Genomic DNA, 83,346 nt, shown 5'->3' on the forward strand with positions numbered 1-83,346 from the left:
TGCGTGACGGCGACGATGAGCAGGCCACGCAGATCCTTTGTCGGGCGATCGCCGCCTTGCATGCGCCGCGTGCCGCACCGCTGCCCGAGCTGATCCCGTTGCAGGAGTGGTTCAGCTCGCTATGGCCGGCGGCGCAGGCGCACGGCGGCATGCTGCGTCTCAGCGCCACGACGGCGGCGGAGCTGCTGAGCAGCCCGCGAGAAGAAAGCGTGCTGCACGGCGATATCCACCATGACAACGTGCTGGACTTCGGCGAACGCGGCTGGCTGGCGATCGATCCCAAGCGCTTGTACGGCGAACGGGGCTTCGATTACGCCAATATCTTCTGTAATCCCAACTACGGCATCGCCACCGATCCGGCCATTTTCCAGCGGCGCGTGGAACAGGTCTGTCGCTTGGCCGGGCTGGAGCGCCGGCGCTTGCTGCAATGGATCCTGGCCTGGTCGGGGCTCTCCGCCGCCTGGTTTATGGAAGACGGGCAGGCGGCGGATATCGACTTCCGCGTGGCCGAGCTGGCGGCGCGCGCATTGGATCTCCCGCTGCCGGACGGCGATTCAGGGTTCATCCTGCCAGTAATCGAGCGAGGTTGAAGGGCGCTGCAGGTAGCGTACCTGCTCGCCGTCTGCGCTGCGCGCCATCGCCTGGTATTTGCCGGAATCCGGGTACATCACCAGCTCCGGCTGCTCGCGCGTGCTGACGGACAGGTACTTCAGCGGCGCATCCGAGGTGTTGATGATCTGGTGCGGGTATTCCGGGCCCGGCGGAATGAAGATGACATCCCCGCTGACGATCGGCAGCATTTCTCCGGCCACCCGCAGCGTACCGCTGCCTTCCAGAATGATGAACATTTCCTCCTGAGCGTAGTGAAAATGGTAGGGGCAGGAACGCATGCCCGGCGCCACGCAATCGAAGGAGGCGCCCAGCTTGTCGGCGGCGGTGCCGGTGCCGAGGCGAGCGCCGACGCTGTCATACAGCGGCGGCCGCCGATCGTGTTGCTTATCTACCCGTTCGACATTGCGTATCAAGCGCTGAGCTAACAGCGCGGCTTTCTCAGTCATAGGCTTCCTTGGTGACATTGTCACTTAAAAATTGACGATAGCCAGAGAAAATCCGTCCCAGCCCTTGCTGCCCACGGTTTGCAAGGCGCTGGCGGTCAAACGGGGTTCCTGCGCCATCATCGTGAAGAACTCGCGTACGCCTTGTACACGGGCGTCCGTACTGGCGGCGTCGGTGACTGCGCCATCGCGCACCACGTTGTCACCGATAATCACCGTGCCCGGGCGCGCGAGTTTAAGCGCCCAACGCAGGTAATCGGGGTTGCTGGGTTTGTCGGCGTCGATGAAGATGAGATCAAAGGGGGCCAGGGTGTGCAGCGTCGGCAGGTGAGTCATGGCGGGGCCGACGCGCAGCTCAACCAGGCCGTCGAGACCGGCGCGCGTGATATTCCGGCGGGCGACGGCGGCGTGGCTTTCATCCGCTTCCAGCGTGATCAATTTGCCATCCGCCGGTAGCGCGCGCGCCAGCCAGATGGTGCTGTAGCCGCCCAACGTGCCGATTTCCAAAATGCGTTTGGCGTTAACCATGCGGGCGAACAGCTGCAGCAGTTTGCCCTGATTCGGTGCCACATCATGCGCCGGCAGCCCGGCGGCGGCGTTGGTCGCCAGCGCCTGCAACAGGGCATCGTCTTGTTCTACCAGGCTGTCTACGATATAGCGATCGACCTGGGACCATTGTTCCTTTTCTTTCATGTGGGCCTCGTGCGGAAATCGCAGTGTGCCCATCCAGTGAAGGCGTCACCGCCGTGCTTGTCAATGCACGGCGTGCGGTTGGCATTTTATGCTGCCGTTCCTCGCCGCGGCAGCGACAGCAGCAGGTGGGCGATGGCGCCGCCGACAATGCCCCAGAAGGCCGAACCGATGCCGAGCAGCGTGACGCCGGAGGCGGTGATGAGGAAGGCGATCAGCGCCGCATCGCGCTGCTTTTCATCATGCAGGGCGCGTTGCAGGCTGCCGCCGATGGTGCCGAGCAGCGCCAGCCCGGCGATGGTGTGGATCAGGGCGACCGGCAACGCGCTGAACAGCAGGCCGATGGCGCCGCCGAACAGCCCGGCCAGCAGGTAGAAACCGCCGGCGGCCACCGCGCCCATATAGCGTCGCTGCGGATCGGGATGCACGTCCGGCCCCATGCAGATGGCGGCGGTGATCGCGGCGATGCACACCGAGAAGCCGCCGAACGGCGCCAGCAGCAACGCGGTCAGCGCCGTCCAGGCGATCAGCGGTGACGTAGGCACGCGGTAGCCCGCCGCCTGCAGCGTGGCGATGCCGGGAGCGTTCTGCGAAGCCATGGTCACCACGAAGAAGGGTACGCCGATGCCCAGCAGCGTCGGCCAGCTGAAGTGCGGCGCGATAAATTCCGGCATGGCGAACGCCGGCGCATGCTGCGTCAGCTGGATATTGCCCTGCAGCGCGGCGATCGCCAGCCCGGTCGCCAGCGTCAGCACGATGGCGTAGCGCGGTTGATAACGGCGGCTGAGTAGATAGGCCAGCCCCATGCCGGCGCTCAGAGGGAAATTGAGCTGCAGCGAAGCGAAGGCGTCCAGGCCGAAACGCAGCAGGATCCCCGCCAGCATCGCGGCGGAAATTGCCTGCGGAATGTAGTCCATCAGGCGGGCGAACAGCCCGGTGACGCCGCACAGCAAGATCAGACCGGAAGCGAAGATAAACACGCCGATCGCCTCGTTGATCGGCGTGCCGGGCAGGCTGGTGACCAGCAGCGCCGCACCGGGCGTCGACCAGGCGGTGAGGATCGGGGTACGGTAGTAAAGCGAGAGTCCGAGCGAGGTGACGCCCATCGCGAGCCCCAGCGCGCTCAGCCAACCGCCGATCTGCGCCGGCGTGGCGCCCGCGGCGGCGGCGGCCTGGAAAATGATCGCGGCGGAGCTGGTGTAACCCACCAGAACGGCGACAAAGCCGGCCATGATGGCGGGCAGGGTCAGATGGCGCAGGGAGAGGGCTGGGCGCATGAGTGGCTCCAATCGGTGATTGTGCGTTATAACGCACGTTTAGAAATCAGCATAGCACCGTGCGCTATAGCGCACAAGCGGGTATAATCGGGCTCGACACGCAGAGGAGAACTGGATGCAGGAACTTGCCGGCCATTTGGCACACACCCTTCGCACGCTGCGCGCGCAGCGCGGCTGGAGCCTGACGCAGGCGGCGGAATACACCGGCGTCAGCAAGGCGATGCTCGGGCAGATCGAACGCGGCGAATCCAGCCCGACGGTGGCGACGCTGTGGAAGATCGCCACCGGTTTCAACGTGGCGTTCTCCGCCTTTCTTGAGGCGTCGCCCGCGCAGCAGCAGGCGACGCTGCACCGTTACGGCGATCTGCCGGTGTACGATCAGGACAACGCCGATATGCGCGTGGTGCCGCTGTTTCCGTACGATCGCCAGCTGGGTTTCGATATGTTCGTCATCGATCTTGCACCGGGCGCGCTCAGCGAGTCGTCGCCCCATGAGCCGGGCGTGATCGAGCATGTCATCGTGATCAGCGGCCGGTTGGAGTTGGCGATAGACGGCGAATGGCACAGCCTGGCCGCCGGCGAGGCGATGCGCTTTCAGGCCGATCGGCCGCACGCTTACCGCAACGCCAGTTCACAAACGGTGCGTATTCACGATCTGATCCACTATCCTCAATCCTGACTCAACGCGGCGGCCGTGGGCTTTGACTCCGCGCCGCCAAACGCCTACCTTGTTGAAAATGACTCTTATTTCACAGGCTGTCGCCCACGACGGGGCGGCGTTGCAGCCGACTCAAAAGGAGCTTGATTTTGCCGGTCACCAATCGACGTCAGTTCATTAAACTCAGTGCGCAAACCGCAGGAGCCGTATTCGCGATGACTTCATTACCCAACAGTATCCGCCTGGCGATGGCGGCGGAAGGCGGCGCGGCCGCCGGCGATGAATTCCTGTGGCTGGAAGAGCTGCAGGGTAAAAAAGCGCTGCAATGGGTGCAGCAGGAAAATCAGCGCACCGTGGCGCGTTTCGGCCAGGGCGAAGACTTTCAGCGCATTGAACGCGAGGTGTTGGATATCCTCAATAAAGACACCCAAATCCCGTGGGTGAGCAAGCGCGGCGAGTACTATTACAACTTCTGGCAGGATCAGGCCAACCCGCGCGGCCTGCTGCGGCGCACCACGCTGGACGAGTACCGCAAGGCCAAACCGGCCTGGGAGACGGTGCTGGATATCGATGCGTTGGGCAAGGCGGAAGGCAAGGATTGGGTCTATCAGGGCTCGCAACCGCTGGCGCCGGAATACCGCTATTGCCTGATGCAGCTGTCGCCGGACGGCGGTGATGCCACCGAAATCCGCGAATTCGATCTGGTGGCCAAACGCTTCGTCAAGGACGGCTTCAACGTGCCGGTGGCGAAAAGCCGGGTCTCCTGGGTCGATCGGGACACGCTGTTCATCGCCACCGATTTCGGCCCCGGATCGATGACCCAGTCCGGTTACGCGCGCATCGCCAAACGCTGGCGGCGCGGCACGCCGCTGAGCGCTGCCGAAACGCTGTACGAAGCGCAGCCCGAGGACATGGCGGTCTTCGCCTATCACGATCGCACGCCGGGCTTTGAGCGCGATTTCGTCGGCCGCAGCCTGGATTTCTATCGCCGCGACTATTTCCTGCTGATGCAGGACGGCCGGCAGAAAAAAATCGATATCCCGGCCGACGCCGAGCTGGACACGCATCGGGAATGGCTGCTGATCAAACCGAGCAGCGACTGGGAGGTGGGCGGTAAGCGTTATCCGTCCGGCGCGCTGCTGGCGGCCAACTTCGATGACTATCTGGCGGGTAAGCGCGAGCTGCAGCTGTTGTTTACCCCGACGGCGGAGCAGGCGCTGAGCGGCTACAGCGGCACCCGCGATCATCTGATCCTCAGCATCATGGATAACGTGGTCAACCGGCTGGAAGTGCTGACGCCGCAGGGCGGCAGCTGGCAACGTCGCCCGCTGGGCAACCCCGGCGCCATCAGCACCCTTTCCGCCGGCGGCATCGACGAAGAGAGCAACGCCTATTTCTTGACCGTCAGCGGGTTCCTGCAGCCGACCTCGCTGTACATGGGCAATCTCGACGGCGGTGAGGCGACGTTGCTGAAACAGGCGCCGCAGGATTTTGACGCGTCAGGCTACCAGGTGAGCCAGCATTTTGCGCGTTCCAAGGACGGTACCCGCGTGCCGTATTTCCAGATTGCCGCCAAAGATCTCAAACCGGATGGCAGCACGCCGACGCTGCTGTATGGCTACGGCGGGTTTGAAGTGCCGCTGCTGCCGGGCTATCTCGGCGGCAAGGCGCCGGCCTGGCTGGAACGCGGTGGGGTGTACGTGGTGGCCAACATCCGCGGCGGCGGCGAATACGGCCCGGCCTGGCACCAGGCGGCGCTCAAGCAGAACCGCCATCGCGCCTACGAGGATTTCGCCGCCGTGGCCGAAGATCTCATCGCCCGCAAGGTGACCTCGGCGCCGCATCTGGGAGCACGCGGCGGCAGCAACGGCGGCCTGTTGGTGGGCAATATGCTGACGCTGTATCCGCAGCTGTTCGGCTGCATCGTCTGCGAAGTGCCGCTGCTGGACATGCAGCGTTATACCCAGCTTTCCGCCGGCGCGTCGTGGATCGCCGAATACGGTGACCCGAGCAAGCCGGAGGAGTGGGCCTACATCAAGACCTTCTCGCCGTACCACAATATTCAGGCGCAGACGGCCTATCCGCCGGTGCTGTTCTATACCGCGACCAGCGACGATCGGGTCAACCCGGCTCACGCCCGCAAAATGGCCGCGCGCATGCAGGCGATGGGGTATCAGCAGGCCTATTTCTATGAAAATACCGAAGGCGGGCACAGCGCCGCCGCCGACAAGCAACAGGCGGCGTTCCACAGCGCGCTGGTAAGCGAATTCATGTGGGCCAACCTGAGCGGCAAACCCAAGTCAGCGTAAGCCTTTTTCTTGCAGGCATAAAAAAACACCGGGGCGTTAACCCCGGTGTTTTTATTTACGCTCAATCTGCCGGCGATCAGCGAGCCGCGGTGGCTTCCTGCGCTTTCTGATTGGCGTCTTCGGTGGTGTCCAGCGTCATGCGGTACAGCTTCGGCGCGGTCAGCATCATCAGGATAGCGATGACGGCGGTGACGATGCCGATCTGCATAAACACATGGCTGTAGATGGCCAGCGAAGCGTGCGCGTCGTTGATGTCGCTCGGGACGGCGGTCAGACCGGCAACCTTACCGGCGATCAGCGCGGCGGCGGCGGTGGTCAGGAACCAGGAGCCCATGATGAAGCCCATCAGACGCTGCGGCACCAGCTGTGCCACCATCGCCAGACCCAGGCCGGAAATCATCAGCTCGCCGATGCTCTGCAGCGCGTAGCTCAGGATCAGCCAGTTGACCGACACGATGCCCTGTTCGTTGGCGAAGCTGGCGCCCCATGGCAGCACCAGGAAGGCGCAGGAACACAGGATCATGCCGAAAGCGAACTTGTGCGGCATCGGCAGGCGATCGCCCATTTTGTTATACAGCGCGGCCAGAATCGGGCTGGCGAGCATGATCCAGAACGGGTTCAGCGCCTGATACTGCTCCGGCTCGAAGGCAACGCCGAAGATGCTGTGTTCCACGTTATGGATGGCGAAGAAGTTCAGCGAGGTTGGCATCTGGCTGTACAGCACGAAGAACACCACCGCTTCCAGCATCAGCAGGAAGGCGACGATCATCTTGCGGCGTGCGGCGCCGTGCAGGGCGAAGGTTTCCTTGGCGAACACCAATACGATGCCGGCGGAAACCAGGGCCAGCGCCCAGCGCGCGATCACCTGGTTGTGCAGCAGCCAGCTGGACACGGCGATCAGCGCCACGATGCCGACCAGCACCATCAGCAGTTTCGGCAGATGCAGCGGCTTGAAGTCAGGCTTGGAACCGTTTTCCTTCACCCACTTGTGGCACATCATAAAGTTGACCAGGGTGATCAGCATGCCGACCACGCTCAGGGAGAACGCCACGCTCCAGCCGTATTTTGCCGCCAGCCACGGAGTCGCCAGCATGGAGAAGAAGGAACCGATGTTCACCGACATGTAGTACATGGTGAAGGCGCCGTCGATACGCGGATCGTCTTTCTCATAGCAGGTGGACAGCAGGGAGGATGGGTTGGCCTTGAACAGGCCGCTGCCCACGGCGATGGTCGCCATACCCATGTAGACCCAGAAGATGTCGTGGCCGGAGTAGGCCACCATGGCGTAACCGGCGGCCAGCACCAGCGCGCCGAGCACGATCACGCGTTTGGCGCCCAGCACCTTGTCGCCCAGCCAGCCGCCGATGGCGACGAAGCCGTATACCAAGGCGCTGAAGGAAGAGAACAGGGTGATGGAGTCGGCTTCGCTCATGCCGAGCATCTTGACCAGATAAACCGCCATGATGCCCTGCAGGCCGTAATAGCCGAAACGCTCCCACAGTTCGATCGAGAAGATCAGATAGAACGCTTTCGGTTGTTTGAACGCGTTAAGGCTAACGCTCTCCGGGTGTTGGTTGTTTGCTGTTGACACTGGTACCTCTGTTTTTTCACAGCCCGTCTTTGGAGGACGGGAAAGTACAAAAGTTGATGCGGAACGGCATCCTTTTGCGTTGTTATAGGATGGGGACGGCGGTTAATGTTCACTATCTTTGTCAACGTGGCAAGCAGTTTGTCATATTCGGTTACATTTAACGCCCACAGGATTATGCTGCGATGTTGCAAATGTTATGCAGTATTAACTTTCGGGTTTTAATGGTTTGCCGATTTTTTGTTTTGATTAAAAGCTATACGGATTTTAAACAGGGATATATTCTGCTGAATTGCTATTTCTTGGCGCATCAGTGTATGTACGGTTATTAATCCGTTGGAATGTTGTGTATATGGCGCGTTTTGTAAAATTATAGAAATTTAGGAAAACGGGACTGGCATTTGTGAACGCCTTGTGATCCCGAAAGCGTGACGTTCACCGCAATTTTCGACTAATTTTTCGCTTGAAAATAACACGGCACTGAGTTTTTCACTGAAAACCGCGATAACGCCGGGGTTACTGCTGCGCGATATCACATTTCCGATAAAAAAGAGGCGTTGGCGGGGGAAAGAACGCGGTGGGGTACGGTTTGCCGCACCCCACAAACTCAGGATTCCGGATAAACCTTTTCTTTATACTCGCACAGGTCTTCGATAATGCAGGAGCCGCAGCGCGGTTTGCGCGCGATGCAGGTATAGCGGCCGTGCAGGATCAGCCAGTGGTGGCAATCGACCTTGAATTCGGCGGGCACCACCTTCAACAGCTTCTCTTCCACCTGATCGACGTTCTTGCCCGGCGCGAAGTGGGTGCGATTGCACACCCGGAAGATATGGGTGTCGACGGCGATGGTGGCCCAGCCGAAGGCGGTGTTGAGCACCACGTTGGCGGTCTTGCGGCCGACGCCGGGCAACGCTTCCAGCGCGGCACGGTCTTCCGGCACTTCGCCACCGTGCAGCTCCAGCAGCATGCGGCAGGTTTTGATCACGTTTTCGGCCTTGCTGTTGAACAGGCCGATGGTCTTGATGTACTCCTTGACGCCATCAACCCCCAGCGCCAGCATGGCGGCGGGAGTGTTGGCGACCGGATAAAGCTTGGCGGTCGCCTTGTTGACGCTCACGTCGGTGGCTTGCGCAGACAGCAGCACCGCAATCAGCAGTTCAAACGGCGTGGTATACACCAGCTCGGTGGTCGGGTGCGGATTGTTGTCGCGCAGCCGGGTCAGAATTTCGAGTCGCTTCTGCTTGTTCATCAGGCCTTCTCAGCACGTCCTTGTTCCAGCAGCGGTTCCACCGCCACGGCGCGGGCTTTGCGCGCCTTCATTTTTTCGTCGATCAGATATTTGACCGCAAGCAGCAGCCCCAGGCCGATAAAGGCGCCCGGCGGCAGCATCGCCAGCAGGAAGGGGCTGTCGAAATGCACCACTTCGATGCGCAGCGACTTGGCCCAGCCGCCCAGCAACTGATCGGCGCCGTCGAACAGCGTGCCGTTGCCCAACAGTTCGCGCATTGAGCCCAGCGTCACCATCACGCCGGTAGCGCCGAGGCCGATGGCCATGCCGTCCAGCGCCGAGAGGCCGACCGGCTTCTTGGCGGCCACCGCTTCGGCGCGGCCCACCACGATGCAGTTGGTCACGATCAACGGAATAAAGATGCCGAGCGACTGATACAGGCCGAAGGCATAGGCGTTGATCAGCATCTGCACGATGCTCACCACGGCGGCGATGATCATCACGTAGATAGGAATGCGCACCTCGCTCGGCACCCAGCGGCGCACCGCGGAGATGGAGGCGTTGGTCAGCGTCAGCACCAGCGTGGTAGCCAGCCCCAGGCCGAGCGCATTGGTGACGGTGGAGGTCACCGCCAGCAGCGGACACATGCCCAGCAGCTGCACCAGGGCGGAGTTGTTTTTCCACAGCCCCTGGACGATCAATTCTTTGGCTTCACTCATTCGCTGGCTCCACACGCAGGTAAGCTTTCAAGTTTAGGCGGCAGCGTTTCCATATACAACGCCGTGCGGCGTACCGCATTGACCACCGCTCGCGGGGTGATGGTGGCGCCGGTGAACTGGTCGAACATGCCGCCGTCTTTCTTCACCGCCCAGCGCTTATCGTCCGGGCCTTCGATTTTCTTGCCGCTGAAGAAGGAAATCCAGTCGGAAATGCGCAGTTCGATTTTGTCCCCCAGCCCCGGGGTTTCGTGGTGCTCAATGACTCGGGTGCCGAGCACCGTGCCGTTGAAATCGGCGCCGACCAGCAGCTTGATGGCGCCGGAGTAGCCGTCCGGCGCGGTGGTTTCCAGCGCGGCGGCGGTCGGCTGCCCGTTTTTGCGCGCCAGGTACAAGCGGTGCGGCGCGCCGTCGCCCAGCGCCGGGTCGCTGACCAGGAAGCATTCGTTCTGCATGACGTTGTCGTAGTTTTCCGGCGGCACCACCTGATCGAGCAGCGCTTTTTGTTGCAGCGCCGCCTGATGGGCGATGGTGGTTTTCGTCAGGGCGTAGACCACGGCGGTCAGGCCGGTGGTGACCGCCGCGAACACCGCCAGCGTGGTGCCGTGCTTTCTCATGGAATTCAGCATGGCGGCTCCTTAGCGATGGCCGTACACGCGCGGCTGCGTGTAGTGGTCGATTAACGGGACGGTGATGTTGGCGAGCAGCACGGCGAAGGCTACGCCGTCAGGGTAGCCGCCATAGACGCGGATCAGCCACACCAGCACGCCGATCAGCGCGCCGTAGATCAAACGGCCCTTCGGCGTAGTAGAGGCGCTGACCGGATCGGTGGCGATAAAGAACGCGCCCAGCATGCTGGCGCCGGAGAACAGGTGGATCAGCGGCGAAGCCTGATGCGCCGGATCGATCCACCAGGCCAGGCCGGAACAGAAGGCGATGGCGGCCAACATGCTGAAAGGGATCTGCCAATGGATCAGGCGGCGCGCCAGCATAAACAGGCCGCCGGCCAGGAAGCCGAGGTTGACCCACTGCCAGCCGATGCCGGCCAGGGCGCCGCCAAACAGCGGCTGCTGCAGCACCTGTTCCACGCTGTGGCCGCTGCGCAGGCCGGTTTTGAAGCCGTCGAGCGGCGTGGCCTGGCTGATGCCGTCCACGCCCATCTGCAGTTCGTGCAGCGTCGCGCCTTGCGAGGTATGGCCGCTGAAAATGGCCAGCAGCGTGTCGTGGAGCGACAGCGCGGTGGCGCGCAGCTCATCCGGCGGCAGCCAGCTGGTCATCTGTACCGGGAAGGAGATCAGCAGCACCACGTAACCGACCATTGCCGGGTTGAACGGGTTCTGCCCGAGGCCGCCGTACAGCTGCTTGGCGATGACGATGGCGAAGAAAGTACCGATGACGATCATCCACCAGGGGGCCAGCGGCGGCAGGCTGATGCCGAGCAGCAGCGCGGTGAGCAGGGCGGAGTTATCCGCCAGCCGGCTGCGCACCGGCAGCTTGCGCAGCTTGAGGATCGCGCCTTCCGCCGCCAGCGCGACGATCGCCGCCAGCGCCACTTGAATCAATACGCCGTAGCCGAAGAACCAAATCTGTGCCGCGATGCCGGGAATGCACGCCAACATGACCCACAGCATGATGCGGCTGGTGCTTTGCTGGTTGTGGGTGAAAGGCGAGCTGGCGATGTGTAAGCCTTTGGCGGCTGTGGGTGATACCGGCCTGAACTTCATAGAGTAACGATACCTTCTGCGCCGCGCCTGCGGCAGTTTCGATGCGCCGTTCTGAAGGCGCGGCAAAAATGATAGCCGAGCATTCTACCTGATTCGATGCGAGGGTAATACGCCTTAATAATAGGGGTATTCAGCTTTTCGCATTCGCGGCGATCGGGGCAATGCAATTTGATTTTTTTTTGGCCGGAAAATGGGCTAACGTGAGGAATTGTCAGTGGAACTTGTGCCGCTAGCGACCGCAAAAAACCGGGTAACCGTATGAATGAGATATGATTTTTCTCCAAGTTTTCGCACAAAATAACAACTTTCACATAATCTGTGTAGGTTACTATCGCGACATTATTGAGTTAGTGAATCCATAATAATGACAAATGAAGACATTTTTTTTATTGAAGAGCTAATTGAGTGGGTGGAGATACATCTGGAGAAACGGCCAAACCTGGATGAAGTCGCGCGTATTTCGGGCTATTCCAAGTGGCATCTGCAGCGTAAATTCAAGCGTATTACCGGCATTCAACTCGCCACCTATATCCGTTCGCGCATCCTGACGCGCGCCGCGGTGGCGCTGCGCATCACCCGTCGCTCGATCATCGACATTTCCGATGAGCTGGGCTTCGACTCGCAGCAGACCTTTACCCGCATGTTCAAGCAGCGCTTCAACATCACCCCCAATCGCTACCGCGCGATGGAGCACTGGGATGTGAAAAACCTGATGCCACGCTTTAACTTCGAAGCCAGCTACGGCGCCGGTTATTATCCGGAGGTGAAGCGGCTGACGCTGCCCGAGATGCAGCTGGTCGGCTTCACGCGCCGGCTGGATTTCGCCTCCGAGCAGGAGCTGGAGTACTCTTCCTGCATGGCGATGAAGGACGAGATTTTCAACGACTTCTTCAAGGGGCTGCACGTCGACTGCCGGCGGATTTACAGCATCTATTCCCCCCAGGCCGGGGAAGGCGACGAGCTGTCATCCACGCTGGTGATGGCGGTCGATCCTGAACACAAAAAGGATATTCTTTCCAACCATCAGATAGACACCTTCCATTTGCCGAGCCGCGAGTTTATCTCCATCAACCATAAGGGCACGGCGAAAGAGTGTCTGCAGTTTTTCGGTTACCTGATGTCGCATGTGATGCCAGGGCTGAAGGATGAGGTGCGCGGCAGTATGGAAATGGAGATCATTCAGACCAAAGAGTGGAATCCGGAATCTAAACTGCGTCAGATTGAGGTGGATTACACCTACCTGATCTCTATCGATTAAACGGCGCCCGGCGTAGGCCCGGCGCCGCTATCGATCATTTTTCTTCCGTTGCGGCCGCCAGCGATTCTCTGGCGGCTTTCTTCGCTTTGGCGCGGGCGATGGCCGCTGCCACCGCCGCCTTTCGCGGATCTTCCTCGGCGGTCGCCGGCGTCGTTTCCGCCGGTGCAGGGGCGTCCGCCTGCTGCGCCGCTTTCTTCGCTTTGGCGCGGGCGATAGCCGCTGCCACCGCCGCCTTTCGCGGATCTTCCTCGGCGGTCGCCGGTGCCGTTTCCGCCGGTGCAGGGGCGTCCGCCTGCTGCGCCGCTTTCTTGGCTTTGGCGCGGGCGATAGCCGCCGCCGCCGCCGCTTTACGCGGGTCTTCCTCAGTGGTTGTCGGCGTCGTTTCCGCCGGTGCAGGGGCGTCCGCCTGCTGCGCCGCTTTCTTGGCTTTAGCGCGCGCGATAGCCGCTGCCACCGCCGCCTTGCGCGGATCTTCCTCGGCGGTTGCCGGCGCCGTTTCCGCCGATGCAGGGGCGTCCGCCTGCTGCGCCGCTTTCTTGGCTTTGGCGCGCGCGATAGCCGCTGCCACCGCCGCCTTGCGCGGGTCTTCCTCGGCGGTTGCCGGCGTCGTTTCCGCTGGAGCAGGAACGCCCGCCTGCTGTGCCGCTTTCTTGGCCTTTACACGCGCCAGAGCGGCAGCGACCGCGGCCTTGCGCGGGTCTTCCTCGGCGGTTGCTGGCGTCGTTTCCGCTGGAGCAGGAGCGTCCGCCTGCTGCTCTGCTTTTTTGGCTTTGACGCGCGCCAGGGCGGCAGCGACCGCCGCCTTACGCGGATCGTCCTCTGTTACGGCAGGAGCAGTGCCATCTGCGGCCGGCGCTTCTTTGCGTGCTTTCACACGGGCCAGCGCTGCGGCCACGGCGGCTTTGCGCGCGTCGTCGCCGGAAACGGCCGGTGAGGCTTGCTCTGCTTCGGCAGCCAACTGGGCTCGGCGTTCGCGCGCCTGCGCTTTACGCGCTTCGCGGGCGGCGATCATCTCGCTGTTATCCGGCTGCTGGCCGTCGACCGGCGTGACCGCCGCTTCGGCATTTTTGCTGCGTACGCGCGCCAACGCGGCCTGCACCGCGCCCTGATCGTCGTCGGTCAGTTTGACGGCGGCTTTTTTGTGCCGCTCTTCGCGCGCCAGCTTCTCGCGCTCCAGACGGGCCAGTTTGGCTTCGTAACGCGCCTTGGCCTCGGCGGTGCGCGCTGCCTCCAGATCGATAGCCTTGATCTCGGCCTTTTCCTGACGGTAGTACTGCACCAGCGGGATGTTGCTGGGGCAGACGAACGCGCAGGCGCCGCATTCGATGCAGTCGAACAGGTTATGGTTGCGCGCCTTGTCGTGTTCTTGTCCGCGGCTGAACCAGTACAGCTGCTGCGGCAGCAGCCCAGCAGGGCAAGCGTCTACGCACAGGCCGCAGCGGATGCAGGATTGCTCCGGCTCCTGCGGCGTCATTTCATCGACCGTCGGCGCCAGAATGCAGTTGCTGATCTTGACGATCGGTACATTCAGCGCGGGCAGGGTGAAGCCCATCAGCGGGCCGCCCATGACTACCATCTGCTGCGCCTGCGGGCGGAAACCGGCGAAGTCGAGCAGGTGCTGCACCGGCGTGCCGATGCGCGCCCACAGGTTGCCCGGGCGCTCGATAGCCTCGCCGGTCAGGGTCACCACGCGCTCAATCAGCGGTTCGCCGTCGACGATTGCTCGTTTGATGGCGAAGGCGGTGCCGACGTTCTGCATCAGCACGCCGATGGCGGAGGAGTGCTTGCCGTGCGGCACTTCCTTGCCGGTCAGGATCTTGGTCAACTGCTTGGCGCCGCCGGACGGGTATTTGGTGGGGATAACGCGCAGCCCAATGCCGGACTGGCCGCGCAGCGCCTGCTTCAGCGCCGCGATCGCCTCCGGTTTATTGTCTTCGATGCCGATCAGCGTGACCTTGGGCTGCAGAATGTGTTGCAGGATCTGCGTGCCTTCGATGATCTGGTCGGCATGTTCCTGCATCAGGCGGTCGTCGGCGGTAATGTAAGGCTCGCACTCGGCGGCATTGAGGATCAGCGTTTCCACGCCGCTCATGCCGCCCTGCAGTTTGCTGGCGGTCGGGAAACCGGCGCCGCCCAGACCGGCGATGCCGGCCTGATGAATACGTTGAATCAGCTCTGCGGCGGGCGCCTGGCGATAGTCCGCCACCGGATCGCGCTCGCACCAGCGGTCTTCTCCGTCCGCCTCGATAATCACGCACAGTTCCGTCAGCCCGGAAGGGTGAGCGGTGATGTGCGGCGTGATGGCGCTGACGGTGCCCGAGGTTGGGGCGTGTACCGGCACGGTGCGGCCACGGCCGACGGTCAGCGGCTGGCCTTTCAACACCCGATCGCCGGCGTTGACGCACAGCTCGCCTTCCGGCCCCAGATGCTGCTGCAGCGGAATGATAAAGGTCTTGGGCAGGGGAGCGACACGCAGCGGCGCACCGCTGGACTGCGTTTTCATTTCCGGTGGATGGATCCCGCCGTCGAAATCCCAGATCCGGTCTTTTTTAAAGGCGGCGAACAGATTAAGCATGTTGCTCCACGTGGATCACTTGCACCGGGATCGTCTTCATGTCCCACTTCCAGTTGGCAGTGGTGGTGGCGACCGGTCTCATTTCAATACAGTCGGTAGGGCAAGGGGCGACGCACAGATCGCAGCCGGTGCAGAGGTCGGTGATGACGGTGTGCATGGCGCGGGTGGCGCCGACGATGGCGTCCACCGGGCAGGCCTGAATGCACTTGGTGCAGCCGATACAGTTGGCCTCGTCGATATAGGCCACTTTACGCTCCGGCTCGGCGGCGGCTTCGCTGCCCAGCGGCTGCGGCTCGACGTTGAGCAGCTCCGCCAGCTTCAGCATCACCTGTTCGCCACCCGGCGCGCATTTGTTGATCATCTCGCCGTTGGCCACCGCCTCGGCGTAGGGGCGGCAACCGGGGTAGCCGCACTGGCCGCACTGGCTCTGCGGCAGGATCGCGTCGACCTGCTCGGCGACCGGATCCTCTTCCACCTCAAAACGGCGCGCGGCATAGCCCAGCACCAGTCCGAACAGCAGCCCGAGCGCGCTTAAAGCCGCGATAGCTATCCACAACGCAGTCATTAGAATTTCACCAGCCCGGTAAAGCCCATAAAGGCCAGCGACATCAGCCCGGCGGTGATCAGCGCGATCGAGGAGCCACGGAACGGCGCCGGCACGTCGGCGACCGCCAGGCGTTCGCGAATGGCGGCGAACAGCACCATGACCAGCGAGAAACCGGCGGCGGCGCTAAAGCCGTAAACGGCGGACTGCAGGAAGTTGTAGCCGAGGTTGACGTTAAGCAACGCTACGCCCAGCACCGCGCAGTTGGTGGTGATCAACGGCAGGAAGATGCCCAGCAGGCGGTAGAGCGCCGGGCTGGTTTTGCGCACCACCATCTCGGTGAACTGCACGACGACGGCGATCACCAGAATGAAGGAGAGCGTGCGCAGATACACCAGATCCAGCGGAACCAGAATAAAGGTGTTGATCACCCAGGCGCTGACGGAGGCCAGCGTCATGACGAAGGTGGTGGCCATTCCCATGCCGATGGCGCTTTCCAGCTTCTTGGAAACGCCGAGGAACGGGCACAGGCCAAGAAACTTCACCAGAACGAAGTTGTTCACCAGTACGGTGCCGACAAACAGGAGCAGGTATTCGGTCATTGCGATGCCTAAAAAAATAAAAGCCGCCTATTATCGGGAATCGGCGGCCGGACGACAACATATGAATCGCAGGGGTATTGCCTTTTTTGGTGAAAATTTACACAAACCACCCAATAAAACGTGCTGCAAGCGCCTTTAACGTTCGGTAAAGGTCCCTTTGACCCGCTGCGAGCGCTTGATGTAAGGCACCAGCAGCGCCGCCATCAGCAGCGGCCAGCCGAGGCTGCGCACCGCCACTTCATCCGGCACCGGCGCGAAGGCGAAGGCTTTCACCGCCAGGATCACCGTGATCAGCAGCCACAGCAAGAACAGCTTGGGGAAGCGCTGCGAGCGCTGGCAAAATAAAAACAGCAGCCACAGGGTGAAGCACCACATCAAGAGCGTGGTCAGCACTGAAAAGTACCATTGCAGGGTAAACGCCTGGGCGTTGGTCAGCAGGTAATCGCGCGACTCGGGCATAAAGATCGCCATGGCGTACAGGAGCAGCATCAGGCTGGCGCTGAGCAGGGTGACGATCAGATAGGCCATCGGGGCCAGCAACCAACCGCCGATACGAGAGTATTCAGCTTGAGACATAAAGGCTTCCTGATTGAAACGGGGATCACAGGCGGCATAGCTTAGCGGGTAATACCGGCTTCGTCATCTCTATCAACCGGATAGCTCGGCATCACGGCGCGTGGCAGCACGTTTGGCTACTCGACGCCGTATTGAGCCCGCTTCAAATTAACATCTCATTTACTTCTTGTTCCATCCGGCCGCATGGTGTCAAATCGAAAGGTCTGTCGTGAGCCTGCAAGAGGAAATCCCATGGCTGAAAAAATTCGTGTCGGGCTGGTCGGTTACGGCTACGCCGGCAAAACCTTTCATGCGCCGCTGATCGCCGGTACGCCGGGGCTCGAGCTGGCCGCCGTCGCCAGCAGCGATGCCGGCAAAGTACACGCCGACTGGCCGTCGATGGCGGTGGTGGGCGATGCGCAGGCGCTGTTCGCCGATCCGGTCCTCGATCTGATCGTGATTCCTACCCCCAACGATACCCATTTCCCGCTGGCGCAGCAGGCGTTGGCCGCCGGCAAGCATGTGGTGGTGGATAAACCGTTTACCGTGACGTTGTCACAAGCGCAGGCGCTCCAACAGCAGGCGCAGCAGAGCGGTTTGCTGCTGTCGGTATTTCACAACCGCCGCTGGGACAGCGACTTCCTTACCCTGAAAGCGCTGCTGAATGAGGGTGCGCTGGGCGAGGTGGTCTATTTCGAGTCGCATTTCGATCGCTACCGGCCGCAGGTGCGCCAGCGCTGGCGCGAACAAGGCGGCGTCGGCAGCGGAATCTGGTACGATTTAGGGCCGCATCTGCTCGATCAGGCGTTGCAGTTATTCGGCAAGCCCGACCGGCTGTTCGTCGATTTGGGGGAGCTGCGGCCGGGCGCGCAGGCTGTGGACTATTTCCACGCGCTGCTGAGCTATGGCAATCGCCGCGTGGTGCTGCACGCCAGCATGCTGGCGGCGGCGGAGAGCCCGCGCTACGTGGTGCACGGTACCCGCGGCAGCTATATCAAATACGGCCTGGACCCGCAGGAAGACCGGCTGAAGGCCGGCGAGCGCCTGCCGCAGGCCGACTGGGGCTATGACATGCGCGACGGTGTGGTGACGCTGTCACGTGGCGATCTGCTGGCGGAGCAACCGCTGCTCAACATTCCCGGCAATTACCCGGCCTATTACGCCGCGGTGCGCGACGCGATCGCCGGCACAGGCGAAAATCCGGTGCCGGCCGCCGACGCCATTGCGGTGATGGCATTGATCGAACTGGGGCTGGAATCAGCCCGGCTGCAGCAGGCGCTGCCGGTGGCGTGATACCGCCCGTTTCTCCAGTGGCCCGGCGCAACGTCGGGCCTTTTTACGACTTTACGTGCAAGGAAATCCGTTTCATGTCCTGGTTGCAGCGTTTGCGCATTGATAAATTTTTGCTGGTTCTGATTTTGGTGGTGATCGTCGCCTCGCTGTTCCCCTGCGAAGGCATCTGGAAAACCTTCTTTGAACACCTGACCACCGCCGCCATCGCGCTGCTGTTCTTTATGCACGGCGCCAAGCTGTCGCGCGAGGCGATCGTCGCCGGCATGAGCCACTGGAAGCTGCATCTGCTGGTGTTCCTCAGCACCTTTGCGCTGTTCCCGCTGCTTGGGCTGGCGATGAACCTGCTGGTGCCGGGCATCATGACGCCGACGGTCTATCTCGGCTTCCTCTACCTGTGCGCGCTGCCGGCCACGGTGCAATCGGCCATCGCCTTTACCTCGGCGGCGGGCGGCAACGTGGCGGCGGCGATCTGCAGCGCCTCGGCGTCGAGCATTCTCGGCGTGTTCCTGTCGCCGCTGCTGGTGGGGGCGTTGATGCATACCCAGGGCGGCAACACCGACGTGCTGCACGCCATCGGTTCAATCATTCTGCAGCTGATGGTGCCGTTCGTGGTTGGCCATCTGGCGCGGCCGCTGATCGGCAAGTGGGTCGATCGCCATCGCAAGCTGATCAACCTGACCGACCGCTCGTCGATCCTGCTGGTGGTGTACACCGCGTTCAGCGCGGCGGTGGTGGAAGGGATTTGGCACCGTATCGACGGCTGGTCGCTGCTGACCATCCTGGTGATGTCGCTGGTGCTGCTGACGGTGGTGTTGGTGATCAACACCTATGCGGCGCGCTGGCTGGGCTTCAATACCGCCGATGAGATCACCATCGTTTTCTGCGGCTCGAAAAAGAGCCTGGCGAACGGCATCCCGATGGCCAACGTGCTGTTCCCGGCTGCAGCGGTGGGCGCCATGGTGCTGCCGCTGATGATTTTCCACCAGGTGCAACTGATGGTGTGCGCGGTGCTGGCGCAGCGCTATGCGCGTAAAACCGCCAAACAGCGGGCCGAGGCGGAGGCGCTGGTGGCCAAATAAAGCACAGGCCGCTAACGGCGGCCCAGCGCGTCGAGCAGAAAGTCGGCGCGCTCGTCGGGTGAGGCGCGCGGCAGTTCCTGCAGCCGATAACCCGATCGGCGGTAGACGGCCAGCATCGCTTGGTAGGTCTGCTCGGCTTCGGCGAAAGATTGTTTTCTCTCGCTGTCCTGCGCGTAGATCGCTTGCCACGGCGGGGCGATGAACACCGTATCGGCATAGCGAAAAGCGCCGATCGCCGCGGTTAAGGGGGCGGGGATCGGCAACCCGCACAGCGTCAGGTAACCGGCGATATCCGGCAGGCCGCGATCGAAGAACCAGCATGTTGCGCCCGTCGCTTCTCGCCATGAGCGCAGCTCCCAATCCAGCATCCGCTCGGCGAAAGCCTGGCGATCGCCCCATGGCAGCGCATTGCCGCCAATACCCACCTGATCCTGAATAATCGCCCGGCCCGCCTCCTGCGAATGCGGGTAACCTCGGCGATGAAGAACGTCGATGAGCGTGCTTTTGCCCGAACCCGGGCCGCCGGTCAGCACGATGCGGCGTAGTTTGTCAGACATACGGAATTCCTCTCTTGCGGCAGAGCTATGGGTGAAAACAGCGATAAAGACGAGCAGGCGGAAGAAAATGGGGGGGGTGAGAAGAAGGCGCCGCTTGGCGCCTTGGGGAGATTTAACCCTGAACTTTGGCGCGCAGCGCCTGTTTTTCCTGCTCGCTGAGGAAGGCCAGCTTCAGGCCGTTTTCCTGTGCGGTGCGGATTTCCTCCGGCGTCAGCCCGGCCTGCGGTGCGGCGACGCGGTATTCGTGCTCGATCTCGATGCCCTGAACCGCCGGATCGTCGGTGTTGATCGATGCCAGCACGCCGTGGCGCAGGAAGGTGGCCAGCGGATGCTGCGCCAGCGAAGGCACGGTGCTGGTCTGGATGTTGGAGGTCAGGCAGGATTCGATGCCGATGCCGTGTTCCGCCAGGAAGTCCATCAGCGCCGGATCTTCGACCGCTTTCACCCCGTGGCCGATACGCTCGGCGCCCAGTTCGCGGATCGCCTGCCAGATGCTTTCCGGGCCGGCGGCTTCGCCCGCGTGCACGGTGATGCGCAGGCCGGCGTCGCGCGCGCGGTTGAAGTGGTTGAGGAACAGGCTGCCGGGGAAGCCCAGCTCATCGCCCGCCAAATCCAGCGCGGTAATGCCGTCGCGGTGCGCCAGCAACCCTTCCAATTCCTGCAGACAGGCGGCCTCGCCAAAGGTGCGGCTCATGATGCCGATCAGGCGAATGTCGATGTCGCGATCGCGGCAGCCCGAACGGATCCCGTCGATCACCGCTTCCACCACGCCGGCGACCGGCAGCTGGTGCTTCATCGCCATGTAGTAAGGGGAAAAACGCAGCTCGGCGTAGTGCAGGCCGGCGTTGGCGGCGTCTTCGACGTTTTCGTAGGCCACGCGGCGGCAGGCGTCCAGATCGCCCAGCACCGCTACGCCCCAGTCCAGTTTCTGCAGGAAGCTGACCAGATCCGGTTCGGCGTGGGTGATCTGCACGTGCGGGCGCAGGCTCTCCAAATCGTTGGCCGGCAGGGCGAGATTGAACTGGCGACCGAGGTCGAGAATGGTCTGCGCGCGGATATTGCCGTCGAGATGGCGGTGAATGTCGGTAAGCGGTAGGCGGGGATCGATCATGCTGGGCACTCGCTAATTTATCGTAGGTAAAGTGCAGAACAGTATAAAAACAAATGAATGAAACTTGCCATCTCGTTGCATAAAAAAGTGACTTGCATCACAAATAATGCGAGGTGTATCGCATTATCGTCGTGAATCAGGCTTTCAACACGCTGACGCCCGCCTGCTGCAACGGCGCGATCAATGCGTCGTCGGTGGCGCGTTCAACGATGATGGTATGCGCCAGCGTAATGTCACCGATCGCATACTGCGAGGCGGCGTTAAGCTTGGCGGCGGAAGCCAGCACCACGGTTTCCGCCGCGCGGGCCGCCAGCGCCCGCTTGATGTAGGCCTCTTCCAGATCGCCGGTGCTCAGCCCTGCAGTGGGGTGCACGCCGGTCACGCCCATAAAATAGAGATCGGCGCGAATATGCGACATCGCCTCCACCGCGGCGGCGCCGACGCTGACGATCGAATGCTTGTACAGCCGGCCGCCGATCAGGATCACCTCCACCGTGGGGTGATCGACCAGGCCCACGGCGACGCTGGGGCTGTGGGTGACGATGGTGGCGTTCAGGTTGAGCGGCAGCTGCCGGACCAGTTCTGCAGAGGTGGTGCCACCGTCGATAATCACTACCTGGCCGGGGGCGATCAGCGCCGCTGCGGCTTTGGCGATCGCGCGTTTGGCGCCGGATTCCAACTGATTGCGCTCGGCGAAGCTGGCAATGGCAGAGGAAACCGGCAGGGCGCCGCCATGTACCCGCTGCAGCAACCCCTCGGCGTCCAGTTCGCGCAGATCGCGCCGGACAGTATCTTCCGACAACCCAAACATTTCGCTGAGCTGCTTGGCCAACACCTGGCCGTCCTGGGCCAGTTTTTCCAGGATGATCTTCTTGCGCTGGCTGGTCAACATGGCCATTTTCCTCTCAAATTTGGGTTGCACGAAATTTCTTGATCATACACGAAACTGCACGATAGTATCAATTTCCTTCCTCTGGCGGAGTAAACCGATGATAGCCACCAAAGACAGGGTTCGCATTGTCGAAACCCGGGTGTTGTCCGATGACTGGTACCTGCTGAAAAAAACCACCTTTGATTTTCTGCGGCGCGACGGCGTTTGGCAGCGACAAAGCCGTGAGACCTACGATCGCGGCGATGGCGCGGTGATTTTGCTGTTCAACCGGCAGGCGCAAACGGTGATCCTGACGCGCCAGTTCCGTTTTCCGGTGTTCGTCAACGGCCATGACGGCATGTTGATTGAGGCCGCCGCCGGTTTGCTGGACAACGCGTCGCCGGAGGAGCGCATCCGCGCCGAAGCGGAAGAGGAAACCGGCTATTTCGTGCAGAGCGTGGAAAAGGTGTTCGAAGCCTACATGAGCCCAGGCTCGGTCACCGAGAAGCTGCACTTTTTCGTCGGCGAATATCAGGCGGGCGACCGCATCAACGAGGGCGGCGGGGTGGCGGCGGAGGGGGAAGATCTGGAGGTGCTCGAGCTGCCGCTGGCGCAAGCCCTGCAGGCGGTTCGCCAGGGCACGATCGTTGACGCCAAGACCATCATGCTGCTGCAGTTTGTCGCCTTGAACCGGACATTGGAGGAAGAACGATGAAAGCCCAACAAATCTTGATCGCCGGCCCCTATCGCAGCGGCACCGATGGCGATCCGCAGCGTATCGCCGCCAATCTGGCGCGCCTGGAACAGGCGGCGCTGGCGGTTTACCAGCGGGGGCACGTGCCGGTGATCGGCGAGTGGCTGGCGCTGCCGTTGGCGGCGGCGGCGGGTTCCACTCAGGTTGGCGATGCGGTGAGCGAGGCGTTTCTTTACCCGGTGGCCCACCGGCTGATTGCGCAGTGTCAGGCGGTGTATCGCATCGAAGGGGCGTCTGCGGGAGCCGATAACGACGTGCGGTTGGCCAACGAGTGGGGCCTGACGGTTTATCGCCGCCTGGAGGACATTCCGCCTGTTCAGGGGTAATCGAGGGGCGGGCAGAGGCTCGCCCCCTCGCGCTATTGCTCGCCCAGCACCAACCGCAATCCGGCGATCAGCTTGTCCATGCCGGCCTCCAACTTGCTGCGCGGGCAGCCGACGTTGAGGCGCAGGAACCCGCGGCCTTCCTCGCCGTAGGTAAAGCCCGGCATGATCGCCACCTTTTCGCGCTCGATCAGCACCTGCTGCAGCGCCCGATCGTCAACGGCCAACGGCCGCAGATCGATCCAGGCCAGGTAGGTGGCCTGCGGCGGGCGCCAGCCCAGCGCCGGAAACGCCTGTTCCAACCGCTCGGCGACGTAGGTCAGATTATCCTGCAGATAGTCGCGCAGGGAATCCAACCAGGGTTCTCCGTGGCGATAGGCGGCCACGTGCGCGGCGACTGCCAGCACCGCCGGCGAGGAGAGGCCGTCGCGGGCTTTGAGCTGCTGGAAGTAGGCTTCGCGGCTGGCGTCGTCGCTGATGAAGCCGTAGGCGCCGGTCAGCGCCGGGATATTGAAACTCTTGGAGCCGGAGGTCAGCAGGGCCCAGACGCCGGTCGCCACCTGGCTCCACGGCGTATGGCGGTGTTCCCCCCAGACCATGTCCATGTGGATCTCATCGCTGATGACGCGCACGTCGTGGCGCTCGCACAGTTCGGCCATCTGCTGCAGCTCGTCGCGGCGCCACACTTTGCCGGTGGGGTTATGCGGGCTGCACAGCAGCAGGATCTTGGTCTGCGGCCGCGCCAGCAAGGCCTCAAGGTGCGCCATGTCGCAGCGCCAGTCGTCGCCGGCTTTTTGCAGCGGGCAGGCCAACAGCTGGCGCTGGTTGGCGAGGATCACCTTGTAGAAGGCGTCGTAGGCCGGAGTATGGGTCACCACGTAGTCGCCCGGTACGGACCATTGGCGGATCAGCTGCGCCGCCATGTAGATAACGGAAGGGCCGTACACCGCCGTTGCGGTGTCGATGGCGGCGTTGAAACGTTGCTGATACCAGTGGCGCAGCGCGCCGAGAAAATCCTCGTGCTGCCAGCGGCTGTAGCCCAGCACGCCGTGCTGCAGGCGCTGCTGCAACGCCTCGAGAATGCACGGCGCGGTGGCGAAATCCATATCGGAGATGGTGAACGGCAGCAGATCGGCGCTGCCGAAGCGATCGGCGATATAGTCCCACTGGGTGCACCAGGTGCCGTGGCGGTCGATCGGGGTGGCGAAATCAAACATGGGTGGCTCCCTGCAGCGCCGCGGCAGGTTGCGCCGTGGCTATCAGTGAGTCTAATTCATCCTTCACCGATTGCACCTGTGGGCCGATCACCACCTGCAGATTATGCTCGTTGAGATGCACTACGCCGATGGCGCGGTTGGCCTTCAGCGCCGCGTCGTCCACCCGGCTCATGTCGTTGACCGACAGGCGCAGGCGGGTGATGCAGTTGTCCAGCGTGATGATGTTGTCCGGGCCGCCGAGCGCCGCCAAAATCGCCGGCACGTTGTAGCCGGATTTGCCCACCGCGCCGGCCGGCGCGCTCTGGCTGACGGCGCTGTCGCTTTCGCGGCCCGGCGTTTTGATGTTAAAGCGCTGGATGGCGAAGCGGAAAATGGCGTAATAGCCGACAAACCAGACGGCGGCCACCACCGGCACCAGATACCACTTGGTGGCGGTGCCGTGCAGAATGCCGAACACCACGAAGTCGATGATATTGCCGTCGGTGTTGCCGATGGTCACGCCCAGCAGCGCCATCACGGTAAAGCCCAACCCGGTGAGCAGTGCGTGGATCAGGTAGAGGAACGGCGCGACGAACAGGAACAGGAACTCGATCGGCTCGGTGGTGCCGCCGACCACGCAGGCCACCACGCCGGAAATCAACAGCCCTTTGATTTTATGGCGGTTCTCAGGTTTAGCGCAGTGATACATCGCCAGCGCCGCGCCCGGCAGCCCGCCGAGGAACGCCGGCATTTTACCCTGCGAAAGGAAGCGAGTGGCGCTCTCGGCGAAGCCGGTGGTGGTTGGGCAGGAGAGCTGCGCCTGGAAGATGGTAAGGGCGCCGCTGACGCTGTGGCCGCACACTTCCATCGTGCCGCCCGCCTCGGTAAAGCGGATCAGCGCCACCAGTATGTGCTGCAGGCCGAACGGCAGCAGCAAGCGTTCGCCGGTGCCGAACAGCATCGGGCCAAAGGCGCCGGCGCTGTTGATCACCCAGCCCAGCCCGGTGATGCCGGCGGCGAACCACGGCCAGATCAGCGGGATCACCAGGCCGCACAGGCCCAGCACCACGGTGGTGACGATCGGCACGAAGCGCGTGCCGCCGAAGAACGCCAGCGCGTCCGGCAGGCGGATGGTGTGGAAACGTTCATGCAGGCGATAGACGATGATGCCGACGATCACCGCGCCGAGGATGCCGGTATCGATCGACTGAATGCCGAGAATGTTCTGGATATTGTTGGCTTTCAGCACCAGCGGATCGCTGGTGGGCAGCACGCCGGCGGCGGTCAGGTAGAAATTGGTGCCCAGATTCAGCACGGCGAAGCCGACGAAGCCGGAGAAGGCGGCGACGCCCTTGTTCTCACGCGCCATGCCCAGCGGAATGGCGATGGCGAACATCACCGGCAGGAAGCTGAAGGCGAAGGAACCGACCTTGCTCATCCAGGTAAAGATCAGCTGGAAGATCGGGTGGCCGATAAACGGCATCAGGGTGATCACGTCGCGGCTGCTCAGCGAGCTGCCGATCCCCAGCATGATGCCGCAGAAAGAGAGCAAGGCGACGGGCAACATGAAGGTTTTGCCCAGGCTCTGGAAGAACTCCCAGAGGGTGATTTTTGGTTTGTTGGCTGCTGACATAACCGACTTCTCCTGGCGAAAAGACGAGCAAAAAGGGGACTTCTGATTAGGTAAAAAGAAGATAAAACGTTTTACCTAGCAAAAATGCGCCGCCAATCACAAATCTGCCGCCCGGTTTTTGGCGACAATGCGGCAGGCAGTAAAACGTTTTACTGAGCTAACGGATTCGGTATACCCTTGATCATTACGGCGGGTTGCCCAGGAACGGGTTCGCAGAGACTATGAGCATCAAAAAAATCACCATCACCGATGTGGCGCAGCAGGCGGGCGTGTCGGTCACCACGGTTTCCCTGGTGTTGAGCGGCAAGGGGCGCATTTCGCCGACCACCGTCGAGAAGGTCAATCAGGCGATAGAGCTGCTGGGCTACGTGCGCAATCGCCAGGCGGCGACGCTGCGCGGCGGGGAGTCCGGGGTGATTGGCCTTATTCTGCGCGACATCTGCGAACCCTTCTATGCCGAAATGACCGCCGGGCTGAGCGAAGCGCTGGAGGCGCACGACAAGCTGCTGTTTTTGACGCAGAGCGGGCGCGACGGCCAGGGCCTGCAGCGGGCGTTTGACGCGCTGCTGGCGCAGGGCGTCGACGGCATCGTGCTGGCGGGCGGCATTCGCGCGGCGGCGGGCCTGCAGGAGAAGGCGGCCGAGCAGGGCGTACCGCTGGTCTGCGTGGCGCGCTCCAGCGGTCTCGATGGCGTGGACGTGGTGCGGCCGGACAACATGCAGGCCGCCAAGCTGGCCACCGAATTTTTGATCAAGCGCGGCCACAGCCAAATCGCCTACCTCGGCGGCCAGAGCGATTCATTGACGCGCGCCGAGCGGCTGGGCGGCTTTTGCGCCACGCTGGTGCAGTACGGCCTGCCGTTTCGCAGCGAATGGATCGTCGAGTGCGATTGCCGGCAGCGCCAGGCGGCGGAAGCGGCGGAGCAACTGCTGCGCCATTACCCGAACATTACCGCCATCGTCTGCCACAAGGCGTCGGTGGCGCTCGGCGCCTATTTTGGCCTGGCGCGTAGCGGCCGCAGCATCGGTTCGGACGGGGTAGACGCCTACTACGGGCGGCAGGTGGCGCTGATCGGCTTCGGTGACGTGCCGGAGGCCGAACTGACCGAGCCGCCGCTGACCTTCGTCTCCAGCTCGGCGCGGGAAGTGGGGCGCAGCGCCGCCGCGCGCCTGCTGCAGCGCATCGGTGACGCCGACCTGCCGGCGCAGAACGTCATTCTGCCGCCGACGCTGATCCGGCGCGGTTCCGCCTAGCCCTGCCGCTGTTCCTCTTCCGCCTCCCGGCGGATCCAGCCGATAAAGGTTTTCATCGCCGGCGTCAGATCCCGCGATTTCAAATGGGTCAGCCAATAGGCGCCGAGCGCGGCCTCGGCGGCAAACGGCCGCTGCAGCGCGCCGGCGGCCAGTTCGCGGCGGAACATGCTGACCGGCGCCAGCGCCACGCCGTCGCACTGGATAGCGCCTTCCACCATCAGCCTTGACGAGTCGAACACCGGGCCGTTGATCCGCCACGGCGTCACCTGTGCCGCCGCGAACCAGCGCTCCCATTCATCCTTGCGGTAGGTGCGCATCAGCTGCTCGTGCTGCAGATCCTGCGGCGTGCGCAGGCGCGCGGCGACCGCCGGCGGGCAGAGCACCGTCAGCGGCGCGTCGAACAGCTTGATATTGCAGGTGGCGGGCCAGAGCCCTTCGCCGAAGCGGATGGCGAAATCCATGCCGTCGGCCGACAGATTGACCAGGTTGTTGTGGGTGAGCACCCGCAGATCGATAAACGGGTGCGCCGTGCGGAACGCCGCCAGCCGCGGCATCAGCCAGCCGACGGCGAAGGTGCCGACCACCGCCACCGTCAGCACCTCGTGGAAATGCCCGCCTTCGAACTGCTGCAGCACCGCCTCGATGCGGTCGAAGGCGTCGCTCAATACCGGCAGCAGCGCCTGGCCCTCTTCGGTCAGATCCAGCCCGCGCGGCAGGCGGCGGAACAGCTGAATGCCCAGCTGTTCTTCCAGCATGCGCACCTGCTGGCTGACGGCGGCCTGGGTGACGCGCAGCTCCAGACCGGCGCGGGTGAAGTTCAGGTGACGAGCGGAGGATTCGAACGCCCGCAGGGCGTTGAGGGGAAGTCGATTGCGCATTGTCGATAGCCATAAGTTTTTCTTTATGCTGGCTGAAATTATTATCGCTTGTCAACCCGGCGGCAAAATCCGATATTTGGCGCGGCTGCTCAGAGTGTCACGGCAGCCGTAAAGGAATGACATCATCAATCAGGGAAAGCGCCGTATATAACGCCAATAAAAACTTTTGGCCGCGGCCGATGCCCTGCAACCTAAGAGCTTCTATCATGACGAAAATGAACCGCCTGGCGGCCGCGCTGATCGCCGCACTGATCCTGCCGACCGCGCACGCCGCACAGCAGCAGGATATCGACGCCGTTATTCAGCCGCTGATGAAAAAATACGGCGTGCCGGGCATGGCGATCGCCGTGTCGGTCGACGGCAAACAGCAGATTTACCCGTATGGCGTCGCCTCGAAGCAGACCGGTAAACCGATCACCGAGCAGACGCTGTTTGAAGTGGGCTCGCTGAGCAAAACCTTCACCGCGACGCTGGCGGTCTATGCGCAGCAGCAGGGCAAGCTGTCGTTTAAAGACCCGGCCAGTCACTACCTGCCCGAGCTGCGCGGCAGCGCCTTCGACGGCGTCAGCCTGCTGAATCTGGCGACCCACACCTCCGGCCTGCCGCTGTTTGTGCCGGACGACGTGACCAACAACGCCCAGCTGATGGCCTATTACCGGGCCTGGCAGCCGAAACACCCGGCGGGCAGCTACCGCGTCTATTCCAACCTCGGCATCGGCATGCTGGGCATGATCGCCGCCAAGAGCCTCGACCAGCCGTTTATCCAGGCGATGGAACAGGGGATGCTGCCGGCATTGGGCATGAGCCACACCTACGTGCAGGTGCCGGCGGCGCAGATGGCCAACTATGCGCAGGGTTACAGCAAGGACGATAAGCCGGTGCGGGTCAACCCCGGCCCGCTGGACGCCGAGTCTTACGGCATCAAGTCCAACGCCCGCGATCTGATTCGCTATCTGGATGCCAACCTGCAGCAGGTGAAGGTAGCGCAGCCGTGGCGCGACGCGCTGGCCGCGACGCACGTCGGTTATTACAAGGCGGGCGCGTTCACGCAGGATCTGATGTGGGAGAACTACCCGTATCCGGTGAAACTGTCGCGTTTGATTGAAGGCAACAACGCCGGGATGATCATGAACGGCACGCCGGCCACCGCCATCACGCCGCCGCAGCCGGAATTGCGCGCCGGCTGGTATAACAAAACCGGCTCCACCGGCGGTTTCTCCACCTACGCGGTATTTATCCCGGCGAAGAATATCGCCGTGGTGATGCTGGCCAACAAGTGGTTCCCGAACGACGATCGCGTCGAAGCGGCTTACCACATCATCCAGGCGCTGGAGAAGCGCTGACGGTCAGGGGCGCCGGCGAGGCGCCCCTACCACCGGTGCTGCCGTTCACGCCGCTCGCGCATGAAATCGATAAAGGCGCGCAGCTTGAGCGGCAGATGCTTGCCGGCGGGAAAGTAGATGAAAAAGCCCGACGCTTCGCTGGCGTAACCCGGCAGCACTTCCACCAGTTGCCCCTGCGCCAGCTCCTGCAACACCGTGCCCTGAAAACGCTGTGCGATACCCAGGCCCGCCAACGCGGCATCCTTGATCAGCCGATCTTCGTTAAAAATCAAACTGCCGCTGACGTCCAGCGCGCGTTCATCGTCGCCCAGGCTAAAATACCAGGGTTCCAGTTTGCCGCTGCCGGGGAAACGGTAGCGCAGGCAGTGGTGAGCAGGCAGATCGTCCGGCGTGGCCGGAACGCCGCAACGCGCCAGATAGTCGGGCGAGGCGACCAGCACCCGGCGCTGGCCGTTGTCGATCGGCACGGCGATCATGTCTTTTTGCAGCATGGCGTGCATGCGAATGCCGGCATCGAAACTGCCCAGCACCAGATCGGAAAAGCGGTCTTCGGTAAACAGCTCCAGCTGCACGTCGGGATAGCGCCGTTGAAATTCCGCCAGGTGCGGCATCACCAGCAGCGAGGCGGCCAGCTGCGGCAGCGTGATGCGCAGCAGGCCCGCCGGCTGTGCGCCCAGGGCGCGCACGTCGTCCGCCGCCACGTCGATCTGGCTCATCGCCGGCGACACCTTCTGATAGAACAACCGGCCCTCGTCGCTGAGGCGCACCGAGCGGCTGGTGCGGTGAAATAGCCGCACTCCCAGCTGATTCTCCAGCGCCTGAATGTTTTGCGACACCGCCGGCGGCGTGACGCCGAGCTGGCTGGCCGCGCGGGTAAAGTTGCCCAGGCGTGCGACGGCTTCGAAATAGGGCAGCAGCTGCAGGAGTGAACTCATCTATCAATAACCTGTGCTTAATGATTCATTAAATTATGCCTTATTTTAATTTATGACGAACCTTTTAGACTGATTTTACTTTCCATTAGCGAGATGAAAATCATGTCGGCAGAACAACGGGCGTTAACAGAACGGATCGCGGCGATCGATCAACAGGCGATGGCCGAAGGGCGCATCGTGGGTAGCGTGGTGCTGGTGGCGCGGCAGGGCGAGATTTGTTACGCCGGGGCGGCCGGCTATGCCGATCGCGAAGCGCGGCGGCCGATGCGGCGAGAAACGCAGTTCCGGCTGTCGTCGGTCTCCAAACCCTATACCACGCTGGCGGCGCTGCGCCTGATCGAACAGGGCAAGCTGAGCCTGGACGACGCGGTCAGCGAGTGGCTGCCGTGGTTTACTCCGGCGCTCGCCGACGGCCGGCGCCCGGCGATCAAGATTCGTCATTTGCTGAGCCATACCGCGGGGCTGGACTACCGGCTGAACCAGCCGCCGACGGGCGTTTACCACCAGTTGGGGATCCAGGACGGCGTGGAGCTGTCGACGCTGACGCTGGAGCAAAACCTGCGGCTGCTGGCGCAGGCGCCGTTGCTGTCGGCGCCGGGGGAGCGCTTCAACTATTCGCTGGCGATCGACGTGCTTGGTGCGGTGCTGGAACGGGTGACGGGCATGCCGCTGCCGCAGCTGTTTGTCGAATGGGTGGCGCAGCCGCTGGGGCTAGGCAATACCGCGTTCCATGCGACGGACGCCGCGAACCTGGCGACGCCGTATTACAACACCCCGCAAGGGCCGCAGCGCATGCATGAAGGCCTGCGGGTGGCACTGCCGGAGGAGATGGCGGGGGGCGAAGTGCTGTTTTCACCGATGCGGGCGCTCAACGCCGGGGCCTATCCTTCCGGCGGCGCGGGCATGGTCGGCGATGCCGACGACGTGCTGAAGCTGGTGGAGGCATTGCGCAGCGGCGGGCAGGGTATTTTGCAGCCGGACACAGTGGCGTTGCTGCGCAGCCCGCACGTGGGTGCGCAGGCGCAAACGCAAGGGCCGGGCTGGGGATTCGGTTTTGGCGGGGCGCTGCTGGTGGACGCAGAAGCGGCGCAGACGCCGCAGCATGCCGGCACGCTGACCTGGGGCGGGGTTTACGGCCACAGCTGGTTCTTTGATCCACAGGCGCAGCTGAGCGTAGTGATACTGACCAACACCGCGTTTGAAGGCATGTGCGGCCGCTATCCGCAGCAGATCCGCGATGCGGTTTACGCGACGTAAATAAAAAGGGCCCCATTGGGGCCCTTGATCAGGCTTTCAAACGCTTACTGCGCCGGTGCCGGAGCAGGTTGTGCATCCTGCGCCGGTTCGCCGTCTTCCGCCGGGGCGCCCAGCAGGCCGAACTGGCCGATGAACTCCTGCAGCGACATTTTGTTGCCGTTCAGGTCAACCTGATTGTCGGCATAGTGGAACTTGCTCGCGATCACGCCGTCTTTCTGGGTGGTCAGCTTGAACATCTGGCCCATGGCTGCCAGGCCCTGTACTTGCTGCTGCGCCAGTTTCTGCGCGTCTTCCTCATTGTAACCCTGCAACAGCGCGGTTTTCGCGGTCACTTCGGTGGCCATCGCTTCCGGAATGGTCAGGTTGATATCCAGCTTTTTAACCGCCTGCGCGATCAGCTGATCCGGCGATTGTGCCGGGGAAGCGGCCTTGCTCGGATCGGTCAGCGCCAGATCCAGCGTGAAGGTGCTCTCGCCCTTGCTGTTTTTCCAGCTCAGCGGTGCGATGCTGAGGCTCGGGTTGCCTTTCAGCAGCAGCGGCAGGTTCTTTTGCAGCAGTTCGGCGTTTTGCTGCTCATACACGGCCGGATCCAGGTTCTCGCCCTGTTGCAGCAGCGCCATGGTCTGGCGGTTGTAGCTGTCGGCGAAGTCTTTCAGCGCCTTGCCGTCGACGTTGTCGATTTTCAGCGCCAGCTTGCCGGCGCCGAAGTCGTTGCCCTGCACCTTGAGCGCGTCCATGGTGTAGTCGATCTGGCCGCCGATGTTGCTGCTGCCTTGCTCGCCGAACTTGCTCACCAGGTTGAAACCGTCCAACGCCACGGTATCTTTACCGTCGATCGTCAGTTTGAACTGCTTCAGCGTCATCGTCTGATCGCCGAGCTTCACGCCGAACTTGCTCTCGTTGCTGTTGCCTTTCAGGTTGAAGCCCTGGAAGGTGATCTGCTCGTTTTGACCGAATTCGTTCGGGCTGGCGAACACGATATTGTCGCTATTGGCGTCCAGCACGAATTTTTTCAGATCGCTGGACACGTCAGCGTTAATGGTGGCGCCGCTGAATTTCAGCGAAGACTTATCTTTTTGGTAGTCCAGCGGGATGATGTCGATGGCAGACGAGGTGTCCCCGCTGTAAGAGATGCGCGAATCGGCGGTAAACAGCGATTTGCCTTTGGTGGTGTCAAACAGACCTTTCACCGCCGGGGTATTTTCCAGCTCGGTATGCACCGACGCCATGCTCGGCAGCAGATTGAATTTTTTCAGCTGGGCGAAGGGGAACGGGCCGTGATCGATGGTTTCCAGGAACGCCACTTCTTCACCGGCTTTCAGCGCCGCGTTTTCACTGGTATCCGTGCCGTCGGAACGCAGCACATAACGCACTTTACTGCTGAACAGGCCGCGCTGGTAATTTTCATAGCTCAGCTTCACGCCGGCTTTCGGCAGGTAAGCTTTCAGCTGGCCGTTGGCGTTGTCCACGACTTCGCCCATGTGCTGCTCGATCAGTTTCCCGGTGTACCAGGATGCCCCGGTCCATGCTGCGCCAAGAACCACAATGACGCTGACAGCGACTAACGATTTTTTCATAGCTCTGTTTCATCCTTTTTTCTTATCACCCTCCGTTGCGCGGGAGGGGCAAATAGGGGCCGACAAAAAACGCCCGCAGGCGTTTAATTGTGGGGGTAGCTCTCGCTTTCAGCAAGCAATTTGCTGAAATTTATCAACGGTTAGGCCAGCTGGTTATAAACCCTGGCGATGCGGCCGCTGCCGCTGACGTTGACCGGGGACTCGAAAGCCCCGATAAAGCAGGATTCGCCCGGTTTGAGCGTCAGGCGCTGCCCTGATTTTTCCAGCGTCGCTTCGCCGGCGACGCAGAACACGATGGCGGCACTTCGCTGCGCCAGCGCCTGCGGTGCGGCGGTCAAATCGTGCAGCGAGAAGGCGAAATCCTCCACCGGGATCGGGAAGAACAGCTCGTTGCCGCGTTGCTCCGGCTGGGTCAGCAGGCCGGACGCCGGCTGCGGGCGGAACTGCAGGTTGGCCAGCAGCTCAGGCACGTCGATGAATTTCGGCGTCAGGCCCGCGCGCAGCACGTTATCCGAGTTGGCCATCACCTCCAGCGCCACCCCTTTCAGGTAGGCGTGCGGTGTTTCCGCGTACAGGAACATCGCTTCGCCCGGCGCGAGCTGCACCACGTTCAGCAGCAGCGGTGAGAACAGGCCGCTGTCGTCCGGATAAAAGCCGGCGATAAAGCGCACGGTATCCCAGGGCTCGCCCTGCTGGTTGTTGAGCGCGGCTTTCAGCACGCCGAGCGCCAGCGATTTTTGCTCGCCGCTCATGGTCAACAGGCTGGCGAACAGGGTGGACAGATGCGCGGTGTCCGGCTGCTGCAGGAAGGTGGCGATGTCGTGGTGCGCGCCGGCGATCGGCTGCAGCAGGGAAACGATATCGGTCAGTTCGCGAAAGCCGTTCATCGCCAGGAACGGCGTCAGGGCGAAGACCAGCTCGGGCTTGTGATTGGGGTCTTTGTAATTGCGTTCGGCGGCGCTCAGCGGGATGCCGGCGGCGTTCTCTTTCGCGAAGCCGATCTCGGCCGCCGCTTTGCTCGGGTGGACCTGGATCGACAGCGGTTGATCGGCGCACAGCACTTTAAACAGGAACGGCAACTCGCCAAAGCGGCTGGCGACGTCGGCGCCCAGTTGCTTTGGCTGGTCTTCATCGATCAGCTCGCGCAGCGAACGCAGTGCGCCATCGGCGCCCGGCACGCGGGAAGGGCTCTTGGGATGGGCGCCCATCCACAGTTCGGCCATCGGCTGATTATCGGGGTTGGCGATGCCGTAAAGACGGGTCAGCGCATCGTGGCTGCCCCAAGCGTAATTCTGTACCGCGTTGGTCATTTTTTGCATGTCGATAAACGTCCTTCTGCGTCATTGCCGCACTGCATAGCAATAACTCACTGATTTTATAAGATTAACTTAATCTATGCCGACGACCATCATACGCCCGCGTCGGCGGGAAAAATCATGGGCGCGATCAAAATAACGCCGGATAACGTCGCGCCCGGCAACGGGCCAAAGTATAACGTGATAACGATCGGCGCCTCAAATGGCGCACTGGGCCTCAAGGCGGCCGACAAAAGCCGCTAATCGATTATTCTTTGGGGCAATGGGGTTATTGCCGATAGCCCGGGCATCCTGCCTCATTATTTATTTCTCAGTATGTCAAAATATGTCGGCTGAATTTATTTTTTACCGTCTGAGCCATTCCCTTATTATTATTTTCGCGCTGCGCGGGGCGATCACACGCCGAGCTTAAACCGGCGCGCCAGACCTCTTTACCGTAAGGGCTAACGAGTCGATTTAACGAAACCAGAGGTCTGTTGCATGAAAAAACTGTTGTTGCTATTGGGGCTTTGCACCGGCGCAGCCCAGGCGGCGGTGATTGTCACCTATCCTTACGCCTCGCCGCGCACCGTGGTGATCGCGCCGGCGCCGATCGTCGTTGCACCCGCGCCGGTCGTGGTTCCCGCCGCGATCGCGCCCGTGGCCCATCCGCTGGCGCTCACCGCCGGCGCGGTGGCGACCGGGGCCTATCGCTATAATGAACGGCAGGACGCCTACGACGAAATTAATCATCTGCAGCAGCAACGCATCGATGAGCTCAATCATTTACAGACCCAGCGCATCAATAATTTTAATTCGCGTCATCCGCGTTAATCGTGACCCACGCTTTTATTCTCCGGGGCATGCCCGGCCGTTTATTTCGGCGCGGGTTATCCGGCGGCAAATAACCGCGTCATGAAGAGGTAAAAGAGATGAAACGTGCTGTGAGATAACTCTCTTAATGCGAATAGTTATTATGTCACTATACTGGGAGTGCGTGCCGACGGGGGTAGCGCGTCGGCCTAACCCTACAATTTTAGGAATTATGCTAAGGAGACAATGATGGCAGGCGTTCGTATCGAAAAAGACTCTATGGGCCCCATCGAAGTACCGGCCGACAAGCTGTGGGGCGCGCAGACCCAGCGCTCGTTGGCGCATTTCCGCATTTCCTCCGAAAAGATGCCGACCGCGCTGATCCATGCGCTGGCGTTGACCAAGCGCGCCGCTGCGCAGGTGAACGTGGATCTGGGGCTGCTGCCGGCCGAGCGGGGCGCCGCCATCATCAACGCCGCCGACGAAGTGCTGGCGGACAGCCATGCCGATCAGTTCCCGCTGTCCATCTGGCAAACCGGTTCCGGTACCCAGACCAACATGAACATGAACGAAGTGTTGGCCAACCGCGCCAGCGAGCTGCTGGGCGGCGTGCGCGGTGAAGAGCGCAAGGTGCACCCGAACGACGACGTCAATAAAAGCCAGAGCTCCAACGACGTGTTTCCCACCGCGATGCACGTGGCGGCGGTGATTGCGCTGCGCGAGCACCTGATCCCCGAGCTGAAAGTGCTGCACAAGACGCTGAGCGACAAGGCCGAAGCCTACCGCGACATCGTCAAAATCGGCCGCACCCACCTGCAGGACGCCACGCCGCTGACCCTGGGGCAGGAGATCTCCGGCTGGGCGGCGATGCTGGCGCACAACCTGAAGCACATCGAAGACAGTATCCCGCACATCGCCGAGCTGGCGCTGGGCGGCACGGCGGTTGGCACCGGCCTGAACACCCATCCTGAGTACGCGGTGCGCGTGGCCAAAGCGCTGGCGGAGTTGACCCATCAGCCGTTCGTCACCGCCCCGAACAAGTTCGAAGCGCTGGCGACCTGCGACGCGCTGGTGCAAGGGCATGGCGCGCTGAAAGGGCTGGCGGCTTCGCTGATGAAGATCGCCAACGACGTGCGCTGGCTGGCGTCCGGCCCGCGCTGCGGCATCGGCGAGATTTCGATCCCGGAGAACGAACCGGGCAGCTCCATCATGCCGGGCAAAGTTAACCCGACCCAGTGCGAGGCGATGACCATGCTGTGCGCCCAGGTGCTGGGCAATGACGTGGCGGTGAACATCGGCGGCGCTTCCGGCAACTTCGAGCTGAACGTGTTCCGCCCGATGGTGATCCACAACTACCTGCAGTCGATTCGCCTGCTGGCCGACGGCATGCAGGGCTTCAACGAGCACTGCGCGGTGGGCATCGAACCGAACCGCGATCGCATCACCCAGCTGCTGAACGAATCGCTGATGCTGGTGACGGCGCTCAACACCCACATCGGCTACGACAAGGCGGCGGAAATCGCCAAGAAAGCGCACAAGGAAGGGCTGACGCTGAAAGCCGCGGCGCTGAAGCTCGGCTACCTGACCGACGCGCAGTTCGACGAGTGGGTGCGGCCGGAAGCGATGGTCGGCAGCATGCAGAAATGATTGATCTGTGAGGCAACCGGGGGCTTACTGAGGTAAGCCCCTTTTTTATGGAGAAATCAAGATGTCGCGCACACAACGTTTACTCGATCTGATGCAGCTGCTGCGCAGCCACCGTTATCCGGTGGCGGGCCATGCGCTGGCGCAAACGCTGGGCATCAGCATGCGCACGCTGTACCGCGATATCGCTACGCTGCAGCAGCAGGGGGCGGAGATCGTCGGCGAGGCGGGCGTCGGCTATGTGCTGCGGCCCGGCTTTATGCTGCCGCCGCTGATGTTCTCGCAGGCAGAGACAGAGGCGCTGGTGCTGGGGATGCGCTGGGTCAGCCGCCGCGGCGACAGCCAGCTGGCGAGTGCGGCGGGCCAGGCGCTGGCCAAGATCGCCGACGTGCTGCCGCCGGCGCTGCGGGAGGAGCTGGAGGCCAACACGCTGTTGATCGCGCCGGTTCAGGCGCCGCCGGTGGCGGATGCGATGCGGGTGCTGATCCGTGACACCATCCGCCGCGAGCGCAAGCTGCATATCGACTATCTCGATCTGGCGGGGCAGCGCAGCGAACGCCTGCTGTGGCCCTTTGCGCTGGGTTTTTTCGACCAGTTCCAGATGCTGGTCGCCTGGTGCGAGCTGCGCCAGGCGTTTCGCCATTTTCGCCTCGATCGCATTCAGGCCGCTACACCTTTGGAACAGCGCTACCCGCGCGGCCGGCGGCGGCTGCTGAAAGAGTGGCGCCTCAGCGAGGGCATTGCGGAGCAATAGCGGCACGCTGCTGCCATAAACTGTCAGTCGCACCCCTTAGTCTGTGCCTATCGGGAACCGGCCGGTTCCCATCACCCAGAGGACAGACCGATGACCCTTCCCAGCATGACCCTGCTTTACGTCGACAACCCGCTGAACAGCGCCGCCTTTTATCAACGTTTACTGGGACAGGCGCCGGTAGAGCTTTCCCCCGGCTTCGCCCTGTTCGTGCTCAACAACGGCTTCAAGCTGGGGATGTGGGCCAAACAGGGGGTAAAACCTACGGCGACCCTGACCGGCGGCGGCGGTGAACTGGGCTTTTTGTGCCAGGATCCGCAAGAGGTTGAGGCGCGCTATAACCAGTGGCGCGAACTCGGGCTGCCGATTGAGCAAACGCCGACCGAGATGGAGTTCGGTTACACCTTCGTGGCGCGAGATCCGGACGGCCATCGCCTGCGGGTGTATGCCCTCAGCGAGTAGCGTCGTCGGTATACAGGTGCAGGCGCGGCACCAGCAGCCGCAGCGGCCGGGCGTCGGGTTTGTAGCGGTGTTTCACCGCGTCGACGTCGTAGTTGAGCAGCTCGCCAATCTTCGGCACTGTGGCGCCGCTCTCGGCCTGACACAGGGCGATCAGCGGCAGCGGGCAGGGGTGTTGCACCTGTTTTTGCTGCTGCTGATACCACACTCGGGCGATTGGCTGCACTTTGACCGGCCGCTTGATTTTCAGCGTCGCGTGCTGCGGCAGGCGGCTGACGTCGTCTATCTCGCGGCTGACCAGGGCAGCCCACTGTTCACGGCTGTGCGGCGGCACTGCACGGCCGGCTTTCAGGCTTTTCTCCAGCTGCGCCAGGATGTCGTCCCGCTTGACGTTTTTGATGATGTGCTTGTTGGCCCAGCCGAAGCGCACGGAGTCGGGATTGGTCAGGGCGGTGAGGGTGCGATAGGCGCTGAGGGTAATCAGCCCGTGCAGATGGGTGTGCACGAACTCGAAACGCTGCTCCGGCGCCAGGCCGGAATCGACGGTGATAATCTGTTCTAGTTCGCCCTTCAGTCGGTTGATGAGCGCCAGCTGCGTTTGCAGCGCCTGATACTCCGGCTGCTCCACCGCCAGACAGATGACGCCGGGCAGGCGCACGGCGGCCTTGCTGCTGACATTCTCCCGGTTATGGTGGATGAATAGCCGCTGATAATGCTCCAGCGCCAGATCGCGCGCCGCTTGCCCCACATGTTGTTCGACCGCGATATGCGAGATAGCCTGATGCTCCTGACCTTTTTCAACCTCCGGCAGGCTGAACACCCGCGCCGCCAGCAACCGCAGCGGGGCGATCTGCTGCTGCAGCGCGCCGAGCGCCTGCTCCAGCTCGGTAAAGCAGGCGTTCATCCGGCCAATTACATCGTATCTGCTCATCGCATGCTCCTATATTAGTTACAACATACTATAGAAGAGTGGCGGACTGGGGGCAACATCGGCCCCTGAGCCGACGGCAGCTTCACCGACCACCCGGCTTACCAGCGGAAAATGCGCCATAGCGGCCTCTACGGCAGGGCACGTAATACACCCGGTATGCGTAGTGTTTTGATTCATTGATGGATTTTCTCCTGTTTGTTTGCGTTTTGTTTAATCCATTTTCCGATCGCCGTTGTCCAATCACTGGAACAAACAGAATGGCAGGACGCTATGAGCCCTTGGGGTTATCTTTTCTTCTGTCATTAACGGGTGCTTTAAACGGAGGTTCACTGTGGATATTAAACAGAAAGTCAAAAACATGACGCTGGAAGAGAAGATCGGGCAAAAAATCATGCTGGATTTTCGCTACTGGGATCGGAACGGTAGCAGCAATCAGGATATGACCGTCCCCGATGAAGCCATTGGCAAGCTGATCGCCGATAACCACGTGGGTGGGGTGATCCTGTTCGCCAATAATCTGAAAGACAAGCAGCAGATCAACACATTGACGGCCTGGTATGCCGCGATGAAAACCCACGCGGGCATTCGTTTGTTTATCGGCACGGATAACGAAGGCGGTAACGTTTTCCGGCTGCCGCGCGGCGACTATGCCTCATTCCCCGGCAATATGGCGCTGGCGGCGGCGATTGAAGGGGGCGCGGATGAACAGCTCGCCGTTGAACAGGGCAAGCTGATGGCTCAGGATATGCGCGCGTTGCATATCAATACCAACTTTGCCCCGGTCGTGGATGTCAACACCAACCCGTTCAACCCGGTGATTAACGTTCGCGCCTTCAGCGATGATAAGAACACCGTTTCTCGTCTGGCAGAGAAAATGGTGGCGGGCATGAAACACCAGGGGCTGATCACCGCGTATAAGCACTTCCCCGGCCATGGCAGCACCTCCACCGACTCACATACCGGCCTGCCGCGCGTCGATCGCACGCGGGAAGAGGCCTTTGCCATCGATATCGCCCCTTACAAGCAGGCCATCGATCGCTGCGTGGCGCCGGACATGGTCATGACCGCGCATATTCAGTATCCGGCATTGGATAACCGCCAGATAGATACCCGCAGCGGTGAAAAAATCACGGTGCCGGCCACCATGTCGCATGAAATTCAGACCCAGATCCTGCGCAATGAATTGGGGTATGCGGGCGTAACGATTTCAGATGCGCTGGATATGGGCGCGATTGCCGAGCATTTCAGCCAGCAAGCGGCGGCTGAAAACGTCTTTGCCGCCGGGGTGGATATTGCTTTGATGCCTGTCAGCATCGCCTCGCCGGCCCAGGCCAGCCAGCTGCCGGATCTGATCCGGTACCTTGCGGACAGAGTGAAAACGGGGCATCTCAGCGAGGCCGATATCGATGCCTCAGTCGAGCGAATTTTGCGCCTGAAATTACGCCATAGCCTGATGGGCCATAGCGATAGGCCGTGTTCCAACGACGTTGCGTCGTCAGCGCACAAGCTGGAAAAACGCATCGCCGATCGTTCCATTACCGTGGTGATCAACCGCCACAGCCTGTTGCCGTTAAAGGACAATGCGCTGCGCTACTTTATTCTGACGCCGTGGGGCGAGCAAGCCAGCGGCATTGCGCGCGTGATGGCGCAGGAGGGGTATCAGAACGTCGTTGCCGCGAAGGAAACGGAGCTGAGCGACGCCCAGGTTAGGGAACATATTGCCGGCTGCGACGTGTTCTTGCTCGGAACCCTATCAACCCGCTTTACGCCGGCTGAACAGGATGGGGTCGTTACCTCCGCAACCGGAGCGAGCAATGACAGCAGCCCTTATCCGGGCTGGTTGAAATACGCCGCCGAGCAGGGGAAGAAACGCGTTCACCTCTCACTGCGCGCACCTTACGATATCGTGAACTATGCCGCCGAGGTGGAGGCGGCCGTCGCCACCTATTCCTATTACGGCTATGACAGCGGCGTGTGGCGTGGGCCTTCGATGGTCTCTTTGGCGCAGGTGCTGACGGGTAAAATCAAACCGCAGGGCAAATTGCCGGTCAACACCTGGCATGACTACGATGTGGAAACCAATACGGGCAAGGTGGCGTTCCCTCGCGGCACGGGGCTGAGCTGGTAATGGGATAAGGACACCGGCGTCGTCTGAACAGGGCGACGCCGGCAGCGAAATAGCACTGACAAATCGGGGCGTTTCTTGCTCTGCACGCAACGACATGGGATAACCGTCACTCACGGAAGGAGAACCAGAATGCCGACAGGCGCAACAAAATTAGGCGGATGGCTGTTGATGGCCGCCATGCTGGGCGTGAGCGGGTGCGTCAAGCCGCCCGAACCGGAGAAACCTGCACAGCCGACACCGCCTGTTACACCGATGCGGGGCATCTGGCTGGCCACGGTTATTGGGTTGGACTGGCCGCTGGCGGCCACCCTGAAAGCGGAAACCGCGCAAGAGCGGGTGCGCCTGCAGAAGCAGGGGCTGACGGACGCACTGGACGACATGGTGAAAACCGTGATTAACACCGTGTATTTTCAGGTTAAACCGGACGGTACGGCCCTGTGGCGTTCTGGCATTTTGCCCTGGTCTGAGGTCTTGACCGGCACCGTGGGCCGGGATCCGGGCTATGATCCGCTGGCCTTTATGCTGCAAGAAGCGCACCGACGCGGCATCAAAGTGCATGCCTGGCTGAATCCCTATCGGGTTTCTATGAATACCCGCCCACAAACGATTGACGCACTTAATCATACGCTGCAGTCGCCGCCGGCCAGCGTCTATGCGCTGCATCCCGACTGGATTCGCACCGCCAACGAGCGCTTCGTGCTCGATCCCGGTCTGCCCGACGTGCGCAACTGGATCACCAGCGTGGTGACCGAAATTGTCAAAAACTATGAGGTCGACGGCATTCAGTTTGACGATTATTTCTATTACGAAACGCCGCAATCGCCGCTGGATGATGAACGAACGTATCGCGCATACGGCAAAGGGTTTGCAGACAAAGCCGCCTGGCGCAGGGACAACACGCTGCAATTGATAAAACAGGTTTCAGCCACCGTGCGAGCCTTGAAGCCCGCGGTGGCGTTTGGCGTCAGCCCGGCGGGCGTCTGGCGAAACCAGGCGGACGATCCTGCCGGCTCGGCGACGCGGGCCGGCGCGCCATCGTACGATACGGCCTATGCCGATACGCGCCAGTGGGTCAAACTGGGGCTGCTCGATTACATCGCGCCGCAGCTGTATTGGCCTTTTGATCGTGAAATTGTCCGCTACGACGTGCTGGCCCACTGGTGGGCCGAGGTGGTGAAAGGCACGCCGGTTCGGCTCTATGCCGGGGTGGCGTTGTATAAAGTGGGTACGCCTGCCGCCAGCGAGCCGGCTTGGACCGTCGACGGCGGCGTTCCCGAGCTGAAAAGGCAGCTGGATCTCAACGAGAGCCTGCCGGGGATGGGGGGAACCATCCTGTTCCGGCAACGTTATTTGACTGAGCCGCAAACGGACAAGGCGGTGGAGTACCTGCGCACCCGCTGGAAAACCGGCCAATAATCACAGGCACTGGCATGACGAGCCGCGGCAAATCACCGCGGCTTTTTCTTTTCAGAGGCGGGCCGCTTCCGGCAGGCGCTTCAGGTAATGCACCACCAACAGCGCCAGCAGCAGCATCAGGCTGATGAACGCCGCCACGCCATTCCAGCCGAAGCTGTGCCAGAACACGCCGCCGAGGGTGCCGGCTACGCTGGAGCCAACGTAATAACAGAACAGATACAGCGACGACGCCTGGCCTTTGGCGCGGCGCGCGCGGCGGCCGATCCAGCTGCTGGCCACCGAGTGGGCGGCGAAGAAACCGGCGGTGAACAGCATCATGCCGATAAAGATAGCCGGCACCTGCGGCAGCGCGGTAATCAGAATCCCGATCAGCATAATCACGATCGAGGCCAGCAGCACCGGGCCGCGCCCGAAGCGTGAGGTGAGCGCGCCGGCCTTGGGCGAGCTGTAGGAGCCGGTGAGGTATACCACCGACAGCAGGCCGACAATCGCCTGGCTCAGGTGGTAAGGATCCGCCAGCAGGCGATAGCCGATGTAGTTGAACAGGGTGACGAAGCTGCCCATCAGCAGGAACCCTTCCGCGAACAGCAGCGGCAGGCCCTTATCGTGCCAATGCAGCTTGAAGTTGATCAGCAGGGTGCGCGGGCGCAGCGAGCTGGCGCGAAAATGCCGCGAGGCGGGCAGGATGCGCCAGAACATGCAGGCGGCGGCGAGGGCGAACAGGCCGATGACCCCGAGCGATACGCGCCAGGAGAAGAAGTCGGTCAACACCCCGGTCACCAGGCGGCCGCTCATGCCGCCGATTGAGTTGCCGCTGATGTACAGCCCCATCGAGAAGGCGACGAAGCTGGGGTGGATCTCTTCGCTGAGGTAGGTCATGCCGACCGCCGCCACGCCGCTCAGCGACAGGCCGATCAGCGCGCGCATCAGCAAAATGCCGTGCCAGCTGGTCATAAAGGCGCAGATCAGCGTGCAGACCGCCGCCAGCAACAGCGCTACCACCATCACCGACTTGCGGCCAATGGCGTCGGACAGCGGCCCGGTGAACATCAGGCCGATCGCCAGCAGACCGGTGGAGACCGAAAGCGACAGGCTGCTTTCCGCCGGCGATACGCCGAAATCTTGCGACAGCACCGGCAGGATCGGCTGCACGCAGTAGAGCAGCGCGAAGGTCGCCAGCCCGGCGGAAAACAGCGCCAGCGTCACGCGCATAAACTGCGGCGTGCCGCGTTCGATATAGGGGAGTTTGTTGTTGAGGGTGGAACGTTTTACTTTTGGCGCAGCGGCCGCGTCATCGTTGGCGGCCAGCGTCGACGGCATCGCGGCCGCAGAACGCACAGGGGTTGTCACAGCGTTTCCTTACCGAACTTCGGGGAGATAAACAGACACTTTACAGATAACAAAATGATAGGGAGCGGCGAGTTTTTTGTCTAATATATTAATAATTCAAATTAAGACGTTTTAAATATGAATATCGAATTGAGACACCTGCGTTACTTTATCGCCGTGGCGGAAGAGCTGCATTTTGGCCGCGCCGCCGAACGGCTGCGGATCTCCCAGCCGCCGCTCAGCCAGCAAATCCAGGCGTTGGAAGAGATGGTCGGCGCGCGGCTGCTGGCGCGTAACAACCGCAACGTCAGTTTGACCCAGGCCGGGGAGATGTTCCTCAAAGAAGCCTATCAGGTGCTCGATCAGGTCGGGCGGGCGGCGGAAAAGGCGGCGCGTCTGGATCGCGGCGAGCTGGGGGAAATGACCATCGGCTTTACCTCTTCCGCGCCCTTCATCGGCGTGGTGTCGCGCAGCCTGCGCGCTTTCCGTCAGCAGTCTCCGCAGGTGCATATCAAAATGCGCGAAATCAACACCAAACAGCAGATCGAGCCGTTGCTGAACGGTGAGCTGGATCTGGGGGTAATGCGTAACACGCGGCTGCCGGAGGCGCTCCACTACCAGCTGCTGCTGCGCGAACCGCTGGTGGCGGTGGTGCCGGAAGGGCATCCGCTGGCGGAAACGCCCGGCGGCGCGCTGCGTTTCCAACATCTGGCGCAGGAGCCGTTCGTGTTCTTCTCGCGCGAAGTGGGCACCGCGCTGTACGACGAAATACTGCTGTTGCTCGGCAAGGCCGGCATTACCCCGTACATCACCCAGGAAGTGGGGGAAGCGATGACCATCATCGGGCTGGTCTCCGCCGGGTTAGGGGTGTCGATTCTGCCGGCCTCATTTGCCCGGGTGCGGGTGGACGGCGTGCGCTATTTGCCGCTGGCGGAGCCGGACGCCACCACCGAAGTGTGGCTGGTGCATCACCGCCGGCGGCCGCTGACCGCCGCCGCGCAGGCGCTGATGGCGTTGATGCTGAAATGACGTTGAGCTTGGGCAAATAAAAATCAATTCACGCTGAAATTGCGAGGAATTTGTGCAGCAAATCACATAACGAATCAAATAGTTGACGCTGTATGACAAAAGCCCCACCATAACCCCTAGTCTTTATTTAGAAGCGCGAAAAATAGTAGGAGCAGGTTTGTGATTGCGGTTGGGCAGCCTGGGCATATCGATCAAATCAAACAGACCAATGCGGGGGCGGTTTATCGGCTAATCGATCAACTGGGCCCGATTTCGCGCATCGAACTGTCAAAACGCGCGCAGCTGGCGCCCGCCAGCATCACCAAGATCGTGCGCGAACTGCTGGAAGCCCATCTGGTCAAGGAAACCGAGTACCAGGAAATCGGCAGCCGGGGCCGCCCGGCGGTGGGGCTGGTGCTGGACACCGAGGCCTGGCACTACCTGTCCGCCCGCATCAGCCGCGGCAGCATCACGCTGGCGCTGCGCGATCTCAGCAGCAAACTGGTGGTTGAGGAGCAGCTGCCGCTGGCGGCCGAACACCCTGAACCGTTGCTGAAACGCATCCTGACCGAAGTCGACCAATTCTTTATCCGCCACCAAAGCAAGCTGGAGCGGCTGACGGCGATCGCCATCACGCTGCCGGGTATGATCGACGTGCAGTCTGGCGTGGTGCATCGCATGCCGTTTTACGACGCGCTGGAGATGCCGCTCGGTCCGGCATTGGAAACCCGCACCGGCCTGCCGGTTTACCTGCAGCACGATATCAGCGCCTGGACCATGGCCGAGGCGCTGTACGGCGCCTCGCGCGGCAGCCAGAACGTCATTCAGGTGGTGATCGACCACAACGTCGGTGCCGGGGTGATCACCGGCGGCCATGTGCTGCACGCCGGCAGCCACAGCGTGGTGGAGATCGGCCACACCCAGGTCGATCCCTACGGCAAACGCTGCTACTGCGGCAACCACGGTTGCCTCGAAACCGTGGCCAGCATCGAAAACATGCTGGAGATCGCCCAGCAGCGGCTGAGCGGCTCGATGAGCTCCAGCCTGCACGGCGCGCCGCTGACCGTCGAATCGCTGTGCGACGCCGCGCTGGCGGGCGATCAGCTGGCGCGGGACATCATTCTCGGCGTTGGGCACAGCGTGGGGCGCATTCTGGCAATCATGGTCAACCTGTTCAATCCGGAGAAGATCCTGGTGGGCTCGCCGCTCAACCGCGCGGCGGAGATCCTGCACCCGGCCATCGCCTCCTGCATTCGCCAGCAGGCGCTGCCGGCCTACAGCGAGCAGGTCAAGGTCGAATCCACGCAGTTCTTCAATCAGGGCACCATGCCCGGCGCGGCGCTGGTGAAAGAGGCGCTGTACAACGGTTCGTTGCTGGTACAGCTGCTGCAGGGCTAACATCAGAACTTCTTATTAATTCCGCAAAAGATTGAGCTACCTCAAGCCCCTATGGGGGCGCATCCCCTAGAATTTTTCCGAAAGACTTCTTCGCCGCCGGTGCGGCGACACATTGTTAACGGGGCATTCTGGGGCATTTTATTCATGTTGAAGCGTTTATTTGTGACAGGCACGGATACCGACGTCGGTAAAACCGTGGTTTCCCGCGGGTTGATGCAGGCGCTGGCCGCCGAGGGCCGTTCGGTGGCCGGCTACAAGCCGATCGCCGCACGCTGCCAGGAAACCAGCGAGGGCATCCGCAATAAAGACGCTTTGGTGTTGCAGGCATCGTCAACCCTGCCGCTGTCCTACGAGGAGATCAATCCCATCACCTGCCTGGATGAGGTGTTTCACGCGCATGCGACCGAGGACATCAACTATGGCGTGATGAGCAGCGGTCTGCGGGATCTGTCCGCCAAAGCCGACACGGTGGTGGTGGAAGGCAGCGGCGGTTGGCGGGTGCTGATGAACGATCTGCGGCCTTACGCCGAGTGGGTGGTGCAGGAACAGCTGCCGGTGGTGCTGGTGGTGGGCATCAAGCTGGGCTGCGTCAGCCACGCGCTGCTGACCGCGCAGTCGATCATCAACGACGGCCTGCCGCTGCTGGGCTGGGTGGCCAACCGCATCAACCCGGGGTTGGCGCACTATGCCGAAACCATCGCGGCGCTGCAGCAGCGCATTCCCGCGCCGCTGCTGGGTGAAATTCCCTATTTGCCACGCGCGGAGCAGCGCGAGCTGGCGCACTACCTCGATATTTCCACGCTGCTGTAAGCCTGCTCAGGTGCACAGCGCCGCCAACAGCCGGGCGGAGATCAGCAGGCCCAGCCCATACACCGTGTGGGTGAGCAGGCTGAGGAGCCGCGCTTTTCGCGGGTAGGCGGTTTTCGCCGCCGCCACGCCAAAGCCCAGCGCGGGCTGCATCACCAGAAACGGCGCCGCCAGGCTCAGCCAGCCGCTCAACAGCGCGATGAGTGGCTCCGGCGCCGCATACCACCCGATGCCCGCCAAACCGATCGGGATAAAGGCAAACGCGATGCCGATGGCGTAATGCAATATCCAGCCGATTGTTCTCTCTCCCCGGCGCGGCGGCGCCGTAACGATGGTGGCGTGAAACCAGCGGCCGTCGAACATGCCGAGAAACCAGCGGCCCACCAGCGCATAATTGAGGGAAGGGATGCCGAAGCGCCGCCTCAGCAGCAGTGCCCACAGATCCATGCAGAGGGTGGCGCCAACGCCGGTTAACAGGATGCGCACTAACAGATCGGGGGTCATAGGGGTGTCCTTGGCTCAGTGACGTGATAATGTGCGCACAGTGTGCAACTTAAAGTCGGCTTCAAGTCAATGGCAAAAGAACTGGATATCGGCGCGGTGGCGCGCCTGAGTGGGATCGCGCCTTCCGCGCTGCGGCATTACGAGAAGAAAGGGCTGATCGCGTCGATAGGCCGCCACGGTTTGCGTCGCCAATACGCCGCCGGCGTGCTTGACCAACTGCGGCTGATCGCGCTGGCGCGCCTGGCCGGTTTTACGCTGGACGAGATGAGCGCCTTGTTTGACGAACGGGGCAGGATAGCGCTCGATCGCGGGCTGCTGGCGGCGCGGGCGGATGAGCTGGATCGCCATATCCAGCGCCTGGTGCAGGTGCGCGACGGGCTGCGCCACCTGGTCGATTGCCCTGAACCCGAGCACCTGCAGTGCCCGCAGTTCAGGAAAATCCTGCAGCAGGGCGAGTTCTAAGCCTCGCGTTTGGGCGGCGGCGCCGAATGATACACCGACACCGGCCGCAGGCCGCGCGACACGGTGGTGGCGATCACGCACGAAAGCAGAATGCCGGGCAGCAGCGCGTATTCGCCGGTCATTTCAAATACCATCAGCGCCGCCATGATCGGCGCATGGGTGGTGGCGGCCAGCAGGGTAGCCATGCCGGTCAGCGCCAGCAGCAGCGGCACCGCCGTATCCATGCCCGGCCACAGGCCAAACAGCTGACCGATGATCGAACCGAGCGCGGCGCCGACGAACAGCGTCGGGGTGAAGACCCCGCCCGGCGCGCCCGACCCGCTGCTGGCGAGGATCGCCAACAGTTTGCACACCAGGATCGCCCCCAGCAGCAGCACCCCCGGCGGCGCGATCAGCAGCGCCTGCACCACGCTGTAACCGTTGCCCCATACCTGCGGGAACAGCAGCGAAAGCAGCCCGACGATCAGGCCGCCCAGCGCCAGCTGCAACGGCGGTTTCAATCTCAGCGAGCGGAAGGCATGGCCGGTGGCGGTCATCAGCCATAAAAACAGCGGCCCGCCGGCGCCGGCCACCACGCCGACCAGCGCCATCAGCAGGTATTGCGTCGGCAAGGGAGCCGCGAGCGGCGTCACCAGATAGAGCGGCGCCTGGCCGCCGTTGAGCAGGTTGGTCATCAGCAGGGCGCTGACCGCGGCGATCACCACCGGGCCGAGCGAGGCCAGCATCAGGGTGCCGAACAGGATCTCGGCGATAAACAGGCTGCCCGCCAGCGGCGCATGATAGGCGCTGGCCATCCCGGCGGCGGCGGCGCAGGCCACCCACAGTTTCCACTCTTTCTCGTGCGTAAAGCGCTGAGCGAACAGCGAGCCCACCAGCGCTGCCAGCAGGATCATCGCGCCTTCGCGGCCGATGGCGCTGCCGCTCGACACCACCAGCAGCGACGCCAGGCATTTCACCAGGCTGGCGCCGGTGTCCAGCTTGCCGTTGCCGGTCTCGATCGCTTCCATATAGTCGGTGGGCGCCGCCGGGCGCTGGTGGCGGTAGCGCTGGTGAATATACAGCAGCAGGCCCGCCGCCAGGCCGCCCAGCGCCGGAGTGAGGGCGCGCCGCCAGCCGGGCAGCGCGGCGGCGGCGGCCACCAGGCTGCCGTCGGCATTGCCGAGCAGCAGCCACTCGAGGCCAATCATCGAACGGTGGAACAGCCACACCGCCAGAGCGGCGGCGACGCCGATGAACACGGCGATAAACAGGCTGCGCAACAGGGCGCGATAGTGGTGCAGGTGGACCAATCTTTTCATGCGTGGGCGGCGTCGTGAGAAAAATCAAAGGGTCATCAGCGCATTGTGCTTGGCGCTCCGGCCGATGACCAGTGAATCTTTAGCAAACTGCGGCGTGGGCGGGGCGGTGAGCGCCCCTGAGTGAGTTATTGCGGCGTCAGCACCCGGCGCGTGCGGCCGGAGCTGAGGTAGTCGGCGATGTAATCCTGCGAGATTTCGCCGCTGTAGCGGCCGTCTTCATCGACGATCGGCATCCAGGAGGTGTTGTGCTCGTACAGCTTCGACAGCACCACGCGCAGGTTCTCCTCCGCACGCGCGGTGACGCGGAAACGGTGCAGGCTGTCGGCGCAGACGCCCGGCGCGCCGCGCGCCTCACGGCGTTTGACGTACCCCAGCGGCTTGCCGTCGGCGTCCACCACCGTCACCGAGCGGGCGTCGATATCGTCCATCAGCCCGAACGCTTCCACTAGCGGCGTCTCCCGCCGCACCGTCACCGTTTCCTGCCGATCGGCTACGTCACCGGCCTGCACCAGCAGCAGGCGCTTCAGCGTGCGGTCCTGGCCGACAAAGGAGGCGACGAACTCGTTCGCCGGCCGCGCCAGCAGCTCATCGGCGCTGGCGTTCTGTACGATTTTGCCCTGGCGGAACACCGCGATGCGATCGCCGAGCTTCAGCGCTTCATCGATGTCGTGGCTCACCAGCATCACGGTCTTTTTCAGCTGGCGCTGCATGTCGAGAAACTCGTTCTGGATGGTTTCGCGGTTGATCGGGTCCACCGCGCCGAAGGGTTCATCCATCAGCAGCACCGGCGGATCGGCCGCCAGCGCTCGGATCACGCCGATGCGCTGCTGCTGCCCGCCGGACATCTCTTTCGGGTAGCGGTGCAAAAAGCGCTTGGGATCCAGCGCCACCATGCTCATCAGCTCCTCGGCGCGATCGTGGCAGCGTTTTTTGTCCCAGCCCAGCATGCGCGGCACCACGGTGATGTTCTCTTCGATGGTCATGTTGGGGAACAGACCGATCTGCTGGATGACGTAGCCGATTTTGCGGCGCAGGCTGACGGTATCCAGCGCGCTGGTGTCTTCACCGTTGATCAGAATGGTGCCGCCGGTGGGTTCGATCAGGCGGTTGATCATCTTCAGCGTGGTGGTTTTGCCGCAGCCGGAAGGGCCGAGCAGCACGCAGATTTCGCCTTCCGGTACGTCCAGATTGATGTTGTCGACGGCGTTGAACGGCGTGCCGTTCTTCTGCATGAACTGTTTGGTCAGATTTTCCAATTTAATCATGAGCGGATCCCCTTGGGCGTAAGCGCAATTTGCAAGCGGTGCAATAACCAATCGAGGACGATCGCCAGCAGGCTGATCATCACGGCGCCGGTAATCAACTGGCGGATGTCGCTGCTGCTGATGCCGTTGAGCAGCAGCAGGCCGAGGCCGCCGGCGCCGATCACTGCGGCGATCGCCATCACGCCGATATTCATCACCACGGCGGTACGAATGCCGCCGAAAATCACCGGCAGCGCCACCGGGATCTCTACCCAGCGCAGGCGTTGCCAGAACGTCATGCCGATGCCGCGGCCGGCTTCGCGCAGCCCGCCGGGCAGATTGTCGAGCGCGGTGTGGGTGTTGCGCACGATCGGCAGCAGCGAATAAAGGAACACCGCGGTGATCGCCGGCACGTAGCCGATGCCGTGGCCGATTAAGGAAAACAGCGGGATCATCAGCCCGAACAGGGCGATGGAAGGCACGGTCAGCACCAGCGTGGCCAGGCTCAGCACCGGCGTCGCCAGCCATTTGTGGCGGACGATCAGCACGCCGAGCGGCACGCCGATCAGGATCGCCAGGCCGACGGCGACGCCGACCAGCAGCAGGTGCTCCAGCGTCAATCCGGCGATATAGGCCCAGTTTTGCCAGGCGTAAAGTACAGTATTCATCACATGCCTCCCTAAATCAGGCCGCGCTGCTTGAGGAACGCGTCGGCGACCTGTTGCGGCGTCTGGTAGTCGATATCCACCCTGGCGTTAAGCTCGGTGATCACCTGATTGTTGAACTGTTTCGACAGCGTGTTCAGCGCCGCTTCCAGCCCCGGCGTGTTTTGCAACACGTCGGCGCGCACCACCGGCGTGACCGCATAGCTCGGGAAATAGCCCTTGTCGTCTTCGAGCACCTGCAGATCGAAGCCTTTCACCCGGCCGTCGGTGGTGTACACCAGCCCGGCATCGACGAAGCCGTCGCGGATGGCGTTGTAAACCAGGCCGGGATCCATTTGGCGGATTTGCGGACGATCGAGCGGCATGTCGTACAGCGCCTGCATCGGCTTCAGGCCGTCCGAGCGGCCGGCAAACTCCAGATCCAGCCCCAGCAGCCAGTTGTGTTTCGGGTCGGTTTTACGCACCTGTTCCACTTTGGCCACCAGCTGCGACATGGTGCGAATCTGCTCTTTTTCCGCGCGCTGGCGCTGCATGGCGAAGGCGTAGGTGTTGTTCATGTCCGCCGGCTGCAGCCACACCAGGCCGAGTTTGGCGTCGAGCTTTTTCACCGTGTCGTAAGTTTCCTGCGGCGTCATGCGCTTATTGATGTGGTTAAAGATGATCAGCGAGGTGCCGGTGTATTCCCAGGTCATGTCGATCTGTTTGTTGATCATGGCGTTGCGGGTGATCACCGTGGCCAGATTGGTCTTGGGTTCGACCTGAAAACCTTTGGCCCGCAGGTATTGCACGGTGATCGCCGACAGAATGCGCTGTTCGGTAAAGTTCTTGCTCGCCAGCGTGAGCGGGGCGGCCCAGGCGGCCGCGCCGGTCATCAGCAAAGAGAACAGCAGCGCGTGGCGGAGGTGTTGTAACCATCGAGTCATCGCGTTTCTCCCATCAGGATGCGGTGTGCGGGCTGAGCCGGCGGCTGAGACCGGCCAGCGCCAGATCCAGCAGCAGAGCGATCAGCGCGGTGGCGGCGGCGCCGAGGATCAGCGTCGGGAAGTCGTTCAGGTAGATGCCGGGGAAGATCAGCTCGCCGTAGCTGCTGGCGCCGATCAAAAACGCCAGCGGCGCGGTGCCGACGTTGATCGCCATCGCGATGCGCACCCCGGCGAAGATCACCGGCAGCGCGTTGGGCAGTTCGACCTGGCGCAGCCGCTGCCCGGCGGTCATGCCAATACCGTTGGCGGCCTCGACCAGCGCCGGCGGCACCGAACGCAGGCCGGCATAGGTATTGCGCACGATGGGCAGCAGCGAGGCGAGGAACAGCGCCACCACCGCCGGCCGGTCGCCGATGCCGATAATCACCATCGCCAGCGCCAGCACCGCCAGCGGCGGCAGGGTGTTGCCGACGTTAAAGATCTGCATCACGTGCTCCGCCCAGCGGCGGGCGAAGGGGCGGCTCAGCAGGATGCCGCTGGGAATGCCGACCAGCAGCGACAGCAGCATGGAACACACCACCAGGAACATGTGCTGCTGGCCGAGGTAAATCAAATCTTCCCGGCGCGACTTAAGGGTTTCCCAACCGATGCCGTAAACCAGCAGCGCGATGACGGCGATAAACAGCAGGCTCCCGAGGAGCAGGCGCCGGTATGGCGCTGACTTGTGCATGATGTTGCGTCCTCCGTTGCGCGGAGCGGCCGATGAGACGGCGCATTCCGCTCTGATTGTTACCCACTGCCCGGCGGGCGTGGCGGTACAAAACGGGCGTTTCGCATGAGGTTAGCGACATTGAGCGAAGGGTGTGTTCGGCATAGCGTGCTGAACGGTGGCTCAATACGTGAGTTAATCAGTATAAGATACTGATATTTAAACTAGAGAAAGCACGAAGCCCAATGACCCCGGCTAGGGAAGGTATAGCACCCTGTCGTTGGCCATGCCAAGTTTTATGAACAAAATCAGTTGATTGAGATTACGCGGATCGGCGCCTCAGCCCGCGTCAGCGCTGGGATGAGGGGAAAGTGAAAAAAATCCGCAGCAAAACGTTACGCCGTAACAATCAGTCCAAATGGTGCGATTCGCCGCCGGCAAAGACAGGATGTGAGGGCGGATAGACTTGGCGCAGGCGCTTGCTGATATACTCAGGGAAAATAAAAACGCCAGGAAACCTGCATAACGCCATGACAAATAACGTTTCACCCGCACCCATCGCCCACCGCCCATTGATTCTGATCGCCTGCATGCTGGCGATGTTCATGTCGGCGATCGAAGCCACCATCGTCGCCACTGCCATGCCGACCATCATCGGCGATCTCGGCGGCTTCTCGCTGCTGGGGTGGGTGTTCGCGGTCTATTTGCTGGCGCAGGCGATCACCATCCCCATCTACGGGCGGCTGGCGGATCTCTACGGCCGCAAGCGGGTGTTCTTCTTCGGCGCTACGCTGTTCCTGCTGGGATCGGTGCTGTGCGGCTTCGCCCCCGACATGTATTGGCTGATCGGCTTCCGTCTGCTGCAAGGGTTGGGCGCCGGTGCCATCATGCCGATCGCCTCCACCATCATCGGCGACATCTACAGCGCCACCGAGCGGCCGAAGGTGATGGGCTACCTGTCGAGCGTGTGGGGCGTGTCGGCGATCATCGGCCCGCTGCTGGGCGCGTTTATCGTCCAGCATCTGCCGTGGGCGCTGGTGTTCTGGGTCAATCTGCCGATCGGCCTGCTGGCGATGTTCTTCCTCTGGCGCTATCTGCCGGCGCATCAGCAGCTGCGGCGGCACGCGCTGGATCTGGCGGGCACCGCCTGGCTGACGCTGTTCGTTTCGGCGCTGCTGCTGGCGCTGTTGCAGATGGAAAGCCTGGGATGGTGGGTGGCGCCGCTGCTCGCGCTGGCGGCGGCTTCGCTGGCGCTGCTGATACGTCAGGAGCGGCGCGCGGTCGAACCGCTGTTCCCGCTGGCGCTGTGGCAAAGCCGGGTGATCGTTGCCGGTAACATCGGTGGGCTGGTGATCGGCGCGGCGATGATGGGCATCAGCGCCTTCCTGCCTACTTTCATTCAGGGCGTAATGGGCGGCTCGCCGCTGGAGGCGGGCACCACGCTGGCGCTGATGTCGATCGGTTGGCCGCTGGCCAGCACGCTGAGCGGCCGTTTGATGCTGATGACCTCGTATCGCGCGACGGCGCTGCTGGGGGCACTGCTGTTGGTGGCGGGCGGCCTGATCCTGCTGATGCTGCAGCCGAACGGCGGCCTGCTGTGGGGCCGGGTGGCGGCGTTTATGGTCGGCGCCGGCATGGGGCTGTGCAACACCACGTTTTTAGTGTCGGTGCAGAACGCGGCGCATTACAGCATTCGCGGCATCGCCACCGCCTGTACGGTATTTACCCGCATGGTGGGTTCTGCCATCGGCACCGCCATTCTGGGCGCCACGCTGAACCTCAACCTGCAGTGGCGTTTGCCGGAAATCGACGATCCGGTGCAGCGGCTGATGGAGCCGGCGGTGCGGCAGAGCATGGGGAGCGAAGCGCTGGCGCAGCTTATTCAGCAGGTGGCGGCTTCGTTGCATTGGGTGTTCCTGGTGTCGGCGTTGGTGTCGTTGCTGGCGCTGGCGGCGGCGATGCTGATCCCGGCGCGTTGTCGACCGCAGGGCGAAGAGGAAGAGGCGGAGCAGGCTTAAGGGAAAAGGAAAGGGCGCGGCTGTTGCGCGCCCTGGGTAGCCGAAGCGGCTTACTGCGTGTTGGAGGTGTCCTGGCTGGTGCCGGTCTGCGCCGCGTCACCGCGATCGTCGCCGTTGTTCAGGCGGGTATAGACGATCTTCTGGGTGTCGTTTTCGCAGTGGCCGACCACTTGGCCGCCGGCCTGATCGGCCTGATCGTTAGGCACGATCTCCAGTTTGAAGCCGGACTCCGGAACGCCGTTATTGATGATTTTTTGCGAAATGTCCGCTTTCACGCTTTCGCAGGAGGCCAGGGCCGCCAACGGCGCGCCGGCCAGCAATACAGCGGTTAATATCAGCGTTTTTTTCATCACGTCATCCTTTTAGACAATGGACTTCCTGTAACAGGATAGCAGTAACGGCGGCCGGGTTTCACGCTTGCCCGCCCGCCGCAGGCGGATTAAGGAATAATCCGACGCCCGGTCTGGCGATCCAGGCATTTACGGGTGTCCGGCTCCCAGTACGCGTTGACGTTGTTGCTGTCGTTGCAGCGGTCTTCGTCATCCGCCGCGCGATCGGCCTTGTCGAACTCTTTCTCGACGCGAGTGTTAACCTTGTGGCGCAGGGTTTTGGTATCATTCCACTGCTCTTTGCTCTGGCGCGCTTCTTCGGTGCTCATCGCGCCGCTGCCTTTGCCATCGACGGTGACGCAGGTGCTGCCCTGAGTGCAGGTGGCGGCCAGCGCCGGCGCCTGCCAGGCGCCCATGACGGCCAGCATGGCGACCGGCAGCATCCCGCGTAGCAGTCGTTGGGTCGAAAATGTTTTCATCGTTTCATCCTTATGAGTGAGTGCGCCTGATGATGGCGACACTGGCGTTACCTCGCCCGCAGGCGTGGTGACAAATATACCACTGCGTTCCTGGAATTCACCAGCCAAGCGCCGATTCGTTTAATTTACCGAGAGAAAACTGCGACCGATGTTAAAAACCACGCTGTTGTTTTTCGCCACTGCGCTCGCCGAAATTATCGGCTGTTTCCTGCCTTATCTCTGGCTCAAGAAGCAGGGCAGCGCCTGGCTATTGCTGCCGGCGGCATTGAGCCTGATGCTGTTTGTCTGGCTGTTGACGCTGCATCCGGCGGCCAGCGGGCGGGTCTACGCGGCCTACGGCGGCGTGTATGTGGCGACGGCGCTGCTGTGGCTGCGGGTGGTGGACGGGGTGAAGCTGTCCGCGCTGGACTGGGTGGGCGCCGGGGTGGCGCTGGTGGGCATGCTGATCATCGTTTCCGGCTGGCGTGCGGCCTGAGGAAACAGGGCGGGAGTCGCCTCCCGCCGTTGGAGATCAGGCGCCGCGGTGGATGTTCAGCCCGGCGAAGGACTGGCTGACCGGCATCATTTCCAGCGTGTTGATGTTGACGCGCGCCGGCAGCGTTGCGACCCAGAACACCGACTCGGCGATGTCTTCCGGCGTCAGCGCATCGGCGCCTTCGTAGGTTTTGTTGACCTTGCCGTCATCGCCCTTGAAGCGCACGTTGGAGAATTCGGTGCCGCCCACCAGGCCCGGCTCGATATCGGTCACGCGGATGCGCGTGCCGTGCAGATCGGCGCGCAGGCCCAGGCTAAACTGTTTGACGAACGCCTTGGTGGCGCCGTACACGTTGCCGCCGGCGTAAGGCCAGTTGGCGGCGGTGGAGCCGATGTTGATCACATGGCCGACGTTGCGCTCGACCATGGCCGGCAGCAGCGCACGCGTCATGTTCACCAGCCCTTTGGCGTTGGTGTCGATCATGGTTTCCCAGTCATCGGCGTTGGCTTTGTGCGCCGGCTCCAGCCCCAGCGCCAGCCCGGCGTTGTTCACCAGCACGTCGATCTGGCGCAGCTCGGCCGGCAGTGCTTCGATCGCCTGCTGAATGGCGGCGCGGTTGCGCACGTCGAGCCGCACGATGTGCAGGGCTTGGCCGAGTTCTTCCTGCAGCTCTTCGAGACGCTCAAGGCGGCGCCCGGCGGCGATCACCTGGTGGCCTTCACGGATAAAACGGCGCGCAATGGCCTCGCCGAAACCGGAGGTGGCGCCGGTAACAAAAATAATCATGTTGCTGTTCCTCAACTGTTTTTACCCTACATGTCTCTATCATTAGCACAAACCTGCAGGCAGTGGCAGCGGTTATCACGGCGGAAAGCAAAAAAGGTCACACCGGGCCGGCGGCCCGATGCTGATTAGCGCTGAGGCGGCAGGTGGTATACCACGGCGTCGTACTTGACGCGTTCGCAGCGGCCGGCCAGCACGCCGCCCAGCGACTCGACGAGGCGGCGGCTGGCGGTATTCTGTTCGGCCACCGGGTAGAGAAAGTGCGGCGGCTGGAAGCGTTCGCTGGCCCAACGCGCGATACCTTGCACGATTTCGCGGCCGTAGCCCTGGCCGTGCAGGCCCTCTTTCACCCAGATGCCCAGCTCCGGGGTGTGGCTGCGCAGGTTGTGCGCGCCGCCGACGCCGACGAACTGTCGGTCTTCGCGCCGGCGGGCGACGAAGATCACTTCTTCGCCTTCGCGCATCAGCGGCAGCCAGCCTTGCCAGACGTTGGCGAAATCTTCCGGCGACGCCTCCGGCTCAAAGGCCATAAAGCGTGTCAGAGTGGGGGTGATCGCCTGGTAAACATCGTCGGCGTCTGCTGCGGTAAAGGGGGCAATCAACAAACGGTCGGTGTCCACGCGGCACTGAGAAAGGTCATTATGATTCATCTTATTTTCCCTCGCTTTTCAGGCCAGAACGGCAAAAAATCCGCGCCTATAAATTAGGGCGGATCGTCGATATTACGCGCATTGGCGGCAGAAGCGACTTATTTTTCGTCGCTTGGGCAAGATGGAAAGAACGGGTTTGGTGACAATGTCACGCTATAAGTGAGGCGGCGAGCGCGATAGGTGCGCCCGCCGCCGGGGGTCAGAACTTCACCGAGCCTTGCAGATAGATCGTGCGCGGCTGGCCGACGTACAGACCTTTGTTATTGTCGTCATAGGCGCGGGTGAAATACTCGTGGTTGAACAGGTTTTTCACGCCGACGCCCAGATTCAGACCGGCCATTTCCGGGCCGAAATCATAGGCGGCGCGCACGCCCCACAGCATATAGCCGGGAATGCGGCCGGTGCTGCCGTCGGCGCTTTCCGCCACGGTGTTGGCGTTGTCGGCGAACTGGCTGGATTGGAACTCGCCGTTAAGGTTAAACGCCCAGTTGCCCGGCGTGTAGTCCAGCCCTAGCGTGCCTTTATGCTTCGGCGAGAACGGCACCTGATTGCCCTTGTAGCCGCCGTCTTCACGGATGGTGGCGTTGACGTAGGCGTAGCTGGCGTAGGCGGTCAGGTCGTCCAGTTTCGGCGTCAGCTGCGACAGATCGTAACGCAGGCTGCCTTCCAGCCCGGCGTGGCGGGTTTTGCCGCGCGCGGTCACGCTGTCGGTCACCTGGTTGGAGTCGTACTGGTTGTTGAAGTTGATCAGGAACAGCCCGATCTCACCGGTCAGCGCATCGCCGGCGTAGCGGGTGCCCAGCTCCCAGGTGCGCGCCTTCTCGGGTTCAATCTTGCCGCTGTCGACCGCTTTGCCCATCTGGCTGTACTGTACGGTGCCGAAGGAGCCTTCGGTGTTGGCGTACAGGTTCCAGTATTCGTTCAGGTGATACATCACGTTCAACGCCGGCAGCGGCGCGTTATAGCTAACGTCGAGGCGGTTGTTCTTGATGTAGTTGTTCTGATACGACTTGATGTACTCGTAGCGCATGCCCGGCGTAATGGTCCAGTCGCCGATATCGATGCGATCGTCGATATAGAAGGCGTGCGCCTCGGTGCCGGACTGGGTGTCGCGATCGTACGGGCTGGCGGTGGACGGCAGCCGGCCGGTGCTGGCCTTGCTGGTGTAGCGCAGCTCGTGGGTGGATTCGCTGACGTAGCGGTAGCCGACGCCCACTTCATGGGCCGAATCGCCCCAGCGGAAGCTCTGGCTGTAGCGCGGTTCCACGCCGCGCACCCAGTATTCGCGCGGCGACAGCGTCAGGTTTTTGCCCTGATCGAGATAGCCGCTGCGCAGGGTGTAGGTGTAGAAGCTCTGCACGTCGAACTTGTGCTGCTGATCCGGCTGATACTGGTAGCCGAAGTTCGCCAGCTGGCGCCGGCCCCAGAACTTGTCGTACGGGCGCGTCGACTGGAACGGGTTGGCGTTGTAGTCCGCCCGGCTCAGGCCGCCCGGCATGTCCGCTTCGCCTTCGTAGTATTGCAGCAGGCTGTTGAAGGTGTGCACTTCGTTCGGGGCGTAACGGCTTTTCAGCATCACATCGTCAATTTTGGTCGCGCTGTGTTCGCGCCAGTCGCTGCCGCGGGTGCCGGAGTAGAGCAGCGCCGCGCCGAGGCCGTTGTCGGCGGTGCCGCCGATCATCAGGTTACCGGTGCCTTTCGGGTGATCCTGGCGCGAGGTTGGGCTGAGCTGCCCCTGCATGCCGGCCTCCATGCCGAAGGTTTTCGGGATGGCACGGGTGACGAAGTTGACGACGCCGCCGACGCTCTGTGGCCCGTAACGCACCGCGCCGCCGCCGCGCACCACGTCAATCGCATCCATATTGCCGAGCGAGACCGGCGCCAGCGACAGCTGCGGCTGGCCGTAAGGGGCGAAGGGCACCGGGATGCCGTCCATCAACACGGTGGAGCGGCTGGCGAGGCGCGGGTTGAGGCCGCGAATGCCGAAGTTCAGCGCCATGTCATGGCTGCCGGTGCCGTTGTTCTCAGGTGCCACCACGCCCGGCACGCGGTTCAACGCTTCGCGCACGGTGGTGGTGCCGGTTTTGGCGAATTCTTCGCGGCGCACCACGTCGCGCGCGCCGGGATGTTCGAACACGTCTACCTGACGGCCTTCCGCCAGCCAGTCACCGACCACGGTGATGTCTTCTTCCTTCTGCGGCTGCGGCAGTTTGGCCAGCGTGTAACCGTGGTTGCCGAGCGCTTTAGCCTGCAGGCCGCTGCCGGCCAGCAGGGCGTTCAGGCCGTCATCGACGCCGTAGCTGCCGCTCAGGCCCGGCGAACGCTTACCGGCGGTCAGCGTGCCGTCCACCGAGAGCGCGATGCCGGCGCGCGCGGCGAACGCGTTCAGCGCGCCGTCCAGCTCACCGGCCGGAATGTGATAGGTTGCAGCGGCGCTGGCGGCGCTCGCCGTCAGCGGTGCGGCGAAGGCCAGGCCAATGGCCACGGCCAGCGGCGTGGCCCGTTTTCCCCAAAGCGAAGCCGGCGCTCCCTTTCCCCAAGCGTTGTTCATACCTTCTCCTAAATCATTTTTTATTTATTGCTGCAGTGTTTTCCTGGGAGTCGGATGAGCAAAGCAAAAGGGACAATCAAGAATGCGATTTTTTATCATTTTCATTTAAAAAGATTCAGGCGGGGACGATTTTCAGCCAATAGCGGGTAAAGCTCTGCAGGCGCACCGGCAGGGTCTGGCTGAGCAGGGCAAGGGCGCGATCGGTATCGTTGAGCGGGAAACTGCCGCTGACGCGCAGGCCGGCGACGGCCGGATCGCAGCTCAGATGGCCGCGCCGGTAGCGCGCCAGTTCGGCGATCACCCGGTCCAGCCGCCACTGGCTGACGCTCAGCACGCCGCGCAGCCAGCCGTCCTCCGCCGCAGCCGGTTGTTTGTCGCTGAAGGCCGCGGCGCTGAAGCTTATCTGTTCTCCGGCTTCCACCCGGCGAGTTTGCCGCGCGTCCTGCGCCAGCTGCGCTTCGACCGCATGCTCCAGCACCGTCAGGCGCGTCTCGCCGCCGTTCTCACGCACCAAAAAGCGGGTGCCGAGCGCGCGCATCGCTCCCTGCGGGCTTTGCACCCACAGCGGCCGGGGGTCGCGTCCGGTCACCAGGCTGATTTCCCCGGCGTGCAAGCGGATCAGCCGTTGGCGATCGTCGTAATGCACGTCCACCGCGCTGGCGGTGTTCAGCACCAGCTGGGTACCGTCGCTTAACACTATGGGTTTGATCTCGCCGGTGGCGGTGCGGTAGTCGGCGCGCAGCTCCCGGCCGAGCGGCGACTGGTAAAGGAAGCCGCCGCCGCCCACGCCGAGCAACAGCAGCAGGCTCTTCAGCAGGGTGCGGCGATCGATCGCCGATTGGCGGCCGGCGCGATCGAGCGCACGGTAGCTGAACTTGCCCGGTACGCCCTGCAGCTGGCTCTGCAACGCTTCGACGCGCTGCCAGGCCCAGCGGTGATCGTCATGCTGCTGATGCCAGGCTTGCCACTGTTGGCGCTGGCGGTCGGTGACGTGTTCATCGCACAGCAGGGCATACCAGTGTGCGGCCATCTTCAGCGCCTGGCGCTGCTCGGGGGTGATGGCGTTGCTCATGAGAAAACGTCGTTTTCCAGGCTGAACAGCAGGCAATGCTCGGTGGCCTTGGCCATGTATTTTTTAACCGAGCTGACCGACACGCCGAGGCGCACGGCGATGTCCGCATAGCCCAGGCCTTCGAGCTGCGACAGCAGGAAGGCCTGTTTCACCTTCGGCCCCAGCCCGTCGAGCATGGCGTCGATCTGCTGCAGGCTTTCCAGCAGGATCTGGCGCTGCTCCGGCGACGGGGCATAGCCATCCGGGATCAGCGCCAGCATCTCCAGATAGGCGCGCTCCAGCGTTCTGCGGCGAAACAGATCGACCATCACCCGCTTGGCGACGGTGACCAGAAAATCTTTCGGCTCGCGCAGGGTCGCCGCGGCGTCGCTTTTCAGCAGGCGCATGAAGGTGTCCTGCGCCACGTCGTCCGCGTCGAAAGCGCAGCCCAGCCGCCTGCGCAGCCATCCCTGCAACCAGGCATGGTGGGTGGCGTAAAGGCGCGACAGCGCGGCGTGCGGGGCAGAAGCGGTGGCGGACATGGTTTTCGCATTGCTGGTCAAAAAGATGCGCGGATGATAATTGAGAATGGTTATCGTTTCAAGTTTGTCGGGTGGCCTGCGGAATGGGGCAGACCGCTTTGCATCGCGTTAAAATAACCGCAGCGGCCGCGAAATTATCCGCTTGCCCGGTAAAGGTGCAGCGGCGCGGCGTTATTCCGGCAAGCAAACGGTTGCTGTTGGTCTACCGTTGAAGATCGCCGCGCGTTTTATTCTTTTTCATCGGTTGGTTTTCTTTGATTAAATTAATATGCCTCTGTTTTTAAATGTAAATGTATTTTATGGCCGCCTATTGGCACACGGCTTGCTATGCTTAATCCGGTCTTTGAGTTTGGGTAATAAAAGGCATTGTTTCATCAGCGAAGATTATTACGCGGGTGAGCTTGGCCGGTCGTCACAAGGAAGAAAATAATGGCACTGCAATTCACCACGGCTATTCGTGGCAATTTTTTTGATATCACCGCCTGCGTGGAGGAACCGCAACAGCTCGACGAACGCCTGCGGCACATTCCCGACGGTTTGTTGCTGCTCAACGAGGGCACCATCGTCTGGTTCGGCAGCTGGCAGCAGGGTGAGGCGCTGTTGCCGCCGGGTTTCGCGGTCACGGAGTATCGCGATAAACCGATCGTGCCGGGCTTTATCGACACCCATATCCACTACCCACAAACCGAAATGATCGGCGCCTATGGCGACCAGTTGCTGGGGTGGTTAAACAATTACACCTTCCCGACCGAAAGCCGTTACGGCTGCGAACAGCACGCCGACGAGATGTCGGCCTTCTTTCTGCGGGAGTTGCTGAGCAACGGCACCACCACCGCGCTGGTGTTCGGCAGCGTGCACCCGCAGTCGGTCGATGCGCTGTTCACCCAGGCGCAAGCGCTGAATATGCGCCTGATCGCCGGTAAGGTGATGATGGATCGCCATGCGCCGGAGGCGCTGCTGGAAACGCCGGAGCAAAGTTATCGCCAGACGCGTGAGTTGATCGAACGCTGGCACGGCAAAGGCCGCCTCGGTTACGCCATTACGCCGCGCTTTGCGCCCACCAGTACCCCGGCGCTGCTGGCGCAGGTGCAGCGGCTGCGCGAAGAATTCCCCGACGTTTGGCTGCAGACGCACCTGAGCGAGAATCCGCAGGAAGTGGCCTGGGTAAAATCGCTGTTCCCGCAGAGCCAAAGCTATCTGGACGTTTACCACCGCTATGGCATGACCGGCGGCAAAAGCGTGTTCGCCCACTGCCTGCACCTGGAGGAGCAGGAGTGGGACTGCCTGTGCGAGACCCGCTCGGCGATCGCGTTTTGCCCCACCTCCAATCTGTTCCTCGGCAGCGGGCTGTTCGACCTGCAGCAGGCCTGGCGCAAGCGGGTGAAGTTCGGCATCGGCACCGACGTGGGGGCCGGCACCACTTTCAATATGTTGCGCACGCTGGGCGAGGCATACAAGGTCGGCCAGCTGCAGCATTACCGGCTCTCTGCCGTAGAAGCGTTCTACCACGCCACCCTGGGCGGCGCCCGCGCGCTGGCGCTGGACGACAAAATAGGCAACTTCAACGTCGGCAAAGAGGCGGATTTTGTGGTGCTCGATCCGGCGGTCACGCCGCTGCAGCAGTTGCGCTACGCCAACAGCGCCACGTCGGCGGAACAAGGGTTCGTGCTGATGACCCTGGGAGACGATCGCAACATTTATCGCACCTATGTGGACGGCAAGGTGGTTTATCAGGCGCCGCGCTGACGCAGCCGCGCCTGCAGCCAAACGCTGAGCGGCGCGACGGTGACCGCGCTCAGCGCGCACAGCCATAACAGGCGTTGCAGGCTAAGCGGGGTGAGGCCGCTGCTCAGCAACGCGGAGGAGAGCAAGAAGGCCGCCGTGGCGCTCAGGTGTATCAGGGCGGTTTGCAGTACGCCAAAGGCGGCGCGCTGCCGAGCGTCCGGCCAGCGCAGGCTCAGGGAAGAGATCGCCACCAGCCGCGCATAGGCCGCCGCGAGAAACGCGACCATGAACAGCTCGCCGCGATCGCCACCGCGCGCCGCCAGCCACAGGCTGCCCAGCAGCAACAGCGTGGCGCCCACCGTCAGCGTCACGGTGCCAAAGCGTTGCAGCCAGCGGCCCGCCAGTACGGTCGCCAGATAGCCGGCCACGCCGCCGATGAGAAACAGCCAGGGCAAATGCGCGTCTGCCACCTGTAGCCGCTGGGTGAGCAGCGGCGCCAGCACCGGGATCAGCAGCATCGGGCTGAACTGCGTCAGGCCGGCTGCGGCGGCGAACAGCAGCAATCGGCGATCGAGCGCGACGGGCGCGGTAGCCCGTGGCTGCGGCGCATCCCTGGGAACGAACAGCGCGACCAAGACGGCCGCCAGCAGACACAGCCCGCCGATAGTCACCAGCGCGGCGCGCCAGCTCGCCACTTCGCACAGGTACAGCATGCCCGGCATGCCGACAATGCTCACCAACGAAAAGGACGCGATCACCGTCGCCAACATTCTGCCGTGCAGCGCGGCCGGTGCGGCGTTGAGCAGCAGGCCGATCCCGACGCCCATCGTGGTGCCGCCCAACAGCCCGGCCAACAGCCGCAGTGCCAGCAGCCAGTAAAACTGCTGGGTTGTGGCGATCAATAAGGTGGTCACGCCCAGCAGCGTGACGTTGAGCAGCAGAAAGCGCCGCTTCTCAACGCCGCCGATCCAGAAAAATGCGCCGATGCCGGAAATCACCGCCGCCAGCGTATAGGCCGCGCTGACATAGCCGGCGAAGCTGACGGGCACGGAAAAATCGGCGGCCATGTAGAGGAATATCGGGTTGAATACCATGTATTCCAGGGCATTGGTGAACTGAATAAAGGCGATGACCAGCGTTATCGCCGTCAGCTTTCTCGTGGGTGTCATAAGCATCTATCGGTTGCAGAGTCAGGCCGGCAGTGTAGCGCTTGGCGTTGATCGGGATTAGATGGTAGAAATGGCATGGTTTGTTATCAAATCAGGGATAATCATGCGCGCCAAATTGGATTTAAACCTGCTACGCATTTTCGTGGCGGTGGTGGAACAGGGGAGCTTCGTCGGGGCGGCGCGGGCGCTGGCGATGCCGACCTCCAACGTCAGCCGCTACATCTCTCAGCTGGAGCGCCAGCTCGAGCAGCGATTGCTCGAACGCAGCACCCGTTCGATGCGGTTGACGCCGAACGGCCAACTGTTGCATGAACGCACCCAGCCGCTGCTGGCGTCGCTGGAACACACCGCGCAAACCCTCAGCGAGCGGCAGCAACAGCTGCGCGGGCCGCTGCGCCTGTGCGTGCCCAATGAAGTGGGGCCATACCTGTTGGGCGAGCCGCTGGCGGCGTTCGCCGTGCAGCATCCGCAGATCGAAATCAGCTGTGTGACCAACCTGGCGGGTATGACGTCGCTGCTCGATGATGTCGACCTGGCGGTGATGATCAGCCGGGGCATGCTGGACGACAGCGACTACGTCGCGCAGCCGCTGGCGTCTTTCCCCTGCATCGTGGTGGCCGCTCCGGCGTTGCTGGCGCAGTGGCCGCCGTCGTCGGCGATTGAACAATTCACGCAATTGCCCTGCATCAGCACGGTGGATGCGCTGAAGGGGATGCCGTGGCAGTTCGTCCGCTCGGACGGAACCTTCGTTACCGTCCCGGTCAATACGCGCTATCGCGTCAACAGCGGGGAGATGGCGCTAAAGGCGGCCTTGGCCGGCGTGGGGTTCGCCATGCTTTCCGAACTCGGCTGCCGGCCGTTTCTGGCCGACGGCCGTTTGGTTGAGGTGCCGCTGGCACTGCCGCCGGCGCCGTTGCAGCTGTATGCCGTTTACCCCGGTCGCCGCTATCTGCCGGCCAAAACGCGCGCGTTGCTGACGTTCCTGATACGGCAGGTTGGCGAGGCGGCCAACTTCTAATCACTTGTTTTTGCTCAAACTGCCAACTGCACCTAAGCTAGGTGATGACTCAGAGGGAGCGATTCCCCGAGACCTTATTCTGTGAACATGGAGGAGTTTCGATTTGATGCGTTTATCCACATTGGTGCTGGCGATCGGCATGGCGCTGGGCTCGCAGGCACAGGCAGCAGAAACCCAACCTCACGCCGACCATAGCGCGCTGCCCAGCGGCCAGGCGAAGGAGGCTACCGTGACCGGTGAAGCCAATCAGCACGACAAGCAAAAGACTCAGAATCCGTTCTTCTATCAAAGCCGTCTGCCGTTCCAGGCGCCGCCGTTCAACCTGATCAAGGAGAGCGACTACGCGCCGGCGATCGAGGCGGGCATCAAGCAAAAGCGGGAAGAGGTGGAGAAGATCGCCAACAACCCGGCCAAGCCTAATTTCAAGAATACCTTCGTGGCGCTGGAGCAGGCCGGTTCGCTGCTGACGCGGGTGATGAACGTGTTCGGCGCCATGACTTCGGCCAACACCAGCGACGCGCTGCAGAAACTGGATGAAGAAACCTCGCCGAAGCTGGCGGCATTGAACGACGACATCATGCTCAACGGCAAGCTGTTCGCTCGCATCAAGGCCATCTATCAGGATCGCGATGCGCTGAAGCTGGATCCGGAATCGCGCCGGCTGGTAGAAGTGACCTACAAGAACTTCGAGCTGGCGGGCGCCAACCTGTCGGACGCCGACAAGGCCAAGCTGAAGGCGCTGAACCAGGAAGCGGCGACGCTGAGCACCCAGTTCACCAACAAACTGCTGGCGGCGAGCAAAAACGGCGCGCTGGCGATAACCGACCCGGCGAAGCTGGACGGCCTGTCGGAAGGTGAGCTGGCTGCGGCGGCCCAGGCGGCCGCCGAACGCAAGCTGGAGAAACAGTGGCTGCTGGTGCTGCAAAACACCACGCAACAGCCGCTGCTGCAGAGCCTGAAAGATCGCGATACCCGCCAAGCGCTGTTCGACGCCTCCTGGACGCGTGCGGAGAAGGGCGACGGCAACGATACCCGCCAGACCATCTCCCGTCTGGCCAAAGTGCGCGCCGAGCAGGCCAAGCTGCTGGGCTACCTGAACTACGCCGCCTGGAAACTGCAAAACCAGATGGCCAAGACGCCGGATGCCGCGCTGAGCTTTATGCGCAACATCGTACCGGCGGCCACCGCGCGCGCCGAGCGTGAGGCCAAGGACATTCAGGCGGTGATCGACCAGCAGAAAGGCGATTTCAAGGTGCAGGCCTGGGACTGGCAGTTCTACGCCGAACAGGTGCGCAAGGCCAAGTACGATCTGGACGAGTCGCAGATTAAGCCTTACTTCGAGCTGAACAACGTGCTGAACAACGGCGTGTTCTACGCCGCCAACCTGCTGTACGGCATCAGCTTCAAGGAGCGCAAGGACATTCCGGTCTATCAGCCGGACGTCAAGGTGTATGAAGTGTTCGACAAGGACGGCAAATCGCTGGCGCTGTTCTACACCGACTACTTCAAGCGCGACAACAAGGGCGGCGGCGCCTGGATGAGCAACTTCGTCGATCAGTCGAAGCTCAACGGCACCAAGCCGGTGATTTACAACGTCGCCAACTTCACCAAACCGGCGCCGGGCCAGCCGGCGCTGCTGTCGTATGACGACGTAATCACCATGTTCCACGAGTTCGGCCACGCGCTGCACGGCATGTTCGCCGATCAGGAATACCCGAGCCTGTCGGGCACCAACACCGCGCGCGACTTCGTCGAGTTCCCGTCGCAGTTCAACGAGCACTGGGTCAGCGATCCGAAAGTGTTCAGCCACTTCGCCAAGCACTACCAGACCGGCGAGGCGATGCCGCAGGAACTGGTCGACAAGATCAAGAAGGCCGACAAGTTCAACAAGGGCTACAGCATGACCGAGCTGCTGTCCGCCGCGCTGCTGGACATGCACTGGCACATGCTGACGGCCGACCAGCCGCAGCAGGACGTGGACAAGTTCGAGGCCGAGTCGCTGCAAAAAGACAAGGTCGATCTCAGCTACGTGCCGCCGCGCTACCGTTCCAGCTATTTCCAGCACATCTGGGGTAACGGCTACGCCGCGGGCTACTACGCCTATCTGTGGACGGAAATGCTGGCGGACGACGCCTTCCAGTGGTTCACCGAACACGGTGGCCTGACCGCCGAAAACGGCCAGCGCTTCCGCGACATGATCCTGTCGCGCGGCAACAGCCAGGATCTGGAGAAGCTGTACATCGACTGGCGCGGCAAAGAGCCGAGCATCGAACCGATGCTGATCAACCGCGGGCTGAAGGACGAGTAAGTTCGGCCATTTCCGGTAAGTAAACAAAAGGGCGCGTTATGCGCCCTTCGTCTTTTTCGGCTTGGCCGACATTCAGCGGTTTACCACCTTGGCCGGCAGGGCCACCACCAGCAGCGAGCTGAGCAGCAGGCAGCCGGCGAAGGCCCAGAGCGCGCCGCCGCTCTTGCCGGTCAGATCCAGCGCCAGCCCCATCAGCGAATTGCTCACCAGCCCGGCGATGTTGGCCAGCGAACAGGCCAGTGCGAAGCCGGTCGCCGCCGCCGTGCCGCGCAGGAAGGTGGCCGGCAGGCTGAAGAATACCGGTACCGCGCCGATGATCGCCGCCTGGGCGATGGAGAACAGCAGCACCGTGGCCAGCGCATTGTGGGTGAAGAAGGTGCTGCCGGCCATTGCCAGCGCGCCGACGATAAACGGCACGATGATATGCCAGCGCCGTTCGCGCAGTCGGTCGGAACTGCTGCCGATCAGCAGCATGCCGAGCAGGGCGGCGACGCTGGGGATCGCCGTCAGGTAGCCGATGGTGGTGATGTCGGTGACGCCGGCGGTTTTGATGAAGGTCGGCATCCAAAAGCCCATGGCGTAGGCGCTGAGCAAAATGGCGAAGTCGATGCCGCCGAGCATCCACACTTTCAGGTTGAAGAAGCCGTCGCGGAAGCTGTGCTTGCCGTGATCGGCCTCGGCGTCGTCACGCGCCAAATCGTCGGCGATGCGCTGTTTTTCCTCGGGCGTCAGCCACTTGGCCTGCTGATAAGTGTTAGGCAACAGCCAGAAGGTCAGCACCCCCAACAGCACGCTGGGAATGCCCTCCAGCAAAAACAGCCACTGCCAGCCGTGCAGCCCGTGGCGCATGTCGAAATGGCCCATGATCCAGCCGGAGAGCGGCCCGCCGATCACGCTGGACAGCGGCAGGCCGATCATGAACAGCGCGATGATGCGGCCGCGGCGATAGGTCGGGAACCACAGCGTCAGGTAAAAGAGCACGCCGGGCAGAAAACCGGCCTCCGCCACGCCGAGCAGAAAGCGGATGACGTAGAACTGGGTGGGCGTGGTGACGAACATGGTGGCGGTGGACAGCAGCCCCCAGGTGATCATGATGCGGGCGATCCACATCTTGGCGCCGACGCGCTGCAGGATCAGGTTGCTCGGCACCTCGAACAGAATATAGCCGACGAAGAACAGCCCGGCGCCCAGGCCGAAGGCCGCTTCGCTCAGCTGCAGCGCATCGGCCATCTGCAGCTTGGCCAGCCCGACGTTGATGCGATCGAGGTAGGCCGCCAGGTAACACAGGCAAAGAAACGGGATCAGTTTCCAGGTGATTTTGCGGTACAGCAGCAGCGATTCTGCGTCCGCTTTCCCCGCCAGCGGGGTGTCGACAATGGCCATGATGTTGTCTCCAGGTGGTGCGTGTTGGCCTCCGCAGGAGGCGCCTGTTGTGTTTGCGTTGCAGGGGCGCCGCCCTGTTTCGGGCGGTCGCGTGAGGCGCTGTCTGCGCCTTCGTTATTGTCGTTGCAGGTGAGTCGTTGATTCATAACCGGTTCAGGTAGTCGAGCGCCTCCCGTTTGTGCACCACGTCGCCGTATTTGCTGTCGATGTCGAACAGGTTGGCTTCGTGCGGGCCGGGGTGACGATCGCCGACGCACTCGCGCACCACCATGGCGCGAAAGCCGTGCTGCACCGCGTCCACCGCGCTGGCGCGGATGCAGCCGCTGGTGGAGCAGCCGATCATCAGCAGCGTGTCGATCCCTTGCGCCACCAGCAGCGGCGCCAGCGCGGTGCCGAAGAAGGCGCTGGCGTATTGCTTGCTCAGCACCACCTCATCGGCCAGCGGCGCCACCGGCGGGCAGAACGCCGCCAGCGGGTTGCCCGCCACCATGTCCTTCATCACCGGCGCTTTTTTGACCCACAGGCCGCCATCGGCAAAATGGCCTGCATGATAGCGGATATGGGTATGGATCACAGGAATTCCCGTGCGGCGCGCACAGGCCAGCAGCTCGCGGCTTTCCTCGACCGCGCTCACCACGCCCGGCGCGAACAGCGGCGCGCCTTCGGTGGTGTAGGCCTGCATAAAGTCGATCGCCAGCAGCGCCGGGCGCCGGCCGAAGCCGAGGCGCTGGCCCCAGACGCCGCGATAATTGTCGCTGAGGGTGTCGTTCATCATGCCTCCTCAATAGGCTCCGGACAGCAGGGCGCCGGCGCCGGGGACGATCGGCTCCAGCTCCAGCGCGGTCAGCATCGCGTAAGTGGTGGCGATGGCGGCGGTGATCACCGGTTTGCCGGTTTGGGCCTCCACCGTCGGAACGGCTGGCAGCGAAGGCATCTGCACGCAGGCGGACAGCACGATAGCATCGACCTCGCGTAAATCCATCTCGGCGACGATCCCCGGCAGCCTGGCCGGATCGTGCCGGCCGACGTCGAGGTTGTCCGGGATCTCCAGCGCGCGCCATACCTTAACCTCAATGCCTTCGTGCTGGATGTAGTCCACCACCAGCTGGGTCAGCGGTTTCATATAGGGCGCCACCAGCGCGATGCGTTTGGCGCCGATCACCTTCAGGCCGTTGACCAGCGCGCCGGCGCTGCTGATAACCGGCGCGGCGGCCTGATTGTCTTTCGTCACCTGCGCCAGCCGGGCCTGCGATTCGCGGTGGTAGCCCAGCCCCATTGCCATGATGGCCACCAGGCAGGCGTAGCCGAGCACGTCGACCCGCGCGTCGGAGAGTTCCAGCGCGCAGCGATCGGACTCGGCGTCCATCGCCGCCAGCTCTTCTTTATTGACGTGTTTCATGCGCATGCGGCTGGAGTGAAAGGTGAAACGCTCCGGGCGTATCAGCTGGCGCGCGCCCAGCATCGCCGGGATCTCGGTTTCCATCGTGGTGTTGGAGCTGGGCACGATCTGTCCGATGCGGTAGTGGTTGCTCATGTCGGTGTTCCTCAGTTAATCCAGAAAATTGCCCAGGGCGCGGAAGAAGCCGTCGAAATTGTCCCACGGGATCATGTGTCCGGCGTTCTCGACCTCGACGATGGCGATCTCCGGCTGCAGCGTGCGGATCTCCGCCCGGTCTTCGGGCTGAATGACGCCGCCTTTGCCCGCGACCATCAGCAGCGTCGGCATGGCCAGCAGCGGGTAGTCACGGTGGCTGTCCACCTGATGAAAATCGTCGTAGGCGCGTTGGATCGCCGGCTCGTAGCAGGTATGCAGCCACTCGGCGCGCAGCCGGCGTTGCTCCTCGCTCCAGGTCGGGCAGAAGGCGCGCATCTGCTCGGCGCTCATGCCCGGCAGCGACTGCCGGATAGAGTCGGCGTACCAAGGCCATTGGCCGGGATAGGCGCGACGGCCGGGGCCGGAAACCGGCGGATCGACCAGCACCAGCCGCCGCACGCCGGCGGGCTGCAAAACGGCGGCGCGCAGGGCGAAGCGGGCGCCCATCGAATGGCCGAGCAGGGCGTAACTGGCCAGGTTCAGCGCGGCGACGAAGGCGTTAACGTCCTGCGCGCAGGTCTCTGCGTCATAAGCCAGTTCCGGGCCGCTGGACGACAAACCGCGGCCGCGCACGTCGAGTACGTAGACGTCGTATTTTTCTCCCAGCCGCTCGGCGACGAAGCCCCAGGTGATCGCCGGGCTGGTGATACCGGGGATCAGGATCAGCACCGGGCCGTGGCCGCCGTAGCGCAGGTAATGTTGGCGAATGCCGTTGGCGTGAACGTGGGCGCCGTAGAGGAAGGTGCTCATGCGGCGTTCTCCGATTTCAGCGCTTGCGTGTACAGGTCATAGCCGTAGACCCAGGCCGGATCTTCCTGAGTGCGCAGGAAGGTGTTGGCGTTGGACACCGCCTGCACCCTGGAGGCGCGCTCCTTGCGGTTGGCTTCATACAGCTGGAAGGCGGTGCGGTAGTCGCCGAGGCCGGTTTCCTGCAGGCAGCGGGTCAGCATGGCGGCGTCTTCGATCGCCATCGCCGCGCCCTGCGCCATGTGCGGTTTCATCGGATGGCAGGCGTCGCCGAGCAGCACCAGGCGGCCTTCGCTCCACAGCGGCAGCGGTTTGCGGTTCAGCAATGGCCATTTGGTGACCTGCTCGCTGGATTCGATCAGCGCCTGCACGATCGGGTGGTAGCCGGCGAAGGTCTCGAACATCTCTTCGCGGCTGCTGTCGATGAAGCTGCCCTGGAAATCCCAGGCCGGGTGCGGCACGCCGCTCACGTAGTAATACTCGTCGCGCCGTTGGGTGGTGTAGTAGACCATCAGATGGCGATCCGCCGACCACCACTTCACGCAGTCTTCGAACGTCAGGTTGTATTTCGCCAGCTTCTCGCCGCAGATCAGCGCGCGGTGCGCCACCCAGCCGCTGTAGGTCGGCGCTTCCGCCCCCAGCAGATGTTCGCGGATGCGCGAATTGATGCCGTCGGCACCGATCACGATGTCGGCATGGGCCGAGGTGCCGTCGACGAAGTTCAGCACCACCTCGTCCCCGCGATCTTCAATCTTGCTCAGGCATTTGCCGAAGTGCAGGGTGCCGGGCTGCAGCGCGGAAAGCTGCAACGCCTGGAGATCGCCGCGGTGCACCGTCACATAGGCGGCGCCGTACTCCCGGCGGGCGAAGGCGCCCAGTTCGATGCGCGACAGATAGTCGCCGCTCTCGGCATCGCGGCTGAACCAGAAATCGGGATGAGACGCCATCTGCTCCAGCCGCTGCTCAATGCCGAGCCGGCGGAAAATCTTCAGGACGTTCGGCCCCATGTGAATGCCGGCGCCGAGGCGCGAGAACGCCGGGCTCTGTTCATACAGATCGACGGTAAAGCCGGCTTTTTGCAGCAGCCCGGCGGCGGCGGCGCCCCCCAGCCCGGCGCCGACGACGGCGATGCGTGGTTGTTTGCTCATCATATTTCCCCTGTCTGTTGGCTTTTTTCAGCGTAGGCCCAACGCGTGGTTGGACGATCGATTTATAGTGTATGCACTAGATAACGCAAGGTTGCAAAAGTGTTAAATCAGATCTTGCTCACGCTAATTGACGGCGCATTACTGTTAAACTCATGTTAATCACAGGATTGCAGAGGGATGAAATAGGACTTTCTTATGATGGATAGTCGCAACTTGCTTTCCTTTGCTTTTTTGACTTAGATAAAAACGAGTGTGTTCACTTTAAATTGTTTGAAAAATCACCGCCGCCTTGCGGGCGTCGGACACCCTTGACGAGACAGGAGACAGGCCATGGCGGTCAATGAAACCCAGTTGGTACAGCTGTTCGAGCAGGTGCTTACGCTGTCGAAGGTCGATGCTTCGCAGAGCGTGGCGATTTTGAAAAGCCATTATTCCGATGCGCGCACGGTGCGCGCCGCGACCGACGCGGCGCTGCGGCTGGGCGCCAGGGTGTATGCCGTCGAGTTGCCGGCGTTCAACCATCCGCGGGCGATGGGCAACGACATGACCGCCTATTGCGGCGATACCGCGCTGACCGGCAACCTGGCGGCGCAGCGTGCGCTGGAGGCCGCCGATCTGATCGTCGATACCATGATGCTGCTGCATTCGCCGGAGCAGGAGCAGATCCTGAAAACCGGCACTCGCATCCTGCTGGCGGTGGAGCCGCCGGAGGTGCTGGCGCGCATGTTGCCCAACGCGGAGGACAAGGCGCGGGTGCTGGCCGCCGCCGCCGTACTGGAGCAGGCGAAGCTGATGCAGGTGACCTCCGCCGCCGGCAGCGATTTCCGCGCGCCGCTCGGGCAATACCCGACGGTGACCGAGTACGGCTATGCCGATGAACCGGGGCGCTGGGATCACTGGCCGAGCGGCTTCTTGTTCACCTGGCCGAATGAGGAGCAGGCTGAAGGGGTGCTGGTGCTGGAGGTCGGCGATATCTTGCTGCCGTTTAAAAGCTACGCGCGCGAACGCATCACGCTGGAGATCGAACAAGGGTTCGTTACCCGCATTCACGGCGGTTTCGAGGCGGAATACCTGCGCGAATACATGAAATACTTTGACGATCCGGAGGTGTACGGCATCTCGCACATCGGCTGGGGCCTGCAGCCGCGCGCCCAGTGGACGGCGATGGGCCTGCACGACAAGAACGACGGCATGTGCATGGACGCGCGCGCGTTCTACGGCAACTTCCTGTTCTCCACCGGGCCGAATACCGAAGTGGGCGGCACGCGCAAAACGCCTTGCCATATGGACATCGCGCTGCGCCGCTGCGACATCCGCCTCGACGGGCAAACGGTGGTGGCGGACGGGGAAGTGGTGGCACCGGAGGCCTCGCGCGTGCGCCGGGCTTAATCGTTGCTGCCAACGGCGGGGGTTTGTACTATTCTCGTGGATTCCATAGATGGTGAGAGTAACGCAATGACGCCCCCCGAATACCCGTCAGCCGTGAGCGGCCAACCCGAAAATTATCATTTTACCGAGCAAGTTGGGCACCTGCTGCGCAAGGTTTATCAGCGCCACCTGGCGATTTTCCAGCAAAACGTCGGCGATTCGCAACTGACGGCGGTGCAGTTCATCACCCTGTGCGCGGTGCGCGATATGGGGCCGAGCTCGCTGACCGAGCTGGTGCAGGTGACGGCGGTGGATCAGGCCACCATACGCGGCATCGTCGAGCGGCTGAAGGCGCGCGATCTGATCACGGTGACGCCGGATCCGGTGGATCGGCGCAAGGTGGTGGTCGGCCTGACCGACGCCGGCGCCGTGCTGCTGACGGAAACGGTGCCGCAGGCGGCGAAAATTACAGAGCTGACGTTCGGCACGCTCAACCCGGCCGAACGGATAGCGCTGATATTCCTGCTGAATAAAATGCTGGAAGATCCGCCCACCGGCTGATTCGCCCGCGCAACGTCGGTTGCCTGGTGGTCGGTGGCGAGAGGCCAGCCCATAAGACCATCAAGTGCAGGCGGAGACGCGAACAATGGCGATATCTGAAGTGCAGTCGCCCAGGGAAGGCGCGAACACCACGCTGACGGAGCATCCGCTGATGCTGTCGGTGAACGGCGAACAGCTTCATGCGCAGGTGATGGCGGATACGCCGCTCTTGCTGGTACTGCGCAACGATCTGGCGCTCAACGGCCCGAAATACGGCTGCGGCCTGGGCGAATGCGGCGCCTGTACCGTGTTGATCGACGGCGTGGCGGCGCGCTCCTGCGTGATCCCGGCGCTCGGCGTGTCCGGCCGGGCGATCGTGACCCTGGAAGGCCTTGGCGATCGCCAGCGCCTGCACCCGGTGCAGCGTGCCTTTATCGAAGAGCAGGCGGCGCAATGCGGCTACTGCCTCAACGGCATGATCATGACCACCAAAGCCCTGTTGGATCGCAATCCCGCCCCGAGCGAGGCGGAGATCCGTCAGGCGCTGTCCGGCAACCTGTGCCGCTGCGGCACCCATCTCGAAATCCTGCGTGCGGTTCAGCGCGCCATCATTCTCTGCCGCGATGAGGAAGCCCACGCTCATGACTGATTCCCGTCCCTCATCGCCGAGCCAGGCCGAATTGCTGCAGCGCGACGGCGTGCTGCTGATCGTCGACAGCGTGCAACCGCCGTCGGGGCCGGTGCCCAAAGGGCAAACGCCGGTGCTGAAGCCCAGGGAGCAAGGGCTGTTTATCGCCCTGTGCGGCAGCGGCGAAATCTATGCTTTTAACGGCCATGTCGATCTCGGCACCGGCGTGCGCACCGCGCTCGGGCAGATCGTCGCCGAAGAGCTGTACCTGCGCATGGATCAGGTGCGAATGGTGTTGGGCGATACCGAGCGCGCACCGAATCAGGGTGCCACTATCGCCAGCGCCACGCTGCAGATCTCCGCCGTGCCGCTGCGCAACGCCGCCGCCGAAGCGCGCCGTTGGCTGTTGCGCCAGGCGGCGCAGCGCTTCGATGCGCCGGTGGAACAGCTGACGCTGGAGGAGGGCGTGATCCGCAGCCCGCAGGGGCAAGCGCTCAGCTACGCCGAGCTGGTGGCCGGCGATCATGTCGAGCTGTCGATTTCCGGCGACGCGCCGCTGAAACCTCAGACGGAGTATCGCCTGGTGGGCACCAGCGCCGCGCGCGTCGATATTCCGGCCAAGGCGACCGGCGAAACCACCTATGTACACGATATGCGCCTGCCGAACATGCTGCATGGCCGAGTGGTGCGGCCGCCCTATGCCGGTTACGACAGCGGCGAATTTGTCGGCACCAGCCTGCTGGCGGTGGACGAAACCTCGATCGCGCATATTCCCGGCATCGTCAAACTGGTGGTGATCGGCGATTTCATCGGCATTGTCGCCGAGCGCGAAGAGCAGGCGATCAAGGCGGCGCAGGCGCTGCAGGTCAGCTGGAAAGACTGGCGGCGCAATTTGCCGCAGATGACCGACGTGGTGCAGGCGCTGCGCGACAACCCGCATTCGACCCGGGTGGTGCACGATACCGGCGATGTGGACGCGGCGCTGGCGGCGGCCGACAGGCGTTTCACCCGCAGCTACCTGTGGCCGTATCAGCTGCATGCCTCGATTGGTCCTTCCTGCGCGCTGGCGGACTACCGGCCGGAGCGCCTGCAGGTCTGGTCAGGCAGCCAGAACCCGCACCTGCTGCGCGCCGATCTGGCCTGGCTGCTGGAATACCCGGAAGCGCAGATCGAGATTGTTCGCATGGAGGCGGCCGGTTGCTATGGCCGCAATTGCGCCGATGACGTCTGCGCCGACGCGGCGCTGCTGTCGCGCGCGGTGGGCAGGCCGGTGCGGGTGCAGCTGACCCGCGAACAAGAACATGTGTGGGAACCGAAGGGCACGGCGCAGCTGATGGAGGTGGACGGCGGGCTGGACGCCGCCGGGCACCCGGTCGCTTACGACTTTCGCACCTATTATCCTTCCAACGGCGCGCCGACGCTGGCGCTACTGCTGACCGGTCGGGTCGAGCCGCTGCCGGTGGCCTATGAAATGGGCGACCGCACCTCGGTGCCGCCTTATGAGTATCCGGCGCTGCGTGTCAGCATCGAAGACATGGCGCCGATCGTGCGCGCCTCCTGGATGCGTGGCGTTTCCGCCTTGCCGAACACCTTCGCCCACGAATCTTATATCGATGAGCTGGCCCACGCCGCCGGCGTCGATCCGCTGGAATACCGGCTGCGCTATATCCATGACGAACGCGCCAGTGAGCTGATGCGCAGCACCGCAGAGCGCGCGGGCTGGACGCCGCATACCGAACCGATGCAGACCCCGGCGGAAGACGGCGTGCTGCGCGGGCGCGGCTTTGCCTACGCCCGTTACATCCACAGCAAGTTTCCCGGTTTTGGCGCGGCCTGGGCCGCCTGGGTGGCCGACGTGGCGATCGACAAAGCCAGCGGCGAAGTGGCGGTGACGCGCATCGTGGTCGGCCACGACGCGGGCATGATGGTCAACCCGGACGGTGTGCGCCACCAAATTCACGGCAACGTGTTGCAATCGACCAGCCGGGTGTTGAAAGAGCGCGTGACCTTTGAGGAATCAACGGTCTCCGCCAAAGAATGGGGGGCTTACCCGATCCTGACCTTCCCGGAGGTGCCGGAGGTGGACGTGGTGATGATGCCGCGCCCTTACGATCCGCCGCTGGGCGCCGGGGAGTCGGCGTCGGTGCCCAGCGCGGCGGCCATCGCCAACGCGGTGTTCGACGCCACCGGCATTCGTTTTCGCGAGCTGCCGATCACCTCGGATAAGCTGCGAGAGGCGTTGAACGGGCCGGACGCCGAGCGGCAGGCCGCCCCGCCCAAGAAAAAGAAGCGCGGCAAATGGTGGTTCGGCGGTGCGGCGGGGCTGTTCGGCGCGGTGCTGGGCATCGCGGGCAGCGCCCTGCCATGGCGGGCGGAGATCGCACCGGTGGCGACGCCCGGCGCCGGCACCTGGTCGGCCGCCACGCTGGAGCGCGGCCGCCAGTTGGCCGCCGCCGGAGACTGCGCGGTTTGCCATACCGCGTCGGAAGGGGCGACCAACGCCGGCGGGCTGGCGATGGCGACGCCGTTCGGCACGCTCTACAGCACCAACATTACCCCGGACGTGGCAACCGGCATCGGCAACTGGTCGTTTACCGCGTTCGATCGGGCGATGCGCCAGGGCATCGCCCGCGACGGCCGCCATCTGTATCCGGCATTTCCCTACACCGCATTCAGTAAAATGACCGACGGCGACATGCAGGCGCTGTACGCTTATCTGATGTCGCAACCGGCGGTGCGCCAGAGCAATCCGGCCAATCAGATGCGCTTCCCGTTTAACCTGCGGCCGCTGATGGCGGGCTGGAACGCGCTGTTCCTGCGCCAGGGGGAATTTCAACCCGATCCGCAACAAAGCGCGCAGTGGAATCGCGGCGCCTATTTGGTCAACGGGCTCGGCCACTGCGCCGCCTGCCATTCGCCGCGCAATCTGCTGGGGGCAGAAAAGGGCGGCGCGGCTTTCCTGGCGGGGGGGATGGTGGACGGGTGGGAAGCGCCGGCGTTGAATCAATTGGCCAATGCGGACAAGCCCTGGACCGAGGAGCAGCTGTTTCAGTACTTCCGCAGCGGGCATTCCGCCGAGCACGGCGTGGCGGCCGGGCCGATGGGGCCGGTGGTCAGCGAACTGGCGACGTTGCCGCAGAGCGATCTGCGGGCGATGGCCAACTATGTGATGTCGCTGAGCACCAAGACGACGCTGAATGTGGAACCGCAGGCGCAGTTGGCGGCCCGCGCCTTGCCGGCGGCGGGGCAGCTGGCCGGCGAGCGGTTGTTTCAGGGCGCTTGCCAGGCCTGCCACAGCGCCGCTGCCGGTGGGCCGCAGCTGTTCGGCGTCAGCCCGGATCTGGCCAATAACACCAATATCTTCAGCGATCGCCCCGATAACCTGATCAAAGTGATCCTGCAAGGGATCCCCAAACCGGCCACCGCCGAATTGGGCTTTATGCCGGGCTTTAAGGACAGCTTTTCCGATCGGCAGGTGACGGCGCTGGTGAATTATCTGCGCCAACGCTATGCCGGCGACAAACCGGCCTGGCGCGACGTGGAGGCGCAGGTGGCGCGGCTGCGCGCGGAGCCGGGGAATCATTAACATTGTAAATTGTTACATTGGGTTATTGACTGACGGCGTTCATTCGGGGATTAATGTTAGCCTGATTTTTACCTTACCTATAAAAAACAGGAAGTTAACATGACATTAACCACGCATAAAATGGAAAGCGGCCTGGCCGTAACAGTTCGTTTACCTGATAACCCGGCCAAGGTTCCGGCGATTATTCTGTGCCACGGCTTCTGCGGCATTCAGGAGCTGTTGCTGCCGGCCTTTGCCGAGGCCTTCGTCAACGCCGGTTTTGCGGCGGTGACGTTTGACTATCGCGGCTTCGGCGCCAGCGAGGGCGAACGCGGGCGGCTGGTGCCGGCGCTGCAGATTGAGGATATCCTGGCGGTGAGCCGGTGGGTGCAAACGCAGCCGCAGATCGACAGCGAGCGCATCGGCCTGTGGGGCACGTCGTTTGGCGGCTGCCACGTGTTCGGCGCTGCCGCGGCCGAGCCGGCCATCAAGTGCGTCGTTAGCCAGCTGGCCTTCGCCGACGGGGAAACCATCGTGACGGGGAAAATGGCCGCCGACGAAAAACAGGCGTTCATCGCCACGCTGGACAAAATGGCGGAGAAGAAGCAGGCCACCGGCAAAGAGATGTTTGTCGCCGTCACCCGGGTGTTGAGCGATGACGAGTCGAAAGCGTTCTTCGAGGAGAACAAGGTGCGTTACCCGGCGATGGACATCAAGATCCCGTTCCTGACCGTGCGCGAAACGCTGCGCTATCAGCCGCGTGACAATGCGGCGCGAGTCACATGCCCGGTACTGGTGGTAGTGGCGGGCGGCGATACCGTGAATCCGCCGGAGCAGGGCATCGCGCTGTATGAGGCGGTAGGCAGCGCGAAGAAGGCGCTGCATGTCGAGCAGAATGCGAAGCACTATGACATGTACGCCGGCCCGCATTTCGCCGGCATCATCGGCCGTCAGATCGCCTGGTTCAACGATCACCTGTAATACCGCCTTCCCCCTGGCGCAGGAACGCCACCAGCCGCTGCGCCGGCAGCGGCAGCAGCGCCCATTCGCGCACCACCAGCGACAGGCGCCGGGTCGCCCAATCGTCCGTCAGCGGCAGGGCGCCGTGTCGGATCTGCGGATGGCGTTGGGCACTCTCTTCCGGCACCACCGCCAGCCCGGCGCCGCGCCACACCATGCGGCAGATGGCGTCGAAATTAGCGGCGCGCGCCCGTAGCCGCATCGGGCCGCCGCTGCGTATCGCCAGCCGTTCCAAATGCTGTTGCAGCGCACTCTCTTCCGGCAGGCCGATAAACTCAAAAGACAGGGTGTCTGCGAAGCTGACCGTGCGGCGGCCGCTGAGCGCATGCTCCGGCGGCAGCGCCAGCACCAGACGATCCTGCCGGAAGGGGTAGCTTGCCAGCCCGCGCAGATCGGCGTGATCCGCCACGATGCCGATATCCGCCGCCTGTTCGGCGATCGCCTGCGCGATGACCGGGCTGGGCAGCTCCTCCAGCGCGATGTCGGTGTGCGGGTGCAGCACCAGAAAATCCGCCAGCAGCTCCGGCAGAAAAGCGTCGGCGGCGACGGTATTGGCGACGATGCGCAGCTGGCTGCGCTGGCCCGGCGCGAACTCGGCCATGTCGCCCCGCAGCCGGTCGCGCTGTTGCAGCAGCACGCGCGCGTGCTGCAACAGGCGTTCACCGGCCGACGTCGCCTGGACGCCGCGCGGATTGCGCGTCAGCAGCGCCACGCCGGCCTGTTGCTCCAGCCCGCGCATGCGTGCGCTGGCGGCGGCCAGCGACAGCCCGACGCGCTCGGCGCCGGCGGTGATGCTGCCGGTCTCGAGCACCGCCGCCAACAGCCGCAGATCGATAAAGTCAAAATGCATGCGTTCTTCCTCTGTCTTTGCCGCAGGCAGGCTCTGCCATTGCCGCATTGTGCCGCGCCGTGCCGCCGGCCACAATCGGGCCGTTGATTGCCATAAGGATAGACGCATGTCGCTGACGTTACTCGAGATTATCGCCCTGACGGGCATTTTTACGCTGGCCGGCACGGTCAAGGGGGCGATCGGCCTGGGGTTGCCGACGGTGTCGATGGGGCTGCTCAGCCTGATGATGCCGCCGGGGCAGGCCGCCGCGCTGCTGCTGTTGCCTTCACTGGTCACCAATCTGTGGCAGTTGCTGTGCGGGCCGCGGCTGGGAGCGCTGTGCCGCCGGCTCTGGCCGATGATGCTGTGCGTCACGCTGGGCACGTTGCTGAGCGCCGGCGCGCTCACCGCCACCGACGGCCGCCTGGCGCCGCTGGCGCTGGGCGTTTGCCTGATCGGTTATGCGCTGTTGGGATTCACCCGTTTCGACTGGCGCGTTTCCGCCACGGCGGAGCCTTGGCTGGGGCCGCTGTGCGGCTTGGTGACCGGTGCGCTGACCGGCGCCACCGGCGTATTCGTCATACCGGCGGTGCCCTATCTGAACGCATTGGGCCTGGCGCGTGACGATCTGGTGCAGGCGCTGGGGCTGTCGTTCACCGTCTCGACGCTGGCGCTGGCCGCCGGATTAGCCTGGCATCAGGCGCTGCCCGGCGCGCTGCTCGGCGGTTCGCTGCTGGCGCTGCTGCCGGCGCTGGGCGGCATGTGGCTGGGCGGGATCGTGCGTCGTCACAGCAGCCCGCTGATTTTTCGCCGCCTTTTCTTTATCGGGTTATTAATCTTGGGAATTGAGATTGTTTGGCGTTCAATTAATTAAATCGATAGCACTTATGTGTAATTAGGTCAGGTATATTATTCTGTATTTTATTCTAATATGATTATTTCCAGCATTGAGAATACACTTTCAGTCATTCTTGTCAAAAAACAGCCCTTGTAGCAGCGGTTACGGAGCCAGTGGTTTCTGGGGGAATGGCAGCTCTACAGGAAATGGGTATGGCGGCAATGGCACTGGACCGAGAGAGGCCAGAGAATCCGGAACCAAACGCTAATTAACCGCTGCAATCCTAGCACAGAAGTAAAATTCTGTGCTTTTATGGGGGATATGATGAGTAAATATGTTGTTTTTATAAAGAGCGATGAATCAAGGGTGCTGAGAAAGGAAGTGGTTACACGAGAAATAATTAAAGATATGAAGCAAAAGGGGTTCAGAAAGCATCATGTTGAAGTAGACGCTGAGAACGAGAATGATGCCATTAACAAACTAAATAAGAACAGCAATGACTATTTGGACTCATTGAGAAACTTTTCCGGTGATTTATTACTCTGTTCTATTTTTGTCATTGCTATGGTCATGGTTTATTTATTCAGATGAGCCATAATCCAGTTTTGAATCATTCAATTTTTTATACTATACGATTGCCCGCTAAAACCCCAATAAGGCTCAGGCCTGCGGCCCACCTCAAATGGTCTCCTGTATGCCGGAGAGGAGGCCTTCGCCGATTTTGCTCTCCCGTTCTTCATACTCGCCGTGGGCGATGACCCTGCCTTTGCCGTGCGTGAGGTCGCAGCGCTTGCACGCTTTCAACACCCGTTGTTTCACTCGATAGCGGCGTCGCCCTGGCCGTAGAGGCGGCAAAAAAGTGGTGCAGGCAATGAACGGTGATGGGGCCAGGCTATTTTTTCTGCCCGCTCCGGTTTTCAATTTACGGCGCGGCGCATTGCGCGATATTCTGGTTTTCTGATGGGCTAACGGCAGATGAGGGAACCATGACAGACAGCCAGGTGTTTGAACAACAAAGCCTCGACAATCTGCTGAGCTATTGGCGGCGCCATCGCCGCCTGCCGGGCGCGCGCTATCCGGCCGGGCCGACCGACAGCCTGTGCGACGTGCCGGGCGTCAGCGTTGGGCATCACACCCTGACCGACGGCGAATGCCAGACCGGCGTCACCGCCATCGTGCCGCCGGGCGATCTGTTCAACCAGCCGCTGCCGTGCGGCAGCGCGGTGCTCAACGGCTTCGCCAAGCCGCTGGGATTGGTGCAATTGAATGAGCTGGGGGAGTTGCAGACGCCTATTCTGCTGAGCAACACCTTCGCCGTCGGCACGCTGTTCAACGCCATGGTGCGGCGCAGCTGCCTGCGCTACCCACAGATCGGCCGCGGCAGCGCCACCATCAACCCGCTGGTACTGGAGTGCAACGACGGCTACCTCAACGATATTCAGGCGATGGCGGTGCGTGAGGAGCACGTCTTCAGCGCGCTGGATAACCATTCCACCCGCTTTGCGCGCGGCAGCGTCGGCGCCGGGCGCGGCATGAGCAGCTTCGGCCTGAAGGGCGGCATCGGCACGGCCTCGCGCTATTGCCCGGGGTTAGGCACCATGCTCGGCGTGCTGGTGCTGGCCAACTTCGGCACCCTCGACTCGCTGACGCTGAGCGGCGTGCGCGTTGGCCCGGCGCTGGGCAAGCTGTTGGCGGATCCGCCGCCGCAGGTGGACGCCGGCTCGGTCATTATCATCATCGCCTGCGATCGCGCGCTGGACAGTCGCCAGCTGAACCGCATCGCCCGCTCTGCGGGCGATGCGGTTCAGCTGGCGACTGTCCAGCGCGCGATCGCAGGCGATGATGATAATGACCGAGCCGGCGTCCACCTGCGGCGGCGGATCCGCCAACAGCTTGCCCAGCGCCGGGCCAACGCGCACGCCGCTCAGCGTCAGCGAGTCGAGGGTGCCGAAGTTGGCCAGCACC

General features: G+C 62.6%; 77 protein-coding genes and 2 pseudogenes (1 of these 79 only partly in view). 35 read left to right on the forward strand and 44 right to left on the reverse strand.

Features of this window, described 5'->3' with window-relative positions:
• Positions 1-590, forward strand: partial view of an aminoglycoside phosphotransferase family protein gene (locus EKL15_RS05610; RefSeq protein WP_060419154.1) — the 3' portion only. It extends 265 nt beyond the left edge of the window; the window shows 590 of its 855 coding nt (coding positions 266-855); the start codon falls outside the window, past its left edge; it ends in the stop codon at positions 588-590.
• Here the strand turns inward: EKL15_RS05610 and EKL15_RS05615 are convergent.
• The 3 genes from EKL15_RS05615 to EKL15_RS05625 all read right to left on the reverse strand — a co-directional run bounded on the left by EKL15_RS05615 (position 555) and on the right by EKL15_RS05625 (position 3,022).
• Entirely contained in the window at positions 555-1,058 is a 504-nt protein-coding gene (locus EKL15_RS05615) for a cupin domain-containing protein (protein WP_048233594.1), read from the reverse strand. The genes EKL15_RS05610 and EKL15_RS05615 overlap by 36 nt on opposite strands.
• A gap of 24 nt (positions 1,059-1,082) precedes the next feature.
• Entirely contained in the window at positions 1,083-1,748 is a 666-nt protein-coding gene (locus EKL15_RS05620) for an O-methyltransferase (protein ID WP_238423629.1), read from the reverse strand.
• 86 nt (positions 1,749-1,834) lie between these two features.
• Positions 1,835-3,022, reverse strand: a complete 1,188-nt coding sequence (locus tag EKL15_RS05625) for a benzoate/H(+) symporter BenE family transporter (RefSeq protein ID WP_203089041.1) — start codon at positions 3,020-3,022, stop codon at positions 1,835-1,837.
• 115 nt (positions 3,023-3,137) lie between these two features.
• On the opposite strand from EKL15_RS05625, the gene EKL15_RS05630 reads away from it, so the two are divergent.
• Both EKL15_RS05630 and EKL15_RS05635 read left to right on the forward strand, forming a co-directional pair.
• Complete coding sequence (locus EKL15_RS05630; RefSeq protein ID WP_033638405.1) at positions 3,138-3,701, forward strand: helix-turn-helix domain-containing protein; 564 nt, start codon at positions 3,138-3,140, stop codon at positions 3,699-3,701.
• A gap of 194 nt (positions 3,702-3,895) precedes the next feature.
• Entirely contained in the window at positions 3,896-5,989 is a 2,094-nt protein-coding gene (locus EKL15_RS05635; RefSeq protein WP_084826311.1) for a prolyl oligopeptidase family protein, read from the forward strand.
• Positions 5,990-6,065: 76 nt separating this feature from the next.
• Here the strand turns inward: EKL15_RS05635 and dtpA are convergent, their stop codons facing one another.
• The 5 genes from dtpA to rsxD form a co-directional block, all read right to left on the reverse strand.
• A complete protein-coding gene (dtpA, locus tag EKL15_RS05640) occupies positions 6,066-7,580 on the reverse strand; it encodes a dipeptide/tripeptide permease DtpA (protein WP_038873079.1) in 1,515 nt (504 codons plus the stop codon).
• A 604-nt stretch (positions 7,581-8,184) separates the two neighbouring features.
• Complete coding sequence (gene nth / locus EKL15_RS05645; RefSeq protein WP_019455952.1) at positions 8,185-8,826, reverse strand: endonuclease III; 642 nt, start codon at positions 8,824-8,826, stop codon at positions 8,185-8,187.
• Entirely contained in the window at positions 8,826-9,524 is a 699-nt protein-coding gene (locus EKL15_RS05650; protein WP_038873082.1) for an electron transport complex subunit E, read from the reverse strand. Before EKL15_RS05650 ends, nth begins: the two co-directional genes overlap by 1 nt.
• Positions 9,521-10,150 (reverse strand): electron transport complex subunit RsxG, encoded by a 630-nt coding sequence (gene rsxG / locus EKL15_RS05655; RefSeq protein WP_033652583.1) that lies wholly within the window; start codon positions 10,148-10,150, stop codon positions 9,521-9,523. The genes EKL15_RS05650 and rsxG overlap by 4 nt, the downstream gene beginning before the upstream one ends.
• Before the next feature lie 9 nt (positions 10,151-10,159).
• Positions 10,160-11,245, reverse strand: coding sequence for an electron transport complex subunit RsxD (gene rsxD, locus EKL15_RS05660; protein ID WP_048233608.1), 1,086 nt, complete (start codon positions 11,243-11,245; stop codon positions 10,160-10,162).
• A gap of 364 nt (positions 11,246-11,609) precedes the next feature.
• On the opposite strand from rsxD, the gene EKL15_RS05665 reads away from it, so the two are divergent.
• Positions 11,610-12,503: a helix-turn-helix domain-containing protein gene (locus tag EKL15_RS05665; RefSeq protein ID WP_060419143.1), complete on the forward strand. Its 894-nt coding sequence runs from the start codon at positions 11,610-11,612 to the stop codon at positions 12,501-12,503.
• 34 nt (positions 12,504-12,537) lie between these two features.
• Here the strand turns inward: EKL15_RS05665 and rsxC are convergent, their stop codons facing one another.
• The 4 genes from rsxC to EKL15_RS05685 form a co-directional block, all read right to left on the reverse strand.
• Complete coding sequence (rsxC, locus tag EKL15_RS05670; RefSeq protein WP_203089043.1) at positions 12,538-15,078, reverse strand: electron transport complex subunit RsxC; 2,541 nt, start codon at positions 15,076-15,078, stop codon at positions 12,538-12,540.
• Positions 15,071-15,643, reverse strand: a complete 573-nt coding sequence (gene rsxB, locus EKL15_RS05675; protein ID WP_004938428.1) for an electron transport complex subunit RsxB — start codon at positions 15,641-15,643, stop codon at positions 15,071-15,073. Before rsxB ends, rsxC begins: the two co-directional genes overlap by 8 nt.
• Complete coding sequence (gene rsxA / locus EKL15_RS05680) at positions 15,643-16,224, reverse strand: electron transport complex subunit RsxA (protein ID WP_004938443.1); 582 nt, start codon at positions 16,222-16,224, stop codon at positions 15,643-15,645. Before rsxA ends, rsxB begins: the two co-directional genes overlap by 1 nt.
• A gap of 135 nt (positions 16,225-16,359) precedes the next feature.
• A complete protein-coding gene (locus tag EKL15_RS05685) occupies positions 16,360-16,800 on the reverse strand; it encodes a DUF2569 domain-containing protein (RefSeq protein WP_060440040.1) in 441 nt (146 codons plus the stop codon).
• A 231-nt stretch (positions 16,801-17,031) separates the two neighbouring features.
• On the opposite strand from EKL15_RS05685, the gene EKL15_RS05690 reads away from it, so the two are divergent.
• Positions 17,032-18,072, forward strand: a complete 1,041-nt coding sequence (locus EKL15_RS05690; protein WP_100396345.1) for an oxidoreductase — start codon at positions 17,032-17,034, stop codon at positions 18,070-18,072.
• A gap of 74 nt (positions 18,073-18,146) precedes the next feature.
• Complete coding sequence (locus tag EKL15_RS05695) at positions 18,147-19,151, forward strand: bile acid:sodium symporter family protein (protein WP_038873888.1); 1,005 nt, start codon at positions 18,147-18,149, stop codon at positions 19,149-19,151.
• 11 nt (positions 19,152-19,162) lie between these two features.
• On the opposite strand, the gene EKL15_RS05700 is transcribed toward EKL15_RS05695, so the two are convergent.
• The 3 genes from EKL15_RS05700 to EKL15_RS05710 form a co-directional block, all read right to left on the reverse strand.
• A complete protein-coding gene (locus EKL15_RS05700; RefSeq protein WP_070914928.1) occupies positions 19,163-19,708 on the reverse strand; it encodes an AAA family ATPase in 546 nt (181 codons plus the stop codon).
• A gap of 112 nt (positions 19,709-19,820) precedes the next feature.
• Complete coding sequence (add, locus tag EKL15_RS05705) at positions 19,821-20,819, reverse strand: adenosine deaminase (RefSeq protein ID WP_019455941.1); 999 nt, start codon at positions 20,817-20,819, stop codon at positions 19,821-19,823.
• A 136-nt stretch (positions 20,820-20,955) separates the two neighbouring features.
• Positions 20,956-21,711: a DeoR/GlpR family DNA-binding transcription regulator gene (locus EKL15_RS05710; protein ID WP_049201919.1), complete on the reverse strand. Its 756-nt coding sequence runs from the start codon at positions 21,709-21,711 to the stop codon at positions 20,956-20,958.
• A gap of 97 nt (positions 21,712-21,808) precedes the next feature.
• Here EKL15_RS05710 and EKL15_RS05715 point away from each other — a divergent pair, with 97 nt between their 5' ends.
• Both EKL15_RS05715 and EKL15_RS05720 read left to right on the forward strand, forming a co-directional pair.
• Positions 21,809-22,405, forward strand: a complete 597-nt coding sequence (locus EKL15_RS05715; protein WP_100396346.1) for an NUDIX domain-containing protein — start codon at positions 21,809-21,811, stop codon at positions 22,403-22,405.
• A complete protein-coding gene (locus tag EKL15_RS05720) occupies positions 22,402-22,770 on the forward strand; it encodes a hypothetical protein (RefSeq protein ID WP_060419134.1) in 369 nt (122 codons plus the stop codon). Before EKL15_RS05715 ends, EKL15_RS05720 begins: the two co-directional genes overlap by 4 nt.
• 32 nt (positions 22,771-22,802) lie before the next feature.
• Here the strand turns inward: EKL15_RS05720 and EKL15_RS05725 are convergent, their stop codons facing one another.
• Positions 22,803-23,984 (reverse strand): MalY/PatB family protein, encoded by a 1,182-nt coding sequence (locus EKL15_RS05725; protein WP_100396347.1) that lies wholly within the window; start codon positions 23,982-23,984, stop codon positions 22,803-22,805.
• Positions 23,977-25,596 carry a maltose/glucose-specific PTS transporter subunit IIBC gene (gene malX / locus EKL15_RS05730; RefSeq protein ID WP_049201912.1) on the reverse strand — a complete coding sequence of 540 codons (1,620 nt, stop codon included), beginning with the start codon at positions 25,594-25,596 and terminating at the stop codon, positions 23,977-23,979. Before malX ends, EKL15_RS05725 begins: the two co-directional genes overlap by 8 nt.
• A 221-nt stretch (positions 25,597-25,817) precedes the next feature.
• On the opposite strand from malX, the gene EKL15_RS05735 reads away from it, so the two are divergent.
• On the forward strand, positions 25,818-26,849 hold the full coding sequence (locus EKL15_RS05735; RefSeq protein ID WP_100396348.1) for a Mal regulon transcriptional regulator MalI: 1,032 nt from the start codon (positions 25,818-25,820) through the stop codon (positions 26,847-26,849).
• Here EKL15_RS05735 and EKL15_RS05740 read toward each other — a convergent pair.
• Positions 26,846-27,727: a LysR family transcriptional regulator gene (locus EKL15_RS05740; protein WP_049196838.1), complete on the reverse strand. Its 882-nt coding sequence runs from the start codon at positions 27,725-27,727 to the stop codon at positions 26,846-26,848. The two genes, EKL15_RS05735 and EKL15_RS05740, sit on opposite strands and share 4 nt — an antisense overlap.
• Before the next feature lie 206 nt (positions 27,728-27,933).
• Here EKL15_RS05740 and blaSRT point away from each other — a divergent pair, with 206 nt between their 5' ends.
• Positions 27,934-29,070 carry an SRT/SST family class C beta-lactamase gene (gene blaSRT, locus EKL15_RS05745; RefSeq protein WP_060440035.1) on the forward strand — a complete coding sequence of 379 codons (1,137 nt, stop codon included), beginning with the start codon at positions 27,934-27,936 and terminating at the stop codon, positions 29,068-29,070.
• Positions 29,071-29,096: 26 nt separating this feature from the next.
• Here the strand turns inward: blaSRT and EKL15_RS05750 are convergent, their stop codons facing one another.
• On the reverse strand, positions 29,097-30,005 hold the full coding sequence (locus tag EKL15_RS05750) for a LysR family transcriptional regulator (protein WP_100396350.1): 909 nt from the start codon (positions 30,003-30,005) through the stop codon (positions 29,097-29,099).
• Positions 30,006-30,107: 102 nt separating this feature from the next.
• Between EKL15_RS05750 and EKL15_RS05755 the strand changes: the two genes are divergently transcribed.
• On the forward strand, positions 30,108-31,262 hold the full coding sequence (locus EKL15_RS05755) for a serine hydrolase (RefSeq protein WP_100396373.1): 1,155 nt from the start codon (positions 30,108-30,110) through the stop codon (positions 31,260-31,262).
• 44 nt (positions 31,263-31,306) lie between these two features.
• Here EKL15_RS05755 and EKL15_RS05760 read toward each other — a convergent pair whose 3' ends face one another.
• Both EKL15_RS05760 and manA read right to left on the reverse strand, forming a co-directional pair.
• Positions 31,307-32,839, reverse strand: a complete 1,533-nt coding sequence (locus EKL15_RS05760) for a YdgA family protein (protein WP_100396351.1) — start codon at positions 32,837-32,839, stop codon at positions 31,307-31,309.
• 140 nt (positions 32,840-32,979) lie between these two features.
• Positions 32,980-34,158 (reverse strand): mannose-6-phosphate isomerase, encoded by a 1,179-nt coding sequence (gene manA / locus EKL15_RS05765; RefSeq protein ID WP_087763479.1) that lies wholly within the window; start codon positions 34,156-34,158, stop codon positions 32,980-32,982.
• A 117-nt stretch (positions 34,159-34,275) separates the two neighbouring features.
• Between manA and EKL15_RS24760 the strand changes: the two genes are divergently transcribed.
• The 5 genes from EKL15_RS24760 to EKL15_RS05785 all read left to right on the forward strand — a co-directional run bounded on the left by EKL15_RS24760 (position 34,276) and on the right by EKL15_RS05785 (position 37,804).
• Complete coding sequence (locus EKL15_RS24760; protein WP_255399957.1) at positions 34,276-34,398, forward strand: hypothetical protein; 123 nt, start codon at positions 34,276-34,278, stop codon at positions 34,396-34,398.
• A gap of 237 nt (positions 34,399-34,635) precedes the next feature.
• Entirely contained in the window at positions 34,636-34,968 is a 333-nt protein-coding gene (locus EKL15_RS05770) for a hypothetical protein (RefSeq protein ID WP_100396352.1), read from the forward strand.
• 228 nt (positions 34,969-35,196) lie between these two features.
• Positions 35,197-36,594, forward strand: coding sequence for a class II fumarate hydratase (gene fumC / locus EKL15_RS05775; protein ID WP_060419115.1), 1,398 nt, complete (start codon positions 35,197-35,199; stop codon positions 36,592-36,594).
• A 61-nt stretch (positions 36,595-36,655) separates the two neighbouring features.
• Entirely contained in the window at positions 36,656-37,345 is a 690-nt protein-coding gene (locus tag EKL15_RS05780; protein WP_084826304.1) for a YafY family protein, read from the forward strand.
• 90 nt (positions 37,346-37,435) lie between these two features.
• Positions 37,436-37,804, forward strand: a complete 369-nt coding sequence (locus EKL15_RS05785; protein WP_060419106.1) for a VOC family protein — start codon at positions 37,436-37,438, stop codon at positions 37,802-37,804.
• Here EKL15_RS05785 and tus read toward each other — a convergent pair.
• Complete coding sequence (gene tus, locus EKL15_RS05790) at positions 37,794-38,732, reverse strand: DNA replication terminus site-binding protein (protein ID WP_038873930.1); 939 nt, start codon at positions 38,730-38,732, stop codon at positions 37,794-37,796. The two genes, EKL15_RS05785 and tus, sit on opposite strands and share 11 nt — an antisense overlap.
• 331 nt (positions 38,733-39,063) lie before the next feature.
• On the opposite strand from tus, the gene EKL15_RS05795 reads away from it, so the two are divergent.
• Both EKL15_RS05795 and EKL15_RS05800 read left to right on the forward strand, forming a co-directional pair.
• On the forward strand, positions 39,064-40,860 hold the full coding sequence (locus tag EKL15_RS05795) for a glycoside hydrolase family 3 protein (RefSeq protein WP_203089045.1): 1,797 nt from the start codon (positions 39,064-39,066) through the stop codon (positions 40,858-40,860).
• A 129-nt stretch (positions 40,861-40,989) separates the two neighbouring features.
• Complete coding sequence (locus EKL15_RS05800; protein WP_370592960.1) at positions 40,990-42,276, forward strand: glycoside hydrolase family 10 protein; 1,287 nt, start codon at positions 40,990-40,992, stop codon at positions 42,274-42,276.
• A 51-nt stretch (positions 42,277-42,327) separates the two neighbouring features.
• Here the strand turns inward: EKL15_RS05800 and EKL15_RS05805 are convergent, their stop codons facing one another.
• Positions 42,328-43,596, reverse strand: coding sequence for an MFS transporter (locus EKL15_RS05805; protein ID WP_031300458.1), 1,269 nt, complete (start codon positions 43,594-43,596; stop codon positions 42,328-42,330).
• A gap of 147 nt (positions 43,597-43,743) precedes the next feature.
• Here EKL15_RS05805 and EKL15_RS05810 point away from each other — a divergent pair, with 147 nt between their 5' ends.
• From EKL15_RS05810 to bioD, 3 genes are all read left to right on the forward strand, one after another.
• Positions 43,744-44,634 carry a LysR family transcriptional regulator gene (locus EKL15_RS05810; protein ID WP_047727629.1) on the forward strand — a complete coding sequence of 297 codons (891 nt, stop codon included), beginning with the start codon at positions 43,744-43,746 and terminating at the stop codon, positions 44,632-44,634.
• Between the two features lie 159 nt (positions 44,635-44,793).
• A complete protein-coding gene (locus EKL15_RS05815) occupies positions 44,794-46,011 on the forward strand; it encodes an ROK family transcriptional regulator (protein ID WP_060440025.1) in 1,218 nt (405 codons plus the stop codon).
• 144 nt (positions 46,012-46,155) lie between these two features.
• On the forward strand, positions 46,156-46,821 hold the full coding sequence (gene bioD / locus EKL15_RS05820; protein ID WP_049199186.1) for a dethiobiotin synthase: 666 nt from the start codon (positions 46,156-46,158) through the stop codon (positions 46,819-46,821).
• Positions 46,822-46,827: 6 nt separating this feature from the next.
• Here bioD and EKL15_RS05825 read toward each other — a convergent pair whose 3' ends face one another.
• Positions 46,828-47,322 carry a DUF2938 domain-containing protein gene (locus EKL15_RS05825; RefSeq protein ID WP_203089047.1) on the reverse strand — a complete coding sequence of 165 codons (495 nt, stop codon included), beginning with the start codon at positions 47,320-47,322 and terminating at the stop codon, positions 46,828-46,830.
• A 69-nt stretch (positions 47,323-47,391) separates the two neighbouring features.
• Between EKL15_RS05825 and EKL15_RS05830 the strand changes: the two genes are divergently transcribed.
• Complete coding sequence (locus EKL15_RS05830) at positions 47,392-47,784, forward strand: helix-turn-helix domain-containing protein (protein WP_060419097.1); 393 nt, start codon at positions 47,392-47,394, stop codon at positions 47,782-47,784.
• Here EKL15_RS05830 and clcB read toward each other — a convergent pair.
• The 5 genes from clcB to EKL15_RS05855 all read right to left on the reverse strand — a co-directional run bounded on the left by clcB (position 47,781) and on the right by EKL15_RS05855 (position 52,644).
• Positions 47,781-49,082: a voltage-gated ClC-type chloride channel ClcB gene (gene clcB / locus EKL15_RS05835; RefSeq protein WP_038873948.1), complete on the reverse strand. Its 1,302-nt coding sequence runs from the start codon at positions 49,080-49,082 to the stop codon at positions 47,781-47,783. The two genes, EKL15_RS05830 and clcB, sit on opposite strands and share 4 nt — an antisense overlap.
• Before the next feature lie 125 nt (positions 49,083-49,207).
• Positions 49,208-50,347 (reverse strand): osmoprotectant ABC transporter ATP-binding protein OsmV, encoded by a 1,140-nt coding sequence (gene osmV / locus EKL15_RS05840; protein ID WP_047727625.1) that lies wholly within the window; start codon positions 50,345-50,347, stop codon positions 49,208-49,210.
• Positions 50,344-50,994: an osmoprotectant ABC transporter permease OsmW gene (gene osmW / locus EKL15_RS05845; RefSeq protein ID WP_049199194.1), complete on the reverse strand. Its 651-nt coding sequence runs from the start codon at positions 50,992-50,994 to the stop codon at positions 50,344-50,346. Before osmW ends, osmV begins: the two co-directional genes overlap by 4 nt.
• Positions 50,995-51,005: 11 nt before the next feature.
• The gene (locus EKL15_RS05850; protein ID WP_204275976.1) at positions 51,006-51,863 is read right to left on the reverse strand and encodes a glycine betaine ABC transporter substrate-binding protein; all 858 of its coding nucleotides are present in this window, start codon (positions 51,861-51,863) and stop codon (positions 51,006-51,008) included.
• Positions 51,864-51,927: 64 nt separating this feature from the next.
• Positions 51,928-52,644 (reverse strand): ABC transporter permease, encoded by a 717-nt coding sequence (locus EKL15_RS05855; RefSeq protein ID WP_203089049.1) that lies wholly within the window; start codon positions 52,642-52,644, stop codon positions 51,928-51,930.
• 509 nt (positions 52,645-53,153) lie between these two features.
• Here EKL15_RS05855 and EKL15_RS05860 point away from each other — a divergent pair.
• Positions 53,154-54,641, forward strand: coding sequence for an MDR family MFS transporter (locus EKL15_RS05860; protein WP_016927859.1), 1,488 nt, complete (start codon positions 53,154-53,156; stop codon positions 54,639-54,641).
• Between the two features lie 50 nt (positions 54,642-54,691).
• On the opposite strand, the gene EKL15_RS05865 is transcribed toward EKL15_RS05860, so the two are convergent.
• Both EKL15_RS05865 and EKL15_RS05870 read right to left on the reverse strand, forming a co-directional pair.
• On the reverse strand, positions 54,692-54,991 hold the full coding sequence (locus tag EKL15_RS05865; protein WP_049199199.1) for a DUF1161 domain-containing protein: 300 nt from the start codon (positions 54,989-54,991) through the stop codon (positions 54,692-54,694).
• 89 nt (positions 54,992-55,080) lie between these two features.
• On the reverse strand, positions 55,081-55,449 hold the full coding sequence (locus EKL15_RS05870; RefSeq protein WP_038873959.1) for a DUF1283 family protein: 369 nt from the start codon (positions 55,447-55,449) through the stop codon (positions 55,081-55,083).
• 148 nt (positions 55,450-55,597) lie between these two features.
• Between EKL15_RS05870 and EKL15_RS05875 the strand changes: the two genes are divergently transcribed.
• Positions 55,598-55,924 (forward strand): YnfA family protein, encoded by a 327-nt coding sequence (locus EKL15_RS05875; RefSeq protein ID WP_025302721.1) that lies wholly within the window; start codon positions 55,598-55,600, stop codon positions 55,922-55,924.
• Between the two features lie 36 nt (positions 55,925-55,960).
• Here EKL15_RS05875 and ydfG read toward each other — a convergent pair whose 3' ends face one another.
• The 5 genes from ydfG to fecI form a co-directional block, all read right to left on the reverse strand.
• The gene (ydfG, locus tag EKL15_RS05880; RefSeq protein WP_016927858.1) at positions 55,961-56,710 is read right to left on the reverse strand and encodes a bifunctional NADP-dependent 3-hydroxy acid dehydrogenase/3-hydroxypropionate dehydrogenase YdfG; all 750 of its coding nucleotides are present in this window, start codon (positions 56,708-56,710) and stop codon (positions 55,961-55,963) included.
• Positions 56,711-56,835: 125 nt separating this feature from the next.
• Positions 56,836-57,357: a GNAT family N-acetyltransferase gene (locus tag EKL15_RS05885; protein WP_141959119.1), complete on the reverse strand. Its 522-nt coding sequence runs from the start codon at positions 57,355-57,357 to the stop codon at positions 56,836-56,838.
• Between the two features lie 199 nt (positions 57,358-57,556).
• Positions 57,557-59,908: a TonB-dependent Fe(3+) dicitrate receptor FecA gene (gene fecA, locus EKL15_RS05890; protein ID WP_070914942.1), complete on the reverse strand. Its 2,352-nt coding sequence runs from the start codon at positions 59,906-59,908 to the stop codon at positions 57,557-57,559.
• A 115-nt stretch (positions 59,909-60,023) separates the two neighbouring features.
• Positions 60,024-60,980, reverse strand: a complete 957-nt coding sequence (fecR, locus tag EKL15_RS05895) for a ferric citrate uptake sigma factor regulator FecR (protein WP_060419088.1) — start codon at positions 60,978-60,980, stop codon at positions 60,024-60,026.
• The gene (gene fecI / locus EKL15_RS05900) at positions 60,977-61,501 is read right to left on the reverse strand and encodes a ferric citrate uptake sigma factor FecI (RefSeq protein WP_203089051.1); all 525 of its coding nucleotides are present in this window, start codon (positions 61,499-61,501) and stop codon (positions 60,977-60,979) included. Before fecI ends, fecR begins: the two co-directional genes overlap by 4 nt.
• Before the next feature lie 429 nt (positions 61,502-61,930).
• Here fecI and guaD point away from each other — a divergent pair, with 429 nt between their 5' ends.
• Positions 61,931-63,247: a guanine deaminase gene (guaD, locus tag EKL15_RS05905; RefSeq protein ID WP_203089053.1), complete on the forward strand. Its 1,317-nt coding sequence runs from the start codon at positions 61,931-61,933 to the stop codon at positions 63,245-63,247.
• Here the strand turns inward: guaD and EKL15_RS05910 are convergent.
• Entirely contained in the window at positions 63,232-64,395 is a 1,164-nt protein-coding gene (locus EKL15_RS05910) for an MFS transporter (RefSeq protein ID WP_203089055.1), read from the reverse strand. The genes guaD and EKL15_RS05910 overlap by 16 nt on opposite strands.
• Positions 64,396-64,498: 103 nt before the next feature.
• Here EKL15_RS05910 and EKL15_RS05915 point away from each other — a divergent pair, with 103 nt between their 5' ends.
• Positions 64,499-65,413 (forward strand): LysR family transcriptional regulator, encoded by a 915-nt coding sequence (locus EKL15_RS05915; protein ID WP_087763464.1) that lies wholly within the window; start codon positions 64,499-64,501, stop codon positions 65,411-65,413.
• Between the two features lie 106 nt (positions 65,414-65,519).
• A complete protein-coding gene (gene dcp / locus EKL15_RS05920) occupies positions 65,520-67,721 on the forward strand; it encodes a peptidyl-dipeptidase Dcp (protein ID WP_203089057.1) in 2,202 nt (733 codons plus the stop codon).
• 72 nt (positions 67,722-67,793) lie between these two features.
• Here the strand turns inward: dcp and EKL15_RS05925 are convergent, their stop codons facing one another.
• From EKL15_RS05925 to EKL15_RS05945, 5 genes are all read right to left on the reverse strand, one after another.
• Entirely contained in the window at positions 67,794-69,104 is a 1,311-nt protein-coding gene (locus tag EKL15_RS05925; RefSeq protein ID WP_004938595.1) for an MFS transporter, read from the reverse strand.
• Positions 69,105-69,246: 142 nt separating this feature from the next.
• Positions 69,247-69,876, reverse strand: a complete 630-nt coding sequence (locus tag EKL15_RS05930; RefSeq protein ID WP_055312376.1) for an N-carbamoylsarcosine amidohydrolase — start codon at positions 69,874-69,876, stop codon at positions 69,247-69,249.
• 9 nt (positions 69,877-69,885) lie between these two features.
• Positions 69,886-70,587 (reverse strand): Asp/Glu racemase, encoded by a 702-nt coding sequence (locus EKL15_RS05935; protein ID WP_170310522.1) that lies wholly within the window; start codon positions 70,585-70,587, stop codon positions 69,886-69,888.
• 66 nt (positions 70,588-70,653) lie between these two features.
• The gene (locus EKL15_RS05940; protein WP_203089059.1) at positions 70,654-71,448 is read right to left on the reverse strand and encodes an alpha/beta hydrolase; all 795 of its coding nucleotides are present in this window, start codon (positions 71,446-71,448) and stop codon (positions 70,654-70,656) included.
• Positions 71,445-72,596, reverse strand: a complete 1,152-nt coding sequence (locus tag EKL15_RS05945; RefSeq protein ID WP_322619603.1) for an FAD-dependent monooxygenase — start codon at positions 72,594-72,596, stop codon at positions 71,445-71,447. Before EKL15_RS05945 ends, EKL15_RS05940 begins: the two co-directional genes overlap by 4 nt.
• Positions 72,597-72,923: 327 nt before the next feature.
• Between EKL15_RS05945 and EKL15_RS05950 the strand changes: the two genes are divergently transcribed.
• From EKL15_RS05950 to EKL15_RS05970, 5 genes are all read left to right on the forward strand, one after another.
• Positions 72,924-73,982, forward strand: a complete 1,059-nt coding sequence (locus EKL15_RS05950; RefSeq protein WP_015377796.1) for a 2,5-dihydroxypyridine 5,6-dioxygenase — start codon at positions 72,924-72,926, stop codon at positions 73,980-73,982.
• 66 nt (positions 73,983-74,048) lie between these two features.
• On the forward strand, positions 74,049-74,522 hold the full coding sequence (locus EKL15_RS05955; protein ID WP_033634451.1) for a MarR family winged helix-turn-helix transcriptional regulator: 474 nt from the start codon (positions 74,049-74,051) through the stop codon (positions 74,520-74,522).
• Positions 74,523-74,607: 85 nt separating this feature from the next.
• Positions 74,608-75,150 (forward strand): (2Fe-2S)-binding protein, encoded by a 543-nt coding sequence (locus EKL15_RS05960; RefSeq protein ID WP_180548567.1) that lies wholly within the window; start codon positions 74,608-74,610, stop codon positions 75,148-75,150.
• Complete coding sequence (locus EKL15_RS05965; protein WP_203089067.1) at positions 75,143-78,715, forward strand: molybdopterin cofactor-binding domain-containing protein; 3,573 nt, start codon at positions 75,143-75,145, stop codon at positions 78,713-78,715. The genes EKL15_RS05960 and EKL15_RS05965 overlap by 8 nt, the downstream gene beginning before the upstream one ends.
• 99 nt (positions 78,716-78,814) lie before the next feature.
• A complete protein-coding gene (locus tag EKL15_RS05970; protein WP_060419068.1) occupies positions 78,815-79,675 on the forward strand; it encodes an alpha/beta hydrolase in 861 nt (286 codons plus the stop codon).
• Here EKL15_RS05970 and EKL15_RS05975 read toward each other — a convergent pair.
• The gene (locus EKL15_RS05975; protein WP_060419066.1) at positions 79,659-80,564 is read right to left on the reverse strand and encodes a LysR family transcriptional regulator; all 906 of its coding nucleotides are present in this window, start codon (positions 80,562-80,564) and stop codon (positions 79,659-79,661) included. The genes EKL15_RS05970 and EKL15_RS05975 overlap by 17 nt on opposite strands.
• A 106-nt stretch (positions 80,565-80,670) precedes the next feature.
• Between EKL15_RS05975 and EKL15_RS05980 the strand changes: the two genes are divergently transcribed.
• From EKL15_RS05980 to EKL15_RS05990, 3 genes and pseudogenes are all read left to right on the forward strand, one after another.
• Positions 80,671-81,417 carry a sulfite exporter TauE/SafE family protein gene (locus EKL15_RS05980; RefSeq protein WP_060419064.1) on the forward strand — a complete coding sequence of 249 codons (747 nt, stop codon included), beginning with the start codon at positions 80,671-80,673 and terminating at the stop codon, positions 81,415-81,417.
• 288 nt (positions 81,418-81,705) lie between these two features.
• Positions 81,706-81,972 (forward strand): hypothetical protein, encoded by a 267-nt coding sequence (locus tag EKL15_RS05985; protein ID WP_049199419.1) that lies wholly within the window; start codon positions 81,706-81,708, stop codon positions 81,970-81,972.
• Between the two features lie 395 nt (positions 81,973-82,367).
• Positions 82,368-83,177, forward strand: a pseudogene (locus EKL15_RS05990) (P1 family peptidase); the annotation flags it as partial.
• A 36-nt stretch (positions 83,178-83,213) separates the two neighbouring features.
• Here the strand turns inward: EKL15_RS05990 and EKL15_RS24670 are convergent.
• Positions 83,214-83,345, reverse strand: a pseudogene (locus EKL15_RS24670) (S58 family peptidase); the annotation flags it as partial.
• Between the last annotated feature and the right edge of the window lies 1 nt (position 83,346).

This window comes from Serratia sp. 4542, from assembly GCF_016805595.1.
Taxonomy (GTDB): domain Bacteria; phylum Pseudomonadota; class Gammaproteobacteria; order Enterobacterales; family Enterobacteriaceae; genus Serratia; species Serratia nevei.

Bases quoted from the DNA above. Each gene is read 5' to 3' on its own strand.
- EKL15_RS05685 (WP_060440040.1), bottom strand. From the start codon at position 16,800: ATGTCTCAAGCTGAATACTCTCGTATCGGCGGTTGGTTGCTGGCCCCG.
- add (WP_019455941.1), bottom strand. From the start codon at position 20,819: ATGATCGATCCCCGCCTACCGCTTACCGACATTCACCGCCATCTCGAC.
- EKL15_RS24760 (WP_255399957.1), top strand. From the start codon at position 34,276: ATGGGCGCGATCAAAATAACGCCGGATAACGTCGCGCCCGGCAACGGG.
- tus (WP_038873930.1), bottom strand. From the start codon at position 38,732: ATGAGCAGATACGATGTAATTGGCCGGATGAACGCCTGCTTTACCGAG.
- EKL15_RS05875 (WP_025302721.1), top strand. From the start codon at position 55,598: ATGTTAAAAACCACGCTGTTGTTTTTCGCCACTGCGCTCGCCGAAATT.
- osmW (WP_049199194.1), bottom strand. From the start codon at position 50,994: ATGAATACTGTACTTTACGCCTGGCAAAACTGGGCCTATATCGCCGGA.
- EKL15_RS05830 (WP_060419097.1), top strand. From the start codon at position 47,392: ATGGCAAAAGAACTGGATATCGGCGCGGTGGCGCGCCTGAGTGGGATC.
- fecR (WP_060419088.1), bottom strand. From the start codon at position 60,980: ATGAGCAACGCCATCACCCCCGAGCAGCGCCAGGCGCTGAAGATGGCC.
- EKL15_RS05855 (WP_203089049.1), bottom strand. From the start codon at position 52,644: ATGCACAAGTCAGCGCCATACCGGCGCCTGCTCCTCGGGAGCCTGCTG.
- EKL15_RS05980 (WP_060419064.1), top strand. From the start codon at position 80,671: ATGTCGCTGACGTTACTCGAGATTATCGCCCTGACGGGCATTTTTACG.
- EKL15_RS05870 (WP_038873959.1), bottom strand. From the start codon at position 55,449: ATGAAAACATTTTCGACCCAACGACTGCTACGCGGGATGCTGCCGGTC.
- EKL15_RS05635 (WP_084826311.1), top strand. From the start codon at position 3,896: ATGACTTCATTACCCAACAGTATCCGCCTGGCGATGGCGGCGGAAGGC.
- fecA (WP_070914942.1), bottom strand. From the start codon at position 59,908: ATGAACAACGCTTGGGGAAAGGGAGCGCCGGCTTCGCTTTGGGGAAAA.
- EKL15_RS05850 (WP_204275976.1), bottom strand. From the start codon at position 51,863: ATGACCGGCGCGGCCGCCTGGGCCGCCCCGCTCACGCTGGCGAGCAAG.
- EKL15_RS05695 (WP_038873888.1), top strand. From the start codon at position 18,147: ATGTCCTGGTTGCAGCGTTTGCGCATTGATAAATTTTTGCTGGTTCTG.
- fumC (WP_060419115.1), top strand. From the start codon at position 35,197: ATGGCAGGCGTTCGTATCGAAAAAGACTCTATGGGCCCCATCGAAGTA.
- EKL15_RS05930 (WP_055312376.1), bottom strand. From the start codon at position 69,876: ATGAACGACACCCTCAGCGACAATTATCGCGGCGTCTGGGGCCAGCGC.
- EKL15_RS05985 (WP_049199419.1), top strand. From the start codon at position 81,706: ATGAGTAAATATGTTGTTTTTATAAAGAGCGATGAATCAAGGGTGCTG.
- nth (WP_019455952.1), bottom strand. From the start codon at position 8,826: ATGAACAAGCAGAAGCGACTCGAAATTCTGACCCGGCTGCGCGACAAC.
- EKL15_RS05885 (WP_141959119.1), bottom strand. From the start codon at position 57,357: ATGAATCATAATGACCTTTCTCAGTGCCGCGTGGACACCGACCGTTTG.
- EKL15_RS05945 (WP_322619603.1), bottom strand. From the start codon at position 72,596: ATGATGAGCAAACAACCACGCATCGCCGTCGTCGGCGCCGGGCTGGGG.
- EKL15_RS05975 (WP_060419066.1), bottom strand. From the start codon at position 80,564: ATGCATTTTGACTTTATCGATCTGCGGCTGTTGGCGGCGGTGCTCGAG.
- EKL15_RS05810 (WP_047727629.1), top strand. From the start codon at position 43,744: ATGAATATCGAATTGAGACACCTGCGTTACTTTATCGCCGTGGCGGAA.
- clcB (WP_038873948.1), bottom strand. From the start codon at position 49,082: ATGAAAAGATTGGTCCACCTGCACCACTATCGCGCCCTGTTGCGCAGC.
- rsxG (WP_033652583.1), bottom strand. From the start codon at position 10,150: ATGCTGAATTCCATGAGAAAGCACGGCACCACGCTGGCGGTGTTCGCG.
- EKL15_RS05960 (WP_180548567.1), top strand. From the start codon at position 74,608: ATGGCGATATCTGAAGTGCAGTCGCCCAGGGAAGGCGCGAACACCACG.
- EKL15_RS05825 (WP_203089047.1), bottom strand. From the start codon at position 47,322: ATGACCCCCGATCTGTTAGTGCGCATCCTGTTAACCGGCGTTGGCGCC.
- EKL15_RS05740 (WP_049196838.1), bottom strand. From the start codon at position 27,727: ATGCGCAATCGACTTCCCCTCAACGCCCTGCGGGCGTTCGAATCCTCC.
- EKL15_RS05720 (WP_060419134.1), top strand. From the start codon at position 22,402: ATGAAAGCCCAACAAATCTTGATCGCCGGCCCCTATCGCAGCGGCACC.
- EKL15_RS05865 (WP_049199199.1), bottom strand. From the start codon at position 54,991: ATGAAAAAAACGCTGATATTAACCGCTGTATTGCTGGCCGGCGCGCCG.
- osmV (WP_047727625.1), bottom strand. From the start codon at position 50,347: ATGATTAAATTGGAAAATCTGACCAAACAGTTCATGCAGAAGAACGGC.
- EKL15_RS05940 (WP_203089059.1), bottom strand. From the start codon at position 71,448: ATGAGCACCTTCCTCTACGGCGCCCACGTTCACGCCAACGGCATTCGC.
- EKL15_RS05620 (WP_238423629.1), bottom strand. From the start codon at position 1,748: ATGAAAGAAAAGGAACAATGGTCCCAGGTCGATCGCTATATCGTAGAC.
- EKL15_RS05785 (WP_060419106.1), top strand. From the start codon at position 37,436: ATGACCCTTCCCAGCATGACCCTGCTTTACGTCGACAACCCGCTGAAC.
- rsxD (WP_048233608.1), bottom strand. From the start codon at position 11,245: ATGAAGTTCAGGCCGGTATCACCCACAGCCGCCAAAGGCTTACACATC.
- EKL15_RS05700 (WP_070914928.1), bottom strand. From the start codon at position 19,708: ATGTCTGACAAACTACGCCGCATCGTGCTGACCGGCGGCCCGGGTTCG.
- EKL15_RS05860 (WP_016927859.1), top strand. From the start codon at position 53,154: ATGACAAATAACGTTTCACCCGCACCCATCGCCCACCGCCCATTGATT.
- EKL15_RS05965 (WP_203089067.1), top strand. From the start codon at position 75,143: ATGACTGATTCCCGTCCCTCATCGCCGAGCCAGGCCGAATTGCTGCAG.
- EKL15_RS05755 (WP_100396373.1), top strand. From the start codon at position 30,108: ATGTCGGCAGAACAACGGGCGTTAACAGAACGGATCGCGGCGATCGAT.
- EKL15_RS05735 (WP_100396348.1), top strand. From the start codon at position 25,818: ATGAGCATCAAAAAAATCACCATCACCGATGTGGCGCAGCAGGCGGGC.
- fecI (WP_203089051.1), bottom strand. From the start codon at position 61,501: ATGTCCGCCACCGCTTCTGCCCCGCACGCCGCGCTGTCGCGCCTTTAC.
- EKL15_RS05910 (WP_203089055.1), bottom strand. From the start codon at position 64,395: ATGACACCCACGAGAAAGCTGACGGCGATAACGCTGGTCATCGCCTTT.
- EKL15_RS05915 (WP_087763464.1), top strand. From the start codon at position 64,499: ATGCGCGCCAAATTGGATTTAAACCTGCTACGCATTTTCGTGGCGGTG.
- EKL15_RS05950 (WP_015377796.1), top strand. From the start codon at position 72,924: ATGGCGGTCAATGAAACCCAGTTGGTACAGCTGTTCGAGCAGGTGCTT.
- blaSRT (WP_060440035.1), top strand. From the start codon at position 27,934: ATGACGAAAATGAACCGCCTGGCGGCCGCGCTGATCGCCGCACTGATC.
- EKL15_RS05770 (WP_100396352.1), top strand. From the start codon at position 34,636: ATGAAAAAACTGTTGTTGCTATTGGGGCTTTGCACCGGCGCAGCCCAG.
- malX (WP_049201912.1), bottom strand. From the start codon at position 25,596: ATGTCAGCAGCCAACAAACCAAAAATCACCCTCTGGGAGTTCTTCCAG.
- EKL15_RS05970 (WP_060419068.1), top strand. From the start codon at position 78,815: ATGACATTAACCACGCATAAAATGGAAAGCGGCCTGGCCGTAACAGTT.
- EKL15_RS05625 (WP_203089041.1), bottom strand. From the start codon at position 3,022: ATGCGCCCAGCCCTCTCCCTGCGCCATCTGACCCTGCCCGCCATCATG.
- EKL15_RS05650 (WP_038873082.1), bottom strand. From the start codon at position 9,524: ATGAGTGAAGCCAAAGAATTGATCGTCCAGGGGCTGTGGAAAAACAAC.
- EKL15_RS05630 (WP_033638405.1), top strand. From the start codon at position 3,138: ATGCAGGAACTTGCCGGCCATTTGGCACACACCCTTCGCACGCTGCGC.
- ydfG (WP_016927858.1), bottom strand. From the start codon at position 56,710: ATGATTATTTTTGTTACCGGCGCCACCTCCGGTTTCGGCGAGGCCATT.
- EKL15_RS05955 (WP_033634451.1), top strand. From the start codon at position 74,049: ATGACGCCCCCCGAATACCCGTCAGCCGTGAGCGGCCAACCCGAAAAT.
- dcp (WP_203089057.1), top strand. From the start codon at position 65,520: ATGCGTTTATCCACATTGGTGCTGGCGATCGGCATGGCGCTGGGCTCG.
- EKL15_RS05615 (WP_048233594.1), bottom strand. From the start codon at position 1,058: ATGACTGAGAAAGCCGCGCTGTTAGCTCAGCGCTTGATACGCAATGTC.
- rsxC (WP_203089043.1), bottom strand. From the start codon at position 15,078: ATGCTTAATCTGTTCGCCGCCTTTAAAAAAGACCGGATCTGGGATTTC.
- EKL15_RS05710 (WP_049201919.1), bottom strand. From the start codon at position 21,711: ATGTTGACCAGCCAGCGCAAGAAGATCATCCTGGAAAAACTGGCCCAG.
- rsxB (WP_004938428.1), bottom strand. From the start codon at position 15,643: ATGACTGCGTTGTGGATAGCTATCGCGGCTTTAAGCGCGCTCGGGCTG.
- EKL15_RS05925 (WP_004938595.1), bottom strand. From the start codon at position 69,104: ATGGCCATTGTCGACACCCCGCTGGCGGGGAAAGCGGACGCAGAATCG.
- EKL15_RS05805 (WP_031300458.1), bottom strand. From the start codon at position 43,596: ATGCCGTCGACGCTGGCCGCCAACGATGACGCGGCCGCTGCGCCAAAA.
- bioD (WP_049199186.1), top strand. From the start codon at position 46,156: ATGTTGAAGCGTTTATTTGTGACAGGCACGGATACCGACGTCGGTAAA.
- rsxA (WP_004938443.1), bottom strand. From the start codon at position 16,224: ATGACCGAATACCTGCTCCTGTTTGTCGGCACCGTACTGGTGAACAAC.
- EKL15_RS05800 (WP_370592960.1), top strand. From the start codon at position 40,990: ATGCCGACAGGCGCAACAAAATTAGGCGGATGGCTGTTGATGGCCGCC.
- EKL15_RS05750 (WP_100396350.1), bottom strand. From the start codon at position 30,005: ATGAGTTCACTCCTGCAGCTGCTGCCCTATTTCGAAGCCGTCGCACGC.
- EKL15_RS05780 (WP_084826304.1), top strand. From the start codon at position 36,656: ATGTCGCGCACACAACGTTTACTCGATCTGATGCAGCTGCTGCGCAGC.
- manA (WP_087763479.1), bottom strand. From the start codon at position 34,158: ATGCAAAAAATGACCAACGCGGTACAGAATTACGCTTGGGGCAGCCAC.
- EKL15_RS05725 (WP_100396347.1), bottom strand. From the start codon at position 23,984: ATGTTTGATTTCGCCACCCCGATCGACCGCCACGGCACCTGGTGCACC.
- EKL15_RS05665 (WP_060419143.1), top strand. From the start codon at position 11,610: ATGACAAATGAAGACATTTTTTTTATTGAAGAGCTAATTGAGTGGGTG.
- EKL15_RS05760 (WP_100396351.1), bottom strand. From the start codon at position 32,839: ATGAAAAAATCGTTAGTCGCTGTCAGCGTCATTGTGGTTCTTGGCGCA.
- guaD (WP_203089053.1), top strand. From the start codon at position 61,931: ATGGCACTGCAATTCACCACGGCTATTCGTGGCAATTTTTTTGATATC.
- EKL15_RS05690 (WP_100396345.1), top strand. From the start codon at position 17,032: ATGGCTGAAAAAATTCGTGTCGGGCTGGTCGGTTACGGCTACGCCGGC.
- EKL15_RS05715 (WP_100396346.1), top strand. From the start codon at position 21,809: ATGATAGCCACCAAAGACAGGGTTCGCATTGTCGAAACCCGGGTGTTG.
- EKL15_RS05935 (WP_170310522.1), bottom strand. From the start codon at position 70,587: ATGGAAACCGAGATCCCGGCGATGCTGGGCGCGCGCCAGCTGATACGC.